Here is a 110,513-nt window from a genome sequence, read left to right as displayed (position 1 = left end):
GCGGTGACTTTCGATGGGCTGGCGGTATCCACCACCAGCTTCTTCCATTCGCCGTTGACCTTGGTTTCGGAACGGATAACGTTGAAGTTGGTGCCGGCGCTCCAGTCGCTGTCTTCAAAGAAATAATCCACCGCGCCTTCTACCCCGTAGATGCGGCGCTTATCCGCATTGACGTTGATGGTCATGTCGGTTTTGTTGATGGCGATGCTCTTGTCGGACAGCGAGTAGTAGGCGGCGATTTGCGTGCGCAGGTTATCGCCGGTATAGCGCCAGCCCAGCTCGTAAGCATTGACCTTGATGCCTTCCAGCCTGGAATCGCCGACGTTAACGCTTTTCAGCAGCTGGTAGTGGCCGCCGTTCAGCGCGTAGGTGCCGTTGCCGTAATACTTGCCCGGATCCGGGATCTCGAAGCCCTGAGAGAAGTTGAACCAGGTTTGCTGGCGCTCGGTCAGGTGAGCCAACAGGCCGGCGTTGAACAGCGCATTGTTGTAGTCGGTTTTCCCTCCCGGAATGGCGTCGGCGGAGGCGGCGGCACCGGTAGCGATCGCCTGCTGCTGGTTATAGCCGACGAAGTCGTCGATCTTGTTTTCGGTGTACTGGTAACGCACGCCGCCGCTCAGGGTGAAGATCGGGTTGATGTCGTAACTGGCCTGCAGGAACGACGCCAGATTGCTGGTGGTATAGCTCGGGTAGCGGCCGGTGCTGTAGGCGTTCTCCAGCGTCATGCCGCCGGACTGTTGCGCCTTCGCCAGGTTAAAGAACTGTTGGTTGGCGTTGAAGCTCTCATGCTCGGCGTCGATGCCGTAAGTCAGCGTCAGCGCGTCGACAGGTTTGCTGTTTAACGTCAGTTTGCCGCCGTAGAAGTCGGTTTTTTGCTGCGAGGCGCCAATGCTGCTGACGTAATAGTTCGGCGCTTTGCCCGCCAGCGTCGGGAACGGGTAGAAGGTCAGGGTTTCGTCGCGGTAGTAGACCTGCGCCACCAAATCCTGGCCGAGGAAATCGGTGTTGGAATATTGCAGGTTGATCAGATGGCGTTCGGTGCCGGGGATGCGGTCGGAATCTAAGCTACCGCTGTTGTAGGCCTTGGCGTTGCCGGTCACCGCCGCGAAGTTTTCTCCCAGGAACAGGCCGTGGTCGCCGTCGGACTGGCTTTTGTAGTATTGGGTGGTCAGCTGCAACTGTTGATGATCGTCGATGTTGAGGGTGCCGGTGCCCATCACGTCGAGGCGATCGGAATACTGCAGGCCGGTTTGGGTGTTGTCGATCAGCACCTCGTTGCCTTTGCCGTCATACCAGCCGCCGTAGCGCTGGTAAGAAACGGACAGGCGCCCCGAGGCGTTGTCGTTGCCGCCGCTGACCGCCGCCGCCACGTTCTCGTCGTGATCGTTATGGCCGCCAAAGCCGGTTTTACCGCCGATCTGCAACTCGACCTGCTGTTCCGGTTGCCCCTTTTTGGTGACGATGTTGATCAGGCCGCCGGTGCTGCCGCCGCCGTACAGCGAAGTCGCGCCGGAAATCACCTCAATATGATCGATATTGAACGGATCGATAGAATCCAATTGGCGGCTGTCGCTGCGCGATGAGTTCAGGCGTACGCCGTCGATCATCACCATCATCGAACGGCCGCGCATATTCATGCCATAGTTGGTGCGGCCCTGGCCGCTGACGTCCATGCCGGGGATCAGCTGCGCCAACATGTCCTTGATCTCTTTGCCGCCCTGGACCTGCTGTTCGATCTCCTGGCTTTCGATGACCCAAGTGGTCTGCGCCATTTCCGCCACGCTGCGGTGCGAACGGCTGGCGGAGACCACCAACTGCTCTTCGTTGCCGGTTTTCTGATCTTCTGCCCAAGCCGCCGGCGCAAGCATTGCCAGCAGACAAGGGTTCAATACCCAAAGGTGTTTGCGTTTCATCGTTATTTCCCAGGTGATTTTGTTATTACTCTATTTTTGAGAATGCTTCTTTTATCAATAACGTTTCTTGTTATCAATAAAATCATGATATGATTTTTTGTGATACATTAACGTAATTAATTAGTTTTATTAACATTTTACCCACTGCGCGATCGAGCACCCCACGCCGTCAACACGGCAGCCGATCGGTCATATGCGCAAGCGACAGCGTTGCCGGAGAATCGAGAACATGTCCGCCAGCTACAGAATTTTTGATATCACCCTGAAAAGCAAAACGCTGATTTCACCTTCGCTGGTGCGCTGCGTGTTTGAAGGTGCGGATATTCATCGGATGAAGCTTGAAGCGCCGGATCAGCGCATCAAACTGTTGTTCCCGGCGGCGGACGGCCAGAGCCCGCAGTTGGCCAACGGCCCGGATTGGTACGGCGATTACATGGCGATCCCCAAAGAACAACGGCCGGTGATGCGCACCTATACGCTGCGTGCGCTGCGCCGTGAGCAGAATCAGATGGACGTCGAATTCGTGCTGCATGGTGTGAACGGCCCGGCTTCCGCTTGGGCGACCCACGCCGAGCCGGGTGACGCCATTCAGACGGTCGCGCCCAACGGCGAGTTCGGCGGCGACAGCGGCGGCTACGAATGGGCGCCGCCGGCGCAGTTGCAGCAGGCGCTATTGATCGCCGATGAGACGGCGGTGCCGGCGGCGATGGGCATTCTGGAGCAGTTGGCGCAGCAGGCCAATCCGCCGCGGGTGCAGGCGTTCTTCGAAGTGCCGGTGGCGGGGGATTGCCTGGATTTGGCCCGTTTCCCGTTCGCCGAGGTTTACTGGCTGCCGCGCGACGTGGGCCGCCAGTTGGCGCACGGTACGCTGCTGGTGGAGGCGGTGCGCCAGCGGGTCGATATCCCCGCGTCGGCGTGTGCGCAGGCGCAGTCCCTGGCGGAAAGCAGCCTGAGCGATGAGGTGCTGTGGGAGCGGGCGGCCGGCGGTAACGCTTTTTATGCCTGGGTGGCGGCCGAGTCTTCCACGGTGAAAACGCTGCGGCGTTATCTGATCGGCGAACGCGATCTGGATCGCGCTACCGTCAACTTCATGGCCTATTGGTGCTGAACGCGCGGCCCTTTTTCGGCATTAACGCTGGAGCAGGGCATGCCGCTGCTATTCCCCCTCAACGAATAATCGCTTGCCAGCGGGTAGTTCGACCGTGTTATGTTCCGCTGAAACGAAGGTTACAGCGAGAACGATAATGCAACGGTTCGACGAACGCCTGCGCCGCGACTACCCACAGCTGACGCCGCAGGAGCAGCGGGTGGCCGACTTCATCTTCGATCACTATGACGATTTGATCGGTTACAACAGCGCCGAGCTGGCGCGTCTGAGCGGCGTTTCCAAAGCCACGGTCAGCCGCTTGTTCAAACGGCTGGGCTACCCCAACTACCGCGCCATGCGCGATGAGCTGCGCACCCTGCGCCAAAGCGGCATGCCGCTGGCCGACAGCCGCGATGCGGTGCAGGGCGATACGCTATTGGCGCGGCACTGTAAGCAGGAAATGGCCAACCTCACCCGCTGGGTAAAGCAGATCGATGCGGTACAGTTCAGCGCGGCGATCGCCGCACTGGCGCAGGCGCGAAGCGTGATGCTGCTGGGGCTGCGCAACAGCTATCCGGTGGCGATGCACCTGCGCCAGCAGCTGATGCAGGTGCGGGAGCAGGTGCTGCTGGCGCCGCAGCCGGGGCAAACGCTGGCGGAAGATCTGGCGGGGCTGACGCCGCAGGACATGGCGGTGGTGGTGGCGTTCCGTCGCCGGCCGCGCCAGATAAAGGCGCTGCTGGCGCTGTTGCAAAGCCGCGGGGTGCCGACGCTGCTGATCTGCGAACCGCAGGCGCAGGCGTTGTTCCCACTGGCCAACTGGCACTTGACCGTGCCGCTCGACAGCGTGTCGGCGTTCGACAGCTATGCCGCCGCCATGAGCCTGGCCAGCCTGCTCAGCAATGCGTTGCTGCATGAGCAGCTGGCGCAGGGGCGGCAGCGCATTCATCACGTCGCCGAACTGTTCCAGGCGCTGGACGAACTGGAGCTGCGTTAAGTGCGGCAGGTCATTTCCCTTCCTGCACCTTCCGCCGTTTAAGGCGGATCGGTCACCTCATTGTGTTACTTTGGTTTCATTAATTGATTATAAGAATCTTTTGTTTCAACTGAATCCCTATCGGGAGTAGGCTGTTGGGCAGCAAACAAACGTCATGTCGACGCTGACGGCATAACTCAATAACTTACTAAGCTGACAGGGAATGAACATGTTGGATATCTCGCAATTCGATCAGATTAACCCGCCGGCACGCCTGCTGATGGGGCCGGGGCCGATCAACGCCGATCCGCGCGTGCTGCGCGCCATGTCGAGCCAGCTGATCGGCCAGTACGATCCGGCGATGACCGGTTACATGAATCAGGTTATGGCGCTGTATCGTGCGCTGTTCCGCACCGAAAACCGCTGGACGATGCTGGTGGACGGCACCTCGCGCGCCGGTATCGAGGCGCTGCTGGTTTCCGCCATTCGGCCGGGCGATAAGGTGCTGGTGCCGGTCTTCGGCCGTTTCGGGCATCTGCTGTGCGAGATTGCCCGCCGCTGCCGCGCCGAGGTGCACACGATTGAGGCGCCGTGGGGCGAGGTGTTCAGCGCCGATCGCATCGAAGACGCGATTAAGCGAGTGCGCCCGCGCCTGCTGCTGACGGTGCAGGGCGACACCTCCACCACCATGCTGCAGCCGCTGGATGAGCTGGGCGATATCTGCCGCCGCCACGGCGTGTTGTTCTACACCGATGCGACGGCTTCCTTCGGCGGCAATCCGCTGGAGACCGATGCCTGGGGACTGGATGCGGTCTCCGCCGGGCTGCAGAAGTGCCTGGGCGGCCCCTCCGGCAGTTCGCCGGTCACCCTCAGCCCGCAGTTTGAAGAGGCGGTGCGCCGCCGTAAATGCGTGGAGGCGGGGATCCGCACCGCCGAGCATGCCGACGGCGACGACGAGATGATTTACTCCAACTATTTCGACATCGGCATGATCATGGATTATTGGGGACCGGAACGCCTGAATCACCATACCGAAGCCACCAGCATGCTGTTCGCAGCGCGCGAATGTGCGCGGGTGATCCTTGAAGAAGGGCTGGATCAGGCCATCGCCCGCCACCGGCTGCATGGCGCGGCGATGCTGGCGGGCATCCGGGGCATGGGGCTGGCGGTGTTCGGCGATCTCGAACACCGCATGAATAACGTGCTCGGCGTGATGATCCCGCCGCAGGTGCACGGCGAACAGGTGCGGCAGATGATGCTGAACGACTTTGGCATCGAAATCGGCACCTCGTTCGGCCCGCTGCAGGGCAAGATCTGGCGCATCGGCACCATGGGCTACAACGCGCGCAAGGATTGCGTGCTGCAAACCCTGGCGGCGCTGGAGGCGGTGTTGAACCGTCTCGACTTCGCCAGCAAGCAGGGCGAGGCGTTGCAGGCCGCCTGGAACGTTTATGACGCAGGCAAGCGTGGATGACGCCGCTGGAGGCGCAGCAGGCTGCCGCACGGGTGATGGCGCGCTGTGACGAGCTGGCGGCGATCAGCGCGGAGCCCGGTAAATTGACGCGTCTTTATCTGTCTGCGGAACATCGGCGCGCCAACGCTCTGGTGGGTGAATGGATGCGCGAGAGTGGCATGCAGGTTTGGCAGGACAGCGTCGGTAATATCTGCGGCCGTTATGAAGGGCTCACGCCCGCTGCCCCTGCGCTGCTGCTCGGTTCGCATCTGGACACGGTGCGCAATGCCGGGCGCTATGACGGCATGCTCGGCGTGCTCACGGCGCTGGAAACGGTGACGCACTATTACCGCCAGGGGCGCCGTTTGCCGCTGGCGCTGGAGGTGATCGGTTTTGCCGACGAAGAGGGCGCGCGCTTTGGCGTCACGCTGCTCGGCAGCCGCGGGCTGACCGGCCAATGGCCGCAGGAGTGGCTGGCGCAGACGGATGCCGACGGGGTGAGCATCGCGCAGGCCATGCGCGACTTTGGGCTGGATCCGGCGGCGATCGCACAGGCGCGTCGCGCGCCAAACGAAATTCGCGCCTATCTCGAATTGCATATCGAACAGGGGCCGTGCCTGGAGGCAGCCGACCTGGCGCTGGGCGTGGTGACGGCGATCAATGGCGCGCGCCGGCTTACCTGCACTTTCAGCGGTGAAGCGGGCCACGCCGGCACGGTGCCTATGGTGCAGCGCAAAGACGCGTTGGCGGCCGCGGCGGAATGGATAACGGCGGTCGAAACTCTGACCCGCGCCGCCGATCCGCATTTGGTGGCCACCGTGGGGTGTATTGAATGCCTGCCGGGCGCGGTCAACGTGATCCCCGGCGAAGTGCGATTGACGCTCGACGTGCGCGGCCCGCAGGATGCACAACTGGCGGCGCTGTTGACGGCGTTGCTGGCGCAGGCGCAGGCGATCTGCGCGCGCCGCGGCGTGCGCTTCGCCAGCGAGGAGTTTTACCGCATTGACGCCACCGCCTGCGATAGCGAGCTGCAGCAATGCTGGCAGGCGGCCGTCGAGCAGGTACAGGGGCGGAGCCTGGCGCTGCCGAGCGGCGCCGGGCACGACGCCATCGCCGTGGCGGCGCACTGGCCGGTCGGCATGCTGTTCGTGCGTTGCGCCGGCGGCGTCAGCCATCATCCGGCCGAAGCGGTGCGGCAGGCGGACGTGGCGCTGGCGATCCAGGCCTATTGCCTGACGATCGCCGGCTGGGAAAAGGGGGAGTCAGTCTAAACGCAGAAAGCTGTCGGCGTCGCGCCAGGCCGGGAAGGCGCTGCGGTAACTCTGCAGGGTTTCCAGCGACAGCTCGGCGTCCAGCCGCGTGGCCGCGCCTGGCTCCGCATCCGCCAGGATCTCGCCCTGAGGGCTGATGATCAGGCTGTCGCCGCTGTAGCTCAGGCCGTTGGGATCGTCGCCCACCCGGTTGCAGCCCGCCACATACACCTGGTTTTCAATCGCCCGCGCCGCCAGCAGCGTTTGCCAATGGTGACTGCGCGGCGCCGGCCAGTTGGCGACGTATAGCGCCAGATCGTAATCCTGCTGATAGCGCGCCCAAACCGGGAAACGCAGGTCGTAGCAGATCTGCGGCAGGATGCGCCAGCCGCGCCATTCGAAGATTTCACGCCGGTTGCCGGCCCGGTAGTGCAGGTGTTCGCCGGCCATGCGGAACAGGTGGCGTTTGTCATAGGCATGCACCTGGCCACCCGGCTCCACCAGCAGGAAACGGTTGACCGCGCCCTCGTCGGTTTTCAGCGCCACGCTGCCGCCGATTAACGCGTGGCTTTTCACCGCCCAACCGTGCAGCCAGTCGATCACCTGCTGTTCGGGCAGGGCGCTCTCGCCGGCATCCATGGCGAAGCCGGTGGTGAACATCTCCGGCAAGACGATGAGATCGCGGCCGACGATCGGCGCCAGCAACGCGTCGAAGGCGGCCAGATTGGCGAGGCCGTCGCGCCAGACCAAAGGTTGCTGCAACAGGGTAATTTTTAAAGTCGACATAACCGCTCCGCAGCTGCATCCAGCGTGGCGTCCTGTTTAGCGAAGCACAGCCGGATCAATTTATGGGGGAAAGGATCGGCACAGAAGACCGACAGCGGAATGGCCGCCACGCCCACGTGCTCGGTTAACCAATGGCAGAACGCCACATCGTCCAGATCGGAGATGGCGCCGTAGTCCGCCAGCAAGAAGTATGTACCCGCGCAGGGTAAAATTTCCAGTCGGCTGCTCGCCAGCGCCTGCACAAAGCGGTCGCGTTTGGCGCGATAGAACGCCGGCAGCTGTCGCCAGTGCTCCGGCTCGGCGCGCAGGCTATCCGCCAGCGCCAGCTGGGCCGGGGTATTGACCGAAAAGGTCAGGTATTGATGCACTTTGCGCACCTCGGCGCTCAGCGCGGCGGGTGCCACGCAATAGCCCACTTTCCAACCGGTCATGTGGAAGGTTTTACCGAAAGAGGACACCGCGATCGCGCGCTGGCGCAGCTGCGGGTGGGCCAGCACGCTGGCGTGCCCGCCTTTGGCGAAGCAGATGTGTTCGTAAACCTCGTCGCTGAGCACGTAGATTTCGCGTTCGGCGATAGCGTGCCACAGCTGCTGCATGTCTTCCGCCTGCCAGGCGGTGGCGGACGGGTTGTGCGGCGTGTTGACGATCACCAGGCGGGTGCGCGGCGACAGCGCGGCGGCGAACGCTGGCCAATCCACGGCAAACGCGGGCGGCTGCAGGGCAATGCGTTTGAGTATGCCGCCGGCCAACGTCACCGCCGGCGCATAGCTGTCGTAGCTGGGATCGAAACAGACCACCTCGTCGCCGGGGCGCACCAGCGCGCTGATGGCGGCGAACAGCGCTTCGGTGGCGCCGGCGGTGACGGTCACTTCGCTGCCGGCGTCCGGCTGCCAGCCATACAGCTCGGCGGTTTTGTCGGCGATGGCTTCGCGCAGCGGCGCCACGCCGGTCATCGGCGCATATTGGTTGGCGCCCTGGGCGACGTGCCAGGCCAAGCGTTCTTTCAGGTAGTCCGGGCCGTCGAAATCGGGGAAGCCCTGCGACAGGTTGATCGCCTGGTGCTGCTGCGCCAGCGCGCTCATCTGGGTAAAGATGGTGGTGCCCAGCGAGGGCAGTTTGCTTTCGGGAATCAATGCGGAAGTGCTCATAGCGGGTGAATACTCCTGGCGCTTATATTGCCGTCAATATAACACGATGCTAGTATTTGGCAATCAAGACGCTTAGATGGCTAAATGCGAAAAAGTGCTTAGCCCGCCACGCGGCAGGCCAAGCCTCATCTGCCGGCCGCCTTACCGAACGGGAAACGATAATAATGACGGAGAATCCGCAACTTACCGCATTGCTGGCGGCCTGCCACTGGATTGGCGACAAAGGCTGGTGCCCGGCGACCGGCGGCAACATGTCGCTGCGCCTGGACGAACGTCAGTGCCTGGTCACCGAGTCCGGCAAAGACAAGGGCAGCCTGAGCGCCGCCGATTTTCTGCGGGTGGATATTGCCGACAATCATGTGCCGAGCGGCCGCACGCCGTCGGCGGAGACTGGGCTGCATACGCTGCTCTATCGCCTGTCTGCGCATATCGGCGCGGTGCTGCATACCCATTCCGTCAACGCTACCGTCCTGTCGCGGGTGGAACGCGGCGATGCGCTGGTGCTGCAGGGGTACGAAATGCAGAAGTCGCTGGCCGGCCAGCGCAGCCACCTGGACAGCGTGGCGATCCCCATTTTCGACAACGATCAGGATATCCCTCGGCTGGCGGCGCGCGTGGCGGTCTATGCCGAGGCCACGCCGCTGCAATACGGCTTTCTGGTACGCGGCCACGGTCTGTATTGCTGGGGAAGCCAGGTGGCGGAAGCTCGCCGCCATCTTGAAGGGCTGGAATTCTTGTTCCAGTGTGAACTGCAACGCCGCTTACTGGAGGCGAAATGATCCGCGCCATCGTGACTGATATTGAAGGCACCACCAGCGATATTCGCTTCGTGCATCAGGTACTGTTTCCTTACGCCCGCGAACGGCTGGCGGATTTTGTGCGCCGCCATGCCGCTGAGAGCGAAGTCGCCGCTCCGCTGGCGGCGCTGCGCGCTGAAATTGGCCAACCGCAGGCCGATCTCGACGTGCTGATCGCCGCGCTGTACCGCTTTATGGATGAAGACCGCAAATCCACCGCACTCAAGGCGCTGCAGGGCATCATCTGGCGCAGCGGCTACCGCGAGGGTGATTTCCGCGGGCATCTGTATCCGGAAGTCGCCGGGCAGTTGGCCGCCTGGCAGCGGCAAGGGGTGAAGCTCTACGTCTATTCCTCCGGTTCGGTGGAGGCGCAGAAGCTGCTGTTCGGCCACAGCGACGCGGGCGATCTGCAGCCGCTGTTCAGTGGCTATTTCGATACGCACGTCGGCGCCAAGCGTGAAACCGCGTCGTACCGCAACATCGCGCAGGCTATCGGCATCGCGCCCGACGAGCTGCTGTTTTTGTCCGACATCCGCCAGGAGCTGGATGCGGCGCAGGCCGCCGGCTGGCATACCTGCCAGCTGATCCGCGATGAGGCGGACGTGCAGAGCCGACATCCGCAGGTTAACCGTTTTGATCGCATCGATTTAGGGGAGTTCGTCTCATGAGTGGATTGACCATTTTCAGCGATACAGCGCCGCAGCAACCGCTGTGGCAGAGCCGTGATGCGCAGGAGATCCAGCGGCAGTTGGCGCAGATCGGCGTGCGCTTTGAGCGCTGGCAGGCGGATCGCGAGCTGGGCGACAATCCGCAGCCGGAGGCGGTGATCGCGGCCTACCAGCATGAGATCGACCGGCTGGTGGCGGAAAAGGGTTACCAGAGCTGGGACGTGATCAGCATGCGGCCGGACCATGAACAGCGCCAGGCGCTGCGTGAAAAATTCCTGTCCGAACATACGCACGGCGAAGATGAAGTACGCTTTTTCGTCGAAGGCGCAGGGCTGTTTTGCCTGCATCTGGACGGCAAGATCTTCCAGATCCTGTGCGAAAAGAACGATCTGATCTCGGTGCCGGCCAACATCCGGCACTGGTTCGATATGGGATCGGCCCCGCATTTCACCGCGATCCGGGTGTTCGACAACCCGGAAGGCTGGGTGGCGCATTTCACCGGCGACAAGATCGCCGATGCTTATCCGCGTTTGGACTGAGTGCCGATGGGCGGGCGTTAACCCAACGCCCGCTGGAAAATCCCCGCTTCAACCTGCTGCGGCGTAATCACGCCGCTGTCGAATATCCATCCGCTGATGAGCTTCGCCGGCGTGACGTCGAACGCCGGATTGTAGACCGGCGCATCGTTCGGCGCCCACTGGCAGGCGCCGAAGCTACCTGAAACGCCGGTGACTTCGGCCGCCGCGCGCTGCTCGATCGGGATGGCTGCGCCGTCCGGGCAGTGCGGATCGTGGGTGGTGTGCGGGGCGGCCACGTAGAACGGGATGCCGTGATAGTGCGCCAGCACCGCCAAGCTGTAGGTGCCAATCTTGTTGGCGACGTCGCCGTTGGCGGCGATGCGATCCGCGCCGACCCATACCGCATCGACCTGGCCCTGCGCCATCAGGCTGGCGGCCATCGAATCGCAGATCAGGCGATAGGGAATGCCCAGCTCGCCCAATTCCCAGGCGGTCAGACGGCCGCCCTGCAGCAGCGGCCGGGTTTCATCGACCCATACCTGTTGCACTTTGCCCTGCCGGTGGGCGCGCAGCAGCACGCCGATGGCGGTGCCGACGCCGGCGGTGGCCAATCCGCCGGTATTGCAGTGGGTCAGCAGGCGGCTGCCGGGCTTGACCAGCCCAGCGCCGTGATCGGCGATGCGATCGCACAATCGGCGATCTTCTTCCACCAACCGCAGCGCTTCGTTCACCATCGCCGGCGCCCAGTCAGGCTCCGCCAGCGCCAGCTTCATGCGATCCAGATTATTCATCAGGTTGACCGCCGTCGGGCGGGCGGCGCGCAGCGTGTGCAGCGCCTGTTCCAGCTCGGCGCGCGGCAGACCGCGTTCCGCCAGCAGCGCCAGCAGCAGGCTGGCGGACAGCCCGATCAGCGGCGCGCCGCGCACCCGCAGGCTGTGAATGTGCCCGACCAGTTCCTCCACGCTGTCGCAGGCGCGCCACCGCTTTTCCTGCGGCAGGGCTTGCTGATCGAGGATCCAAAGGCGGTTGTCCTGCAGGGTCAAGCTGGTGGTGTTAAGCGCTTGCATCGGCGGTTAATTCCTTGTTGCGTGGTTATTGCATCTGAAACGCTATTCTGCCAACATGACTTCCAGATGTATAGACGTCCAAATGCTTTTACGTCTAAATAAACAGAATCGCTGGGGTCAGTGAGAGAGAACAGAGGGGTTGGGGAATGTCGCTTTATCGTACGTTTACGGCTGCCGATGCCGTTGAATATGCCCGCCAATACGGGCAGGTGGCCGATCCGCAGGCGCTGGTGAGCGCCGACGAGATCGGTGACGGCAACCTGAACCTGGTGTTCAAGATCCGCGATCGCGAAGGCGTGAGCCGGGTGATCGTCAAACAGGCGCTGCCCTACGTGCGCTGCGTGGGCGAATCCTGGCCGCTGACGCTGGATCGGGCGCGCATCGAAGCGGAAACGCTGCGGGTTCACGGCGGTTTCTGCCCGCGGCATACGGTAAAAGTCTTGCATCACGATCCCGAATTGGCGGTGATGGTGCAGGAAGATCTCTCCGATCATCGCATCTGGCGCAGTGAGCTGGTGCAGGGCAACTATCACCCGCTGGCGGCCGGGCAGTTGGCGGAATACCTGGCGCAGACGCTGTTCCACACCTCCGATTTTTATCAGTCGGCGCAGCAGAAGAAGGCGGAGGTCAGACGTTTCACTAACCCCGAACTGTGCCAGATCACCGAAGACCTGTTCTTTACCGATCCCTATACCGACCATGAGCGCAATCAGTTCGAGGTGGCGCTGTTGCCGCAGGTGCAGGCGCTGCGCGAGGATGCGCCGCTGAAGTTGGCGGTCGCCGGCCTGAAACATCGCTTCCTCAGCAAGGCGGAGGCGCTGTTGCACGGCGATATTCACAGCGGTTCGATCTTCGTGGCGGAAGGCCGGTTGAAAGCGATCGACGCCGAATTCGGCTTCTACGGCCCGATCGGTTTCGATATCGGTACTGCGTTAGGCAACCTGCTGCTCAACTATTGCGGGCTGCCGGGGCTGTTCGGGCCGCGCGACGCCGCCGCCGGGCGCGAGCAGCGCCTGCAGGATGTGCGCGAGCTGTGGCTGATCTTCGCCGATCGCTTTTTGGCGTTGTGCCATCAGCAAAGCCGGGATGCGGCGCTGGCGACGCCGGGTTACGCCGAGCTGTTCCTGCAACAGGTCTGGACCGATGCGGTCGGGTACTGCGGCACCGAACTGATTCGGCGCACCATCGGCCTGGCGCACGTCGCCGATCTGGACAGCATCGCCGACGCCGATATGCGCCTCGACTGTCAGCGCCATGCGCTGGGATTGGGGCGCACGCTGATCGTCAATGCGCCGCAGATCGAGCATATTGACGCGCTGTTGGCGCGCATTCGTCAGCAGGGCTGAAAAGGCGGGTGCTCGTGGATCTTGCCTGACACCATCAGCCAACGGGCGGGGCGAACCCCGCCGTTGGGTTGCCTTACCGTTCGGATTCGTAAGCCAAAGTGGCCGCAACCTCCGAGTCTCCCAGCCTGATGCGCAGTTCGCACAGCGAACCGCGGGTTAGCCAGATGAACGCGATCAGCGTCATACAGACGATCACCAGCTTAAGTACGACCCGTTTTTGCTGCATTTTTGACCTCCCTATCCTTGCCTTGCGGCGGGTAAGAGGCTAACCTGATGTTGTTGGGCATCAGAGTGGCCTCGGGTTGATAATATCGACTCGGGGCCTTTCTCTTTCTCTCCTTTGCCAAGGCTCCGGACAGAAAGATCCAGAGCACCCGCTGCGCAGTCTACTCGAACTTCCTTCCCGTGAAATCCGCCGCTGCGCCAACCTGCGGCGCGGTGCGCAGTTTGTCATGAAAGCAAAAGAAAAAGGGGCGATGATGATCGCCCCTTGGATGCGTGAAGTTCGAATTGGCGCTAAGCCGCTTCGGTCTGCTGTTGGCGCTTAGACTGCGCCGCCGGCTTTTCCGGCTTGGCGGCCGCCAGCGCATCCGGCGCAAAGTCGTCCACGTTGATGGAGCGCAGGCGGCTCTCTTCGGCTTTCACCAGAATTCTCGCTTCATCGGCGCTGATCTTGCCTTCTTCCAGCGCGCGCTCCGCCAAACGATCCAGGCGGGTGAACGGCAGATTTTTGCCGGCCGCCTTGCACAGACGCTCGTGAATCGGCTCGGCGGCCATCACGTCGGCCAGCGCCGCTTCCAGCAGGCCGATTGGGTTATGCTCGCTCGGCGTCAGGTACTGACCGCGCCCCAGACGGCTGCGGGTGGCGGAAGGCACCTGCAGGATCTTGGCCAACTGGTGATCCAGACGGTCGGACGGTGCGGTATGCACGCGGCCAAACGGGAAGACCACGAAGCGCAGCGCGCCGGCGATAAAGCGGTTCGGGAAGTTGCGCAGCAGGTCATCCAGCGCCTGTTCGGCTTTATGCAGGCTGTCTTGCACGCCCCAATGCACCAGCGGCAGATCTTCTTTCTGACGGCCTTCGTCGTCAAAGCGTTTCAGCACGGCGGAAGCCAAATACATCTGGCTGAGGATGTCCCCCAGGCGAGCGGAGATGCGCTCGCGGCGCTTCAGGCTGCCGCCCAGCACGCCCATGGAAACGTCCGACAGCAACGCCAGGTTGGCGCTCAGGCGGTTCAACTGCTGATAGTAACGACGGGTCGCGTCCTTGGTCGGCGTGGCGCTGGTGCGGCCGTTGGTCAGGCCCAGCCAGAAGCTGCGTACCTTGTTGCTGCCGACGTGGCCCAGATGGCCGAACAGCGATTTATCGAAGGCGTTCAGATCGTTGCTCTGCGCCGCCGCCATTTCATCCAGCACATAAGGATGGCAGCGGATCGCGCCCTGGCCGAAGATCATCATGGTGCGGGTCAGGATGTTCGCGCCTTCCACCGTGATGGCGATCGGTGCGCCCTGATAGGCGCGAGCCAGGAAGTTGGATTCGCCCAGCATGATGCCTTTACCGCCGGCGATGTCCATGGCGTCAACGATCGACTGCTGGCCGCGGTGCGTACAGTGGTATTTGACGATGGCCGACAGCACGGCCGGCTTCTCGCCCTGCACCAGCGCATAGGTGATCAGCGAAGCGGCGGCGTCCATCACATAGGTGTTGCCGGCGATGCGCGCCAACGGCTCTTCGATGCCTTCCATCTTGCCGATGGAGATCTTGAACTGACGGCGAATGTGCGCGTAGGCGCCGGTCGCCAGGGCGATGGATTTCAGGCTGCCGGTAGAGTTGGACGGCAGGGTGATACCGCGACCTACCGACAGACACTCAACCAGCATCCGCCAGCCCTGGCCGGCCATTTTCGGGCCGCCGATAATGTAATCGATCGGGACGAACACGTCGGTGCCGCGGGTCGGGCCGTTCTGGAACGGCACGTTCAGCGGGAAGTGGCGGTTGCCGATTTCCACGCCCGGCGTGCTGGTCGGGATCAGCGCGCAGGTGATGCCCGGGGATTCGTTGTCGCTCAGCAGGCGGTTCGGGTCATGCAGTTTGAACGCCAGGCCCAGTACGGTGGCGACCGGCGCCAGCGTGATGTAGCGCTTGTTCCAGGTCAGGCGCATGCCCAGCACCTGCTTGCCTTGCCATTCGCCCATGCACACGGTGCCCACGTCCGGAATGGCGCCGGCATCGGAACCCGCTTCCGGGCTGGTCAGCGCGAAGCAAGGGATCTCGTCGCCGCGCGCCAGGCCCGGCAGATAGTGGTTTTTCTGTTCTTCGGTACCGTAGTGCTGCAGCAGTTCGCCCGGGCCGAGGGAGTTCGGCACGCCGACGGTGATCGCCAGGATGCCGGAAACGCCGGCCAGTTTTTGCAGCACCATCGCCTGAGCATAAGGAGAGAATTCCAGACCGCCGTACTCTTTCTTGATGATCATCGCGAAGAAACGGTGTTCTTTCAGGTATGCCCAGAGTTCAGGCGGCAGATCGGCCAGTTCGTGGGTGATCTGGAAGTCGTTGGCCATGCGGCAGGCTTCTTCCACCGGGCCGTCGATAAACGCCTGCTCTTCTTCCGTCAGGCGCGGTTTCGGGTAGCTGTGCAGCTTGTTCCAGTCCGGCGCGCCGCGGAACAGATCGCCTTCCCACCAGGTGGTGCCGGCGTCGATCGCTTCCTTCTCGGTGGTGGACATCGGCGGCATCACCTTGCGGAAGGCGCGCAGCGCCGGCGCGGAGAGCAGGGAACGGCGCACAGAGGAAAGGTTCAGCGGCAGCAGCACGATAGCCAGCGGCAGCAACAGCCAGAAGCTCCACAGGCCGATCGCACCCATGGCGGCGGTGTACGCCACCAGGATCAGGCTGCTGAGGGTAAGGTTCACTCGGTGGTAGAACACCACGCCGAGGAGAGCCAAGAAAACGACGATACTAAGAACCATCATAAGAAGCTCCGAAGTAGTAAGAGGTCTGACCTGTTGTGTGTATGTAATAGGTTTTAGTACAAGGCAGAATTTTTATCAATGCGTTTACAGTTTAATTACAACTCAGGTCACAAACTGACAGCACCAATCATCAAAAACCTCTCCGCTTCCTTAACCGGCGCGCTGTTTGGCTGAGAATGCTTCTCGCTGTTTCCGCGATCCGGTACACTGCGGAGCGGAAGATTTGACGATAACAAGAGGTTCCTCATGTACCACGACCTTATTCGCAGTGAACTGAACGAAGCGGCTGATACCCTGGCGAAATTTATCAATGACGACGCCAACATCGACGCCATCCAACGCGCCGCGGTGCTGCTGGCGGATTCCTTCAAAGCCGGCGGTAAAGTGATTTCCTGCGGCAACGGCGGATCCCATTGCGACGCGATGCACTTCGCCGAAGAGCTGACCGGCCGCTACCGTGAAAACCGCCCGGGCTACCCGGCGATTGCCATCTCGGACGTGAGTCACCTGTCCTGCGTCAGCAACGACTTCGGCTATGAGTACGTGTTCTCTCGCTATGTGGAAGCGGTAGGCCGTGAAGGCGACGTGCTGCTGGGCATTTCCACCTCCGGCAACTCCGGCAACATCATCAAGGCCATCGACGCGGCGCGCGCCAAGGGGATGAAAGTGATCACCCTGACCGGCAAGGACGGTGGCAAGATGGCGGGCTCCGCCGATGTGGAAATTCGCGTGCCGCACTTCGGCTACGCCGACCGCATTCAGGAAATCCACATTAAAGCGATTCACATCTTGATTCAGCTGATCGAAAAAGAGATGGTTAAGGCTTGATAGCCTGCGGGGAGCTGCGGCTCCCCATGAATAAGACGGCGGGCGCCGCATGCTGCGCCCGCACAGCCTGTGTCAGTGTGGTTAAGGAGTGCTGGCGATGTGTGAACTGCTCGGGATGAGCGCAAACGTACCGACCGATATCTGCTTCAGCTTTACCGGCCTGGTACAGCGCGGCGGCCGCACCGGGCCGCATAAGGATGGCTGGGGCATTACCTTCTATGAAGGGAACGGCTGCCGCACATTCAAGGATCCGCAGCCGAGCTTCAACTCGCCGATCGCCCGCCTGGTGCAGGACTATCCGATCAAGTCCTGCGCGGTGGTGTCCCATATTCGCCAGGCCAATCGCGGCGAAGTGGCGCTGGAAAACACCCACCCGTTCACCCGCGAACTGTGGGGCCGCAACTGGACCTACGCGCACAACGGCCAATTGAAAGGCTATCGTCAGCTGGATACCGGCACGTTTCGCCCGGTCGGCCAGACCGACAGCGAATACGCGTTCTGCTGGCTGCTGCATCAGCTGGCGCTGAAATACCCGCGCACCCCGAGCCAATGGCCGGCGGTTTTCCGCTATATCGGCCTGTTGGCGAGCCAGCTGCGCAAGAAGGGGGTGTTCAACATGCTGTTGTCGGACGGGCGCTTCGTGATGGCCTATTGTTCCACCAACCTGTATTGGATCACGCGCCGCGCGCCGTTCGGCAAGGCGACGCTGCTCGATCAGGACGTGGAAATCGATTTTCAGCAGCAGACCACACCGAACGATGTGGTCACGGTGATCGCCACCCAACCGCTGACCGCCAACGAAACCTGGCACAAGATTGAGCCAGGCGAGTTCGCGTTATTTCACTTCGGTGAGCGGCTTGTTCTGAGCGAAGGGATTGGTGTTGGGCGTCGGGCTGGCTGACGCGTACTGCGTCATCATGCCGCCGCTGCTCATCAGCGGTTGACCCAAGACGTACTGGCCATTGACCACGCCCATTGTCGGCGGCTGGTGGTTCTTCGCGAAGTAATCGTAGCCCGGCTTCAGCTGGCGCCAGAAGGCGATATAGCTGGATGACGCATGGCGCTTGAGGTTTTGCTCGGTCATGCGGAACGGGTAAATGCTGATGTTGACGCGGCTTTGGCCATAGGCGAAGGCGGCTTCGACGTAGCGATAGATCTCGTCCATATAGGTGTTGGTCATCGCGTAACAGCCAATCGATTTACATTCGCCGTGGATCATCAGATAAGCGCCGGAATAGCCCTGCGATTTATCGTAATCATTAGGGAAACCGATATTGATCGCCCGATAATACTTGCTGTCGGGTTTCAGATGGCGCGCGTCAACGCTATAAAAGCCTTCCGGACTTTTAAAGTCGCCTTCACGGCGTTTAGGACCCAGCCCGCCGGAGAAATTACAGATCGGGAACGTGTTGACCAGGCGGAATTCATTGCCCATTTTGGCATACAATTCCAGCTTGCGTTCCTCTTTGAAGATCTGAATATAGACCGGCGAACCCAATAATTGCTGTTTAACTACCGGCGCTTCGGGTACCTGCTCGCTGGCGCTGCAGGCCGTGATCATCGGCATAGAAACAAGCATCGCAAACAACAGCGCGATTTTGCTCATTATTATTCCTGCTTATATTTATTTGCCGGCGCAATGACGTTGGTCGGCATGCCACTGATATTGTTTTTACTGCTGCAAAACACCGCCAGATTACCAGCGCGTTTATTTTTAGCAATACGTGATATGTATAAAAAAACGACAAAGCTCGATAAAAGTGAAATGACCGGCAGATTTTAACGATAAGTAGTGAAAAACAGGCGAAATTTAATTGCGTTTGCTTGACCCAAGTCACGACGGAACGCAGAACAATGTTGCGAACAATGTTAATATTCCCCCTTCAATTTAACGCGCTGTGGCGATTGAAGCGGCAGGAGTTATGGCATATAACCCGGCCATTTTGATGGTTATTTGGCTACAGGCCGTTAACATATCGACCGTCGCGCTAACAACGGAAAGGGGGAATCAAGGGAATGCGCGTTACCCCAGTTTTTCACTGCGAGAAAGTTCATGTTGGGCGTGCCGCCATGCGCACTGCCCGGCAATCCTGGCATCGTCAGCACCCGCCTCTGGGGCCGGGCAGACGTGTAAACCAAACTACATCGTATAAATCCTATGATTAAGATCAGAAAAGGGTTAGATCTGCCGATAGCCGGAGCCCCGGTTCAGGCGATCCAAGACGGCCCGAACATTCAGCATGTTGCCCTGCTTGGGGAAGAGTATGTCGGAATGCGTCCCTCCATGCTGGTGCAGGAAGGCGATACCGTTAAGAAAGGCCAGGCGTTGTTCGAAGATAAGAAAAACCCCGGGGTTTTCTTCACGGCTCCCGCCAGCGGCCGCATCGCCGCGATTAACCGCGGCGAGCGGCGCGTATTGCAATCGGTGGTGATTGCGCTGGAAAACGGCGGCGATGACCAGCTCGAGTTTGCGCATTACCCGCTGGGTGAACTGGCCCAGTTGCCACGCGAACAGGTCGAGAGCGAACTGATCGCCAGCGGCCTGTGGACCGCGCTGCGCACCCGCCCGTTCAGCAAAACGCCGAGCCCCGGCAGCGAACCGCGCGCCATTTTCGTCACCGCGATGGATACCCGGCCGTTGGCCGCCGATCCGCAGGTGATCATCGCCGAGCAGCAGGCGGCGTTCAACGCCGGGCTGGTGGTGTTGGCGCGCCTGACGGCGGGCAAGGTGCACGTATGCCACGCCGCCGGCGCCTCCGTTGGCCAGCAGAGCGGCCCGCAGATCGCCTACAGCGAATTCGCCGGCCCGCATCCCGCCGGGCTGGTGGGCACCCACATTCACTTCCTCGAACCGGTCAGCCTGAAGAAAACCGTTTGGCACATCGGCTATCAGGACGTCATCGCCATCGGCACGCTGTTCACCACCGGTCAGCTCGATACCCGCCGGGTCGTGGCGCTGGCCGGGCCGCAGGTGGCGCAGCCGGCGCTGCTGCGCACCCGCCTGGGGGCCAGCCTCGATGAGCTGACCGCCGGCCGCCTGAAAAACGGCGAGAATCGGGTGATCTCAGGTTCGGTGCTGAACGGCATGCACGCCACCGGGCCGAACGCCTGGCTCGGCCGCTTCCACTCGCAGGTGTCGGTGCTGGAAGAAGGGCGCGACAAAGAGCTGTTCGGTTGGATCGTGCCTTCGCCGAACAAGTTCTCCATTACCCGCACCACGCTGGGCCACTTCCTGAAGAACAAACTGTTCGCCTTCTCGACCACCACTAACGGCGGCGAACGCGCCATGGTGCCGATCGGCAACTACGAGCGGGTGATGCCGCTGGATATTTTGCCGACGCTGCTGCTGCGCGATCTGCTGGCGGGCGACAGCGACAGCGCGCAGGCGCTGGGCTGTCTGGAGCTGGACGAGGAAGATCTGGCGCTGTGCACCTTCGTTTGCCCCGGCAAGTATGAGTACGCGCCGGTGCTGCGCGAGGTGCTGACCAAGATTGAGCAGGAAGGATAACCGATGGGCCTGAAGAATTATTTTGAGAAGATAGAGCATCACTTCACGCCGGGCGGCAAACTGGAAAAGTGGTACCCGCTGTATGAAGCGACTACCACGGTGTTTTACACCCCCGGCACGGTGACGCGCGGCGCTTCGCACGTGCGCGACGCCATCGATTTGAAACGCATGATGATCCTGGTGTGGCTGGCGGTGTTCCCGGCGATGTTCTGGGGCATGTACAACGTCGGCCAACAGGCGATCCCGGCGCTGCACCATCTGTACAGCGGCGACGAGCTGCAACAGGTGCTGGCGGGCGACTGGCATTATCGCCTGGCGCAGTGGCTCGGCGCCTCTCTGGCGGCCGACGCCGGCTGGGTCAGCAAGATGGTGCTGGGCGCCTGTTACTTCCTGCCGATCTACGCCGTGGTGTTTGTCGTCGGCGGCTTCTGGGAAGTGCTGTTCGCCATTATCCGCAAGCATGAGGTCAACGAAGGCTTCTTCGTCACCTCTATCCTGTTCGCGCTGATCGTGCCGCCGACCCTGCCGCTGTGGCAGGCCGCGCTGGGCATCACCTTCGGCGTGGTGGTGGCCAAAGAGATCTTCGGCGGCACCGGGCGCAACTTCCTCAACCCGGCGTTGGCCGGCCGCGCCTTCCTGTTCTTCGCCTACCCGGCGCAGATCTCCGGCGATCTGGTGTGGACTTCCGCGGACGGTTTCTCCGGCGCGACGCCGCTGGCGCAGTGGAGCGCAGGCGGGGCGCACAGCCTGAGCAACGTGGCCACCGGCCAGTCCATCAGCTGGATGGACGCCTTCCTCGGCAACATTCCCGGCTCCGTCGGTGAAGTCTCCACGCTGATGATCCTGATCGGCGGGGCGATTATCCTGTTCGGCCGCGTGGCTTCCTGGCGCATCGTCGCCGGCGTGATGCTCGGCATGGTGGCTTCCGCCCTGTTGTTCAACGCCATCGGTTCCGATACCAACCCGATGTTCGCCATGCCGTGGTACTGGCATCTGGTGCTGGGCGGTTTTGCCTTCGGCATGATCTTTATGGCGACCGACCCGGTTTCCGCCTCCTTCACCAACAAGGGGAAATGGTGGTACGGCATTCTGATCGGCGTGATGTGCGTGCTGATCCGGGTGGTCAACCCCGCCTATCCGGAAGGCATGATGCTGGCGATCCTGTTCGCCAACCTGTTCGCACCGCTGTTCGATTATCTGGTGGTGCAGGCCAACATCAAGCGGAGAAAAGCCCGTGGCGAATGAAGCGAAAAACGACGGCATCGGTAAAACGCTGCTGGTAGTGCTGCTGCTGTGTCTGGTGTGTTCAGTGGTGGTGGCGGGCTCCGCCGTCGGCCTGAAGTCCAAACAGCAGGAGCAAAAGCTGCTCGACAAGCAGCGCAATATTCTCGACGTAGCCGGCCTGTTGCAGCCGAAAATGGAGAGCGAGCAGGTCAAGCGCCTGTACAGCGAGCGCATCGAACCGCGCCTGGTGGATCTGAACAGCGGCGAGTTTGTCGCCGGCAAGGCGGCGGCGTTCGATCTGGGCGCCGCGCTGCGCGACGACGCCAAAAGCGTGGCGCTGGCGGCGGGCGACGATCCGGCCGGCATCAAGCGCCGCAGCAACCAGGCGGAAATCTACCTGGTGCGCGACGAAAGCGGCCAGGTGAACAAGATTGTGCTGCCGGTATACGGCACCGGTCTGTGGTCGATGATGTACGCCTTCGTGGCGCTGGATAACGACGGCAACACGGTCAAGGGCATCACCTACTACGACCAGGGGGAAACCCCGGGGCTGGGCGGCGAGGTCGAGAACCCGTCCTGGCGGCAGCAGTGGGTCGGCAAACAGCTGTTCGACGACAACGGCCAGCCGGCGATCCGCGTGGTGAAAGGCGGCGCGCGTCAGGGGGATGTGCATGGGGTGGACGGCCTGTCCGGCGCCACGCTGACCTCCAACGGCGTGCAGCATACGTTTGATTTCTGGTTGGGCGAGCACGGCTTCGGCCCGTTCCTGAAAAAAGTTCGTGAAGGAGCGCTGAAAAATGGCTGATTCCAAAGAGATAAAGCGGGTCCTGCTGGGGCCGCTGTTCGACAATAACCCGATCGCCCTGCAGGTGTTGGGCGTCTGTTCTGCGTTGGCGGTGACCACCAAGCTGGAGACGGCGGTGGTGATGACCATTGCGGTGACGCTGGTCACGGCGTTCTCCAGCTTCTTCATCTCGCTGATCCGTCACCATATTCCCAACAGCGTGCGCATTATCGTGCAGATGGCGATCATCGCCTCGCTGGTGATCGTGGTCGATCAGCTGCTGCGCGCCTACGCGTTCGAGATCTCCAAGCAGCTGTCGGTGTTCGTAGGCCTCATCATCACCAACTGTATCGTGATGGGGCGCGCCGAGGCTTACGCCATGAAGTCGCCGCCGATCGAGAGCTTTATGGACGGCATCGGCAACGGGCTGGGCTACGGGGTGATCCTGGTGCTGGTCGGTTTCCTGCGCGAGCTGATTGGCTCCGGCAAGCTGTTCGGCGTCCCGGTGCTGGAAACGGTGCAGAACGGCGGCTGGTTCCAGCCGAACGGCCTGTTCCTGCTGGCGCCGAGCGCGTTCTTCATCATCGGCCTGCTGATCTGGGTGCTGCGCACCCTGAAGCCGGCGCAGATCGAAAAGGAGTAAAGGCCGATGGAACACTATATCAGCCTGTTTGTGCGCGCGGTGTTCGTCGAGAACATGGCGCTGGCGTTCTTCCTCGGGATGTGTACCTTCCTGGCGGTCTCGAAGAAGGTCTCGACCGCCTTTGGCCTGGGCATCGCGGTGACCATCGTGCTCGGCATTTCGGTGCCGGTGAACAACCTGGTCTACAACCTGATCCTGCGCGACGGCGCGCTGGTGGAAGGCGTCGATCTGAGCTTCCTCAACTTCATCACCTTTATCGGCGTGATCGCGGCGCTGGTGCAGATTTTGGAGATGATCCTCGATCGCTTCTTCCCATCGCTGTATAACGCGCTCGGCATCTTCCTGCCGCTCATCACCGTGAACTGCGCCATCTTCGGCGGCGTGTCCTTCATGGTGCAGCGCGACTACAACTTCGCCGAATCGGTGGTGTACGGCTTCGGCTCCGGCACCGGCTGGATGCTGGCGATCGTCGCCATGGCGGGGATCCGCGAGAAACTCAAGTATGCCAACGTGCCGGCGGGACTGCGCGGCCTGGGCATTACCTTTATCACCACCGGACTGATGGCGCTGGGCTTCATGTCCTTCTCCGGTGTTCAGTTGTAAAGGCGGGAAGAATTTATGGAAATTATTTTAGGCGTAGCAATGTTCACCACCATCGTGATGGTGCTGGTGTTGCTGATCCTGTTCGCCAAATCGAAGCTGGTGAACACCGGCGACATCGCGGTGGAGATCAACGGCGATTTGGATAAGAGCTTCCATGCGCCGGCGGGCGACAAGCTGCTCAACGTGCTCTCCAGCCAGGGGATCTTCGTCTCCTCGGCCTGCGGCGGCGGCGGTTCCTGCGGCCAGTGCCGGGTGGTGATCAAAGAGGGCGGCGGCGATATCCTGCCGACCGAGCTCTCGCACATCAACAAGCGCGAAGCGAAAGAGGGTTGCCGCCTGGCGTGCCAGGTGAACGTGAAGCAGAACCTGAAGATCGAGCTGCCGGAAGAGATCTTCGGCGTGAAGAAATGGGAGTGCGAGGTTATCTCCAACGATAACAAAGCTACCTTTATCAAAGAGCTGAAGCTGAAGATCCCGGATGGTGAAGACGTGCCGTTCCGCGCGGGCGGCTTCATCCAGATCGAAGCCCCGGCGCACGACATCAGCTACGCCGACTTCGACGTGCCGCAGGAGTATCGCGGCGACTGGGACAAGTTCAACCTGTTCCGCTACCGCTCGACGGTGAACGACACCACGGTGCGCGCCTACTCGATGGCCAACTACCCGGAAGAGAAGGGCATCATCATGCTCAACGTGCGTATCGCCACGCCGCCGCCGAACAACCCGGACGTGCCGCCGGGCATCATGTCTTCCTATATCTGGTCGCTGAAGCCGGGTGACAAGGTGACCATCTCCGGGCCGTTCGGCGAATTCTTCGCCAAGGAGACCGACGCCGAAATGATCTTCATCGGCGGCGGCGCGGGCATGGCGCCGATGCGTTCGCACATCTTCGATCAGCTCAAACGCCTGAACTCGAAGCGCAAGATCACCTTCTGGTACGGCGCGCGTTCGCTGCGCGAGATGTTCTATGAAGACGACTTCAACCAGCTGCAGGCGGAGAACGACAACTTCACCTGGCACGTGGCGCTGTCGGATCCGCAGCCGGAAGATAACTGGACCGGTTACACCGGCTTTATCCATAATGTTCTGCTGGAGAACTATCTGAGGAATCACCCGGCGCCGGAGGACTGCGAGTTTTACATGTGCGGGCCGCCGATGATGAACGCCGCGGTGATCAAGATGCTCAAAGATCTGGGCGTCGAAGACGAGAACATCATGCTGGATGACTTTGGTGGCTAAATGCGCGCATTGGCGATGAAGAACTGGCTGACGGGCGTGGCGCTGAGCGCCACCCTGCTGCTGACCGGCTGCGGGCCGGAGCAGGTGGATCTGACGGGTAAAACCATGGGCACCTCGTATTCGATCCGTTACGTGGCCGGCGACGATACGCCGTCGGCGCGCGAGATGCAGGCGGAGATCGACAAACGGCTGGAGCAGGTGAACGACCAGATGTCCACCTACCGGCCGGACTCCGAGCTGAGCCGCTTCAACGCCAGCCGCGACATTGACCGGCCGTTCCCGGTTTCGCCGGCGACCGCCGAGGTGGTGCGCGAAGCGCTGCGCATCAACCGCGTGACCGATGGCGCGCTGGACGTGACCGTAGGGCCGCTGGTCAATCTGTGGGGCTTCGGCCCGGAAGGGCGGCCGGATAAAGTGCCGAGCGAGGCGGAGCTGGCGCACCGCCGCGCCTGGACCGGTGCCGACAAACTGGCGGTGCAGGGCAGCGCGCTGGTGAAAAGCATCCCCGAGCTGTATGTCGACCTGTCGTCGATCGCCAAAGGATACGGCGTGGACGTGGTGGCGGAGTATCTGCAATCGCAACACGTGCAAAATTACATGGTGGATATCGGCGGTGAAGTCCGCACCCGCGGGCGCAACGGCGAGCAAAAGCCGTGGCGCATCGCCATCGAGCGCCCGACCGCCGGTGCGCAGCAGCAGGCGCAGTTGGTGATCCAGCCAGGGGAGATGTCGATCGCCACCTCGGGTGACTATCGCAACTACTTCGAGCAGGACGGGGTGCGCTATTCGCACACCATCGATCCGATCACCGGCCGGCCGATCAACCACCGCCTGGTGTCGATCACCGTACTGAGCCCGACCTGTATGACCGCCGACGGCCTGTCCACCGGCCTGAACGTGATGGGGCCGGAGCGCGGCCTGGCGCTGGCCAATCTGCTCGGTATCCCGGTGTTCATGATCGTGAAAACCGCCGACGGGTTTGAGGAGCGTTATTCGGACGCGTTCAAACCCTACCTGAAAAAGAGTTCGTGAGGTTGCTATGCTGACGGTATTCGCCGCCACCTTCGTGTTGTTCCTGCTGATCGTCTGTGGGATGTCGCTGGGCTACGTGTTCAAACGTAAAAGCCTGCAGGGCAGCTGCGGCGGCATCACCGCATTGGGGATGGAGAAAGTCTGCGACTGCCCGGAACCTTGCGATGCGCGTAAAAAGCGCGAAGCCAAAGCGGCGCAGCGGCGCGAGCAGTTGGACAAGCACCGCATTCTGTAGCTGTAGCGAAAACCCGGCCTTGGCCGGGTTTTTTTATTTGGGGGAGGTATTTGATTTTGAATAGGTCAAGTTGCCGAGTGAACCTCCCACGAAACAGCACAACACTAAGCCAATCGCCAGCAACTCGAAGTTAGCCGACATCTGATCCTCGCCCTCAACGTGGCCAATAATCCAGTCTGAGAGAAAGGGAAAAGCCAGGAGCATGAGGCCGATACCTATTATCGCACCGGCAATAATTGCTGCTATCCGTTTCATATCACCTGCCAGAACCAGACTTCTTTTGATTTAAAGAAATCGCTAAAACGCCCATCGTAATCTTTAATCTTGCTCAGGATTAAATCGTAAGGTTGATACATCTCTCATTGTAGAATCATTCGGATCTTCCTGATAATTCTCAGCAGGTTAGTCTATTGACTCGGTTGGTTAAAATATCGTCTTATTAGGTTTCTTTTGGATTCAGGGAGTTCCAGGATGGGACAACAACAAGAAAGGATAAAACGGGCGTTAACGGTGGGTGAAATTAATTTGGCCCGTTCGGTGTTTGGCCGTTCAGTTTTCTATGAGAAGGTGTATGTCCACTGCGATAGCTATCTGCCGTTTGGATTGCAAGCCAGCAGAACGGCCATGGCGCCCAACGGAGAAATCTGGTTTAGACAAGCTTTGTATAAGGCTGACTTTTCCACGGCCGCCGCAGGTTTCCAGCATGTATTTATCCACGAAATGAGCCATGTCTGGCAGCATCAAAAAGGCATGTGGGTGAGAATCCGAGGGCTATTGAGTTGGGCTGCTGAATACAAATATCGACTCGATGGTAAACAGCTGTTGCATAACTACTCTATGGAACAGCAGGCTTCAATCATCGCTGATTATTGGTTCCTGAAGAAGTATGGTTACACTATCTGGCTGGGGGCGATTAACAATGGCGTCAATTTTCAGGGTGTAACGGATAAAACGATCGCCAGAAAATACGAATATGCGCTTTCTCAGTTTTTTAAGCAGAGGTAACAGGATGAACCGCATTATTTTGGCTGGAATGCTGACTTTGCTGCTCGCCGGCTGTATGCACATGAACGATCCGAGGCCAAAGAACTACGCGGCCAGCGTCACTGTGGTTGATAACCACGTTTGCGTGCGGGTTCAACCGGAAGGGGACGAGCGGTTGGCCGGCGTCATTATCGAAGAAATCGGCAACGCCAACGCTATCTTCGGCAAGAACTTCGCGGATAACGAGATGCCTGCGGTCACCGCGGCTACGTGTATTCCCGACGATAACTATAAATTCGAAGACGGGAAGTCTTACGGGGTATCGGTGACGCTGTTGTCGCGGGATAAACGAAGTAAAGGTATTGAGCCTGCTGCCCGGCTATTTGGGGCAGGGTTTAGTGTACGCAATGAAAATGGCATCATCCAGGTGGTTCCTGCTCACTAACGGATGTTTAAAGCCGGGGGCATAAGGTGGGTTTGTCGAACCGCCTTATGCCCTTGGCCGATGATTTACTTCGCCTTGCGGAAGCTTTTTGCCTCGGCCGGTGAGTTGACCATCACGCCGTCGGCGCCCAGCGCCAGCGCCTGCTGATAATCCTGCGGCGAGTTGACGCCGAACAGGATGATGTGCGCCGGGCCCTGCGAGCGGAAACAGTCCATCGACTCTTTATCCCAGGTGAGAAATGCCTTCGAACGTCCTTCGCCGAGGGTATATCTCTCCACCACTTCCACCTCGCGCTTCAGCTCCAGCCCGTACCAGCGCGGCTGGCGGTTGTCCGGTTTGACGTCGCACTGGTGCGCCATGGTGACGTTGGCCAGCAGCGTGCGGGTCTCGTCGCGGCTTTCGAAGCGCGGGATGGCCGGCGGCAGCGCCTGCAGGTATTTGGCGTCGGTGGAGTAGACGCGGATGCGGTTCAGGCTGTCGGTGCTTTCCAGCGTCGCCAGCAGCGCCCGGCCAAACTGCGCCGGATCGGCGTCCGGGGATTTGATGTCCAGATAGAAAGTCACGCGCGGAAAGGCCTTCAACACCTCATCCAGCCGCGGAATGCCGAGGCCCTGGCCGCGGAACGGGTGCGCATCCCCCTTGGCGAAAGCCCAGCCGGCGTCGATCTCGGCCAGCTGCGCGGCGGTATAGGCAGAGACCGGGCCCTGTCGGTTGGTCAACGTTTTCAGATCCGAAGGGCGATACAGCACGATGACGCCGTCTTTGGATTCTTGCAGGGTGATCCAGATGGCGTCGGCGCCGTTTTTCAACGCGGTTTCGATGGCGATGCGGGTGTTTTCCGGCGCATCGGCGGTGCCGCCGCGGTGGGCGACGATCGCCGGCGCGTGACCGGCGGCGGCGCTGGCCGCCAGCGCGCTCAGCGACAGCGCGGAAGCCAGCAGCAAATGAGAAAATCTGATCATGTAGGGTACCTTTTCGTTGTCGTTGTGGTGAGCCGCACGGGATGGCGGAAATCATACTATTGAAAAATTAAGCTTTTTTAACAACGCGGAAATATCTGGTGGAAACGGCGCTTTCGTCGAACCCTGCGGCCTTGAGCTTTCGGTATCTGACTGTATACTTATACAGTGTTACTGGAGGGTGCGATGCGTAAAATCATTCATGTCGATATGGACTGTTTCTTCGCGGCGGTGGAAATGCGCGACGATCCCAGCCTGCGCGATATCCCGCTGGCGATTGGCGGCAGCGCCGATCGGCGCGGGGTGATCAGTACCGCCAACTACCCGGCGCGGCGCTACGGCGTGCACAGCGCCATGTCCACGGCGATGGCGCTCAAGCTGTGCCCGCACCTCACCCTGCTGCCGGGGCGCATAGCGGCTTACAAAGAGGCCTCGCTGCATATCCGTGAAATCTTCGCCCGCTATACCCCGCTGATCGAGCCGCTGTCGCTCGACGAGGCCTACCTCGACGTGACCGACAGCCCGCAATGCAACGGTTCGGCGACGCTGATCGCCCAGGAGATCCGCCAGGCGATCGCCGACGAGCTGAACCTCACCGCGTCGGCTGGCGTCGCGCCTATCAAGTTTCTCGCCAAAATCGCCTCCGAGATGAACAAGCCGAACGGGCAGTACGTGATCACGCCGGCGCAGGTGCCGGCGTTTTTGCAACAGCTGCCGCTCAGCAAGATCCCCGGCGTCGGCAAGGTGACCGCCAAGCGCCTGGAAGAGGTGGGGCTTATCACCTGCGCCGACGTGCAGCAATACGATTTGGCGCAGCTGCTCAAGCGCTTCGGCAAGTTCGGCCGGGTGCTGTGGGAGCGGTGTCAGGGCATCGATCGGCGCGAAATCTCTCCTGAGCGGCTGCGCAAATCGGTGGGGGTGGAGCGCACGCTGGCGGAAGACATTCACGACTGGGAAGATTGCGAAACGCTGATTATCGACAAACTCTATCCCGAGCTGGAGATGCGGCTGCGCAAGGTGAAGCCGGATCTGCACATCGCCCGGCAGGGCGTGAAGCTGAAGTTTCAGGATTTTCAGCAAACCACCCAGGAGCACGTGTTCCCGGTGCTGAACCAGCAGGATTTGCTGGAGGTGGCGCGGCAGGCGTGGCGCGAGCGGCGCGAAGGGCGCGGCGTGCGGCTGGTGGGGCTGCACGTGACGCTGCTCGATCCGCAGTTGGAGCGGCAGCTGGCGCTGCCTTGGGAATAAAAAAGCCGGCAAGTCGCCGGCTTTTTGCGTTAAGCGCGCGGCTTATGCGCGCTCAGGGATCGCTTTCAGCAGCGAGGTCAGCAGCTTCCAGTACAGACCGACGCTTTCGATATGCACCTGCTCATCCGGCGAGTGCGGGCCGGTGATGGTTGGCCCGATCGATACCATGTCCATGTTTGGATACGGTTTTTTGAACAGACCGCATTCCAGGCCGGCGTGGATCACCATGATGTTCGGCGTCTTGTCGAACAGCTCCTGATACAGCTCGCGCACCAGGTGCATCACCGGCGAATCGGCATCCGGCTGCCAGCCCGGGTAGCCGCCCTTCGGCGCCACCTTGGCGCCGGCCAGCTGGCCCAGCGCGGTCAGCATCTCGACCACGTAATCTTTGCCGCTGTCGATCAGGGAGCGGATCAGGCAGATGATTTCCGCTTCGTTTTCGCTGGTGGTGACCACGCCGACGTTCAGCGAGGTTTCCACCACGCCTTTTACCGCGTCGCTCATGCGGATCACGCCGTTCGGCGTGCCGTTCAGCAGCGCCAGGAAACGCTGCTGGCTGTCGGCGCTCAGCGCCTGCGAAGCGCTGGTGGTCGGCTCCAGCAGCACGGTGATGTTCTTCTCTTTGGCGGAGAGTTCGTTCTGCAGCACCGCCAGGAACTCCTGGCTCAGGGCTTTCAGCACGTCGGCCTTGTCCGCCGGCACTGCAACCACCGCAGAGGCTTCACGCGGGATGGCGTTGCGCAGGGTGCCGCCGTTCAGATCCAGCACGCGCAGGTTCAGCGCCGTCGCATGGGCGAACAGGAAGCGCGCCAGCAGTTTGTTGGCGTTGCCCAGCCCGACGTGGATCTCGGCGCCGGAGTGGCCGCCTTTCAGGCCCTTGAGGGTCAGCTTCAGGGTTTGATAACCGGCCGGCACCGCTTCGCGCTGCAGCGGCAGAGTAGTGATGAAGTCGATACCGCCGGCGCAACCCATGTAGATTTCGCCTTCCTCTTCGGAATCGGTATTGATCAGGATGTCCGCCTGCAGCCAGTTCGGCTGCAGCCCGAAGGCGCCGTCCATGCCGGCCTCTTCGGTCATGGTCAGCAGCACTTCCAGCGGGCCGTGCTCAACGCTGTCGTCGGCCAGCACCGCCAGGGCGGAGGCCATGCCGATGCCGTTGTCGGCGCCCAGCGTGGTGCCGCGCGCTTTCACCCACTCGCCGGCGATATAAGGCTGGATCGGATCCTTGGCAAAATCGTGCACGGTGTCGTTATTCTTTTGCGGCACCATGTCCAGGTGCGCCTGCAGCGCGACCGGCTTGCGATTTTCCATGCCTTTGGTGGCCGGCTTGCGCAGCAGGATATTGCCGACCCGATCGCGCTCGGCGTGCAGGTTCTTTTCTTTGGCCCAGGTGAGGATGTGCTGCGCCAGCGCTTCTTCATGATAAGAAGGGTGCGGGATAGAACAGATCTTGGCGAAAATATCCCACAGCGGCTGTGGCGAAAGCTGAGACAATTCAGACACTATAAGTCTCCTGTGACGGCAGGCTCCGACAGGACGGGCGTGCCGCGCGGTTAAGGTGAGCGGGTATCTGTGCGTCGTGGCACGATCACCAGAGAATATCACTTTATTTCCGGCGGTGCGCGCACCGTATTGTGCGGTTTAAGCGCTTGATCACACGGCTTCGCTGCGGGAACGTTCGCTTTTTCAGCATCAATCACCGAAAAGCCGCACGGCGGAAATCGCGAGGTTTTCCTCGGTACAACTGGAATTCAACGCGGCCAGTCTCTATAATCTCGCGCAACCTTTTTTCCCCTGAACTATAAAGTAAGCCGCTTCACCAGCCGGCTGGGACACGATTCTATGAGCGAAAAATACGTTGTTACCTGGGATATGCTGCAAATGCACGCACGCAAGCTGGCGCACCGCCTGCTGCCTGCCGCCAAATGGACGGGCATCATTGCCGTAAGCCGCGGCGGCCTGGTGCCGGCGGCTCTGCTGGCGCGCGAACTGGGCATCCGCCATGTGGATACCGTCTGCATTTCCAGCTACGACCATGACAACCAACGCGAAATGAAAGTGCTCAAGCGCGCCGAAGGCGACGGTGAAGGTTTCATCGTGGTGGATGATTTGGTGGATACCGGCGGCACCGCGAAAGCGATCCGCGATATGTACCCGAAAGCGCATTTCGTCACCATCTTCGCCAAACCGGCGGGCCGTCCGCTGGTGGACGACTACGTGGTCGACATCCCGCAGGACACCTGGATCGAACAGCCGTGGGATATGGGCGTCAGCTTCGTTCCACCGATCGGCGGCCGCTAAGCCCAGCCAGTTCCAAGCAAACGCCCGGTTATGCCGGGCGTTTGCGTTATTTTGGTTTCTCCCGCCAGAGTTAGGTACACTACCTCCAGTTAAGTAGGCCTTTTGCGGCCTATCGCCAGATTTACGGAGGCTGTTGTTACCATGGCACAGGCCAACCTTTCTGAAATTCTTTTCAAGCCCAAATTCAAACACCCTGAAACCTCGACGCTGGTGCTGCGCGCGCGCAACAATGTGAGCGCCGCCATGCATTCCGCATTGGAAGGTGACACCACCGGCAGCTGGTACCGCATGCTGAATCCGCTGCTGTGGGCCTGGCGTGGCGTCAGCCCGATCGAAATCCACGAAGTGCTGGCGCGCATCGCCGCCTCGGACGCCGAACGCAGCAATCCGCAGCGGCTGGATACCGTGGTGGGCTACCGCAACGGCAACTGGATCTACGAGTGGATCCATCAGGGCATGCAGTGGCAGCAGCGGGCGACGGAGCAGCAGGATCCGCTGCTCGGCGGCCAATACTGGCTGAAGGCCGCGAGCCTGTACAGCATCGCCGGTTACCCGCACCTGAAGGGCGACGAGCTGGCCGAACAGGCAGAGATGCTCGCCAACCGCGCGTACGAAGAGGCGGCGCTGCTGCTGCCGTACCAACTGAAAGAGCTGGAGTTCCGCATCGAAGGCGGCGCCAGCGTCACCGGCTTCCTGCACATGCCGGAGAAGGGTGAAGCGCCGTTCCCGACGGTGCTGATGTGCGGCAGCCTCGATACGCTGCAGACCGACTATCATCGCCTGTTCCGCGACTACCTGGCGCCGCACGGCATCGCCATGCTGACGCTCGACATGCCGTCGATCGGCTCCTCCTGCAAATGGAAGCTGACGCAGGATTCCAGCTACCTTCACCAGCAGGTGCTGATCCAGCTGGCCTCGGTGCCGTGGGTGGATCATCAGCGGGTGAGTGCCTTCGGCTTCCGCTTCGGCGCCAACGTGGCGGTGCGGCTGGCCTACCTGGAGCCGCAGCGGCTGCGCGGCGTAGCCTGCCTGGGGCCGGTGGTGCATCGCCTGCTGTGCGACAGCAGCACCCAGCTGAACGTACCGGACATGTATATGGACGTGCTGGCCAGCCGCATGGGCATGGCCAACGCCTCCGACAACGTGCTGAAGGTGGAGCTGAACAGCTACTCGCTGAAAATGCAGGGGCTGCTGGGGCGCCGCTGCCCGACGCCGATGATCTCCGGCTACTGGGAGCGCGATACGCTCAGCCCGAAAGAGGAGTCGCAGCTGATTGTCACCTCCTCGGTGAGCGGCAAGCTGGTCGCCATCCCGCGCACCCCGGTTTACGACAGTTTCCACCGGGCGTTGCTGCAAATGTCCGGCTGGCTGAAGGACAAAATGCGTTAATTAGTTGCTAAATTTTAACAGTTTGTTAAAAAGAGTGGTCTACATTGAGGAGGTTAGAGAATGACGTTACCGAGTGGTCACCCTAAAAGCCGACTAATGAAACGTTTTGCCAGCTTGGGGCCGTACCTGCGTGAAGGGCAATGTGAAAACGACCGTTTTTTCTTTGATTGTTTGGCTGTCTGCGTCAATGTAAAGCCCGCTCCGGAGAAGCGCGAGTTCTGGGGCTGGTGGATGGAGCTGCAGGCGGAAGAGGCGCGCTTCACCTATTCGTACCAATTCGGCCTGTTCGACAAAGAAGGCGACTGGACGGCGCAAAACATTAAGGATGATGAAGTGAACGCCAAGCTGGAAGACACCCTGCGCGACTTCCATCGCCGCCTGGGCGAGCTGCTGGCGACCATGGAACTGGGGCTGGAACCCGCCGACGATTTCAAAGAAAAACTGATCAAACTCTCCGCCTGACCCCGTTTGACCACGTATTGTGCTGATTTCGCGTTGTGCCTGTTGGCATAACGCGTCTCTCCTGTTACAAAGACCTTTGCACTCTTCTTCTCATCATTACACACGGCAGAAATACTATGAACGGCAGCCAGACATTGGTTGTGAAATTGGGCACCAGCGTGTTGACCGGCGGATCGCTGCGTCTGAACCGCGCCCACATCGTCGAATTGGTGCGCCAGTGCGCGCAGCAACACGCCGCGGGCCACCGCATCGTCATCGTCACCTCCGGCGCCATCGCCGCCGGGCGCGAACACCTGGGCTACCCCGAGCTGCCCGCTACTATCGCTTCCAAGCAGCTGCTGGCGGCGGTGGGGCAGAGCCGGCTGATCCAGCTGTGGGAACAGCTGTTCTCCATTTACGGCATCCACGTCGGGCAGATGCTGCTGACGCGCGCCGATCTGGAAGACCGCGAGCGCTTCCTCAACGCGCGCGATACCATGACGGCGCTGCTGGACAACCGCATCGTGCCGGTAATCAATGAGAACGACGCCGTCGCCACCGCCGAAATCAAGGTGGGCGACAACGATAACCTGTCGGCGCTGGCGGCCATTCTGGCCGGGGCCGACAAACTGCTGCTGCTGACCGATCAGCAGGGCCTCTACACCGCCGATCCGCGCAACAACCCGCAGGCCGAACTGATCCGTGAAGTGCACGGCATCGACGACGCGCTGCGCGCCATCGCCGGCGACAGCGTCTCCGGCCTGGGCACCGGCGGCATGGGCACCAAGCTGCAGGCGGCCGACGTGGCCTGCCGCGCCGGCATCGACGTGGTGATCGCCGCGGGCAGCAAACCGGGCGTGGTGGCGGACGTGATCGAAGGCAAACCGGTGGGCACCCGTTTCCACGCGCTGGAAACCCCGCTGGAAAACCGCAAGCGCTGGATCTTTGGCGCGCCGCCGGCCGGCGAGATCACCGTCGACGATGGCGCGGTGGAAGCGATGATGGCACGCGGCAGTTCGCTGCTGCCGAAGGGCATCCGCGACGTGAAGGGTGACTTCTCGCGCGGCGAAGTGATCCGCATCCGCAACCTGGCGGGGCGCGATCTGGCGCACGGCGTCAGCCGCTACAACAGCGACGCGATGCGCATGATCGCCGGGCACCACTCGCAGGAAATCAGCGAAATCCTCGGTTATGAATACGGTCCGGTGGCAGTGCACCGCGACGATATGATTGTCAGTTAAGGAGTGAGCATGCTGGAGCAGATGGGAAAGGCCGCCAAGCAGGCCTCCTGGCAGCTGGCGGTGCTGAGCACGGCGAAGAAGAATCAGGTGCTGTCGGTGATGGCCGACAGGCTGGAGGCCAACAGCGAAGCGATCCTGCTGGCGAACGAACAAGATATGGCGCAGGCGCGCGCCACCGGCATGAGCGAAGCGCTGCTCGATCGCCTGCTGCTGACCCCGGCGCGGCTGGCGGCGATCGCCAACGACGTGCGCCAGGTGTGCCGCCTGAACGACCCGGTCGGCCACGTGCTGGACGGCAACCTGCTGGACAGCGGGCTGAAGCTGGAGCGCCGCCGGGTGCCGCTCGGCGTGATCGGCGTGATTTACGAGGCGCGGCCCAACGTCACCATCGACGTCGCCAGCCTGTGCCTGAAAACCGGCAACGCGGTGATCCTGCGCGGCGGTAAAGAGACGCATAACACCAACCAGGCGACGGTGAAAGTGATCCAGCAGGCGCTGGAACAGTGCGGCCTGCCGGCGGCGGCGGTACAGGCGATCGACAGCCCGGATCGCGCGCTGGTGAACGAGCTGCTACGCCTGGATCGCTATGTCGACATGCTGATCCCGCGCGGCGGCGCCGGCCTGCACAAGCTGTGCCGCGAGCAATCGACCATCCCGGTGATCACCGGCGGCATCGGCGTGTGCCACACCTACGTGGATGCCGACGTCGATTTCGACAAGGCGCTGACGGTGATTGAAAACGCCAAGATCCAGCGCCCGAGCGCCTGTAACTCGCTAGAAACGCTGCTGGTGAACCGCAGCATCGCCGCCGAGTTCCTGCCGGCGCTGAGCGCTAAAATGGCGGCGGCGGGCGTGACGCTGCACGCGGCGGAAAACGCGCTGCCGCTGCTGCAGGGCAGCCCGGCGACGGTGGTGCCGGTGAACGCGGAGGATTACGACGACGAATGGCTGTCGCTGGATCTGAACGTGTTGCTGGTGGACGATATCGATCAGGCCATCGACCACATCCGCACCCACGGCACCAACCACTCCGACGCGATCCTCACCCGTTCGCTGAGCAGCGCCGAGCACTTCGTGCGCGCGGTGGACTCTTCGGCGGTGTACGTCAACGCCAGCACCCGCTTCACCGACGGCGGCCAGTTTGGCCTGGGCGCGGAAGTGGCGGTGAGCACCCAGAAACTGCACGCCCGCGGCCCGATGGGCCTGGACGCGCTGACCACCTACAAGTGGATCGGCTACGGCGACGATCTGGTGCGCAGCTAAGGCCGGATTGCGGTCATAAAGACGTCAGGGCGCAGCGTGCTGCGCCCTGAGTGTTTTTGGGGGCACGGCAGTATCACTGCTTGCAAAACAACCAAACGCCCCGGCGGCTATTGACTCATTTCGCGCGCAGGTCTACCTTGTTCAACGCACTTCCGGCTTGCCCCGCAGGCCCGGTTCGATGCCGATATAGCTCAGTTGGTAGAGCAGCGCATTCGTAATGCGAAGGTCGTAGGTTCGACTCCTATTATCGGCACCATACTCTCTTCCTACCACATCCTTAATTATCCCCAAACGCTTTGAATTACAATGAATCGATTGGTTTATTGTCCGGTAAAATCCGGCGCGCGCGTACTTCTATTCGGTCTTGAATTGTTATTCGCCATTTCGGCTAGCTTTCACTGCCATGGCTGAGAGCTCGTTTGAACAAACTGATTACGCTAGTACGTATTGCTATTTTGACGGGACGTAAGAAACGCCATCGCTACCGCACCAAGAAGTAATAAGCCACTCAAGCCAAAAGTACTTCGCCATCCCAGGCTGTCAAACATCATGCCACCTGCCGTTGAACCAAGGGCAATCGAGAGCTGAATCACCGCAACCATCAGGCCGCCTCCGGCTTCCGCATCCTCGGGCAGCGTGCGTGTAATCCATGTCCACCATCCCGTTGGCGCGGCGGTTGCCAGCATGCCCCAGAGGCCTAACAGCAACGAGACAGCCCAAACGTGATGCCCGGCAAGAATCAGGGCGATGGCAATGACAGCCATCAGCCCAGGAATGGCCATCAGCGTTAGATAGAATTTCCTATTGAGGAATGCCGGGACAACCAGCGTGCCAATAAAACCGGCCACACCGATAACCAGTAAAATTAGCGACAAGCCAGAGAAATCAACCCGCGTCACCAACTCCAGAAACGGACGCACATAGGTAAATAACGCAAACTGCCCCATAAAGAACAGGCCACAAGCCAGCATGCCAATGGAGACAACAGGGCGACTGAACAGGCGCAATACGGATCCGCGTGACGCAGGGTTATTATTGCCGTTCATACCCGGCAGACTCACGCACTGCCAGATAAAGGCCGCGGCCGCGACGGGGACCAGGCACAAGAAAGCGCCTCGCCATCCGATGGTCGCTCCAAGATAGCTACCCAGCGGCGCTGCCACTACCGTCGCCAGCGCATTGCCGGCGTTGAAAATAGCCAGCGCACGCGTAACCTGATGCTGTGGCACCAGACGAATTGCCGTTGCCGCAGACATCGACCAGAATCCACCGATCGCAATACCTATCATCGCGCGGCCTGCCATATACATCAGATAGTTGGAAGCCAGTGCGATAACGAGCCCCGACACGGCCATCAGAATCGTCATCCCCAGCAGTAAGTACTTGCGATTCACATTTCCAGCCAACGTCGAAAGCGTCAGGCTGGTCAGGACGGCCAGCGCGCCGGAGATGGCAATTCCCTGTCCCGCCAGCCCCTCCGTCACGTCTAAATCACGGGCAATCGGCGTAAGCAGGCTGACGGGCATAAATTCCGATGCAATCAGCACAAAGACGCACAGGGTCATGGCAAAAATGCCGCTCCAGTAAGCGGGCTGATTATTCGGTGATGGTGTTTGGCTAAGTGCAGACATAGTCAGATTTCACGGAAGTCAGAATAAAAGCCACCCGCGTAGACAGGCGGCTTTTAATGTTGTCAGTAGAGGGGCTATTTCAGATTGGCTTTGAAAAATTGTTCGAACTTAGCGAAAGGTATTTTACCGGCCGCATTGTCGTACAGGTCCACATGATTTGCACCGGGGACAATCACCAGCTCTTTTTCTTTACTGCCGACCGCCTTATAAGCATCTTCGGCAAAATAGCGTGAATGGGCTTTTTCACCGGTCACGATAAGCGTCGGGATAGTAATTTCGCTGGCGTAGCTCAGCAGCGGCATATTCATAAACGACAGCGGCATCGTTGCCGTCCACGCCCCGGTCGAGTTAACGGAGCGTTCGTGGAAACCGCGCGGCATGCGGTAGTAATCAAAGAACTCCTTCAGCACCGGATGCGGATCGGCCGGCAGGGTTTCTGGCAGAATGCGCTCACCCGCGCTGACCTTGCCATTGCTGTCGACGTTAATATCATGGCCACCTCGTGCGAACGTTCCGCTTTCCGCATCCTTCCAGCGTTGTTCATTCAGATACTGCAGAACGGCACGACGGTCGGCGGTCGAATAACGGTCTTTGCCATCACCTACGCCATGGCCCATCGCCCGGCTCATGTCGTACATCACGCTGGTGGCCACCGCTTTGACGCGGGTATCCATCGCGGCGTCGTTTAACGCCATGCCGCCCCAGCCGCAAATGCCGAGCAGCCCAATACGGTTGCGATCCACCTCTTTTTGCAGCCCCAAGAAATCTACCGCCGCGCTGAAATCTTCCGTGTTGATATCCGGCGAGGCGACGTTACGCGGATAGCCGCCGCTTTCCCCCGTATAAGAAGGGTCGAACGCCAGGGTAACAAATCCCTGTTCCGCCAGCGTTTGCGCATACAGGCCGCTGGATTGCTCCTTCACCGCGCCAAAAGGCCCGCTGACGGCAATCGCCGCCAGCTTGCGATCGCCACGATCTTTGGGGAGATAAAGGTCGCCCACTAAGGTGATCCCATATCGATTTTGAAACGAGACCTTACGATGATCGACTTTCTGGCTCTCGGCAAACGTCTTGTCCCATTTATCGATCATCGAAACAGGAGCATTCGGATTGACTGAATCAGCATAACTCATTGTCGTGACTCCACTTAATGATGCGAATAACAGCATGGCAGGCATTGCGGTTTTTAGCGTTCGGGTGAAAGCTTTCATAAAAATCCCCATGAAAAACAAGATAGAGAGACAGGTTTCCTACGGACAACGCTGCTGTGCTTTGTTTTGATGGGCTCATTATAGTGAGCAGAATTAATGCTGATTAGAGGGAGATAATTGCTAAGATTAATACCATATTGTTATAAATTAATGCTGAGACTGGCGTCATTCTTGGGGGGAGTAAATCAATGGCAAAAAGGGAGAACTACAACGAGCTTTACCTGTTTATGCAGGTGGTACGGGAAGGCAGTTTTACCGCTGCGGCTCACAGGCTTGGCCTGGCTCAATCGGGGATAAGCCGTTCTGTTCGCGAGCTTGAAGAAAGGTTAGGTGTCCAGCTACTGGTGCGTACCACGCGTAAGCTATCGCTGACGCAAGCGGGTGAGCAGCTCTATCAGAAAACGGAGTCCGGATTTGATACCTTAGATCTTGGGCTTGCGACACTGGCGCATTATCGTGAGACCCCTTCCGGCACGGTCCGCATCAATGCCAGCCAGCACGCGATTGATAAATGCTTGCTGCCAAAGCTTGCGGTATTTAAACAGCGCTATCCTGATATCAGGCTCGAACTCATGAATGAGAGCCGGTTCGTCGATATTATCGAGGAAAGATTCGATGCAGGCGTCCGTCTTGGGCCTGAAGTAGGCCAGGGCATGGTCGCGGTGCGTATTACACCCGATATGGAGATGGCGATTGTGGGGACTCCTGAACATTTTCGTCGTTACGGTTTCCCACAAAATCCTGCGGATTTAAAGACACATCCCTGTATCGCCTATCAGCTTGCCGACGGCAACCTATACCAGTGGGAACTCCATCAGGATGATAAAAAAATCACTCATCGGCCGGAAGGGCAATGGGCCTTATCTGACAGCTATATGGAGGCAGAAGCCGCGCGGCTGGGCCTGGGGCTGGCCTATGTTCCTGTCGAGTTGGTTGCCGATGATTTAGAGCGTGGAGCGCTTATCAGGGTATTACAGCGTTACAGCCTGCGAATGGAAGGGTTATTTCTTTATTATCCCCATCGCAATGTATCCCCCGCCCTAAGAATGGTCATTGAGACATTGAAAATTTGAGAGTTGCGATGGCCGCTCCTGCACTGTGCAGGATAGACGGCAAAGCCGCTTGTATAAAGCAGACTTAGTTGACATCAAAATGAATGATGGAAATGAGGTAAACCGATTGACGAAATACAACGCCGTATGAAGGACGATGCGTCGGGCGATAGGGGCGATAAATATGTAATGGCTGAGCGGCCTGGCCCATTAGATGCTCACTTGTCACACCGGCTTTGACGCCATTGGTTCAAATAGGCGAACCCTGGTGTACGGTAGGGTGATGGCTGTTAATCGGGTAATTAATTGAATTAAATACTAAATTCCGATTGCTAATAGAGAGTGCAATTTTCCTGTCACTCTTTTTTGCAGCGGATTAAATATGGCGTTGTTAATAACTTATGCCTCAGGGATAGCGCATAGTCAAATCAATGCGATCTCCCATTTGTCTACCGTTTCGCCGGTTAAACAACCGTTTAATTAATTACTGTTATAATTACCCCCGTTGAGCCTTGCAGGAGTGAATGTTTTTCTCCGTAAGCATTGCGATGCGGCGCTCTCTGGAGCGGCATCCTTTTTTGGACATGCCGGTGGTTCGGTGAGAAGTAAGGAGAAGTGCACTATGAGTAGAAAAGACAAGCTCGCGGCGGCCCTGCTGGCCATCTTCCTGGGTGGGCTGGGCATTCACAAGTTTTACTTAGGGATGAAGTGGTGGGGGCTGTTCTACCTGCTGTTCTGCTGGACGGGGATCCCGGCGATTGTCGGCTTTATCGAAGGCATTATTTATCTGTTCCAATCGGAAGAGAAATTCAATCAGAAATACAATCCTGGTCTGATTTAATGCTTTGCTGACGGCGCTTCCTGTTAAGGGAAGCGCCGTTTTTCGTTCCGTTACTGTTTCTTCATCATCTTGCCGCGCATTTCTTCGCTCATCATTTTATTCGAGCTGGAGATCACGCAGTTATATTGCTTGCCTTGGTTAATGACCATAAAGGTGCTGACCGGATTTTTAAAATCCTTGTCGATGGTGAAATAAATATACGCCTGCGGCAGCGCGGCCGGTTTAAAGGCGCCGAAGGCATACACATCCGCCAGGCCTAGCGCGGAGAGATCGACCGTCAGTTCCATCGGCTGTTTATCGTTTGGCGATGGGAACATCGATTTGGCCGACATCATCATGGTGCTGCTGTTGATGGTGTAATCGGTTTTGACCTTCATGCCCATATATTTCGATTCCGGCATGGAAAGTTCTTTTTTGCAGGCGGCGTCGTGCTGCGGCGCCGGGCTGCCGTTTTCCATCACGGCGTGCACGTGTTCCAGCGTCACTTCCGCGTTGCCGGTGGTAGGCTGCGCATCGGCCGCGTAAGCCGCGCCGCTGAAGGCGGCCACAGAGGTAAGGATAATGCCTGTAACGATTTTCATTGTCGCTCTCCGAAATGCTAATAATGATATTAATTGCGGTGTGTAGCCTATTGGCCTGATAAAACGCAAAGTTACTCGTTCCGTGGAGATCAAATATCCTCGGAATTTTTTATAGTAAATAGTGTTTCACCCACGCGGTGCGCGAGGTTGGTTTAATTATCTTGAGGGTCTTGCTTTTTTGTTTTTCAGTACGTTTACCTGCATATAAAGAGTATGTCTAAACATAGTCAATGTTTAGAATATGCACAAATTATTGCGGTTTTTTCCCGCTTTAATTCTTTGCATTTTAATACGGGTTTAAATATTGCATTGAGATACAGAGAGTTATCTTTTCTACGTTAAAATCACTCAGTGAAGCGTTATTTATGTGATCTTCATGGTCACAGAAATAACGCTGAAATTATTGCCTTTCTATTTAACGGCTAATTATTCATGGCATAGGCTTCAACCCCGCTAACCGCCTGCGCTAGAATCAGGCGGTTTGCTCTTGAAAAAGGATATCGCCATGGCCGCCTGGGCCTTTTTGATCGTCGGTTGGCTGTTGATTTGGCGGGATTACCCGATTTTCGGCGCGTTGTGCATCGCGCTGTTCGCCGTGCTGCAATGGGCGAAATACGCCGCAAAAGGCGAGCAAGACCCCGAAGAGGCCGCAGAGTGGCGCAAGACCGACTGGCGTTCGCAGCCGATTGAAATGGCGCACGCCGGCGACAGCGACCGGCAGATTGGCGGCGTGGGGGAGCTGGGCATGGGCGGCCCCAGTTTTTGGACGCTGCTGCTGCGCGACGGAGCGATTGTGCATGGCGCCTGTGCGGCGCCGCAGGACGTGGACGGCGGCAGGTTGCGCCTGATCCCGACCCGCAGCCGCGAGGGTGAGGGGCTGACGGTGTACGAGCCTGCCACCCGAGTGATGTACGCGCTGCCTGTGCTGGCCGATCGCGAGCAGGCGGCATTGGCCGCCGGTTCCGCCGAGGCGCTGGCGCGGCTGCGGGCGAGCTGTCGGCAGGCGGCGGTCACGCCGCTGCGTCAGGTGCGCGGTCTGTGGGTGCCGCAGTGGGCAGAGGATCCGGCGGATCGTCTGGAGATCGCCTTGCCCAGTGGCCGCGCGCTGGCGGCGCGCTCGACGTTACCGGCGGATTTGCGCCATGCGGACGATCCTGCCGCGCTGCTGCACGCGCCGCCTTATGAGCTGTTGCTGGATAACCGGCCGACCGATCGCTTGGTGTGCGATCTCGAACGCGTGGCGGAATCGCCGACGGGCGACGGCTTGAGCGTCGGCGGCTGCCAGTTCCGCGGCGAGCATATCGTCGACGGTCTGTACCATCTCTACTTCGCCGGCGAGTGGTTCAGCCTGCTCTCCTACGCGCACAAACCGGCGGGCGGGCGCGGTTCGGACACCACCTTTTTTGTCGAGCGGGTCGAGCCGCAAGACGGCGGCGTATTCGTGATTGAATGGGATGCCTACAGCGTGGGGCCTGACGGGCGTGCGCCGCGCGTAGCGGCGCCGCCGGTCTTGGTTATCGCAGTAAGCTGGCAGGAAACGCCGCTGCAGCTGCCCACGGCCAATAACCGCGTGACCGTGCGCTTGCCCAATGCCACGGCGTAAGGCTTAAGGCAGCACCCTGACTTCGCCGTTGTGCAAGGTCAGCACGGCGATCGGGCTGCCGGGGAAGCACTCCCTAAAGATCCAGTCGCTGGGCCGAAACGCCGCCGCAGGCAGCCCGGCCTGCCACTCTTCCCACTGCGGGGCCGGCTTATCCGGCGGTAAAGAGAAAGAGACCAGCCAACCCGCTTCGCAGCGCACCCTTTGGCCGCTCGGGCGGGTGAAGGTGTGTGTGCTCGCCAGCTCCATTACCGGCGGTAAAACCTCGAAGGCAATGATCGGCACGCCGGCCACGCTCTGCGGCCGAGGAAAACGCACGGCGGTCACGCCGTCCATCGTGATGGGGCTGTCTTCGGTGCCGGGCAGGCGCGGTTCCTGCCGGTTTACCCAGCTGCCTTTCGTCAGCGTGATTTCACCGAACGGTTTGGCTTCGTCGAGCGTCAGGTAGCTGCGCCGATTCCAGCGTTCTTCCGCCCGCTGGCTCTTGAGATCCTGGATGGCGATGTCGATCAGCATCAGCACGAACGCCACCGGGTAGATCGCCAGCGCCGAGGCCAGCAGATAGCCACCCCAGGAAAGCGGCGGGCGTGGGCGGCCGCAGCGGGCAGAAGCGTAGCGCCAGCCCCACCAGGCGAGCAGGATACCGGCGAGCAGCAGCGCCAACAACAGCGCCACCAGCCCTGCAACGCCGGCGCCATAACCTAACAGCATGGCAAGTTCCTCATGTTCACGGCGTGGTGGAACGGTAGCGAACGAAGTAGGGCAGCGCCGGGGGCTCCCCGTCATCGCCATAGTGGCTTTCCGGTTCGATCACGGTTTGGCGTGCGTCGTCGCGCCCGTTGTAGCGGTACTCCAACGGCTGGCGGTAGCGCACGTCGGATGAGCGCAGATCGAAAATCAGCGAAAGGCGCGCATCGCCGTTATCCGTTTGGGTGACCAGCTTGTCGTTGCCTGCCCACAGCTGATACAGCGATTTATCGCCGGTCTCCAGCAGCACCTTCAACTGCCCGTCGGATTGATAACGCAGGAGCTGATACAGCCCTCTTTCCAGCGTCTGTGCGATCAGGTAGATGCCGCCATCCGGGGCCTGCGCGCTTTCCGTCACGCGCACCGTGAGCCAATGCGGTTCGGCCACCTCGCCGGTTTTGCCGTTAACGGCGATGTGCAAGGCGCCGGAGCCGAGCACCGGATTCATCCAGAACAGCACGCGATCGCCGTCAACGGCGGTAAAGATCTCGGGTATGGATTTGCGCTTGCCGGAGGCGTAAGCCGTCGGTGAGTCCTCCTCGCCGCGCTCAAAACCCAGCAGCTGTCGCGCTTCCAACAGCGCCGGCAGATCCAGCGTTTGCCGCCAATGGACGCCAAAGTCCGGGCTGTAGAATACGCCTTCGGTGCTGATGAGATACAGCGCGCGTTTACCCGGCAGCGCCACCAGTTTGCCGCCGATAAAGGAAGGCCGGTTGTCGTCGCCCTCAGGCCAGGGGATCAGCGCCCCGATGGTGCCCTGTTTCACATCGACCAGCCGGCGCCCCTTGGACAGAAAAAGCACGCACTCCTGCCCGCCGCAAACCGCATCGTGGATAGACTCGTCGAGTTCTCCCAGCATCTGCAATCCCTGCGGGCCGCTGAACAATACCTGGCTGAGATAGTTGGCCGCCCAGCCGTAAAAGCTATTGTAGGCCCCGCGCTCACTCCTTTTGCTGATGAGCAGCAGGGCACCGTCCTGCGCCGGGTAGCTGTGGATGAGATCGTAATGGGCTATCGTCGGCAATGCTTCGTCGCTCTGGGTCCATTGCCACTGCGCATAGCGTTGTTCAGGGGCGAGGAAATAGACACCCAGCGCGCTGGCCAAAAACAGCGTCAGGATAATAAGGGGTCTTTTATAAAGCGCTAACGTCATCATTTCAGCTCCGTCACCTGATCCTGCCGCCATAACCTGCGGCGCAGATTGCGCAGGTATTTGAACGTTTTAAACGTGCGGTGCTGGTCAAAAGAGTAAAGGCGGCAGATCTGGGCGAAGCCCTCGATCAACAGCGCCAGGCCGCTGACCATCAGCATCATTAAGAGAAGAATCGGTGGCAATTCGCTGCCGAGACGCTGCAGGGTCCAGGCATCCAGGTAAAAGCCCGCCGGGGTATCGGCGTTATCCGCCACCGCCAGGCCGAGCACAAAGCACGTCACGATCGCGCCGAGAATGAAGACAACGCGCGCGCACAGGTTAAGGCCGGATTCGGTGAAGTAGCGGCGGCCACCGATGAGGTAGGTCTGGCGATCGCGGTGGTTGATGATCCCACGCACCGTAGGCAACTCGGGGACGGTGTCGTTCTCGCAATACAGCACCTGCAGCGGATCGCCTTTGGCGATGAAAAGCGGATGTTGCCGACGAAATACCGGATGCAGTTTGGTATTGGGGACGTTGAGCGCGCGGGTCGTCAACGCGAAGTGCGTCTCCTTCTGGCGCCACGCATAGGTGTCCAAATACTGCACCTGGCGCGGGATCTCATAGTGGAGGAGTTCGTAGCTCAGGGCGTTGACCGTCTCGATGCCGGAGGCCTCGACGCCGTCGGGGAGGGGGACGTCGGTTTGCTGCGCTGCGGGCACTGACGCGGCGTCTGCACTGACGGCCCGGTATTTGATGCCGGGGATTTTCAGGCTGAGCGATCCGGGCGGCGTGACGTCTTGCCCCTGCAGCACGCGATCCAGCGCCTTGAGCAGGCGCCTGCGGCCGCGATGCCCGATCAGCAGCAGCTCCGAACCGACGAACAGCACCATGCCGATGCCGACAAGGCCGGCGATTACGGCGATAAAGAACAGAACGATGGTCAGCCAGGAATCTTCCCCGTCCATGATGAAAAAGGCTGCCGGAAAACCGCCGGCAAGCGCCGCGCCCAGCACCAGCAGGGCGAAGTATTTCAGCTTGTATTTCAGCGTTCTGTCGGGCTCCAGCCGGCCTTTTGTCTCGTGCAGCAGCCAGTGGAGCCAGTAGCTGCCGTCCTGCAGGCGATGGGCGCCGATCTTCACCCGATCGCCGGCGGCGAGCGTGGCCAGCAGATTTTCGCTGTCGCTGAAGTCGTCACGGTAAAAAAAGAACGTTTGGCCGGCGGCGATGATCCTCACCAGGTTGTCTGGCGCCGTCTGTTGGCAGGCACATTGTTCGACGGTCACATTAAAAAATTGGGTTTGCATGTCATTCCCTGTCGGCGGGCGTGGCCCGAAAATTCATCCCTGGCGCCAAATTATTCAGCGCTTTTTCATCAACGGCAGCATGCGCACCAGCGCATTGTCCTTGACGATGTAGTGGTGAAACAGCGCGGCGGCGGCATGCAGGCCGATCAGCCAGTAGCCGAATGACGCCAGCGTTTTGTGCCAGCCGATAATCATCCGCGCCTGCGGCCGATCGGCCACGTCGGCGAACGGCATCGGCAGGCCGAACAGATACCACTCCTTGCCGCCCAGATAGCGCGAATACACCCCCAGCACCGGCAGCGTCAACAGCAGCAGGTAAATCAGGGTATGCGTCAGGTGCGCCAGGCCGGTTTGCCACTTAGGCGGTTTGGGCGCGATGGCGGGAGAAGGGTGGCGCCAGCGCAGGAACAGGCGGGCGATCATCAGCGCAAACACCGTTACGCCGCAGCTGAAGTGGGTGACAACCAGCACGTACCAGGGGGCGCTGCCCGGTTCGGCAAAGCCGCGTAGCTCGATAGTGACGCAGGTGATGACCAGCAGGATCGCCACCAGCCAGTGCAGGCGAATTTGCCACGGCATGTAGGTGTTCTGCACCGAGTTGCCTTTTGATGTTAAAGGGTCTGTGCGCCGATGGTAACGAAATGTTACAGGTGAGGAAAGCGCCCGTGTGCAGTTTAAGCAAAATGCCAGGGGTTAAACCGCTTGTTAAGCTATGAATTTAGTGGGCTAAGTGTTTGGAGGCAGTTGGCATCGTAAGTTGTGAAGCTAATGGACGATAGATTCAGAGGCTGGCAGCTTAATAAGTAGCGAAGCAAATAGCGCCGCAGCCCTCGCTGCGGCGCCCGGGATCAGTTCAATTTGGCCTTGGCGAAATCGCTGCCGTTCACGTCCACCACATAGCCGCTCAGGTTGCTGCGGGTGGCGTAGAACACTTTGCCGGTGGCCAGCGGCAGCCACGGCACCTGTTTGGCGAAGATCACCTGCGCCTGTTGATACAGCTTGGCGCGCGCCTGTGGCTGGTTCTCCAGAATCGCCTGCTGGATCAGCCGGTCATAATCCTTATCGCACCAGCGCGCCACGTTGGCGCCGCTCTGCACCCCGGCGCAGCCGAGCAGGGTGGCGAAGTTGTCCGGATCGCCGTTGTCCGACACCCAACCGTACAGCGCGCTCTGCTGCTCGCCTTTGCGCAACCCGGCCAGATACTGGCCCCACTCCCAGGTGACGATCTTGGCTTTCACGCCCACCTTCGCCCAGTCGCTCTGGATCATCTCGGCGATGCGCTTCGAGTTCGGGTTGTAGGGGCGCTGCACCGGCATCGACCAGATATCGGTCTCAAAGCCCTGCTCCAGCCCGGCCTGCTTCAGCAGCTCGCGCGCCTTCTGCGGATCGTAGGCGTATTCCGGCAGTTGATCGTTGTAGCCCAGCATGCCCGGCGGCAGCAGCGAGTTGGCCGGCGTGCCGCTGTCTTTGAACACCGCGGCGACGATCGCTTTCTTGTCCACCGCATAGCTCAGCGCCTGGCGCACCAGCAGGTTGTCGAACGGCTTTTTCTGGGTGTTGAACGCCAGATAGCCGACGTTCAGCCCGGTGATGTCGTGCAGCTGCAGGTTGCCGTCGGCCTTGATGGCGGCGAACTGTTCCGGCAGCGGCGCGGGGATAATCTGGCATTCGTTGGTTTTCAGTTTGGCCAGCCGGGTTTGCGGATCCGGCGTAATCGAGAAGATCAGGTGCTTGCTGGCCACTTCGCCCTGCCAGTAGTGCGGATTGGCGATGTAGCGGATCAGCGAATCCTGCTTGTACTGCTGCAGCGCGAACGGCCCGGTGCCGATCGGCCAGTTGTCGACGTATTCCGGCGTGCCTTTTTTCAGCATCGCGTCGGCGTATTCGGCGGACAGGATCGAGGCGAAATCCATCGCCCAGTCGGCGACGAAGGCGGCATTGGGCTGGCTCAGCGTGAAGCGCACGTGATGCTCGTCCACCGCTTCCACCTTGGCGATCAGCTTATCCAGGCCCATGTCGGTGAAGTATTCATAGTTGCCGCCGGAGACCTTGTGATACGGGTTAGCCGGATCCTTCTGCCGCATCACGGTGAACACCACGTCTTCGGCGTTGAAGTCGCGTGTTGGGGTGAAGTATTTATTGCTGTTGAATTTCACGCCCTGGCGCAGGGTAAAGGTGTAGGTCTTGCCGTCCGGGCTGACGCTCCACTCGGTGGCCAGCGAAGGGGCGGGGGTTTTATCGCTTTCGCGCAGCGTCACCAAGCGGTTGTACAGCACCTGCGAGGTGGCGATAAAGGTCGGCCCGGAGCTGGCGAGCTGCGGGTTGAACGATTCCGGCGAGGCGACGGTGCAGTACACCAGCGCATCGGAAGCGGCCAGCGCGCCGCCTGCCGACAACAGGCTGCAGCCAGCCAGCACCAATCCGGCGATAGGGTGTTTTGAAAACGTCAAGGCAAGATCCTCAGGTGGGGGGGCCGTTAGCGGCGAATTGATTTAACTATAGATAACGGATGGCGCGACGGGGAACAAGCGTCTCAGCTGCGCATTCTGTGCGCCCCGCGTTGCCAGGCAAACCGCTTTAATCGGCCGCGCGCTTGCGGTCTGCATCATAGCGCTTGCGGGCGGCGTCCAACTCGGGGAAATGGTATTCCGCCCATCGGTCGAGCGCCGTCAGCGTCTCGACCAGCGAGCAGGCGACGGCGCTGAGCCGGTATTCCACATGCGCCTGATTCCTTTCACTTAAATCCAAGCGTTCGAGCAGCCCGTTGCGTTCCAGCTGGCGCAGCGTTTGCGTCAGCACCTTCTGTGAAATGCCGTCGATGCGGCGCAGCAGTTCGCCGTTGCGCATCGGCCGCTGCGCCAGCGCGGGCAGGATCAGCATCACCCACTTGCCGGAAATCAGCGCCAACGCATCGCGCGCGGAGCATTTACTCGAATAGACGTCGCCGGGATAGGCCATGGGGGGGTTACCTTCAGGTGCGTAATTGCCAAGGGTGCGATAAAGCCACAGCATAGCAGCACCACCTTACAGCGGGAGACACAGGATGAACGTGCTGATTGTGCTGGCTCACCCCGAGCCGCATTCTTTCAATGCCCATTTGGCCGAACAGGCGCGGCAGGCCTGGCTGGCGCAGGGGCACCAGGTGAAGACGGTTGATCTGTATCAGGAGGGGTTTGATCCGCGTGAAGGCGCAGACCATTACCCCAGCAGAAAGCAGGCGGACAGATTTGATGCGATGCAGGAGCAGCGCCATCACTGGACGACTCAGGCGCTGCCGGCGGAGATCCGGCGGCATATCGAGCTGCTGCGCTGGGCGGACACGCTGGTGCTGCAGTTCCCTTTCTGGTGGTTCGGCGCGCCGGCCATCCTCAAGGGCTGGATGGATCGGGTGTTCGTTTACGGCGGGATCTACGACAGCCGCCACCGCCATGAAAACGGCGTGATGCGCGGCAAACGGGCGCTGCTGACCGTCACCGCCGGCGCCTCCGCTCAGGCCTGCGCGCCGAACGGGCGCGACGGCGATATGCGGCTGATGCTGTGGCCGATCATGCATGCGTTGCAGTATATCGGCTTTAGCGTGCTGGAGCCGTTCCTGGTTTATGGCGTGCGCGGCGGGCTGACGGGCGAGGCGCTGCAGGCGCAGAACGCCGCTTTGGCGCAGGTGACGCAGGCGTATCGGGCTGGCTTAGGCGATCTTGCCGCCTGGCCGGCGGTGCGGTTCAACCGCAATGACGATTTTGACGCCGATCTGGCGCTGAAGCCCGGTGCGCCGGTCTATAGCCCGTTCGTGCGCCACCGCGATCCGGTTTAGAAACCGGCCTTCAGCAGTTCCTCGCGCAAGTCGTCGATAATCGCCGGTTCGATGTCGGGGAACTGCTGCTGAATATCGGCGATGGCTTCGGCCACGCTCGGGCCGGCAAAGGTGCCGGAGAAGGGCAGCAGCGGCAGATTGGCGTCGCTGTCCGGCAGTTCGCCGCGGATAGTGCCGGTGATCATGCCCGCTTTTTTTTCCGCCGTGAGGTCGTACTCCCCCACGTTTTTGTCGATCGGTTTCATTGGCCGCCTCGCTGTCGGTGAGTGTTTACCCTGTTCGGTTAAAGCATAGTGTTTCAGGCAATGAATACCAATCAATGTATATAATATTAATATAAAACAATGTGATGCGTATTTTGTCGTTTGACGTTTACCGGGGGCCGGCGCTATGCTCTTGGCGCTAAAGGAACCTTCCTCACTGACAGGGACAGACGACATGAAAAGACTGAAAAGCGCGGCGCTGTTGTTGCCGCTGTTGGCGCTCAGCGCCTGCACCCACCACCTCAGCAGCGCGGAGCGGCATGCCAAGCACTACGTTTATCAAACGCGCGACGACTTCGACCCGCAATTCCGCACCGATGTGAACAGCAGCATTAAAAACGCCGTGCCGATGTTCGAACAGTTCTACCAGCAGGGGAAAAAGGATCGCGCGGCGGGCGTGGCGCGCAGCGAGGCGCAGAAAAAGGCCGATTATCTGGCCAGCCCGGAATTCCAGCAGAACATGGAACACAAAACCATTTTCATCAATCGCGCCTACAGCGGCTCCGACAATCCTAAACGCCGTCAGGTGCTGTCGCAGGAAGCGGTGGGCGCCTACTGGGACGGTTACGAAGGCCGCTGACTGAATCCCACATAAACAGAAGGTAATAAAAACTGGCCTTCTGCCGGTTATTTGATTATAAAAACCGCCGCTAAGGACGATGTTCATAATCGAAACCAGGAGTGTTTATGTTGGCAAACGTTAAGCGTTCGTTCGCCGCCGCCGTCGTATTGATGTTGGCGCTGCCCGCGGTTCAGGCCGCGGATTACCGTGCGGGCGAGCAATACACCCGGCTGGATAAGCCGGTAGCCGCCGCGCCTGCGGTGGTGGAGTTCTTCTCCTTCTACTGCGGCCCTTGCTATCAGTTCGCCGAGACCTACCGGGTAGGCAGCACCGTGGCGCAGGCGCTGCCCGCCGGCGAAAAAGTCACCAGGTATCACGTCAGCCTGATGGGCAAATTGGGCAATGAGCTGACCGAAGCCTGGGCGGTGGCGACGGTGCTGGGCGTGGAAGACAAGATTGAAGGGGCGATGTTCGACGCGGTGCAGAAACAGCGCGCCGTCAATAGCGCCGAAGATATTCAGCGGGTGTTCACGGCGGCCGGCATCGATGCCGCCACCTATGAAAACGCGCGCCACAGCCTGCTGGTCAAAGGGTTGATCGCCAAGCAGAACGAAGCGGTGAAGGCGTTCGAGGTGCGTGGCACCCCGTCGTTCTACGTAGCCGGCAAATACAAGATAGACAATGCCGGCATGGCCAGCACCAGCGTTGAAGGCTACGCCAAAGAGTACGCGGCGGTGGTGCGGCATCTGTTGGATACGCAGCCTTAAGGCGATGCCTCCCCGACGCCCGATGATCTGTGATCGCGGCGCCAAATCCCCGGCTCGCCATTGATTGTGTGTTAACGGATTGTTATGGTGGTTTTCTGTTCAACGGCGCAGCACCGCTGCTGTTTGAAGGGAGAGATCATGACGGCATTGGCAACGCTCCGGGACGTCGGCTTCGAAGAGTGGCTGGGCAAAATCAACACCGCCTGCGGCAGATTCTGCGCAAAAACGCTGGGGCCGGGCTTCAGCGGGGCGATGCAGGAGTTTCGCGCCCATGCGCTGCGCCTGAGCGTGGTCGACGTGTCTCAAGCCCGGCTGTACCGCACGCCGCGCGAGATCGCCCGCAGCGACGGCGCGCACTTTTTTACCGTCTTCCAGCTGCGCGGCAGCGCGTTGATGGAGCAGGGCGAGAGCCAGACGGTGCTCTCTCCCGGCGACATCACGCTGATCGACGCCTCACGGCCCAGCAGCTTCACCTTCCAGCGCGATTCACGCCAAATCTCCCTGCTGTTGCCGCGCGGCTGCCTGCCGGTGCCGCCGCCTTGCGCCCAGCGTCTCGGAGCAGAGCTCAGCGCGGTGCGCCTCAGCCGCCAACTGGTGCTGAGCAGCATGCAGGATCCTCAGCTCGCCGCGGCGGAAAGCGAGGCGGTGCTGAATGCGCTGGCGGCGCTGCTGCGCCCGGCGCTGGCGCTCGAACAGGCGCGCCCGGAGGGGCAACAGCCGGTTTTCGACAAGGCGCTGGCGTTGATCGACAGGCATATTCAGTCGCCGCAGCTGCGCCCGGAATGGGTGGCGGCCGAGTTGGGGGTGTCGCTGCGCAGTCTGTATCGGCTGTTCGCCCGTCAGGGGCTGGTGGTGGCGCAGTACATCAGGAACCGCCGGCTGGATCTGTGCGCGCAGGCGCTGCGCAGCGCCGCCGGGCAGGAGAAGCTGGCCGGAGTCGGCCTCGACTGGGGTTTTGCCGATCACAGCCATTTCTCGACCGCTTTCAAGCAGCGTTTCGGCATGTCGCCGAGCGAGTACCGTCGGCAGTATCAGTAAGCCAGGGCGCGGGCCAGGCCCGCGCCGCTTCACTCAATAGCGGACGCAGACCGATTTCGACTCGGTGTAAGCGTCCAGCCAATCCGGGCCGAAATCACGGCCGCTGCCCGACTGTTTGAACCCGCCGAACGGCATGTTAGGGTCGATCAGCGTATGGGTGTTGACCCACACGGTGCCGGCCTGAATGCGCGGCGTCAGCGCCATCGCCTGCTGCAGGCTGGTGGTCCACAGGCTGGCAGTCAGCCCGAAGTCGGTGTCGTTGGCCTTGCTCAGCGCCTCTTCGGCGCTCGCCACCCGAATCAGGTTGACCACCGGACCGAACACTTCCTCGCGCGTCAGGTTCAGCCTGTCGTCCGGGTTGATCACCAGCGTCGGCGGAATGTAGAAGCCATTGGCATCCGGCCCGGCCGCGCCGCCGATAAGCTCGGCGTTTTTCGCCCGGGCGTCGTCCAGGTAGGCCGCCACCTTGTCGCGGTGCGCGAGCGACACCAGCGGGTTGATTTGCGCGCCGGTATCCATCCCCGGCCCGACCGACAGCGATTTCACCGCCTGTTCGAAACCGGCCACCAGCTGGTCATAAATCGGTGCTTCGATATAAATCCGCGAGCTGGCGGCGCACACCTGCCCCTGATTGAGGAAGCTGCCGAGCATCAGGCCTTCGATCACCTGCTGTGGATCGGCATCTTTCAGCACGATGGCCGGGTTTTTGCCGCCCAGCTCCAGCGTCACGCGGGTCAGGCGATCCGCCGCCGCGCGCGCGATGCTTTTGCCCACCGGGGTGGAGCCGGTAAAGCTGACTTTGGCGATCAGCGGATGTTCGGTCAGCGCCTTGCCGCACACGGTGCCGCGGCCGGTGACCACGTTGAACACGCCCGGCGGCACGCCGGCTTCGCTCGCCAGTTCGGCCATGCGCAGCAGGGTGAGCGGGGTGGTTTCCGACGGCTTGATGACGATGGAGCAGCCCGCCGCCAGCGCCGGCATCACTTTCCACATGCCGATCATCAGCGGGAAGTTCCAGGGCACGATGCCGGCGACCACGCCGATCGGCTCTTTACGGGTATAAACCTGATATTTGGCGCCCGGCGGCATCGGAATGGAGACGTCCAGCGTCTGGCCGGTGATTTTGGTCGCCAGCCCGGCGGTGTAGCGCATCCAGTTCAGGGTGCTGCCGACTTCGAAGGCGCGGGCGATGTTGATGGACTTGCCCTGTTCCAGGGTTTCCAGCTGCGCCAGCTCCTCGGCGTGCTGTTCCACCAGATCGGCGAAGCGCAGCAGGATGCGTTCTCGTTCTACCGGCAGACGCTGCGCCCAGACGCCTTCGCTGAAGGCTTTGTGGGCGGACTGCACCGCCAGCGCGACGTCGTGTTCGTTGGCATCGGCGGTGGTGGCGATCTGCTGCCCATTGGCGGGGTTATACACCGCCAGGCGGCCTTCCGCGGCAGACGCGCGCCACTGGCCGTCGATATACAGCCCATGCTGACGATCGAGAAAACGCGACACACTATCCAGCACGGCTACGGTATTGTCAGACATACATCCTCCGATCAGGCTCATCAGGTTATCGTTAACCCTGCAAGTCTAGATCAGCGGAAAAGCGGCGGCTTTGGTCTGCCTGACATTCGGTTTGCCCTGCGTGTCATTTTGCCGTGACGGAAGGGTAAACCGCGGCCGGCGGGCGCTGGCCGGGAGGGATCACGAGCTCAGGGTCGCCAGACGGGTAGCGAAGCCGAGGAACAGCAGGCCGATGAGGCCGTTGCCGAGCTTCGCCAGGCCTTTCTTGTGATTGAAGAAATGCGCTAGCATCGCGCCGGAGAAGATCAGCGTACTCATGTAGATAAAGCTGACGGCTTCGAGGATCAGCGCCAGAATGGTGAACGACAGCCCGGTGTGCGCGTAGTTGAAGTCGATGAACTGCACGAAGAACGACACGTAAAACAAGATAGCTTTCGGGTTGGTCAGGCTCAGCGTCAGCGACTTGCGCAGAATGCTGTGGCCGCCTTCACTCTGCTGCTGTTGCGCCTGCGCCTTCTGCACGAAGGTGGCGTAGAGGATTTTTGCGCCGAGGAACAGCAGGTAAATCGCGCCGAGAAAACGCACCAGGGTAAACAGGAACGGCGTGGTGCGGATCAGCGAAGCCACGCCGATATAGGCGCAGAAGATCAGGATTGCATCGCCGATGAACACGCCGAGCGCCGCGGTGTAGCCGGCGCGCACGCCGCGCGATACGCCGGTTTTCAGTACGTACAGCGTATTCGGCCCCGGCAGAATGATAATGAAGACCACCCCGGCCAAATAGGTCCATAAATTCAGGACGCCAAAACTCTCTAACACAATAACCTCTCCATGCGCGCAACTAACAGGCAAAAACACTGGCCACGCCCGTGACCGGCCGCGATCCTAACGCTGTGCAACCGGGTTGGCAACGTAATAAACTTCATGTTGTTGGTTAAAAATTGTCGAAACATTGCTGAAAACGTCGGCGCCGAATTAAAAAGCAAGAGTCGGCGTGTTTCGCCAACGGCCCGTCACTATGCTGGTTAACATCGAAACCGCAGTGAGGAACGGATGATGAAAAACGTAATCGACAGCGCCGATCCGCGCTGGCTGGCGATCGTCAGCCGCGACAAGCAAGCCGACGGCCGCTTTATCTATGCGGTGAAAACCACCGGCGTGTATTGCTCGCCTTCTTGCCCGTCACGCCAGCCGAATCGGCAAAACGTGGAGCTGTTCGACGATGCCGAGCAGGCGGAGGCGGCGGGTTATCGGCCCTGCAAACGCTGCCGCCAGGGGCTGACGCCGTTGACCGAGCAGCATGCGCGGCAGATAGCCGAGGCCTGCCGCTATATCGAACGGGCGGAGAAAGCGCCGTCGCTGCAGGCCCTGGCGCGCCACGTCGGGTTGAGCCAATACCATTTCCACCGGCTGTTCAAAGCGATCACCGGCCTGACGCCGAAAGGCTATGCCGACGCGCAGCGCAGCCAGCGCTTGCGCACCGGTCTTACGCAGCAGGAGACGGTGACCGACGCGATCTTCGACGCCGGCTATGGCGCCAACGGCCGCTTCTACCGGCAAGCCAACGCCGCGCTGGGCATGACGCCGAAGGCCTACCGGGCGGGCGGTAAAGGCATGCGCATCCATTTCGCCGTCGGGCGCTGTTCGCTGGGCGAGATCCTGGCGGCGCAGAGCGAGGTGGGCATCTGCGCCATTCTGCTGGGGGACGATGCGCAGCGGTTGGTGCAGGATCTGCAGGACAAATTTCCCAATGCCGAGCTGATCGGCGGCGACGCGCAGTATGAAGCGCTGATGGCGCAGGTGGTGGGGTTGATTGAAGCGCCGGAGAACGGGTTGGCGCTGCCGCTGGATATTCGCGGCACCGCGTTTCAACAGCGGGTCTGGCAAGCGCTGCAGACGATACCGGTCGGCGAAACTGTCAGCTATGCCGACATCGCCCGGCGCATCGGCGCGCCCAAAGCGGTGCGCGCGGTGGCCGGCGCCTGCGCCGCCAACGTGCTGGCGGTGGCGATCCCCTGTCACCGGGTGGTGCGCAACGACGGCGCTTTGTCCGGCTATCGTTGGGGCGTCGAGCGCAAGAAAGCCTTGCTGGAAAAAGAGGCGCAGCGATGAGCCGCTCGCTGGCGGCGCGGCTGGCCGAATTGGACTGGGCGGCGATTGAACGTGAACTCGATGCGCAGGGCTGTGCGCGGTTGCCTGGCGTGCTCAGCCAAGAGCTGTGCCGCGAGCTTTCGGCGCTTTACCCGCACGATGCGCATTTTCGCAGCCGCATCGTGATGGCGCAGCACGGTTTTGGCCGCGGCGAGTACCGGTATTTCGCCTACCCGCTGCCGCTGCCGGTGGCCGAGGCGCGCAGCCTGATGTATGCGCGGCTGGCGCTGGTGGCCAACCGCTGGAATACCTTATTGGGCCTGGCGGCACGCTATCCCGCCGAACACGAGGCCTACCTGGCCGAATGCCACCGGGCCGGCCAACGGCGGCCGACGCCGCTGCTGTTGCGTTACGAAGCGGGGGATTACAACTGCCTGCATCAGGATCTGTACGGCGAGCGGGTGTTTCCGCTGCAGGTGGCGTTTTTGCTCTCCGCCCCCGAACGGGATTTCACCGGCGGCGAATTCGTGTTGACCGAACAGCGGCCGCGGATGCAGAGCCGGCCGGAGGTGGTGCCGCTACAGCAGGGCGACGCGGTGGTGTTCGCCGTGCATCATCGCCCGGTGGCGGGGGGGAAAGGCTATTATCGGGTCAATCTGCGCCACGGCGTCAGCCGGGTACGTTCCGGCCAACGCCACACGCTGGGGGTGATCTTTCACGACGCGCTATAGCTTGCGCGCCAGCAGGGTGGCGAAGCGCAGCGAGATACGGTTGCCGGCGGCGTCGGTCTTGTGCAACTGGCCGACGTCCTCGTTGTATTTGAGGATCTCCCAGTCGCGATAATAATGCTGCAGTTCACCCGGGCTAAAAGTGAACGGGAACGGCAGCGGGCAGGGATAATCCTCGCTATCCATCGCCGCCACGATCAGGTTATGGCCGCCGCGTACGGTGCTGCCCTGCATGTTTTGCACGATATGCGGAATTTGCTGGCGTTCGAGAAACATCATCACCACTGTGGACAGGATGAAGTCGTATTCGCCGCTGAAGCGGTGGGTATTGAGATCCTGCACCCCGGCGCTCAGGCGGGTCAGCTGCTCGGCGTCGATGATCTGATTGAGGCGGTCTATCGACGGCGCGTGCTTGTCCCAGGCGGTGACGTCGAAACCCTTCAGATTGAGATAGAGCGAATTGCGGCCGCCGCCGCAGCCCAGATCCAGCGCCTTGCCCGGCGCGATGCGCGCCGCCGCCTCGATCACTTCGGAGTGGGTGCGCGTCAGTTCGTATTTCTTGTGGTAGTAATCTTCCGCCGTGCAGTAAAACGCCAGCCGGCAGGTCATGTCGTCCGAGAAGGAAACGATGCGATGCCACTGCTGCGGTGCGATAAACGGCGGCTGGCTTTCGGGGCTGAACTGCCAGGTCTCGGTGGTGGCGCCGTCCTCGGTCATCATGGCGAACGTCAGGCTGCCGCTTAGCACGGTGAGCTTCGCCCAGGTGCCGCTCTGGGTGTTGTGGCGCTGGCGGAAGGCCTCCGGCAGCGTGTCGCTGTTCCATTCCGGCAGGGTTTTATAGCAAAGCAGCTGCTGCTCCATAAGGGGCTCCTCTGGCTGGGCAAGCAAAGTGATTTATATGATGTATATAAAATACATCTTTATCGAGCGTTTGAACATAGCGGCCTGACGGAAAGGCGTGGCATATCTTTATACTGGATTGTGCGCGGCGGCTGGGCTAATTTCAGTGCTGTTCATGTCATCACGTTCAGGGAAAAGATGCCGATACCTCGTTTATTCCACCCGATATCCTTCCGTTGGCTGAGCCTGGCCGCGCTGCTGGCGCTGGCGGGCTGTACCAGCAAAACCACCACCACGGCGCCGACGGCGCGCCCCGCCGATGTCAAAGCCCGGCTGCTGACGCTGATCCCGGCCAACGCCGGCGATCGTCAGGGCTGGGCCACCGATATTACCGCCGCCTTCGCCGCGCAGGGCATCGAGCCGAGCGATGAGAACCTGTGTTCGGTGCTGGCGGTGACCGAACAGGAGTCGACGTTCCGGGCTAACCCGCAGGTGCCGGGGCTGCCGAAGATCGCCTGGAAGGAGATCGACCGCCGCGCCGATCAGATGCACATCCCGAACTTTTTGGTACACACCGCGTTGAAGATTTCGTCGTCGAACGGGCAGAGCTACAGCGAGCGGCTGGATAAGGTGCGCACCGAGAAGGATCTGAGCGATATCTTCGATGACATGATCGACCGCGTGCCGATGGGGCAGAAGCTGTTCGGCCATTTAAACCCGGTACATACCGGCGGCCCGATGCAGGTGAGCATCGCCTTCGCCGAGGCGCACGCCAAAGGGTACCCTTATCCGATCGACGGCTCGATTCGCCGCGAAGTCTTCAGCCGGCGCGGCGGCATGTACTTCGGCATTATGCATTTGCTGGGATATCCGGCCGATTACAGCCGGCCGATTTATCGCTTTGCCGACTTCAACGCCGGCTGGTACGCCAGCCGCAACGCGGCGTTCCAAAACGCGGTCAGCCGGGCGAGCGCCATTCCGCTGGCGCTGGACGGCGATCTTATCGACTTCGGCAGCGACAAGCCCGGCTCGACCGAGCTGGCGGTGCGCACGCTCGGCAAGCGCCTGAACATGAGCGACAGCGCCATTCGCCGGGCGCTGGAGAAAGGCGAGACGGCCGACTTTGCCGACACCGATCTGTATAAGAAGGTCTTTGCGCTGGCGGGCGGCAAGTTGCCGCGCGAGATGCTACCGGGCATCCAGCTGGAAAGCCCGAAAATCACCCGCAAGCTGACCACCGCCTGGTTCGCCAAACGGGTGGATGAACGCCGCCAGCGCTGCATGGCGCGCGCCGGCGGGTAACCCAAAAGAAAACGCCGCCGGTGGCCTGAAACCATCGGCGGCGCGATCGCGCATCAGGCGCTGCGGCGCGGGTTGGTCAGGCCGAAGTTAAAGCTGTTGCAGCGGTTGCAGAACTCTTTCATCACCGGCGGCGTGTCCATCATCGGCACTTTCACCTCGATAAACGCCAGCCGATCCTGCCGCGAGGCGTGTTCCAGGGCCATTTCCAGCTGTTGCGTGGTTTCCACCGCCACGCTGAACGGCTGCGCCTGGGTATTCAATACCGCCGGCAGTTTGGCGTAGTCCCACGGGCCGATGTCGTTGTAGGACGAGTTTTCGCCGAGGATATACCGCTCGATGGTGTAACCGTCGTTGTTGATCAGGAAGATGATCGGCTTTTGCTCGCAGCGCAGCAGGGTAGACACTTCCTGCGCGGTGAGCTGGAAGGAGCCGTCGCCGATGAACAGCAGGTGACGGCGCTCAGGCGCCGCCATCAGGGTGCCGAGCAGCGCCGGCAGGGTATAGCCGATCGAACCCCAGATCGGTTGGTTGACCACCTTGACACCGCCGGGCATGCGCATGCCGCCGATGGCGGCGCCCGAGGTGCCGTTTTCCACCACCACCACGTCATCTGCCCGGATAAATCGCTGGATCCGTTGCCACAGATAGGCCTGGTCGATGGGGGCGTCGCTCGGCGTCGCCAGCTTTTCACGCGGATCGGGCAGCGGCGCCAGGCGCTGTACCGGCGCGTCTTCGCTCAGATCCAGCAGCGCCTGCAGCAGATCCGCCGTCGCCACCGCCGGATAGGAGGTGCTGTCCAGCTTCAGCGAGAACGGCTGGATATCCACCTGAGCGGCGGCGGGAATTTGCTGCGAGAAATAGCCGGTGGTGGAGTCCACCAGACGCACGCCGAAGCTCAGCACGCAGTCCGAGTGCGCCATGCGTTCATACAGTTCGGGGCGCGACAGGTTGCCGCTGTAGCCGCCCATCCAACCGGCGGTATCTTCCGGAATGATGCATTTGGCGGTCGGCATATTGGTCAGCGGAATGGCAAAGCGGTGAGCGACCTCGATCACCAACCGCTGCAGCTGATAACGATCCACCATTTGGTCGACCAACATGATCGGGCGCTGCGCGCGTTTTATTTTGGTTAACAGCGCCATCGCCGCTAATTGCACATTGTATTTATCGCTGGCCGGCAACTGCGGCGCCTCTGTGGCTGCGGTGATTTCAATTTCGACGTCGCAAATATCGGAAGGCAGCTGTAAATACACCGGTTTCTTCTCTATCCAGGCGCGGGAAATAACGCGCGGAATTTCCTGCGCGGCATTTTCCGGCGTAATCAAGGCTTGAGCAACGGTGAATTGTTTAAAACAGTTCATGACGTTGTCGAAATTGCCGTCGCCCAGAGTATGGTGCAATAGCTGATGATTCTTCATCGCGTGCAGCGGCGGCGTGCCGGCGATGCAGACCACCGGCGAGGATTCGGCATAGGCTCCGGCGATGCCGGACAGCGCGGCCAGATCGCCGACGCCGTAGGTGACGATCAGCGCGCCGGCGCCCTTCATTCGGGCATAGCCGTCGGCGGCGTAGGCGGCGTTCAATTCATTGCAGTTGCCGATAAACGCCAGCCGGTCGTCGCTTTCCAGCAGCTCCAGCAGGCTGAGGTTATAGTCGCCGGGCACGCCGTAAATACGATCGACGTTCAGGGCGTGAAGCTGTTGCAGAATGAATGACCCGATAGTTATTTTCATTGATTGCTCCGGATTATTTATCTTTATTTTGTCAGGCGAAAATCAGCAAAAATAAATTGCTGGCGATGTTGTGTCGTTAGCATTAACAGTTATTTAAAGCGCCGGCTTGTTCAAGAGACGGTGGGCACGCGGTAAATAGACGGTTTGTATTCGGCGCTTTACGCGATTGAGTAAGACATAAAAAGTAGGGATATTGCGTATTGGCGTGCGGCGGTATTTTTCCTTGATGGAATATCAGCAGAGAAACGGCGCCGCGTTGGCATTTATCATGATGCAGGGGGAGTTTACCGGTACTTTTGATGCCGCGTTAAATCCTGCCTGGCGGTGCCCGGCAGTTAGCCTGGAAAAGAAAAGCCGACGCTGACGTAAAGGGGAATTTTGGTGATCCGCCGCACGCTTATTTTAAGAAACCATCACGCAACCAATCAAAAACAAAAAATTAACAACAATCGTTTTTTATTCGTCGGTTTCCGTCAGCTTTGCTTTACGGGGGCGGCGGTGCGCGCCACGTCGGGCCGGCGTTAAAATACGCCGTTGCGGGCGCTAAGATAACGTGGTGGCCATCACATTCCGTGGGAAGTGATACGTAAACTTTTCTCCACGTGCGCGCAGATGGCGTATACCTACCAAAGAGGGCGGTGCCCCAGTGGCACTGACCGACGGGGGGAAAGAGCGATGAAAAGCTATCGACATATTCTGGTACTGATTCACGATGAGCGCGATGGGCTGCCGTTGCTGCGTCAAACGGTGGTGATGGTGCGCGGGCTGCCGATCGCCATCACCGTCGGCCACCTTAACGCCGACTATGCGGAGCTGGAGTACGGCAGCGATGCGCTGGTCAAAGATCGCCAGGCGCAGGAGGTGATCGCCGCCAAGGCGATGCTGAGCCGGTTGGTGAGCGCCGTCGATGCGCCGGTTGCGGTCAAGGAAATTGTCACCATCCGGCGCTTTAAGGACGTCAACGATTTCATTCATCAGGCCGGCATCGATCTGGTGGTGGTCGGGCACCAAAACCGCCTGTTCGGCCTCTATTCCTCATATTCTCTGGAATTTGTGAACCGTCTCGATGTCGATGTGTTGGTCAAGCATCTTGCCCGCGAGTAGCGTGCGACAAAGCGGACTTTTCCCACGGCTTTACCGTCTTAAAGGCGATAGCATGCGGATATCAGTACAGTTTGTTATGAATTATTGGGCATTTTCCGGCGCTAAACTTAACCAAAGCACAACGGGCGTTGGATAAATTAGATACAGCTTGATCTTGCCTGGGCTATCGGTAAAAATCTGCGGCCGTATTTTTACAGGAGCTTTACGATGTTTCTCAAACGGACTCTTTTGGCATGTTCTCTGGCGTTGATATTTCCTGCACTGCCTTCTTACGCTGAGGTTGGTACAGAAAGTGGCAATACCGCGCAGGCTGAAAAACCGGGTCTATGGCAGCGTTTTACCGATAACGTGGCGGAGACCTGGAACAACTCGCCTAACCACGATCTCTATATCCCGGCCATTACCTGGCACAACCGTTGGACTTATGATGATGAACATATCGATAAGTACAACGAACGCCCGTGGGGCGCCGGTTACGGCATCTCCCGCTACGACAGCGACGGTGACTGGCACGGCATCTACATCATGGCGTTCAAGGACTCCTTCAACAAGTGGGAGCCGATCGGCGGCTACGCCTACGAGAAGATCTGGCGCCCGCTGGATGACAAGGATTTCCGCCTGGGGCTGGGCTTTACCGCCAGCGTCACCGCGCGTGACAACTGGAAATACATTCCCATCCCGGCGCCGCTGCCGCTGGCTTCTATCGGCTATCAGCGGCTGACGTTCCAGGCGACCTACATTCCCGGCACCTATAACAACGGCAACGTGTTCTTCGCCTGGCTGCGCTGGCAGTTCTAAACTTCCTGAATTCCGAAAAACGGCGCAGCGGCGAGATTAAAGGAACTTGTCGCCGCCGGCGGCGTCGGAAAGGGTATCCCGGCGCGCTGCGCCGATTGCATGCCGTTATTACAGGAGTTTCACCACTATGATCACCAAACATCGTTTACTGCTGGCTTTGGCGCTGTCCGCTACCCTGGCCAGCGGCGCCAGCCAGGCCGCCGGGCTGATGGATTCCCTCAGCAGCGCGGCGGGCGAACTGAGTAAGTCGGGCGGCGACAGCAGCGGCGGCATGTCGCTCTCCTCGTTGACCGGCCTGCTGAACGGTGGCGACAAGGCGTTGAGCTCCAGCAGCATGACCAATGCCGCCGGCATCCTGCAGTACTGCGTGAAAAACAACGTGCTGTCGGCTAACGGCGCCGAAGGGGTGAAAGATCAGCTGCTCAGCAAGCTGGGCATCACCAGCACCGAAAACGCCAAGAGCCAGGATTATCAGCAGGGCCTGGGCGGCTTGCTGCAGACCGGCGAAGGCAAGAGCCTGGATCTGAACAGCCTGGGCACCTCGCAGATCACCGAGAAGGTGAAGCAAAAAGCCTGCGATCTGGTGCTGAAACAGGGCAAATCCTTTATTTCATGATAAGCGAACGGCGGAGCGCTCCGCCGTTCTTTTTTGCATAAGCTGGAAAAATGAAAAAAACGTTGATGCTTTCCCTGCTGGCAGGGATGACGATGTTGCAGGGGTGTTCCGTGAAATCCAACGATGCGCCACCGCCGCCGCAGGTGAAACCGATCGGCATGGCGAACCCGGCCGACGTGTACTGCACCCAAATCGGCGGCAAGCTGAACGCCAAAGAGAACGCGGCGGGCCAGTATTCCACCTGTACCTTGCCGAGTGGGCAGGAAATTGAAAGCTGGGAGCTGTTCCGCCGCGATCATCCGGTGAAAAAGTAACCCTCGCGGCGCCGGCTTTTCCGCCCGGCGCCCGATCAGAATTGGCGATCGCCTATCGACTGCAGTTGCAGGCTGCCGTCCTTTTGTAGCGTCAGCGGCATGCGCCAATCGCGCTGTTTATCCAGGTTGAACGGCCGGGAGCGGAACATGCAGCCGGTCTTGATGTTCTTGATTTTCATCACGTGTTCCGCGTCCGCATTGATTTTCACCTCGAAGCTGCCGGCGGGCGGAATAAAGACTTCCGCCAGCTGCTGCGGCGCCGTCGGCGTTTCCAGCTTGACCAGCACCGCAAAATCGTTGCCCTGATTATCCAGCGTCAGCCGATGCAGACCGGCCGTGGGCAGCCGCGTCGGCTGATGCAGATAACCCGCTGAGGCGGGCCACGGCTGCCCGGCATTGTCATGCAGCGGCCCGCCGCACTGTTCACGCGCCTCGCGCAGCGGCATTTCGCGCTTTATTGCGCGGTTGTAATCGGCGGGGGCGGCGAGGCTGAACTCGTCGTCATATTGGTGGGCGCGCAGATAGCGCTTGGCGCCGAGCACCCCAACGGCGACCAGCATGAAGAACAAAAATATCCTCAGGCGATTTTTGAAAATCAGCCCGAACAGCTTCCCGGGGAGTTGAAACAGCCACCTTGCGATCGTCAATAACATCGTTTTCCCTTAGCGTCCAAGCCGTTACGTCTGCGGTAACTTCGCTTGCCTCAGTATAGCCAACATCCCGCAGGCGAAAATCCTGCCCGGCGATTTTTCTTTCGCTCACGGTTGTACGTTTGTGTTTGTTTGTGTACATTTGTGATCGCTTTAGCGTCACCGGATTGACACGATGTCCAAACTGCTACCGAATGAGCGCCACCAGGCCATTCTCGACACGCTTCGCCAACAGGGGCGGGTGCTGGCGCTGGAGATGGCGCAGCGGCTGAATACCACCGAAGCCACCATCCGCCGCGATCTGCGCCAGCTGGCGGCGCAGAATCTGTGCAAACGCATCTATGGCGGCGCGCTGGCGCCGACGCCGGCCGAAGGCCCCGTTGCGGCGCGCATGGCGCTCAGCGGCGATGAGAAGCTGGCGCTGGCGCAGACCGCGCTGGGGTTGATCGGTGAAGAGCAGCTGATCTTCCTCGACGCCGGCAGCACCCATCTGTATCTGGCGGATCTGTTGCCGCGCGATCGGCGTTTGACGGTGGTGACCAATGCATTGAGCATCGCCGGTAAAATGCTGGAGCGGCCGGGGCTCCGCACCATCCTGATCGGCGGCGAGCTGGATGCGCAGGTCGGCGGCTGCGTGGACGCCAAGGCGGCGGAAGAGATAGACGGTTTCCATTTCGATCTGGTGTTCACCGGCATCTGCGCCTACGACCCGGACGGCGGCTTTTCCGCGCTGAGCTACCAGGATGCCACGTTCAAAAAGCGGCTGCTGACGCGTGCCGGCAGCGTAGCGGTGCTGTGTACCTGCGACAAACTCAATACCTACGCCCCTTACCCCTTCCTGCCCGCCGGGCGGGTGGATCATCTGGTGACGGCGCGCGGCGCGCACCCGCAGCTCGAGCTGCAGGTGGCGCAGGGCGGCGGCCAGGTTTGGCACAGCGATTTACCGACCGGAGAATGATGATGAAAATAGCCCATGTAGCCCTGTGGACCCGCGACATCGACGCGCAGCTGGCGTTCTGGCAGCGCTATTTCAACGCTGAGGCGGGCGAGGAGTACGTCAGCCGCAACCGGCCGGGGTTTGTTTCCCGCTTCGTCAGCCTGGCGGCCGGGCCGACGCTGGAGATCATGCGCGTGCCGACGCTGTTGCCGGCGCAGGCCCAGGAAGAGCGGGTGGGCTGGGCGCACATCGCGCTGTCGCTGGGGGATGAGCGGCAGGTCGATCGGTTGGCGCAGCGCGCGCAGCAGGAGGGCATCCTGCAGTCCGCGCCGCGCTGGACCGGCGACGGCTTCTACGAGGCCGTCATCCGCGATCCGGACGGCAACGCGATTGAAATCACCGCCTGATCACTCCTCTTCGATGCTGGTGAACTGCTCGCCCAGATAATCGAGCAGCAGCCTTACCGCCGGCAGCAGCCCGCGGCGCGACGGGTAAACCGCATGCACCACGCCGCCCTGCGGCTGCCAGCCGGGCAGCAGCTGGACCAGTTCGCCGCGCAGCATGTCGTCGCGCATCATCATCGCCGGCAGCTGAACGATGCCGGCGCCGGCGATGGCGGCGGTGCGCAGCATCAGCATGTCGTCGGTGACCAGCCGCGGCGTGTGTTCCCACTCCACCCGTTCACCCTGCGGGCCGGTCAGCCGCCATTGGTGCTGAGCGCGCGCGGGGCCGAGATCGAGCGTCGGGTATTTACGCAGGTCTTCCGGCGCGTGCGCCGGCCCGAGGGTGCGCACCAGCGCCGGGCTGGCGGCGACGCACCAGGTGCGCTGCGCCAGGATCTTCAGCACCAGATCGCTGTCTTCCAGCGGCGGCGGCCGCACGCGGATCGCCAGATCCAACCCTTCCCCCACCACGTCCACCCGGCGGTTGGTCGCTTCCAGATGCACCGTCACCTTCGGATAGTCGGCCATAAAGGCCGCCACCATGCTGCCGACGCGGGTGTGCAGGATCGCCACCGGGCAGGACATGCGCACCGTGCCGCAGGGCTCGGCGCGCGTCTGTTCGATCGCCTGCTGCGCCGCTTCCGCTTCCACCAGCATCGCCTTGCAGTGCGCGTAATAGTTTTGGCCGACCTCGGTCACCGAGAAACGCCGCGTCGAGCGCTGGATCAGGCGCACGCCCAGGCGCTCTTCCAGCAGCGCCACGCGGCGGCTGAGCTTGGATTTGGGAATGCCCAACGCCCGGCCGGCGGGGGCGAATCCCTGGTGATCAACCACGCTGGCGAAGAAAAACAGATCGTTCAGATCGGTCAGCATCCTATCCCTTATCGTTCTACCAGTGGAACGCTGAGTGTACATCTTGCCTACTACTGCAGCAAACCCCGACGGATTAAACTTCTGCCATCAACTTAAGGCCGTGAGGCCTGAAACGGGAGTTCAAGATGAAAAAAATCCTCGGTATTCACAACAGCCCGGAAGCACATTGGGTCGGTAACGGTTTCCTGGTGAATTCGCTGTTCTCTTATAACGATTTGGGGGCGGAAATGAGCCCGTTCCTGCTGCTGGATCACGCGGCGCCAACCAAATTCCGCTCTGCCTCCGGCACCCGCGGCGTGGGTCAGCATCCGCATCGCGGGTTTGAAACGGTGACCATCGTCTATCAGGGCGAAGTGGAACACCGCGACTCGACCGGCAGCGGCGGGGTGATTGGCCCCGGCGACGTCCAGTGGATGACCGCCGCCTCCGGCATTCTGCACGAAGAGTTCCATTCGCGGGAGTTCTCGCGCAAGGGCGGCACCATGGAAATGGTGCAGCTGTGGGTCAACCTGCCGGCCAAGGACAAAATGGCCGAGCCGGGTTATCAGACGCTGCTGAACGCCGATATTCCGGTGGTTCCGCTGGCGGACGGCGCAGGGCAGGTGCGGGTGATCGCCGGGGACTTCGGCGGCCACGCCAGCCCGGCACGCACCTTTAGCCCGCTCAACGTGTGGGATATGAAGCTGAATGCCGGCCACACCACCACGCTGACGGTGAAAGAAGGCCATACGCTGGCGTTGGTGATGCTGCACGGCGCGATCCTGGTCAACGGCGAAGAGGTGGTGCGCGAAACCCAAATGGTGCGTTTCGACCGGGCGGGGGATGCGATCACTATCGAAGCCAACAACGACGTCGCGCTGCTGGTGCTGAGCGGCGAACCGATCGATGAGCCTATCGTCGGCTACGGCCCGTTCGTCATGAACAGCGACGCGGAAATCCAGCAGGCGTTCCGCGACTTCAACAGCGGCAAGTTCGGCAGCATGAACGCCGAAGCGAGCGCCGGCTGACCGCAGGCGCCCGAGCCGGGAAGCGTTCCCCGGCTCAGGCGCTACACTTAGACCTCAGCGCCCCGTCCCTGCGGCGGGGCGCTTCATCCGCAACATCAACCCCCACAGGAGTAAAACCATGACTGCAAACTACAAACGCCTCGACAAGGACCAGGCCGCCGTATTGCTGGTGGATCATCAGGCAGGGCTGCTTTCGCTGGTGCGCGATATCGATCCCGATCGGTTTAAAAACAACGTGCTGGCGCTGGGTGATTTAGCGAAGTACTTCAATCTGCCGACCATTCTGACCACCAGTTTCGAAAACGGCCCCAACGGCCCGCTGGTGCCGGAACTGAAGGCCCAATTCCCCGATGCCCCTTTCATTCCCCGCCCCGGTCAAATCAACGCTTGGGACAACGACGACTTCGTCAAGGCGGTAAAAGCCACCGGCCGTAAGCAGCTGATCATCGCCGGCGTAGTGACCGAAGTGTGCGTGGCATTCCCGGCGCTGTCGGCGCTCAATGAAGGCTTTGAGGTCTTTGTGGTGACCGACGCCTCCGGCACCTTCAATGAGCTGACGCGTCAGTCGGCCTGGAGCCGCATGGAAGCCGCCGGCGCGCAGCTGATGACCTGGTTCGGCGTCGCCTGCGAACTGCACCGCGACTGGCGCAACGACATCGAAGGCCTGGGCACGCTGTTCTCCAACCATATCCCGGACTACCGCAATCTGATGACCAGCTATAACACGCTGACGAACGGTAAGTAACGCGCGCGATAGATGGGCAGTATTCCCTGCCCATCATTTGTCGCTGGATTCTGTATAAGTACCAATAATGGTTCACTCGCTATAAATTCCCATCTGTTAATACTTATCTCTTTTTTATTGTGATCGGCTGTAGGTCTTCGTGTTCCTATTTTGATTAAGGCTATTTGTTCTGCTATATAACTAATAATTAATGCTAATTCTATTAAATATTGACGGGGTTCTATTTAAGAACACCGCTTTGTTGCAAGAAAAGCACTTTTGAACGTGTGATTTAAGACTACAGCGATTTAACACAGCAGAGGGATGGTTGATGAATGCATTCAGAGATAAGCTTAAGGCCCATGTTCTTCATGTGGCCTCTGTTGGCCAGCATTGCAATACTGAGGAAACGACTAAGCAGGCATTAATTTTGCCGTTATTAGAAACCTTAGGCTTTCATCCGTATGACCCCACTAAGGTGAAGGCAGAGTATGGTGCTGATTTTCCAGGTGTTAAAGTGGGTGAGCGCGTTGATTACGCCCTTTTTTGCCATGCGGTTCCCGTCATGTTCATCGAGGCGAAGTCTTTCAATCAAAATCTGTCAAACCATAGTCCCCAGCTATCTCGCTATTTTAATGCGACACCAGAGGTCACGGTTTCTGCAATAACTAATGGAAAAGAATGGCGATTTTTCACCGATCTGAAAGATAAGAACATCATGGATGATTCGCCATTCCTGAAAATAGATTTTAATAATCTAAACGATTCTGATATTGATCAGCTTTATAGATTTAGACACGACCAATTTCAGCCTGAAGCGCTGCGAACGTTAGCTGAAGAAAGTATCTATCTGACTTCATTTACAAAAACTATCAGCGCCAGCCTTCGAGACGTTGATTCAGATTTTGTTCGTTATGTGGCAAGTCGCTCTAACGTTCAGCGTCAGCTAAACCAACGTTTTTTGGACACAATAACGCCATTGGTTCGTTTGGCTGTTGAAAAAGCAGTGAGTGCGATGGTCGTTTCTGGTCTGTCAGTGACGTCGGAAAGTGTTGTAACGTCTGAGTCACCAGATGAAGGTGAAACGCAAAACAGACCCGACCCGCTCGCCCCGATCGTTGACCCCGAGAATAGTAAAATAGTGACGACCTTTGCAGAAAGGTGCCTGTTTGACAATGTGGCGATGATCTTGGGCACTGAGGCAGAGCTGGTTGCGAAAGATACCGAAAGCTATTACAGCATCCTCTTTCAAGGGAAGACGACGCGTTGGATTCTGCGTTATTTCGACAATAAGCAACGCCCAACCATTTTGCTTCCGCTTGAGATAGACGATGCCAGGCAGGCTGAGATAACTCGCGCCGGCCTGGAGTTGGCAGCAGGGGGGCATATCATTATCGACCGCCCGGAAAATATTTTGCGGCTAACGGGGTTGATCGTTGATTCTTACCAATATTGTATTAATGACGAAAACTTTAGGCAGAAGAGAAAAGATAAGCAGGAAAGCTAGCCTGTATCCCCATTAAGTGGTTGATTGGAAAATTAAAGCCTTCCACACAGGGTTGTATGCGCCGTGTGGAAGGATGGAAAAATCGGAGTGCTTCCAAATCTTCTATTTTCATTAAGTTAGACGCGGGATGTAAGCAAAACGTAGCGGGGCGAAAAGGTAGCGAAAAGCGGCTTTCTCATTAGCCGGGAGCGGGGTAGCGTAATCCCGAACCCGGCAAATGAGGCTAATTCAATGAAACAAGCAATCAAGATCCTGGCGCTGCCCTGCATGGGCATGGCGCTGTTGTTCAGCGCGAGCGCGATATCTGCCCCCGAGGCGCCTGCGGCCAAAGCGGTGCCGCCCGCGGCGGATGAGCCGATGCGCATGCCGCCTTTCCCGGGCGGGCACCCGCCCAAGCCGGGGTTCTGCCACGGCGGCGAACTGTTCTGCGCCACCTCGGTCAGCGACAATCCGGTGGAAACCATCAATAAACTGACGGCGGTGATCCCGGCGGGCAGCGCCAAACATTACGAGGTGCGCGTCGCGGTGGTCGCCGTGCCGGACGCCCCGCCTGCGCGTTAACGGGCCGTCATCCCGCTCTGGTTCGCACGCTCAAGGCGCGTTAGGCTAAGGCGTGCGTTTAACGGGAGGCGGAATGATCCCTTTATCACCATTGCCCTATCTCCAGCCCGGCGATCGCGCGCTGTTGTTCGACGGCGAATGCAATCTGTGTCACGGGCTGGTGAGGTATCTTATTCGCGCCGATCGGCAGCGGTGCATTCTGTTGGCGACGGTGCAATCCGTCGAAGGGCAGGCGATCCTGCAGGCGTTGGGGCTGCCGACCGATCGTTTCGATTCCGTGGCCTATGTTGAGCAGGGGTGCTATTGGCTGCGTTCGGCTGCGCTGTTCCAGGCGCTGCGCCAATTGGGGGGGCCGTACCGCGTGCTGGCGCTGGCGCGTTACCTGCCGCCGCGGCTGGCGGACAAGGTCTACGACGCGGTCGCCGGCAATCGCTACCGGCTGTTTGGCCGCAACGACGGCACCGGCCTGCCGGGCGCCGATCAGCCCGGGCGCTATCTGCCCCGGCGGCGGGAACCGCCGGCCTGAGCTTTACGCTTCTTTACCATCCAACTGCTTGAAATATCAACATTCCAGCCCCATATAATGGAACGTTCAGCCAACAAGGAGCGCGTATGGGAATCAGTGAAGAAGAACACATTCGCCGTTTGACCCAAGAGAAGAACGACATGGGCAATACGGCGAAGTGGGTGGCGATCGTTTCCGCCGTGTACTTTGCCTTGATGGTGTTTTACGGCCACCCGATCGGCGTGTTGGCGATGTCGGGCGCGGTGTTCATCGTCTCTACCACCACCTGGCTGAAAAAGCGTCAGAAGGTCAAATCTTACCGCATGGCGTTGGCCAAAATCAGCGACGATCAGCCCTGATAGTCGCCGCGCTTTAGCGTATACACCAGGCTCGGCGCCGCGCCGGGCACGTCATCCAGCGTATCCACACGCTGCATGCCGATCTTTTCCAGCACCCGCCACGAAGCCTGATTCTCCGCGCGCACAATGGCGGAAATCTCACCCATCCCCAGCCCGACAAACCCGTATTGCAGTGAAGCCCGCGCCATCTCGGTGGCCAGCCCCATGCCCCAGACTCGGGTGTCGAAGCGATAGCCGAGGTTAACGGTGCGCTGCGCGCCGAGCGGTTTCCAGGACAAGCCGCCAAACCCGATAACCCAATCCGGCCGTTCGCGCAGGGCGAGCGCCCAGGAGCCGTAGCCGTGTTGCCGCCAGCCGGCGAGCCGCTCCTGCAGCGCCGAAGCGGCCTGCGCTTCGCTGGTGAGCGGGCCGGCGGGGTTGAAGAGCTGGGTCTGCGGATCGCCAAAGATGGCGTAGAAACGTTCGAGGTCCGCCATCACCGGCGGCCGCATCTGCAGGCGTTCGCTGAAGTACGGGGCTGAAGGATTAAAGCTCGGCATCGTTTCTCCCGGCCGGATAAATAAACAGCGTTCACTGTAGTCCAGATCGGCGAAACGGGAAATCCCCCTCTGCGGGTGAGAGGGGGAGAGAGGCATTACAGGAAAGAATCGTCGTCGTCGCTGTAATCGTCGTCGGCGTAGTCCTGGTCGTCTTGATAGTTGGCGTTCTGGAAGCCGTTGTCCTGATTCAGGAAGCTGCCGCCGTCGCCGTTGTTGAAGGTATCAAGGTTGTTGGAGGCGTCGAAATTGCGCATCGCACTGTCGTCCAGTGGCGCCGGGGTTTCTTCGATAATGTTCACGATTTCCTGCGGCTGCGAATGGCGGAACATGCCGGTTAGCATGTCGGCCAATACCACGCCGCCGGCGACGCCCGCCGCCGTTTGCAAGGCGCCTCCCAGGAAGCCGCCGGCGCGTGAAGGCGCCGCCTGCTGCGGTTGGGCGTAGGCTGGCTGCTGCGGCTGCGCGTAGCCCCCCTGCTGCGCGTTGTTCCAGGCCGCCGTATTTTGCTGCTGCGCCTGATACTGTTCACGCGGGCTTGGCGTATTGCGGCTGCCGCCGCCGAACAGGCCGGCCAGGAAACCGCCGCTGCTCTGTTGGCCGTTGGCGGTTTGCTGCAGCTGCGCCACTTGGGCTTCCAGCTCTTTGACCCGCTGGTCCATCTGCTTGAGCGCCGCTTCCTGAATGATCATCGCCTGCGCCATGTAATAAGGGGCGGAAGGCTGCTCGCGAATATGCTGATTGATTTGCTGTTCTGCCTGGAGATCCCGTGGGCCCGTCTTGGTCTCGGCTTCTTTCAGGCGGCCAAACAGACCATCGATAAGGCGTTGTTCTTCGGATTGCATAGGCGTACCTCGGGAGATAAATAACGGTGCTGGATGATCGTTGTCATCGGTAACAATCACCCTAGCGCGTTTACATGAACCAATAAATAAATGACGGGTAAACCTGTCTATGAATTTGTTACCAATTACGGCAGCGGGATCAGCATCACCAGCTTCAGGCCGCCGTGCTCCGCCGGGTGGAAGGTGAGCTGGCGATAGCGCAGCGCGCCTTGCTGAGGGTGTTCGAACGCGCGCTCGCCACCTTCGCGCGCCATCACATCATGCTGTTTCCACCAGTGATTAAAGTCCGCGCTGTTGTGCGTCATGCTGCGCACGAAGGCGCGCATCTCTTCGGTGTTTTGATGATGGCTGGTTTCGGCGCGGAATTCGGCCACCACGCGGCGAGCGCGCTCTTCCCAATCGCTGACCAGCGTTTTCGCCAGCGGGTGGAAGAACATGAAGTGCAGCAGGTTGGGGCTGTTGGCCACATCCAGCCAGCCGCTGAACAGCGCCGCCGCCTGCGGGTTCCAGGCGACGACGTTCCAGGTCACGTCCAGCAGGTAACAGGGCACCGTCATCTGGTGCACGCTTTGCAGCACCGCGTCGTTGGCGGTTTCGCGGTGAGTTTCCTGCTCGGGGTCGGCGACGCGCGCCAGGGTAAACAGGTAGTGGCGTTCGGCGGGGCCGAGCCGCAGCGCCTTGGCGATGCGCGCCAGCGTGAAGGGGGAAATGGACACCTCGCGCCCCTGTTCGATCCAGGTATACCAGGTGGCGCTGATGCCGCTGATTTGCGCCAGCTCTTCGCGCCGTAGGCCGCTGGTGCGGCGGCGCGAAGAGCTGGGCAGGCCGAGCATTTCCGGCGTGATGCGTTCGCGGTGCGCGCGCAGAAACGCGCCGAGGGCCTTTGGCCCGGATAAGGCTTCTGATGACATAGCGTGGTACCTATTTATACCAGGATAACTGCTCATATTGTACCCGTATAGTAGCCTGATTATAGTAGCCGAAAGTCTTCAGGCACAGGCGCAAGCCGGATAATAACGGGAGCAAACATGAGTATCAGCAACAGCCATAAAAACGCGGTAGACCGGCAGTTCGGCGAGCAGGCCAACGCCTACTTAACCAGCGCGGTACACGCGCAGGGCAAGGATTTGCAGCGCCTTGCACAGTTACTGGAACCGCATGCCGGCGCGCGCCTGCTCGATCTGGGCTGCGGCGCCGGGCATGCCAGCTTCACGGCGGCGGCCAGGGTAGCACAGGTGATGGCCTACGATCTGTCGGCGCAGATGCTGGCGGTGGTGGAGCAGGCGGCGGCGGAAAAAGGCCTGAACAACATTCAGCTGCAGCAGGGCGTGGCGGAGTCTTTGCCGTTTGAGGACGCCGGCTTCGATCTGGTCATCAGTCGCTATTCGGCGCACCACTGGCACGACGTCGGCCAGGCGCTGCGTGAGGTCAGGCGGGTACTCAAGCCGGGCGGCAGAGCGATCTTTATGGACGTGGTCTCGCCGGGGCATCCGCTGTTGGATATCTATCTGCAAACCGTGGAAGTGCTGCGCGACACCTCACACGTGCGCAACTATGCGCCGGGCGAGTGGCTGACGTTGCTGACCGAAGCCGGGCTGGTGGTCCGCGAGGTGACGTCGGATCGGTTGATGCTGGAGTTTGGCAGTTGGGTGGCGCGTATGCGCACGCCGGCGCATTTCGTTACCGCGATCCGCGCGCTGCAGCAAAGCGTGTCGCAGGAGGTGGCGGCGCATTTTGCCATTCAGCCGGACGGCACCTTTACCAGCGATATCATGATGTTTGAAGTGACGAAGGGCTGAAAGCAACGGGGCAGCCGATGAAGGCTGCCCCGCGAAACGCTATCGGCTGCGATGCGCTTATTTTTTGTCTTCCAGCAGGCAGCGGTAGATCAGGCCGCCGATAATGCCGCCGACCAGCGGCACCAGCCAGAATACCCACAGCTGCTGCAGCGCCCAGGTGCCCTGGAAGATCGCTACGCCGGTGCTGCGCGCCGGGTTGACGGAGGTGTTGGTCACCGGGATGCTGATCAGGTGGATCAGGGTCAGCGTCAGGCCGATCGCCAACGGGGCGAAGCCTGCCGGCGCGCGCTTGTCGGTCACGCCATGAATAACGATCAGGAAGAAGGCGGTCAGCACCAGCTCAATCACGATTGCTGATTGCAGAGAATAACCGCCCGGAGAGTGTTCGCCGTAACCGTTGGAGGCGAAACCGCCTGCGGTGGCGTCGAAACCGGTTTTGCCGCTGGCGATCAAATATAGCACCGCCGCTGCGGCGATACCGCCGATCACCTGAGCGATCACGTAAGGGATCACGTCTTTCGCCGCGAAACGGCCGCCGGCGAATAAGCCGACGGTGATCGCCGGGTTAAAGTGCCCGCCGGAAATATGGCCGACGGCATAGGCCATCGTCACCACGGTCAGACCGAAAGCGAGTGCGACGCCGAGGAAACCAATACCCAGCTGTGGGAATGCCGCTGCTAATACTGCGCTACCACAACCACCAAACACCAACCAAAATGTGCCAAAAAATTCGGCAAAAAGTCGCTTTGACATAGATTCCATCCTGCGGAATTGACTAACGGGCGTTAGCACTAAAAACTATAGAACAGCTTTTTCAGTTCATGCAGATATTCTATAGAATTTTCTTAATGCACCTTGAATAACGGCGGTATTAAATCCCCGGTATTTTATTTTGTCTATGAGAAAAACGCCGTTTTTCCCCGTGCCGGCGCGCGTTTGCCGATTTTTTTATCTTTGCCATAAGAATTTACCCTAAGCGAAATGGCACGCTATTTTCTGGCGATTTTTTCCAGCGGTTTTCCCCATTCAATACGCTCAGGTTAATTGCTAATTTCTATTTGCCAGCCAACTTTATTACCGATTGTGCATTTGACGAATGGCCTGTTGTCATCTAAGTGTCATGCTAAATTAATATCTTCTTCTGCCTGATAACGCTTCATTCAACCTCGGGTAAAAACCATGAAAATAAAATCGCTCTCCCTGCTGTTGGCTTCACTGTTTCCTGTATTCACCTACGCTGCCGACATTGAGGTGGCGCGTTATGTGGTCGGCTTTCCCGGCGGGGAACGCGTCGCGTATCAGGGGGCGTTCGCCAAGAATTTCCCGCAGGGGCTGCCGGTGGGGATCGGCTCAGGGCTGACGTTCAACAGCAAGCAGGGCGACGATCTGGTGCTGACGACGCTGACCGATCGCGGCCCGAATGCCGATGCCCCTGCGGTGGGCAAGCAAGAAGCCAAGATTTTCGCCAATCCGCAATTCGTGCCCCTGTTGATGGACATTCGTATTGGCGGCGGCAAGGCCGTGGCCGAGAATGCGCGGCCCTTGCATGACGAAAAAGGGCCGATCAGCGGGCTGCCGCTGCCGGGCGAGCTGATTGGTTCCACGAACGAAGTGGCGTTGAATGACGCGCTGCAACCGCTGTCCGGCGATCGCCGCGGGTTGGATACAGAAGGCATCATCGGTGACGGCAACGGCGGCTATTGGCTGTGTGACGAGTACGGCCCGTTTCTGATCCATGTCGACGGCAAAGGCAAAATTCTCGCCAAATACGGCCCAACGCCGCAGGCCGGCGAGCAGGCGGTGGCGAGCGGTTTACCGAACATCCTGAAGTGGCGCCAGCCCAACCGCGGTTTTGAGGGGCTGACCCGAATGCCGGATGGGCGCATTCTGGCGGCGGTGCAGAGCACGCTGGATGTCGAGGGCAAAAGCAAAAACAAGGCGCAGTTTATCCGGCTGGTGAGCTTCGATCCGCGCAGTGGCAAAACCGCCATGTACGGCTATCCCATCGATATCGACAGCTATAAAAAAGCCAAAGACGCCAAGATTGGCGATGTGGTGGCGTTGGACAACCAGCGCGTCCTGTTGATTGAACAGGGAAGCGATAAAGATAAGACGATGATCAACAAGATCTATCTGGTGGATCTCGCGCAGGCCAGCGATCTGAGCGCGTTTGACGACCAGGGGAAAGCGCTGGAGTTCGACGATGCGAAAGAGCTCGCCAAACGCGGCGTGAAGCTGGCGCAGAAACGGGAAGTGGCGGATCTGCGTCAGTTGGGCTGGCGCCAGGAGAAAGCCGAAGGGTTGGCGCTGATCGACGATCGCACGCTGGCGGTGATCAACGACAACGATTTCGGCTTGCAGGCCAAGCTGGTAGATGCGTCGCCAAAGAGCAAGAAAATCGGCGACTACCAGCTGGAGAAAGAAGGGCGGCTGAGCCTCGACGGCGACAAGACCGACGCCCGCATCGAATTGCGCCCGCTGGAGCAGCCGGAGTCGCTGAGCGAGCTCTGGGTGCTCACCTTGCCGCACCCCTTGAAGTGACCGATATCGGGGGCGATAGCGCCCCCTTTTGCTTCAGGCTTCCGCGTGCCGCTGCGGCGTTCTGCCGCGCGAGATGCTCTCCCACATCGCCAAAATCAGCGTAGCTCAGCGCCCCTCGGCGGGGAAAAAATCTTAAATAGCGGCGGCGCGCGTTCTTTCTTTCGTCCTGTCTTTAATTGTTCATCAAATAGGGGTAAGGTGAAACCTATAAAGTTATTCCTGCCTGAAAATACATACTCGTTCTCACTTCCTCCTTATTCTCCTCACAATGATTGATGTTCTTTACGTTGCGTGACGTCCGTTTTCATTGGCTAGCGGATAATTAACATCACTGACAACGAGCTAATAAACAAGAACACCTGGAGTCAATCATGAAACTTATCCCAAGCATCGCAGCCGTATTGATCGCCGCCGCTTCCTTCTCCACTTTCGCCGCGCCGCTGTCGTCGGTGAAACAGGTCAACAGCGAGCAGGCCGCCAATCTGCAAAGCGTCGGCGTAGTGTCGGTTTCCGGCATTAGCGGCTCACCGCATGACGCCATCACCGCCCTGAAAGAAAAAGCCGCGGCGGACGGCGCCAGCCATTACCGCATTATCGGTCTGGATACCCCCGGGGATTCCAGCAACTGGCGCGGCAATGCGGAAATTTATCGCTAAGCGTTGGTTTTTTTCACCCTCTGGCCGCCGCAGTGCGGTCAATAAAATAAACGGTCGTAATAATTATCTGAACAGCCGGGGCATAAGCGGCTTATTTTCAGGTCATTATTACGACCGTTTTTCTTTTTCCACCGCGGCTGAGGTTGCATTTTTTTACAACTGTGTCCGCCGCTTTCGGAATCATGTTAATGATTACTTAAGAAATTCGGCTCACATTGAGGGCTTAACCCAAGGAGGCCTCAATGTTAAATGCGACCCGGCTGCAACTGATGAATCACTTCGCTTACCTGCAGCAATTTATGGCTTCGCCGCGCACCGTCGGCACGCTGGCGCCTTCTTCTCCGTGGCTGTGCCAGGCGATGTTGAACCAGATTGAATGGACCCGGGCGTTGTCGATCGCGGAGCTGGGCGCGGCGGACGGCGTACTGACCAAACGCATTCTGGGGCGGATGCGCGCCGATGCGGCGCTGGAGGCTTTCGAGATCCAACCCCATTTCGTGCGTCGGCTGCGCGGAATAGACGATCGGCGGCTGCAGGTGATGGCCCATTCGGCAACCCGGATGGCCACGGATTACGACGTGGTGTTTTCCTGCCTGCCGCTGCTGTCGATCCCGGTCAGGATCAGCGTGCGCATTCTTCAGCAGGCCCGGCAGCGGCTGCTGGCGCGCAACGGCACGCTGGTGCTGTTCCAGTACAGCCACCTGTCGGAAAAATTGCTGTCGCGCTATTTTCACTGGCAGCGCCTGCGGGTGGTGCGCAACTTCCCGCCGGCACTGGTGTATGTCTGTACGCCGCGTTAGCTACAGCGTTTTCTCCATCACCACCACCTCTTCGTCATACTGCCGCCGGCGTTCCAGAGGCTGCCAACCCCAGCCGGCGTACAGCGCTTCCGATTTATCGGTGATGAGATGCAAGACCGAGTGATGGCGCTGCCGCGCCGCCTCGACGATGGCCATTTCCAGACGGTGGGCGATGCCCTTGCGGCGGTGATCGGGATGCACGAAAACGCCGGCCAGCCACGGGGTGAGATCCTGGCGCTGATGATCGTCGCTGGGCCACAGGCTGGCCATGCCCACCGGGCGATCGCCGTCGATCATCATCAACGTCAGGTGATCGTCGCTCGGCCGGCTGCATTGGGCGAAGCGCAGCTGGGTGCGCTCCAGCGATCCGCCGCGCTGTGAGCCCCACTGGCCGAAGGCCCAGGCGGCGCACACATCGGCAAACTGCGGGCACTCCGACAGCGGAATGATGCGTTGAGTCATGGTGATCTCCCGGTTTTTTGCTGTTTCCCCGTCCTATTTAACCGACTTTTCCGCCATTTTTTTAACTTTTTAAAGCCGCTCTTTCAGCGGTTTCGCGGTGTTTCGGCGCGCGCCCGGCGCCGTTTCCCGGATTTCTTTTGGCAATTGCGGCGCAGGATTGCAAGTGCTAATGAGAGTGATTATCATGCGCACACTATTCCCCGTGTCGGTTCAATCATGCGCAATTCCCTCATTTTACTGCTGCTTTCCCTGTGCTTTGGCGTATTTTCCGCTCAGGCGAAGACGGTGACCGATATCACAGGCCGCCAGGTCGTGGTGCCGGACAACCCGCAGCGCATCGTGGTGGGGGAGAGCCGCATGCTGTATACGCTGGCGCTGCTGGAGCCGGGCAACCCGGCGCAGCGCATCGTCGGCTGGCCGGCGGATCTGGCGCGGTTCGACGCGCAAAGCTGGCAGCTCTATACGCAGAAGTTCCCGCAGATCGCCGCGATCCCCATTATCAGCGGCAATAATTTCCGCCAGGTTAACATCGAAAGCCTGCTGCAGCTGAAGCCGGATCTGGTGATCCTGGCGCGCTACGCGCGTGAAGACGGCGACAACGATCTGCTGGTTTCCGCGCTGAACAAGGCCGGCGTGGCGGTGATCTACGTCGATCTGCGCATCGATCTGCTGAACAACACCGTGCCGAGCGTGCGGCTGCTGGGTGAAGTGCTCAATCGCCGGCAGCGCGCCGAGCAGTTCATCGCGTTTTATCAGCAGCATATGGCGGTGATCCGGCAACGGTTGGCGGGCTATCAGGGGCCGAAGCCCAAAGTGATGCTGCACCTGCATCTGGGGCGGCGCGACACCTGCTGCACCACCGCCGCGCACGGCAATCTCGGCGATCTGCTGACCTTCGCCGGCGGCGACAACATCGCCAATGCCAGCGTCAAAGGGGTGTACGGCGAACTGAACCCGGAAACCATTCTGAGCGCCAATCCCGACGTTTACCTCGCCACCGGCATGGCCGGCCCGCAGGGCAAACGGCTGTCCGATCTGCGCCTCGGGCCGCAGGTCAGCCAACAGGACGCCGCCGACAGCTTCCGCCGGCTGATCGCCAAACAGCCAATGCTGGCCAGCCTGCAGGCGGTGAAAAACCATCGCGCCTGGAGCGTCTGGCACAATTTTTACCTCAGCCCGTACCACGTGGTGCTGGTCGAGATGTTCGCCAAAGCGTTTTACCCGGATCTGTTCGCCGACATTAACCCGCAGCAGACCTTCCAACAGCTGTATCAGCAGTTTTTGCCGTTACCTTTTTCAGGGACCTATTGGAGTCAGTTAGATAATGAATAACAACAAGCGCGGCTGGTGGTGCGCGTTGCCTTTGGCGGCCTGCGCAACGTCGCCGACGTGGGCGGCGGAAAAAGCCGCATCGAAAGAAGAAAGCCTGGTGGTGATTGGCCGCAAAGACGCCGACGGCGTGCAAAGCTACCAGCCGTTGACCAGCGTCACCGGCACCCGCAGCGAAACCAGCCTGCTGAACGTGCCGCAGGCGATCGACGTGGTGCCGCAGCAGGTGATTACCGATCAGGCGGTCAGCAGCTTGGACGAAGCGCTGTACAACGTCAGCGGCATTACCCAGGCCAACACGCTGGGCGGCACCCAGGACGCGGTCATGAAACGCGGCTTCGGCGATAACCGCGACGGTTCGATTCTGCGCGATGGCGTGCGCTCGGTGCAGGCGCGCAACTTCACGCCGACCACCGAGCGGGTGGAGGTGCTCAAGGGGCCGGCCTCGATGCTGTACGGCATGGGCGAGCCGGGCGGGATGATCAACATGATCACCAAAAAGCCCCAGCTGCAGCAGCATACCCACGTGGAAGGCTGGGGCAGCAGCTTCAACGGCGGCGGCGGCCAGCTTGACGTTACCGGGCCGCTCGGCACGTCGGGGTTCGCCTATCGCATGATCGTCGATCACGATGAAACCGATTACTGGCGCAACTTTGGCCGCAATCGCCAGACGGTGATCGCGCCGTCGTTGATGTGGTACGGCGAGAACACCACCGTGCGCTTGGCCTATGAACATATGGAATATCTGGTGCCGTTCGATCGCGGCACCATTATCGATTCGCGCACCGGCAAGCCGGTGAATACGCCGCGCGATCGCCGTTTCGACGAAGCCTATAACGCCACCCGCGGCGATCAGGACAGCGTTACCCTGCAGATCGATCAAACGCTCAACGAGCGCTGGAAAAGCTCACTGACCTACGCCTACAGCCGCAACAGCTACAGCGACAACCAGGCGCGCGCCACGGCGTTGAACCCGGAGAGCGGCGTATTGAGCCGCCAGGCCGACGCGACCGCCAACGCCGTCAGCCACGCCAACGCGGTGCAGCTGACGCTCAATGGCGACGTGGACTGGGGCAGCATCAACCACCAGATGCTATTCGGCTTCGATTTTGAAGATAACCGCACCTACCGCGGCGACATGATCCGCGGTAAAAAGAACAGCGATTTCAATATCTATCATCCGGTATACGGCTTGATGCCGCCGTCGACCGCGGTCAGCGCCAAAGACAGCGATCAGCGGGAAAACCTCACCAGCTACGGCTGGTTTATGCAGGATTCCATCCAACTGACCGATAAATGGCTGGTGATGGGCGGGCTGCGTTACGACGCTTTCGACGTCTATGCCGGCAAGGGGCGGCCGTTCCAGGCCAATACCGACAGCTCGGACAGCAAGCTGGTGCCGCGCGCCGGGGTGGTCTACAAGCTGACGCCTTATGTGTCGCTGTACAGCAGCTATACCGAGTCGTTCAAGCCGAACTCCTCCATCGCCACTCAAATTGGTTCGCTGCCGCCGGAGCAGGGCAAGTCGTGGGAAGTCGGCGGCAAGCTGGCGCTGCCGAACGGCGTTACCGGCACGCTGGCGCTGTTTGACATCACCAAGCGCAACGTGATGGTCAGTGAGCTGGTGGAGGGCGAAACCGTGACGCGCACCGCCGGGCGCGTGCGTTCGCAGGGCGTGGAGCTGGACGTGGCCGGCAATCTCACCGACTCGCTGAGCCTGATCGGTTCCTATGCGTATACCGACGCGCGGGTGGTGGACGATCCGGACAACAAGGGGAAAGAGATGACCAACGTGGCGCGCCACACCGCCTCGCTGTTCCTGACCCAGAATCTGGGCAGCCCGGGCCTGTACAGCGGCGATGAGGTGCGCATCGGCGCCGGCGCGCGTTACGTGGGCCGCCGTCCGGGTGACGCCGCCAACAGCTTCTACCTGGATAATTACACCGTTGCCGATGCGTTCGCCGCTTATACCATGCCGATCAACGGCTATCGGGTGAAATGGCAGCTGAACGTGAAGAACCTGTTCGATAAAACCTACTACCCGTCCAGCGGCGGCAACCTGCGCGTGGCGGTGGGGGAACCGCGTGAGGTGGTGCTGCGCGGCAGTGTCGATTTCTAAGCCACGGGCGGTGAAATTTGCTTAAATAACCGCCCCAACGTTAAGGAGAACCCATGAGCCTGCAGATTCGTTTGGCGCAGCAGCGGGATATCGTGCACTTGATGGCGGTTGAACGTTCGGCGGCGCAGCTGTTTCGCCAGCAGCCGGAATGGCGCTTTATCGCCGAAGGCGAGGTGATGGCCCCGCAGCAGCATGCCGCATTTATCGCCGAGCGCCGTGAATGGCTGGCGGAAAGCGACAACGGCGAGTGCGCCGGTTTTATCGCCGTGCAGGCTCAGGGGGAAGATTGGCACATCGCCGAATTGTCGGTCGCCGGCACCTGGCAGCGGCAGGGCGTCGGGCGTCGCCTGATCGGCGCGGTGGCGCAAGAGGCCAAACGGCACGGTGCGGGCCGCCTGACGCTCACCACCTTCATTGAGGTGCCGTGGAATGCGCCTTACTACCGGCGGCTGGGATTCCGGCCGCTCGACGACGCGCGGCTCACGGCCGCTCTGCGGCGGCACCTGGATGAGGATCTGGCGCACGGCTTTGCCGTGGGCAGTCGCTGTGCCATGGAATTTACACTATCGTAAATATTGAAATACAGAGCGGGCAGGGTATGATGCTGCCACCACGCCATCGCACCCGCTCGGTATTTTGGTATGCAATGCACTCAAGTCACCGCATAAGGGACAACCCGTAATGACACAAACCCTGTTCATGATAGGCGCTCGCGGAGCCGGCAAGACCACGGTAGGCAGCGCATTGGCGTTGGCGTTGGGCTATCAGTTCGTCGATACCGATCTGTTTATGCAGCAGGCGGCGCAGATGAGCGTGGCGGAAATGGTCGAGCGCGAGGGCTGGCTGGGGTTCCGCCGCCGCGAGACCATCGCGTTGCAAACCGTGACCAAACCGTCAACTATAGTTGCCACCGGCGGCGGGGCGGTCCTGGCGGAGGAGAACCGTCAGTTTATGCGCCAGCATGGCACCGTTATCTACCTGCGCGCGCCGGCCAGCGTGTTGGCGCAGCGGTTGGAAGAGTACCCGGAAGATGCGCAGCGCCCGACGCTCACCGGCAGACCGATCGCCGAGGAGATGCTCGAGGTGCTGGCGGCGCGCGAAGCGCTGTATCAGGACGCCGCGCATTACGTGATAGACGGCGCCGCCGATCCGCAGCGGGTGGTGGAACAAATCCTCGCGGTGCTGCCGCGTGAAACGGTGAAGTAACCCTTTCTTCTCTTCGGGCGCCGGGCGCCCGTTTTCCTATTCCGTTTGCCGAGCCGGCGCAAAGTACGCCCCGGGCGTGACGCCGAAGCGGCGACGAAAGGCGGCGATATAGGCGCTGACGTTGTCATAGCCACAGGCGTCGGCCACCTCGCCGACCGCTTTGCCGCGTGATAATCCCTCCAGTGAACGCAATACCCGCGCCTGCTGGCGCCACAGCGCGAAGCTGATGCCGGTTTCCTGCAGAAAACGGCGGCTCAGGGTGCGCGGGCTGAGCCCGGCCCAAATGGCCCAGTCGCGCTGGCTGCGCGGGCTGGCGGGATCGTTCAGCAGCGCCCGGGCGATGTTCAGCAACCGGGCGTCCTGCGGCAGCGGCAATTGTAACGGCGCGCGGCTTGCCGCGTGCATTTCGTCCAGCAGCACCTGCAGCAGCCGCCGTTGCGGCGCACTCAGCGGGCCGGCGGGGAACTGCGCGATGCGCTCCACCAGGGCCTGCAACAGCGCAGAGGCCGTGAACAGCTGCGGCTGCGGCGGCATCTCCGGCACGCTTTCCACCGGCAGATACAGACTCCAGCCCGCCACGTCGCCACAGGCCAGCGCCTGATGGGCGCATCCCGGCGGCAGCCAGCCCAGCGTACCGCCGGTGATCGCCCATTGCCGGCCCGGGAGTTCCATTGCCAGCATGCCGCGCGTCAAGAGATAGATCTGGCCGCCTTCGTGCCGGTGCCAGGGCGTCAGGTGCTTTTTTTCATGCTGAAGGCGTTGGCTGCGGATCTGCGTCATATTGGCCGTTTAACGTTATTAAAAGTCTTGATGTGGTTATTGTGCCATCGCCTGGCCGGGATAGGATCGCCGTTCACCCTATTTCGGAGAAACCTGATGACTCAACTTACCCCACTGGATCTGGTACTCGATACGCTGCAGCAGGTCGTCGCCAGCCCTGAACATCGGCCGACGCAGCTCGCCGCCCGTTTCAGTGCAGGCTACCGCCAGCAGGTGGATGGCAAGGTGCTAAACTTCGAGCAGTTTGAGCAACACATGGCGCTGCTGAAGCGGCAAACTCGCCGCATGACGCTGAGCGTGATCGCGGCGGCGGAGCAGGGCGAGGCGGTGCTGACCCATCATCTGGTCGAGGTGGAAAAGCGCGACGGCGCCTGCAGCCGCGTGCGGGTGCTGGCGCACTTCACCGTGCGTGAAGGCCGCATTTGCGCCTGCGACGAACTGACCGAGCTGCTGGCGGGCGCGCCCGCCGATCGCGATCTTGGCTCGCGCGTGTCGGAATGAGGGCGGCTGCTATACTTGCTACTGTGTGAAACACACGGGAGAACGGCATGCGCGAAAATGATCAACCTGCTTATCCACGGAGCGCCCGCGTCGTAGAGGTGTTTCGGGGCGACCCGAACCTGCATCTGCGCCGTTTTGAAGTGCGCACCGACGACATTGAGCCGAATACGCTGCTCAGTGAACATGAAACCGAGCAGGAAGCGCTTGACGCCAAGCATCGCTATGAGGACGAGGCGTTAGAGCTCTGACCTGCAGCCCAGCGGAAACCGGCGCCAGGCCGGTTTCCCGTTTATCCCCCGCCTTAGCACATATTTCCCAGAACAATATTGATAATGATAATCATTTATGTGATTTTTATCGCCCCTATTGGGTGTTTCACTTCTGGGAAAAGAGATGTCCAATTCCGAGTTGCAGGCGCTGTTTCTGCGCCATATGCGGCCGCTGCAAGCCTATTTGAACGCCAAACTGCGCGACCCTCAGCTGGCTGCGGACTTGGCGCAGGAAAGTTTTACCCGCCTGACCGAGCAGTATCCGCAGGGTAATATTCTCGATATCGAGGCCTACCTGTACAAAACCGCCAAAAACCTGATGCTCGACCATCTGCGCCAGCAGCAGCGGCGGCAGACCGAAGCGGTCGAAGACGACATTCTGGCGCAGTATCCCTCCGGTGAACCGGCGCTTGAACAACTGGCGATCGATAGTCAATTGCTGCAACTGTTGCAACAGGCGCTGGCGGACATGCCGCCGCGCACGCAGCAGATTTTCCGCCTTAACCGGCTCGATGGCCTGACCCAGGCGCAGGTGGCGGCGCAGCTGGGCGTGTCGCTCAGCACGGTGGAAAAACACCTGGCCAGCGCGCTCGAGCGGCTGATGGCGCGGATGGAAGAACAATAATGGCAATTTTTTTACGGGTTTATCCGCGCTCAGACGTCTTAACCTATAACCAGAAAAAACAGAGGTCTATGCCATTATGAAACCGCTAACCGCACAGGCGCGACAGCAGGCGGCCGCCTGGGCCGTGAGCCTGGCCGAAGGGGCGCTGCCGGCCGATCGGCGGCGAGCGTTGGACGCCTGGCTGGCCGCCGATCCGCAGCATCGGGCGGCGCTGCGTCAGGCACGCCTGCTGTGGACGACGCTGGGGCAGCTGCCGCCAGAGCAGCGGCAGGCGTTACAACCGCAGGTGGCGGCGCTGAAAACGCCATCTCGCCATCGATGGCCCCGCTGGGCGGTGGCGGCGGCGGTGGCGATCGCCGTTTCCTTCGGCGTTTATCGCGGGCCAGCTCTGTGGATCGGCATGCAGGCGGATTATCAAACCGTTCGCGGCGAGGTGCGCGAAGTGGCATTGCCGGACGGCAGCCGGGTGGCGCTGGACAGCGGCAGCGCGATCGCGCTGGCGTATTCCGCAGGCGAACGCAAGGTGCGGCTGCTGAGCGGCGCCGCCTATTTTATCGTCGCGCCGTTAGGTGGGGCGGAAAGCCGCCCATTCAGGGTGGAGGCGGAAAACGGTGTCACCCAGGCGCTGGGCACGGAGTTCAGCGTGGCGCGCACCGAACGGGGCGTGGACGTCAGCGTGCATCAGCACAGCGTGCGGGTGACGCTTGAGCGCGGCGAGCGCTCGCTGGTGGTCGCGCAACGCCAGGCGGCGCATTACCGCAACGGGCAGCTGCAGCTGACGCGGCAAACGGCCGGCGATGACGCCTGGCGGCGCGGCTGGCTGGTGATCGACCGCCAACCGCTGCCGCAGGCGCTCGCGCAGCTCAACCGCTATCGCGCGACCCGCATCGTGGCGGTCAATCCCGCGCTAAGAGCGCGCACGGTGAGCGGCGTGTTTGCGCTCAATAAGCTCGACGACGGCGTCGGCGCCATTCGTCAGGAACTCTCCGCCCGCCAACTGAATCTCCCCGGCATCACGCTGCTTTACTGAGCGGCGCAGGCGGGCCGGGATGCCCGTTTCGCCGCTATTTTCACTTTCTGTAAAAAATCTTTACGGGTTTTTGCCTCCCGGAACGTCCTTATGTTTAAACGAGATTGATTTCCATTATCACTTGGTTTGGCATTCTTTCGGGTGGAACACACACGCATGTTTATTCACAAGGGAACCACGCCGGCCGGCCGATTGGCCACGGCGGTACGCGCCGCGCTGGCGGCGATGATGTTGACTCAGCCGGCTGTGGCGCTCGCCGCCCAGGCTGAGGCGAACGGCGCGCAGGCTGCACAGCAAAAGCATTTCAACGTTGCGGCGCAGCCGCTGCAGAGCGCCATGTTGCGCTTCGCCGAGCAGGCCGGCATGCAGGTATTTTTCGACGAGGTGAAGCTCGACGGCATGCAGGCGGCGGCGCTGAACGGCAGCATGAGCGTTGAACAGGGCCTGCGGCGCTTGATCGACGGCAATCCGGTGGCTTTCCGCCTGCAGCCGCAGGGGCAGATCGTATTGAGCCGGCTGCCGACGGCGAACGGCAACGGCGGCGCGCTGGCGCTGGACAGCCTGACGGTGCTGGGCGCCGGCGGCATCAACGCCAACGATTGGGTTTACGACGAACCGCGCTCGGTCAGCGTCATCAGCCGCGAACAGATGGACAACCGCCCGGCGCGACACGCGGCCGATATTCTGGAGCAGACGACGGGGGCCTATTCCAGCGTCAGCCAGCAAGATCCGGCGCTGTCGGTCAACATCCGCGGCATACAAGACTACGGCCGGGTGAACATGAACATCGACGGCATGCGGCAGAATTTTCAAAAGAGCGGCCATGGCCAGCGTAACGGCACCATGTACATCGATTCCGAACTGCTGTCCGGCGTAACCATCGACAAGGGCACCACCGGCGGTATGGGCAGCGCCGGCACGCTCGGCGGCATCGCCACCTTCAATACCGTCAGCGCGAGCGATTTCCTGGCGCCGGGCAAAGAGCTGGGCGGCAAGCTGCACGCCAGCACCGGCGATAACGGCACCCACTTCATCGGCAGCGGCATACTGGCATTGGGTAACGAAACCGGCGATATCCTGCTGGCCGCCAGCGAACGCCACCTCGGCGACTATTGGCCCGGCAACAAGGGCGACATCGGCAACATTCGCATCAATAACGACACCGGCAATTACGATCGCTACGCCGAGAGCATCAAGAACAACAAAATCCCCGACACTAATTACCGCATGCACTCGCGGCTGGCCAAGGTCGGCTGGAACCTGCCCGCCAACCAGCGCCTGCAGCTGAGCTATCTGCAGACCCAGACCGCGTCGCCGATCGCCGGCACCTTGACCAACCTGGGCACCCGGCCGCCTTATGAACTGGGCTGGAAGCGCACCGGTTACAGCGACGTGATGGCGCGCAACGCGGCATTCGACTACAGCCTGGCACCGGAAGGCGTCGACTGGCTCGATTTTCAGGCCAAGCTGTATTACGTCGATACTCAGGACGACAGCGACACCTACAGCACCAGCTCGCTGCTGGACAACGGCTACGCGACGCGCACCCGCCTGCGCACCTATGGCGCGCAGGCGCAAAACACCTCGCGTTTCAGCCTGGCGCCGGGGCATGACTTCCGCGCCAACTACGGGCTGGAGTTCTATTACGACAAAGCGACCAGCGACTCTTCCCGTGAGGGTATGGAAGGGGTGACGCCGGCCGGCAACCGTTCGGTCGGCAGCCTGTTCGCCAACCTGACCTACGACTACGACGGCTGGCTGACGCTGGAGGGCGGGCTGCGTTACGACCGCTATCGCCTGCGCGGCCAGACCGGCCTGAGCTATCCGGATTTGGCCAAGGATGGGCAACGCTACACGATTGACAATCCTTGCAAAGCGTTGCGTCTGACCGGCTGTTCAACCACGACCCGCGAAGATTGGGACGTGGATCGCGATCAGGGCAAGCTGTCGCCGACGCTGGCGGTGGCGGTGCGCCCCGGCGTGGAGTGGCTTGAGCTGTATACCACCTACGGCAAATCCTGGCGGCCGCCGGCGATCACCGAAACGCTGACTAACGGCAGCGCGCACAGTTCTTCCACGCAATACCCCAACCCGTTCCTGCAGCCCGAGCGCTCGCGCGCCTGGGAAGTCGGGTTCAACGTGCAGCAGCCGGATCTGTGGTTTGAGGGCGATCGGTTGGTGGCCAAGGTGGCCTACTTCGACACCAAAGTGGATAACTACATCAACCTGGCGATAGACCGCAATAAACCGGGGCTGGTGCAGCCGAGCATCGGCAATGCCGCTTACGTCAACAACCTGTCTAAAACCCGCTTCCGCGGGCTGGAGTACCAGCTCAACTATGACGCCGGGGTGTTCTACGCCGACCTGACCTACACCCACATGATCGGTAAAAACGAGTTCTGCTCGAACAAGGCCTGGTTGGGAGGGCGTCTGCGCTACGGCGACGGATCGCGTCGCGGCAACTTCTATGTTGAGCCGGATGCCGCTTCCAATGACTTCGTCACGTGTGACGGGGGGACGCAGTTCGGCTCCGCCGCCTACCTGCCGGGCGATCGCGGCTCGGTGACGCTGGGCGGCCGCGCCTTCGATCGCAAGCTGGACGCCGGGGTGACCGTGCGCTTCGCGCCGGGCTATCAGGACAGCTCGGTGCCATCCAACTACCCGTACCTGGCCGACTGGCCGAAGTACACCCTGTTCGATCTGTACGCCAGCTACAAGCTGACCGACAGCCTGACGCTGCGCGGCTCGGTGGAGAACCTGACCAACCGCGCCTACGTCGTCAGCTATGGGGAGACGCTGGCCAATACCCTCGGGCGCGGCCGCACCGTGCAGGGCGGGGTGGAATACCGTTTTTAAGCAGTAAAAGGGCGTTGCTCATCCTTGAGCACAAGGGCTGCCTCGCAAGGGGCGCCGTTCATCAATGGAGATAGAGAAATGGCATTTTCAGTCAACTATGACAGCAGCTTTGGCGGTTACAGCATTCATGACTATCTGGGCCAATGGGCTTCGACATTCGGTGATATCAACCATACCAACGGTAATGTCGTCGAAGGCTCAAACAGTGGTGGCTTCTACGGCGGCCGGTTGTCCGGTAGCCAATACGCCGTGACCAGTACGGATAACCATGTCACGTCGGTCGTGGCGGGTGGCAACCTGACCTACACGCTGTTCAATGAACCTGCGCATACCCTGTACGGCCAGCTGGATTCCCTGTCATTCGGCGACGGTTTGAGCGGTGGCGATACATCACCGTACAGCATTCAGGTGCCTGACGTCAGCTTCGGCGGCCTGAACCTCAGCAGCCTGCAGGCGCAGGGCCACGATGGCGTGGTGCACCAGGTGGTGTACGGCCTGATGTCCGGCGATACCGGCGCGCTGGAGACCGCGCTGAACGGCATCCTCGACGACTACGGCCTGAGCGTCAACTCCACCTTCGATCAGGTGGCGGCGGCGACGGCGGTGGGCGTGCAGCATGCCGACAGCCCGGAACTGCTGGCGGCCTGATCGTGGCCGTTTGCCCGCCGGCGCCGCGCGCCCCGGCGGGCATTTTCTCGTTTTTAGCCGATGGAAAACGCCATGAAAAACGCCGTCAGGCGCGGAGAAGTGATGAGCGTGCTGGCCGCATACCGGCGCGTATTTTGGGGCATCGCACTGTTTACCGCGGTGATCAACCTGTTGATGTTGGCACCGGCGCTGTACATGCTGCAGGTCTACGATCGCGTGTTGCCGTCGGGCAACCGCATGACGCTGGCGATGCTGACCCTGATGGTGGTCGGCCTTTACCTGTTTATGGGGCTGCTGGAGTGGGTGCGCAGCCAGGTGGTGATCCGCCTCGGCGCCAAGATGGATATGCGCCTGAATCAGCGAGTCTACGACGCCGCCTTCGAAACCAATCTGAAAACCGGCAACCCGCTGGCGGGGCAGGCGCTGAACGATCTGACCAACCTGCGCCAGTTCGCCACCGGCAATGCGCTGTTCGCCTTTTTCGATGCCCCCTGGTTCCCGGTTTATCTGCTGGTGGTTTTTCTGCTCCACCCCTGGCTTGGCGCGTTGGCCAGCGCCGGGGTGATCGTGCTGGTGCTGCTGGCCTGGCTCAACCAGCGGGTGTCGCAGGCGCCGCTCGCGGAGGCCGGCCGGGTCGCGCTGAGCGCCACGCAGCAGGCCAACGGCAACCTGCGCAATGCTGAAGCCATCGCCGCCATGGGGATGCTGACCGATTTGCGCCTGCGCTGGCTGCGGCAGCATCAGCAGTTCCTGCTGCTGCAGAACCGCGCCAGCGAGAAAATCGCCGCCGTCACCGCCTGGTCGAAAACCGTGCGGCTGGCGCTGCAGTCGCTGATGTTGGGCTGTGGCGCGCTGCTGGCGGTCAACGGCGACATTACGCCGGGCATGATGATCGCCGGATCGATCCTGATCGGCAGGGTGCTGGGGCCGATCGATCAGTTGATAGGCGCCTGGAAGCAGTGGTCGTCGGCGCGCCAGTCCCTGCAGCGGCTGGAGGTGATGCTGGCCGCCAACCCGCCGCAGGCGGCGAGCCTGCCGCTGCCGGCGCCCAGCGGCGCATTGGCCGTGAATCAGCTGAGCGCCAGCGCGCCGGGCGGGAGCGCGCCGGTGTTGCACGGCGTCAGTTTTCGTCTGGAGGCCGGCGAGGTGCTGGGCGTCATTGGCGCGTCCGGCTCCGGCAAAACGCTGCTGATGCGCCAACTGGTCGGCGCGCTGACGCCGCTCAGCGGCGACGTGCGGCTGGACGGTGCGGATCTTCGGCAGTGGGACAAACAGCAACTGGGGCCGCATATCGGCTACTTGCCGCAGGATATCCAGCTGTTCGCCGGCACCCTGACGGAAAATATCGCCCGCTTTGGCCAGGTTGACGCCGAGAAGGTGGTGGCCGCCGCCGCGCTGGCCGGCGTGCACCAACTGATCCTGCATTTGCCCAAAGGGTATGAAACCGAGCTGGGCGAGGGTGGCAGCGGCCTGTCCGGCGGCCAGCGTCAGCGGGTGGCGCTGGCGCGCGCGCTGTATGGCTCTCCGGCGTTGGTGGTATTGGACGAACCGAACGCCAACCTCGATCGCGAAGGGGAAGAGGCGCTGCAGCGGGCGATCGAAGCGCTGAAAAAGCGCGGCACCACCATCGTGTTGGTGACCCACAAACCGGCTATTCTGGCGACGACCGACAGATTGCTGGTGCTGGCCGCCGGCCAGGTGCAGCACTTCGGCCCCAGCGACGCCATCCTGAAAAAACTGCCTGGTTTTACGCCCGCGGCCGTACCGGCCAACGCCGGCCGCAGCAGCGGCGGCGGTTTCAACGTCAACTACGCCAATTTTGCCAAAACGGCCAGCGGTGAACGAAAAGTATGAGCAATCAGAGTGTGATCCCCGGCGATATCGACGCGCTTTCCCGGCAGTTCGACGAAGGGCGCCACCTGCGGCTCGGTGGTTGGCTGGTGCTGTTGGGATTTGGCGGTTTCCTGCTGTGGGGGCTGTTGGCGCCGCTGGATAAGGGTGTGCCGGTCTCCGGCAGCGTGGTGGTGGCCGGCAACCGCAAGGCGGTGCAGCACCCGAGCGGCGGCGTGGTGTCGCAAATTCAGGTGCATGAGGGCGACCGGGTCAGCGCCGGGCAGGTGCTGCTGCTGATGGATACCGTCGACAGCCGCACCCAGCGCGATGCGCTGCGCAGCCAGCAGTTGAGCAACGCCGCGCAGCGGGCGCGGCTGCAGGCCGAGCGCGATGGCCTGCAGGCGATCGTTTTCCCCGCGTTGTTGCAAGCGCGGCGGGAGGAGCCGGAGGTGATGTCGTTGATGCTGTTGCAACAGCAGCTGTTCACCAGCCGCCGTGCGGCGTTGCAGAGCGAGCTGGCGGCGATCGCGGAGAGCATCGCCGGATCGCAGGCGATGCTGGAGGGGATCCGGCAGTCTTACGCCAGCAAGCAGCGGCAAAAGGCCATGTTGCAGGAGCAGCTGAGCGGCATGCGGAAGCTGGCGGCGCAAGGGTATGTGGCGCGCAACCGGCTGCTGGATCTGGAAGGGCAGTATGCGCAGATCGACGGCCAGGCGTCCGAAGACACCGGCAATATCGGCCGCCTGGGGCGCCAGATCCTAGAGCTGAAGCTGCGGGCGATCCAGCGGCGGGAAGAATATCAGAAAGAGGTCAGCAGCCAACTGGCCGAGGTGCGGATGAAGCTGGACGAGCTGGATAACCGCCTGGCCAAAGCGGAGGCCGATCTGGGCCATACGCAGGTGAAAGCGCCGGTGGCGGGCACCGTGGTGGGGCTGAGCGTGTTCACCGAAGGCGGTGTGATCGGCGCCGGTCAGCAACTGATGGAGATCGTGCCCAGCGATCGGGGGCTGCAGGTGGAGGCGCGTATTCCGGTCGAACTGATTGACAAGGTGCAGGTGGGCTTGCCGGTCGAGCTGTTGTTCTCGGCGTTTAACCAAAGCACCACGCCGCGCGTCGAGGGCGAAGTGACGCTGGTCGGGGCCGATCGCCTGACCGACGAGAAAAGCGGTGCGCCCTATTACAGCGTGCGCGCCAAGGTCAGCGAAGCGGGCCTGCAGCGGTTGAACGGGTTGGAGATCCGCCCAGGGATGCCGGTCGAAGGGTTCATCCGCACCGGCGAGCGTTCGATGATGAACTACCTGTTCAAACCGCTGACCGATCGCCTTCATCTGGCGCTGACGGAAGAGTGAGCATGTCGGTTTCGCCGCTGCCTTTTGCCGCGCCCGGCGCCGCCATGCCCTGGCGCCGTTGCCTGGTGCTGGTGCTGGCGCTGCACCTGCTGGCCGCGGCGCTGCTCTGGCCCTGGCGAGACAAGGCCGCGCCGGCGTGGGTGCCGCCACCGGCGGTCATGGTGGTGATGGCCGCCGCACCGCTGGCCCCGGCCGAGGTAAAACAACCGCCAGGACAAAGGACGCCGCCGCCTCAGGTTGAACCGCCGGCGCCGGAACCCTTGCCGACGGTGAAGGTGCCTGAAGCCGCACGGCCGAACATCGCCGTACCGCCGAAGCAGAAAAAACCGCCCAAGCCGGTGAAGAAAACCCTCCCGCCGCGCACACCGCCGCAGGAGAAAACGATCGCGCCGCCGAAGGTTCAGGAGCAAAGCGTCGGTGCGCCACCGCCGGGCCGGGCGGATAAAACGGCCGCGCCGCAAACCCGCCTGACGCCCTATGCTCAAGCGGGGGTGGACAACTGGCGCAGCCGCATCAGCGGCCGCCTGAATCGCTTTAAACGTTACCCCAAAGACGCATTGCGGCTGAAGCGCCAGGGCGTCGGGCAGGTGCGTTTCACGTTGGACAGGCAGGGCCATGTGCTGGCGGTGACGCTGGTCAGCAGCGCCGGGCTGCCGTCGCTGGATCGCGAAATCCAGGCGCTGGTCAAGCGCGCTTCGCCGTTGCCTACGCCGCCGGCGGACGCCTACGTCAACGGCACGGTGGAATTGACGCTGCCGATCGATTTCAGTTTGCGCGGCGCGGGTTTTTGAGCCACGACAATATCTCCTCCTGATAAACTCATTTTTCAGCAGCTTGTCCTGCTATTCATTATTTTCAAAGCGTATCGTTATTTTATTTGGCGCGGCGGAGTCGGCGTTCTGCGCAATATTTTCATTTAAAAAGCACGAATGCCTTTTATTTCTCGGCTGACAAAAAATAAACAGCTTGACGCTGCGGAGTTCGGGTTTTAGTTTTTAATTATAAAACAGGAACTGAGTTCCATATAGTGGAACAAGGCGGATCATGACAACGCTGGAAAATGCCGCTGCGGTATTAAAACTCTTTTCTCAACAACGCGTGATGCATGGCCAACCGGGCATTGCATTCAGCGACGTGGTGGACCAACTGGCGCTGCCGAAAAGTACGGTATCGCGCCTGCTGCAGACCATGGAAAATCAGGGCATGCTGGAGCGCGATCCCGATAGCCGGCGTTACCGCATCGGCGCGCTGTTGCTGGCGGCATCCAGCCACTATCTGTCGATGCCGCTGGTGGACAGCCTGGCGGCCAGCATGGCGCAGCTGTGCCGCCAGACGGCCTGTACCGGCTACCTTTCGATATTGGAAGGGCAGGAAATCATGGTGATGCGCATGTTCCCCGGCCGCCACTTTTTGCAGGTGGTTACCCCGGCGGGTTACCGTTCACCGGCGGCGGAAACCTCGGTCGGCCGGGCGATACTGGCGCGTGAAAGCGACGAGCAGGTTCGGGCGCGTTACGCCGGCGGTTACCGGGCGGCTTCGCCCAATGCGCCGCAAACGTTGGATGCGCTGTTGCAGAAGTTGCAGCAGGTGAGGCGCCAGGGATGGTCGCTGGCGCGCAATGAAACCCTGAACAGCATCAGTTCGCTGGCGACCGCGCTGGTGAACAAGCACGGCAGCGAGACGGTGGGGTTGTGCCTGTCCTTCCCCTCGCAGGGCGAGGAGCAGCCGTTTGTGCCGGAAGTCCTGGCCGAATTAACCGCAGTCAGCCGCCAACTGGCGGAAAAATATGGCGATGATTATTGGCAGCAGATCAAATAACGCGCCTGAGCAATTGTGTTGCATCATAATTAACGAGCGCCGATACCAGGGAACTCATTAATTATATTTCACCGTATTTTATTGATAAGAAATAGACAGGCTGAATAAGAAGATAATCACGTTATGGCGCCGGCAGTTCCAAATAATGGAACTGCCGCGGCGAGCTATCGCCTGGCGTTATTTCCGTCATGCGGCAGGGAATATTCAGGGAAACCAAGCATGAAATCAAATAATCCGCTAAAAGAGGCCGGCACGCTGTTGGTCATGGCGCTGCTTTCGGTGGTGGGGGCGATCATCGGCGTTCAGCTGATCACCACGCTGGGCGTGACGCCCAACACCTCGATCATCGGCGCGCTGATCGCCATGTTGCTGGCGCGTATTCCGCTGCAGATGTTCCAACGCTACCGCTCGGTACACACCCAGAACCTAGCGCAGACGGTGATCTCCTCCGCCACCTTCGGCGCGGCCAACTGTCTGCTGATGCCGATTGCGGTACCTTACGTGATGGGGCAGCCGCAGCTTATTCTGCCGATGTTCTGCGGCGTGGCGGCGGCGATGCTGCTCGACGCCTATCTGCTTTATCGCCTGTTCGATACCAAGGTATTCCCCGCCGCCAACGCCTGGCCGCCGGGCGTCGCCGCCGCGGAGGCGATTAAAGCCGGCGATCGCGGCGGCAAACAGGCCTGGCTCCTGGTGGTGGGCGTTGGGGTGGGCATCGCCGGATCAATGCTCAAGATCCCCATGGCGGCCTTCGGCACCGCCTTTATCGGCAATATCTGGGCGCTGAGCATGTTCGGCGTCGGGCTATTGCTGCGAGCCTACGCCGAGCCGGTAGCCGGTTTTGATATCAACGCCCATTTTATTCCGCACGGCGTGATGGTCGGCGCCGGCCTGGTGGCGCTGATCCAGGTTGCGCAGGTGATCCGTAGCCGCCGCGCCGATAGCGCCGGTTATACCCAGCCGGACAGCGCGGTAAGCAAAGCGCTCGGCCTGGGCGCAGTCGGCTACATCGCCATCGCCGCGTTTTTGGCTCTGGTCGGCGGGCTGTTTAGCGAGATGTCGCTGCCGATGTTGGCGCTGTTCGTGATTTACGCGGCGTTCGCCGCTTTCGTTCATGAGCTGATCGTCGGTATCGCCGCCATGCATTCCGGCTGGTTTCCGGCGTTCGCGGTGGCGTTGATCACCCTGATCGTCGGTATCCTGATCGGTTTCCCACCGCTGGCGCTGTGCATCCTGACCGGCTTTACCGCCGCCACCGGGCCGGCCTTCGCCGACATGGGCTTTGACTTGAAAGCCGGCTTCATCCTGCGCGGCTACGGCGAGGATCTGCGGCAGGAACTGCTGGGGCGCCGCATTCAACTGTTTGCGGCGCTGATCGCCTTCCTCATCGCCATTCCGGTGGTTTACCTCTCTTACCACAGCTATTTCCTGCAGGACCTGATCCCGCCGGTCGCGCGCGTTTACGCCAAGACCATCGAGGCCGGTGCGCAGCCGGGCATCGCCTGGAGCCTTTTGATCTGGGCGATCCCCGGCGCCGTGGTGCAGCTGATCGGCGGCCCCAAGCGCCAGCTCGGCGTGCTGCTGGCAACCGGCCTGCTGATCAACAACGCCTTGGCCGGGTGGGCGGTGCTGGTGGGCATCGCGCTGCGCGTGGCGATCCTGCGCCGTTGGGGCGATCGCGGCCGCACGCCGATGGAGATCATGGCGGCCGGATTTATCGCCGGCGACGCGCTCTACAACTTCTTCAGCTCGATTTTTTCTAGCAAGGGCAAATAGCCCCTGCCGATGACATTGGTGAGGTAAAACGACCATGAGTTTGCAACAAACGCTGCAGGTTTTTGAATTGATTGATAGCGCATTCGTCAGCGGCCAGGACGTCGTCGACCTGTTTGCGCCTTACCCGGCGATCCGCGCCAGCACCCTGCGCGCCGAGGGGCCGAAGGGCGGCACCGATTTCGTGCGCATCGAGATCCCCGGCAGCGCAGGCAAATTCGCTGGCGGTGCGGCGCCGACGCTGGGCATTATCGGCCGCCTGGGCGGCATCGGCGCGCGGCCGACGCGTATCGGGCTGGTGTCCGACGGCGACGGCGCGATCGCCGCCATTGCCGCCGCGCTGAAGCTGGCGGAGATGCAGCGCAAGGGCGACACGCTGCCGGGGGATGTGATCGTCACCACCCATATTTGCCCGAACGCACCGACCCGGCCGCACGATCCGGTCGATTTTATGGATTCGCCGATCGATGACGTGACGATGAACGATAATGAAGTGGTGCCGGAGGCTGACGCCATCCTGTCGATCGACACCACCAAAGGCAACCGCATCATCAACCACAAAGGCTATGCGCTATCGCCGACGGTGAAAGAGGGCTACATCCTGCGGGTGGCGGAAGATCTGCTGCGCATCATGGAGATGACCAGCGGCCGCCCGGCGGTGACCTTCCCGATCACCACGCAGGACATCACCCCTTACGGCAACGGCGTGCATCACCTCAACAGCATCCTGCAGCCCTCGACCGCTACTGCGGCGCCGGTGGTCGGCGTGGCGATCTGCAGCGAATCGGTGGTGCCGGGCTGCGGCACCGGCGCCAGCCACGAAACGGATATCGCGCTGGCGGTCAAATTCGCGGTGGAAGTCGCCAAAGAATTCGGCCGCGGCACCTGCCGGTTCTACGATGCCGCCGAATATGGCCAGCTGCTGGCGCTGTACGGCAGTCTGAGTCACCTGCAAAAAAGGAGATAGCCCCATGACGGCTTCATTCGCCACGCTGACCATCGGCCAGGCGCCGCGCAGCGATATCATGCCGCTGCTGTCTGCTTATCTGCCGGCGGAGCGGGTGAGGCACGTCGGTTTGCTGGACGGCCTGGATGCCGGGCAGATCGCCGAGCGTTATGCGCCGCAACGGGGCGATAAGCTGCTGGTGTCGCGCCTGTTGGACGGCACGCAGGTGACGCTCTGTGCCGCTCGCGTCGAAAGCGGGTTGCAGCAGAAGATCCGCGAGCTGGAGGCGGCGGGATGCCAGGTGATTCTGCTACTGTGCACCGGCGAATTCGGCCGCTTGCAGGCGGAGCAGGCGCTGTTGCTGGAGCCGGATCGCATCATCCCGCCGTTGATCTCCGCGATCGTCGGCGAACACCGCGTCGGCATCGTGGTGCCGGTGGCGGAACAGGTTGGGCAGCAGGCGCGTAAATGGCGGCAGCTGGCGACGCCGCCGAGCTATGCCGTCGCCAGTCCTTATCTGGCGGATGACGCCGCGCTGGAGCAGGCGGCTTGCGCACTGCTGCGGCAGGGGGCGGAGGTGGTGGTGCTCGACTGCATCGGTTATCACCAGCGCCACCGCGCTTTTTTGCAGGCGCGTCTGTCGGTGCCGGTGCTGCTGTCGAACGTTCTGGTCGCCAAGCTGGCCGCAGAGTTAATCGGCTGATTTCAAATAGCCATAAATCACCGCTCGGCGCGGCCTCGGGCGCTTTGCGCTCGCGGGTATCCCCGGGTTTCAGCAGCCCTGACTGCCGGAGAGAGGCCCGGCGGCGTTTTCCTCTGCGCCGCGATCGCATTTCGCGCGAAAAACCAGTGACAGATCAACCGCAATCCCCCAATATGGATTTTCCATCAAGATGATTACGCGGGTGCCAGTCTATGCTGAAAGTGAATGAGTATTTTGCCGGAAAAGTGAAGTCTATCGGTTTTGACAGTAGCAGCATCGGTCTTACCAGCGTGGGCGTGATGGAAGAGGGTGAATACACCTTCTCCACCGCGCAGCCGGAAGAAATGACGGTGATCACCGGGGCGCTGAAAGTGCTGCTGCCGGGGGCGCCGGACTGGCAGGTGTTTACGCCGGGTGAGAAGTTCTTCGTGCCGGGGCACAGCGAGTTCAACCTGCAGGTGGCCGACGCGACCGCCTATCTGTGCCGCTACCTGAGCAAATAAATTTTGTTCGTTAGGGAAACGCAGGGCTCAGCGGATGCTGGGCCCTGGTCGTTTCTGCGGCGGGATTAACGCTGGGCTTCGCCGCCGAGCGCTTCGATGGTGTTTTTGATCAACGCCGCCAGCTCGCTGGTCATCAGGATAAAGTCGGCGTCAAAGCGCTGGGCGAAGTCATCACGATCGATATCGTCGTTCTGCTCGCGCAGCGTGTCGGCGAATTTCAGGCGCTTGAGTGAGCCGTCGTCCGACAGCATCAGCTGAATGCGCTCTTGCCAATCCACCGCCAGCTTGGTCACCAGCTTGCCGGCTTCGATATGCACCGCGATTTCGTCGCTGATCAGATTCTGTTTCTTGCAGCGGATCACGCCGCCTTCTTCCAGAATCGCTTTCAGTTCCGCTTCATCCTGAATGGCGAAACCAGCCGGCATCTCGCCGGAACGCACCCATTCGGTCAGCGTCAGTTCGATCGGGCTTTCCATGGTCAGCGGCACCACCGGCAGCGAGCCGAGGCTTTTGCGCAGCAGCGCCAGCGTATCTTCGGCGCGTTTGGCGCTGGCGGCATCGACCATGATCAGATCGTTGACGGTGTCGATCCACATGAAGGTCTGGTTGAAGCGGCTGAAGGCGCGCGGCAGCAGGCTGTGCAGCACTTCGTCCTTCAGCGCGTCTTTCTCGGTTTTCTTCAGTTTGCGATGTTGTTCCGCCTCCAGGCGCTCAATTTTGGCCTGCAGCTCTTGCTTGATGACCGGCGACGGCAGGATTTTCTCTTCCTTGCGCGCGCAGATGACGATTTGGCCGTTGACCGCGTGCGTCAGCGCATCGCTGTGCGAGCCCATCGGGGAGACCCAGCCGGTCTTGGCCATGTCCTGGCTGCCGCACGGCGTGAAGGCGAACGCGCTGAGTTGTTTTTCCATTTCATCCGCGTTTAACGCCACTTCGCGGCTCAAACGGTAAACCATCAAATTCTTAAACCACAGCATAATGTTATCCCTGGCTGGGCGTGCGCTCGGCACGCTGATTCGTCAAAAGCAGGGCGGCATGATAACGAATTGACGCTGAAAAATCGCCCCATTCTCTCCGAATTGCGTCGCCGACCGCAGCGGAAAAGGCCGGGCGGGGGAGAGGGAAACAGGTGATTCATCCGCGTACTTACATTAGGCTGTGGCAACGCTGCGCGGCATCGAGGAGAAAAATACATGCGCATTGGCATCGATTTGGGCGGGACAAAAATTGAAGTGATTGCGTTGGCGGACGACGGCCGGGAGCTGTTTCGCCATCGCATCGCCACGCCGCGCCATGACTATGGGCAAACCCTGGCGGCGATCGCCGGGCTGGTGAAACTGGCGGAAGATCATACCGGCGAGCGGGGATCGGTCGGGATCGGCATTCCCGGCACGCTGTCGCCGTTTACCGGGCGGGTGAAAAACGCCAACTCGGTATGGCTCAACGGCCAACCGCTGGACAAGGATCTCTCTGCGCTGTTGGCGCGCGAGGTGCGTATCGCCAACGACGCCAACTGCCTGGCGGTGTCGGAAGCCACCGACGGCGCAGGCGCCGGCGCGCAAACCGTGTTTGCGGTCATTGTCGGCACCGGCTGCGGCGCCGGCGTGGCGCTGAATGGGCAGGCGCATTCCGGCGGCAACGGCATCGCCGGCGAGTGGGGCCACAATCCGCTGCCGTGGCAGGATGACGATGAGCTGCGCTACGCCCGCGAAGTGCCGTGCTACTGCGGCAAACCGGGCTGCATCGAAACCTTTATTTCCGGCACCGGTTTCGCCACCGACTATGCGCGCCTGAGCGGCAACGCGCTGCAAGGGCACGAGATCGTGGCGCTGAGCGAGCGGGGCGATGCGCTGGCGGAGCAGGCGATCGTGCGCTACGAAATGCGGCTGGCGAAAGCGTTGGCGCACGTGATCAACATTCTGGATCCGGACGTGGTGGTGCTCGGCGGCGGCATGAGCAACGTGGATCGCCTGTACCGCACGGTGCCGCAGCGGGTGAAAGATTGGGTGTTCGGCGGCGAGTGTGAAACGCCGATCCGCAAGGCGGTGCACGGCGACTCCAGCGGCGTACGCGGCGCGGCCTGGTTATGGCCGCAACAGCAGCGCTAAGCGTTGCAGCAAAGCGCGAGGCTGCTCGCGCTTTAAACCCTTCCCTGTACAAAAACTGGACGGCGCTTTATGCTTTAGCTAACTTAGCTAAGGAGGACGCGTATGCCGATTCAGGCCAATATGCACGAAGCCAAATCCAATCTGAGCCAGCTGGCGGACAGAGCCGCGGAGGGAGAAACCGTGATTATTGCAAAAGCAGGGAAGCCGTACGTACAGCTGGTCGCCATCCAGGGCGAAGCGCGCCGGCCCGGCGCCGCCAAGGGCAAGTTTACCGTGCCGGCGGATTTCAACGCGGGGGATGCGGCCATTGCGGCGCTGTTTGAGGGCGATGCATGAAGCGCCTGCTGCTGGATACCCACGCGTTGCTGTGGTGGCTGATTGATGACGCCTGCCTGGGCGCGAACGCCAAAAGGCAGATCGCCGATCCGGGCAATGCGGTGTACGTCAGCGCGGCCAGCATTTGGGAGATCTCGATCAAGCAGGCGCTGGGCAAGCTGGCGCTGCCGGAAGACATCTTTGCGATCATCGAGGCCGAAGATTTTCTGGCGCTGCCGATGGACGCCTTTCACTGCCAACAGGCCGGGCAGCTGCCGCCCTATCATCAGGATCCTTTCGATCGCATGCTGATCGCACAGGCGCAGGCCGAGGGGCTGACGCTGATCTCCGCCGACGCGGTGTTTCCGCAGTACGGCGTGCGGGTGGCGGACGCCCGCCGTTAAGCCGGTTTTTCCTCGCTTTCGCTGCGCACCCGTTCGATATGAATGGTCAGGAACATCATCTCTTCCGTGGTGAGCTGGTGCTGATAGTGCTTTTCGATGTGGCGGTTGATCTTGCCGGCGCAGGCGAATGACTCACGGTATTTCTCTTTCACCACCTGATACAGCGAGTCGTCGTCGCTGTCGACGTAGTTTTTCCCCAGCAGGCGCTGGGCGAAGAATTTCAAATGGGTGACGAAACGGTGGTAGCTCAGGGCTTCCTCGTTGTAATCAAAGCGGAAGTGGTATTTGACCAGGTTGAGGATCTCTTGCATCACGCGGGTGATGTGCAGCGTGTTGTGCATCTCGTCGTTAAGCTGGGCGTTGACCAGATGCAGGGCGATAAATCCGGCCTCGTCTTCCGGCAGCACGGTATTCAGCCGCTCGGCGATCAAAGCCAGCGCCTCCAGCCCGACGGCGAACTCGGCCTGATAGAGCTTTTTAATCTCCCACAGCAACGCATTTTTGATATCCAGCCCTTGCGCGTGGCGCTGCAGGGCGAAATGGATGTGGTCGGTCAGCGTGATGTAGACGATGTTATGCAACTTGCCCGGCAGTCGTTCGCGGGCGAGGGTAATAATCCGGTCGGCGGTGGTGACGCAGGCCAGCGGGATCTCGGAGAGCAGCTCTTTATAGCGCTCGGCGATTTCACCGCCGTTATGGGTGAACACCTTTTCGATCAGGCTTTCGTCCAGCGTGTCGCCGGGCTTCTTTTTAAAGCCGATTCCTTTTCCCATTACCACCGTCTCTTCCTGACGGTCGTCCAGCGTAATCACCACGTTATTATTGAGTATTTTAGCGATTTTCATGGTCTTTCCCGGTGTTTCAGCATCCTGAAAACGAAAAAACCTGACGCCCGGAAGCGATCCCGGGCGTCAGGTTTTGCCTGTATTTTATGTTTCTGTCCTGCGGCCTGAGCGGCGGAGGGGATACAGTAACAATCCTGTTATGTCTGCATAATAACCCGTGCTCGCCGCGGCTCAACGCTTTTCACCGCGGAGTGCCGCCGCGGTCACACTTCTGCGCCGCGGGATCATTCCAGCCTGAAGTGCGCCTCCAGCCGGCTGACGCCGAGCCCGTTGACCTTTTTCACCTTGATCTGCACCGGAATACGCTCTTTCATCGCCTCGACGTGGCTGATCACGCCAATGGTTTTGCCAGAGGCGTTCAGGCTGTCCAGCGCGTCGAGCGCGGTATCGAGGGTTTCGGCGTCCAGCGTGCCGAAGCCTTCGTCGAGGAACAGCGAATCGATGCTGGTTTTGTGGCTGACCAGATCGGACAACGCCAGTGCCAGCGCCAGGCTGACCAGGAAGCTCTCGCCGCCGGACAGGGTGCGGGTATCGCGCAGCGCGTCGGCCTGCCAGGTGTCCACCACCTGCAGCTCCAGCGCGTCGCTGGTTTTGCGCTGCAGCAGGTAGCGCCCGTGCAGCCGGCCGAGTTGCTGGTTGGCCAGATAGACCAGATGATCGAGCGTCAGCCCCTGAGCGAAGCGGCGGAACTTGTCGCCTTCTTTCGAGCCGATCAGCTGATTGAGGTAGCTCCAGTCGTCGTAGTCTTGCTGGCTGCGGGCGATTTGCTCGAACAGCGCCTGTTGATTGAGGCGGCGGGCGGCGTCGCTTTCCAGCTGGTTGCGCAGTTCACCCTGACGCAGCTGCAACGTTTTCAACTGCTGTGCCAGCTCGGCCAGCGATTGCGTGAGTGCGTCGAGATCCGCGTTGGCCTCATCCACCCCTTCCGGGCGGCTTTGCCGATGCTGCTCCAGCGTTTGCGTCGCCTGAGCCAGCAGAGCCGCAGCCTCTACCTGCCGCTGTTGCAGCTGCTCTTTGCGCTGCTGCAATTCGCGGCGCAGGGCGTCGTCCAGCAGCGCAGCGGCGAAGGCGGTTTCATCGGCAAACTCGCTGTCGGCCAGCGCCTGCTGCCACTGCTGCTGCGCCTGCTGCAGCCGTTCCTGCATTTGGGTGTGCTGTTGTTGCAATCCGGCCTGCTGGCCGGCCAGGCGCTCGCGCAGTTCCTGCGCTTTTTGCCACTGCTCGGCGGCCTGCAAGCTGGCCTGTTCACAGGCGGTTTGTTTGGCGCGCAGCTGTTCGCGCACCTCGGCGACCTGCTGTTCGCCGAACAGCGCCAGCCGCTGTGCGCGCCGTTCGGCGAGGGTCTTCTCGCCTTCTTGCCAGCGTTGTTGCAGGTCTTGCTGCTGTTGCAGGCTGTCGGCATGGGTTTTCTTCAGCAGCGTAAAGCGCTCTTCGAGCAGCGCCTGCCGTTGCTGCGCCTGCTGCTGCTGCGTTTGCAGAGCGGCGAGCGCGTCTTTCGCCTGCTGTACCGCCTGCGCCGCCTGTTCATGCTGCTGCAGCGCGTGTTGCCCGCGCCGCTCTTCATCGTCGCAGCCGCTTAGCCAGGCGCTGAGCCGCTCGCCCTCGGCCAACGTAAAGTCGAATGCCAGCGGCGCGCTGAGCTGCTGCCACTGCTGCTGTTGGGCAGCCAGCTGCTGCTCATCCTGCGCGATAGCCTGCTGTTGGCGTTGCAATTGCTGTTGCAGGTTGTCGTAACGGGCTCGCAGCTCGACGCCTTGTTTTTGCAATGCTTCGGTCTGGACTTTCATTTGCTCCAGACGTTGCGCAGTTTCTGACAGTTTTACCTCTTGGTATTGTTCTACCGCCGGGTGATCGCATGAGCCGCACAGCGGGCAGGGGGCGCCGGGTTGCAAACGGGCGCGCTCGGCTTCCAGACCCACGATCCGTTGTTCCAGCGCATAGGTTTTTTCAACATCGGCCTGGTGGGCTTTCTGCTGCTTAAATTGCTGACGGATGAGCTCTAACTGTGGCTCCAACTGGGTCAGTTCATTTTGACCGATGTTTAGCTCTTGCCGCTGCTGTTCCAGCCGTTTAACAACTTGTTGTGATAAAGAGGCGAGCGTAAATAACTGCTGGCGCGTCGGGCGCAGATCCGCCAGGGCGCTCAGGCGCTGGCGCAGCGGGGCCAGCGGCGTTTGCGCCGCCAGCGCCTGCTGCTGTTGCTGCTGAACGGCCAGCGCTTCGGTCAGCGCGTTCAACCGCTGCTGATGCTGTGCGGCCTGCGTCGTCAGCTGGCTGCGCTCGGCGGTGAGCTGCTCCAGCGTGGTTTGCTGTTTGGCACACTGCTGCGCGGCGGCATCGCCGGCCTGTCGCCGCTCGGCCTGCGTCGACTGCAGTTGGGCTATTTGGTGGTCGAGCGGGGCGACCTGGTCATCGATCAGCTGTTGCTGCTGCCGCATATGCTCGGCATGGGCTTGCTGCGCCAGACGGGCCTTTTCCACCGCCTGCTGCAGTGGCGCCAGCTGCGCCGAGTGCTGTTCCTGTTGCTGCGTCAGCTGGGCTGCCTGCTGTTGTATCGTCTGCAGCTCGGCGCGGCAGCGATCGCGTTCACCGCGCAGCGGCCGCAATTTCTCGGCCGGTTCGCTGAGCGCCAGCCGCTGCAGCTGCGGGGCGGCCTCCGTCTGCTCGCGCTGGGCGGTTTCCAGCCGCCGTTGACCCTCGTTTTGCTGTTGCTGGAGGCGTTGCCATTGCTGCAGCCAGCTCAGCGCCTGTTGCTGTTGCTGAGTTTGCTTACCGAGGGCGCTTTCCTGCGCGCTCAGCGCCGCCAGCCGTTCAGTCAGGGAGTGGCGCTGTTCATCGTTCAGCAGCTCGATGCCGCTGGCGCGCTGGTGCAACCCATCCAGGTCGGTTTTGGCCTGCTTGTGCGATTCGAACACCTGTTCGGACAACCGCCCGTAGATTTCGGTGCCGGTCAGCTCTTCCAACAGCTCGGCGCGATCGTTGGCGTCGGCGTTGAGAAATGCGGCGAACTGCCCCTGAGACAGCATCATCGATTTGGTGAAGCGGCCGAAGTCCAGCCCGGTGATGGCGGCGGTGATCTCCAGCTTGTCGCGCACCTTGTCCGCCAGGATCTTGCCGTCCTCGCGGCGCGCCAGTTCCACCTTCGGTGCCTGCAGATTGCCGTCCGGCGCGTTTTTGGCGCGGCGCTGGCTCCAGAAGGCGCGATAGCCGACGCCCTTGACCTCGAATTCGACCTCCGCCAGCGATTCGGCGGTGTGGCGGGTCATCAGTTCATTCTGGCTCGGCGTGACGTTGAGACGCGGCGTCTGGTGGTACAGCGCCAGGCAGATGGCGTCCAGCAGGGTGGTTTTGCCCGCGCCGGTCGGGCCGGTAATGGCGAACAGGCCGTTGCTGGCGAACGGCTCGGCGGTGAAGTCAATTTTCCACTCGCCCTGCAGCGAGTTGAGGTTTTTTAACCGCAGGCTGAGGATCTTCATGGATTGGTCTCCTCAGGATTGTGCTGCACCGCCTCGACCACCTGGCGGAACAGTTGGTGCATCCGCCGTTGGCGCGCTTCGGGCATGTCGGCCTCCTGCGCCAACCTGCGTTCGAACACCTCGTTGACGCTCAGTTCGTTGAGCGTTTCCTTATCCTGCTGCGCGATCGCCTGGCGGCGTTGCTCTTTGCTGCGCCGCAGCAGCACCACTTCTACCGGCAGCGCATCCGCCATCAGCTGGATGCGGCGCTGGATATCGCTGAGGTAGTCCTGCGTCGCCACTTCGATATCCAGCCACACCGGCAGCTCGCCGGCATAGTCGGCAAATTGCTGCAGCTGCCGTTCGATCTCGGCCAGATCGCCTTTGATCAGCTGCATGGGCTGGAACTGCGGGATCGTTAACGCTTCTACCTGCTGCAGGGCGCCGCCGGCGAAATCGACCAGGAAGACGCTTTTGGCTTTGCCCAGTTCATCGAAGCTGAGCGGAATCGGTGAGCCGCTATAGCGAATATGTTCCGACTTGGCGACGTTCTGCGCGCGGTGAATGTGGCCCAGCGCGATGTAATCGGCAGGGGGGAAGGCCTGCGCCGGGAAGGCGTCGAGGGTGCCGATATAGATGTCGCGCACCGAGTCGGAGGTGGTGACGCCGACGGTGGTCAGGTGGCCGGTGGCGACGATCGGCAGCGGCAGGCCCAGCCGCTCGCGGCGGTCGCAGGCCGCCTGATACAGCGTTTGGTAATGTTCGGCGATGGCTTCCTGCAGCGCCTGCTGTTTTTGCGCGCCGGATTCGCCGGCGCGGCTGGTGAGCAGATCGCGCGGCCGCAGAAAAGGAATGGCGCACAGCACCGCGCCCGGCTGGCCGTCGCGCCGGTTCAGCACCACAATCTGCTGTTCGGGGGCGCTTTGCGCGCTCGCGATCACCGTGGTGTTCAGGCAGGAGAGCAGCTCACGCGATTCGTTCAGCGTCGCCACCGAGTCGTGGTTGCCGCCCAGCACCACCAGCTGACAGCCGGTGCGCTGCAGCTCCACCACGAAGCGGTTGTACAGCTCGCGGGCGTAGCTGGGCGGCGAGCCGGTATCGAACAGATCCCCGGCGACGATCAGCGCATCCACCTGCTGCTGCTCGATCTGCTCGATCAGCCAGTTCAGAAAAGCCTGGTGCTCGGCGGCGCGGCTTTTGGTGAAAAAGTACTGGCCAAGGTGCCAGTCAGAGGTGTGGATCAGGCGCATGACACTCCCGGATGCAAAGGTAATGGCGATGATTATAAAGGCCGCGGCGGCGGCTGTCCCGGCGCAATGATGATGACAACCGGATGATTTTTCTTTGCGGCGGGAAATAATCGCTATGCTTACTGCCTATAACAGCCGCTTTTTTTCATAAAAGTGTCACAAAACTGACGCATAATGGCGCCCGCAAAGTCGCTAACACATTGGCAGGATTGACGATGGCAAGACGCATACTGGTGGTGGAAGACGAAGCGCCGATCCGTGAGATGGTGTGCTTTGTGTTGGAACAGAATGGTTACCAACCGTTGGAAGCCGAGGATTATGACAGCGCCGTGACGCGCCTGTCTGAGCCGTTCCCTGATTTGGTGTTGCTCGACTGGATGTTGCCCGGCGGTTCCGGCATTCAGTTTATCAAACATATGAAGCGCGAAGCGCTGACGCGCGATATTCCGGTGATGATGCTGACCGCGCGCGGCGAAGAAGAAGACCGGGTGCGCGGCCTGGAAGTGGGGGCGGATGATTACATCACCAAGCCGTTCTCGCCCAAGGAGCTGGTGGCACGCATCAAAGCGGTCATGCGCCGCATTTCACCGATGGCGGTGGAAGAGGTGATTGAAATGCAAGGGCTGAGCCTGGATCCGTCCTCCCACCGCGTGATGGCGAACGATCAGGCGCTGGACATGGGGCCGACCGAGTTCAAGCTGCTGCACTTCTTTATGACCCACCCGGAGCGGGTTTATAGCCGTGAGCAGTTGCTTAATCACGTCTGGGGCACTAACGTTTATGTGGAAGACCGTACCGTTGACGTGCATATCCGTCGGCTCCGCAAGGCGTTAGAAACCAGTGGGCATGATAAAATGGTTCAAACCGTTCGGGGCACCGGCTACCGGTTCTCAACGCGCTACTGATCGCGCTGCGCTGGAGAATATGCCGTGTTAGAACGTCTGTCGTGGAAGAGGCTGGCTCTGGAGCTGGCTCTTTTCTGTTTGCCCGCCTTACTGCTGGGGCTGATTTTCGGTTATCTGCCCTGGTTCCTGCTGGCCTCCGCGCTGGCCGCGCTGGTGTGGAATTTCTACAACCAGCTCAAACTCTCCCATTGGCTGTGGATCGACCGCAGCATGACGCCGCCGCCCGGCCGCTGGAGTTGGGAGCCGCTGTTCTATGGCCTGTATCAGATGCAACAGCGCAATCGCCGTCGCCGGCGTGAGCTGGCGCTGTTGATCAAGCGCTTTCGCAGCGGGGCCGAATCGCTGCCTGACGCGGTGGTGATGACCACCGTTGAAGGCAACATCTTCTGGTGCAACGGGCTGGCGCAGCATCTGCTCGGCTTCCGCTGGCCGGAGGACAACGGGCAGCACATCCTCAACCTGCTGCGCTATCCGGAATTCAGCCATTACCTGCAACAGCAGGAGTTCTCGCGCCCGCTGACGCTGCAGCTGAACAACGAACACTACGTCGAATTCCGCGTAATGCCCTATTCCGAAGGGCAGTTGCTGATGGTGGCGCGCGACGTCACCCAGATGCGCCAGCTGGAGGGGGCGCGGCGCAACTTCTTCGCCAACGTCAGCCATGAGCTGCGCACGCCGCTGACGGTGCTGCAGGGCTATCTGGAGATGATGGGCGACGAAGAGCAGGACGGTTCGCTGCGCAGCAAGGCGCTCGGCACCATGCAGGAACAGACCCGCCGGATGGACGGGCTGGTCAAGCAGCTGCTGACGCTGTCGCGCATCGAGGCGGCGCCCAATGTCGACATGAACGAGCGGGTGGATATCCCGCTGATGCTGCGGGTGTTGCAGCGCGAGGCGCAGTCGCTGAGCGGCGGCAATCACGAGATCACTTTCCGGGTGAACGAACAGCTCAACGTGTTCGGCAATGAAGACCAGTTGCGCAGCGCGGTGTCTAACCTGGTGTACAACGCGGTCAACCACACGCCGAAGGGCACCCATATCGAAGTGAGCTGGCAGCAGACGGCGCACGGCGCGCAGTTCCAGGTCAGCGACAACGGGCCGGGCATCGCCGCCGAACACCTGCCGCGCCTGACCGAGCGTTTTTACCGCGTCGACAAGGCCCGTTCGCGCCAGACCGGCGGCAGCGGGCTGGGGCTGGCGATCGTTAAACATGCGCTCAGCCATCACGACGCGCGGCTGGAGATCCTCAGCGAGCCGGGGATCGGCACCCGCTTTATCTTTACCTTACCCAACCGGTTGATTGTTCCCGCCGCTTTATCAGAGAATGCGGTGAAAAATTAACGCGAGACACCGGTATGACCCGAATAACCCGAGGGCTGTTGCTTTGCCTGGCGCTGCTGGCCGGACGCGGCGCGCTGGCGCAGCCCGACGGCATGCTGGCGGGCAACCTGTCCAGCGTCGGTTCCGATACTTTGGCGAATCTGATGGCGCTGTGGGCGCAGGATTTCAGCCGGCATTATCCCAACGTTAACCTGCAGATCCAGGCCGCCGGCTCGTCGACCGCGCCGACCGCGTTGGCGGCGGGCGCTGCGCAGCTGGGCCCGATGAGCCGGCCGATGAAGGCGGCCGAGGTTTCGGCGTTCGAACACCGTTACGGCTATGCGCCGGTGGCGGTGCCGGTGGCGGTGGATGCGCTGGTGGTGTTGGTGCATCAGGACAACCCGCTGCGCGGCCTCAATCTGCAGCAGCTCGATCGCATTTTCTCCGCCACCCGGCGCTGCGGTGAAAGCAAGCCGCTGACGCGTTGG

Annotated in this window: 112 protein-coding genes and 1 tRNA gene (2 of these 113 running past the window's edge); 77 read left to right on the top strand and 36 right to left on the bottom strand. The window is 60.9% G+C overall.

Annotated elements, in window-relative coordinates:
* Positions 1 to 1,913 carry the 5' portion of a TonB-dependent siderophore receptor gene (locus ACSBQQ_RS14375; protein WP_060429231.1) on the bottom strand. It extends 328 nt beyond the left edge of the window, so only the first 1,913 of its 2,241 coding nucleotides appear in the window; its start codon is at positions 1,911 to 1,913; its stop codon lies beyond the left edge, outside the window.
* A gap of 229 nt (positions 1,914 to 2,142) precedes the next feature.
* On the opposite strand from ACSBQQ_RS14375, the gene ACSBQQ_RS14370 reads away from it, so the two are divergent.
* The 4 genes from ACSBQQ_RS14370 (at position 2,143) to hpxK (ending at position 6,700) form a co-directional block, all read left to right on the top strand.
* Positions 2,143 to 3,021 (top strand): siderophore-interacting protein, encoded by an 879-nt coding sequence (locus ACSBQQ_RS14370; RefSeq protein ID WP_041033385.1) that lies wholly within the window; start codon positions 2,143 to 2,145, stop codon positions 3,019 to 3,021.
* 136 nt (positions 3,022 to 3,157) lie between these two features.
* Positions 3,158 to 3,997, top strand: coding sequence for a MurR/RpiR family transcriptional regulator (locus ACSBQQ_RS14365; protein ID WP_039567065.1), 840 nt, complete (start codon positions 3,158 to 3,160; stop codon positions 3,995 to 3,997).
* Between the two features lie 208 nt (positions 3,998 to 4,205).
* Complete coding sequence (locus tag ACSBQQ_RS14360) at positions 4,206 to 5,450, top strand: pyridoxal-phosphate-dependent aminotransferase family protein (RefSeq protein WP_060429241.1); 1,245 nt, start codon at positions 4,206 to 4,208, stop codon at positions 5,448 to 5,450.
* Entirely contained in the window at positions 5,447 to 6,700 is a 1,254-nt protein-coding gene (hpxK, locus tag ACSBQQ_RS14355; RefSeq protein WP_039567064.1) for an allantoate amidohydrolase, read from the top strand. The genes ACSBQQ_RS14360 and hpxK overlap by 4 nt, the downstream gene beginning before the upstream one ends.
* On the opposite strand, the gene ACSBQQ_RS14350 is transcribed toward hpxK, so the two are convergent.
* Positions 6,692 to 7,465, bottom strand: a complete 774-nt coding sequence (locus ACSBQQ_RS14350; protein WP_039567063.1) for an amidohydrolase — start codon at positions 7,463 to 7,465, stop codon at positions 6,692 to 6,694. The genes hpxK and ACSBQQ_RS14350 overlap by 9 nt on opposite strands.
* Positions 7,453 to 8,613 carry a pyridoxal phosphate-dependent aminotransferase gene (locus tag ACSBQQ_RS14345; RefSeq protein WP_039567062.1) on the bottom strand — a complete coding sequence of 387 codons (1,161 nt, stop codon included), beginning with the start codon at positions 8,611 to 8,613 and terminating at the stop codon, positions 7,453 to 7,455. Before ACSBQQ_RS14345 ends, ACSBQQ_RS14350 begins: the two co-directional genes overlap by 13 nt.
* Positions 8,614 to 8,777: 164 nt before the next feature.
* On the opposite strand from ACSBQQ_RS14345, the gene ACSBQQ_RS14340 reads away from it, so the two are divergent.
* The 3 genes from ACSBQQ_RS14340 to ACSBQQ_RS14330 are packed head-to-tail and all read left to right on the top strand — an operon-like array spanning position 8,778 to position 10,617.
* Entirely contained in the window at positions 8,778 to 9,392 is a 615-nt protein-coding gene (locus tag ACSBQQ_RS14340) for a methylthioribulose 1-phosphate dehydratase (protein WP_060426275.1), read from the top strand.
* A complete protein-coding gene (gene mtnC, locus ACSBQQ_RS14335; protein ID WP_033653343.1) occupies positions 9,389 to 10,078 on the top strand; it encodes an acireductone synthase in 690 nt (229 codons plus the stop codon). The genes ACSBQQ_RS14340 and mtnC overlap by 4 nt, the downstream gene beginning before the upstream one ends.
* The gene (locus ACSBQQ_RS14330) at positions 10,075 to 10,617 is read left to right on the top strand and encodes a 1,2-dihydroxy-3-keto-5-methylthiopentene dioxygenase (RefSeq protein ID WP_033649920.1); all 543 of its coding nucleotides are present in this window, start codon (positions 10,075 to 10,077) and stop codon (positions 10,615 to 10,617) included. Before mtnC ends, ACSBQQ_RS14330 begins: the two co-directional genes overlap by 4 nt.
* A gap of 17 nt (positions 10,618 to 10,634) precedes the next feature.
* On the opposite strand, the gene mtnA is transcribed toward ACSBQQ_RS14330, so the two are convergent.
* On the bottom strand, positions 10,635 to 11,663 hold the full coding sequence (mtnA, locus tag ACSBQQ_RS14325; RefSeq protein ID WP_033649921.1) for an S-methyl-5-thioribose-1-phosphate isomerase: 1,029 nt from the start codon (positions 11,661 to 11,663) through the stop codon (positions 10,635 to 10,637).
* Between the two features lie 146 nt (positions 11,664 to 11,809).
* On the opposite strand from mtnA, the gene mtnK reads away from it, so the two are divergent.
* On the top strand, positions 11,810 to 13,009 hold the full coding sequence (mtnK, locus tag ACSBQQ_RS14320; protein WP_033649922.1) for an S-methyl-5-thioribose kinase: 1,200 nt from the start codon (positions 11,810 to 11,812) through the stop codon (positions 13,007 to 13,009).
* 73 nt (positions 13,010 to 13,082) lie between these two features.
* On the opposite strand, the gene ACSBQQ_RS14315 is transcribed toward mtnK, so the two are convergent.
* Positions 13,083 to 13,235, bottom strand: a complete 153-nt coding sequence (locus tag ACSBQQ_RS14315) for a Hok/Gef family protein (protein ID WP_004930217.1) — start codon at positions 13,233 to 13,235, stop codon at positions 13,083 to 13,085.
* A 290-nt stretch (positions 13,236 to 13,525) separates the two neighbouring features.
* The gene (gene fadE, locus ACSBQQ_RS14310; protein ID WP_033649924.1) at positions 13,526 to 15,982 is read right to left on the bottom strand and encodes an acyl-CoA dehydrogenase FadE; all 2,457 of its coding nucleotides are present in this window, start codon (positions 15,980 to 15,982) and stop codon (positions 13,526 to 13,528) included.
* A 246-nt stretch (positions 15,983 to 16,228) separates the two neighbouring features.
* On the opposite strand from fadE, the gene lpcA reads away from it, so the two are divergent.
* On the top strand, positions 16,229 to 16,810 hold the full coding sequence (gene lpcA / locus ACSBQQ_RS14305) for a D-sedoheptulose 7-phosphate isomerase (RefSeq protein ID WP_004930220.1): 582 nt from the start codon (positions 16,229 to 16,231) through the stop codon (positions 16,808 to 16,810).
* A gap of 97 nt (positions 16,811 to 16,907) precedes the next feature.
* Complete coding sequence (locus ACSBQQ_RS14300) at positions 16,908 to 17,711, top strand: class II glutamine amidotransferase (RefSeq protein ID WP_019454310.1); 804 nt, start codon at positions 16,908 to 16,910, stop codon at positions 17,709 to 17,711.
* Here the strand turns inward: ACSBQQ_RS14300 and dpaA are convergent.
* Positions 17,646 to 18,416: a peptidoglycan meso-diaminopimelic acid protein amidase gene (gene dpaA / locus ACSBQQ_RS14295; RefSeq protein WP_033637205.1), complete on the bottom strand. Its 771-nt coding sequence runs from the start codon at positions 18,414 to 18,416 to the stop codon at positions 17,646 to 17,648. The genes ACSBQQ_RS14300 and dpaA overlap by 66 nt on opposite strands.
* 552 nt (positions 18,417 to 18,968) lie before the next feature.
* Here dpaA and ACSBQQ_RS14290 point away from each other — a divergent pair.
* Genes ACSBQQ_RS14290 through nqrM form a run of 8 tightly spaced genes read left to right on the top strand, consistent with a single transcriptional unit; the run spans position 18,969 to position 26,078 of the window.
* Positions 18,969 to 20,318, top strand: a complete 1,350-nt coding sequence (locus ACSBQQ_RS14290) for a Na(+)-translocating NADH-quinone reductase subunit A (protein WP_039567060.1) — start codon at positions 18,969 to 18,971, stop codon at positions 20,316 to 20,318.
* Positions 20,319 to 20,321: 3 nt separating this feature from the next.
* Positions 20,322 to 21,563: an NADH:ubiquinone reductase (Na(+)-transporting) subunit B gene (locus ACSBQQ_RS14285; protein WP_033637208.1), complete on the top strand. Its 1,242-nt coding sequence runs from the start codon at positions 20,322 to 20,324 to the stop codon at positions 21,561 to 21,563.
* Positions 21,553 to 22,347 carry a Na(+)-translocating NADH-quinone reductase subunit C gene (locus ACSBQQ_RS14280; protein ID WP_015376731.1) on the top strand — a complete coding sequence of 265 codons (795 nt, stop codon included), beginning with the start codon at positions 21,553 to 21,555 and terminating at the stop codon, positions 22,345 to 22,347. Before ACSBQQ_RS14285 ends, ACSBQQ_RS14280 begins: the two co-directional genes overlap by 11 nt.
* Entirely contained in the window at positions 22,340 to 22,969 is a 630-nt protein-coding gene (locus ACSBQQ_RS14275; RefSeq protein ID WP_033653338.1) for an NADH:ubiquinone reductase (Na(+)-transporting) subunit D, read from the top strand. Before ACSBQQ_RS14280 ends, ACSBQQ_RS14275 begins: the two co-directional genes overlap by 8 nt.
* 6 nt (positions 22,970 to 22,975) lie before the next feature.
* Positions 22,976 to 23,572, top strand: coding sequence for an NADH:ubiquinone reductase (Na(+)-transporting) subunit E (nqrE, locus tag ACSBQQ_RS14270; RefSeq protein ID WP_004930235.1), 597 nt, complete (start codon positions 22,976 to 22,978; stop codon positions 23,570 to 23,572).
* A 15-nt stretch (positions 23,573 to 23,587) separates the two neighbouring features.
* A complete protein-coding gene (nqrF, locus tag ACSBQQ_RS14265) occupies positions 23,588 to 24,811 on the top strand; it encodes an NADH:ubiquinone reductase (Na(+)-transporting) subunit F (RefSeq protein WP_039567058.1) in 1,224 nt (407 codons plus the stop codon).
* On the top strand, positions 24,812 to 25,843 hold the full coding sequence (locus tag ACSBQQ_RS14260) for an FAD:protein FMN transferase (protein ID WP_060426278.1): 1,032 nt from the start codon (positions 24,812 to 24,814) through the stop codon (positions 25,841 to 25,843).
* Between the two features lie 7 nt (positions 25,844 to 25,850).
* Positions 25,851 to 26,078, top strand: a complete 228-nt coding sequence (nqrM, locus tag ACSBQQ_RS14255; protein ID WP_060429227.1) for a (Na+)-NQR maturation NqrM — start codon at positions 25,851 to 25,853, stop codon at positions 26,076 to 26,078.
* Positions 26,079 to 26,111: 33 nt separating this feature from the next.
* On the opposite strand, the gene ACSBQQ_RS14250 is transcribed toward nqrM, so the two are convergent.
* Positions 26,112 to 26,333 (bottom strand): hypothetical protein, encoded by a 222-nt coding sequence (locus tag ACSBQQ_RS14250; protein WP_033649930.1) that lies wholly within the window; start codon positions 26,331 to 26,333, stop codon positions 26,112 to 26,114.
* Between the two features lie 216 nt (positions 26,334 to 26,549).
* Here ACSBQQ_RS14250 and ACSBQQ_RS14245 point away from each other — a divergent pair, with 216 nt between their 5' ends.
* The gene (locus ACSBQQ_RS14245; RefSeq protein WP_033649931.1) at positions 26,550 to 27,083 is read left to right on the top strand and encodes a hypothetical protein; all 534 of its coding nucleotides are present in this window, start codon (positions 26,550 to 26,552) and stop codon (positions 27,081 to 27,083) included.
* Positions 27,084 to 27,087: 4 nt separating this feature from the next.
* Entirely contained in the window at positions 27,088 to 27,507 is a 420-nt protein-coding gene (locus tag ACSBQQ_RS14240) for a putative T6SS immunity periplasmic lipoprotein (RefSeq protein ID WP_033649932.1), read from the top strand.
* Positions 27,508 to 27,572: 65 nt separating this feature from the next.
* Here the strand turns inward: ACSBQQ_RS14240 and ACSBQQ_RS14235 are convergent, their stop codons facing one another.
* Positions 27,573 to 28,469, bottom strand: coding sequence for a glycerophosphodiester phosphodiesterase family protein (locus tag ACSBQQ_RS14235; protein ID WP_060429225.1), 897 nt, complete (start codon positions 28,467 to 28,469; stop codon positions 27,573 to 27,575).
* A gap of 183 nt (positions 28,470 to 28,652) precedes the next feature.
* Here ACSBQQ_RS14235 and dinB point away from each other — a divergent pair, with 183 nt between their 5' ends.
* Positions 28,653 to 29,714: a DNA polymerase IV gene (gene dinB / locus ACSBQQ_RS14230; RefSeq protein WP_060429223.1), complete on the top strand. Its 1,062-nt coding sequence runs from the start codon at positions 28,653 to 28,655 to the stop codon at positions 29,712 to 29,714.
* A gap of 42 nt (positions 29,715 to 29,756) precedes the next feature.
* Here the strand turns inward: dinB and pepD are convergent, their stop codons facing one another.
* Entirely contained in the window at positions 29,757 to 31,217 is a 1,461-nt protein-coding gene (pepD, locus tag ACSBQQ_RS14225; RefSeq protein ID WP_060429221.1) for a beta-Ala-His dipeptidase, read from the bottom strand.
* A gap of 339 nt (positions 31,218 to 31,556) precedes the next feature.
* On the opposite strand from pepD, the gene gpt reads away from it, so the two are divergent.
* The 6 genes from gpt (at position 31,557) to ACSBQQ_RS14195 (ending at position 36,605) form a co-directional block, all read left to right on the top strand.
* Entirely contained in the window at positions 31,557 to 32,015 is a 459-nt protein-coding gene (gpt, locus tag ACSBQQ_RS14220; protein WP_060429219.1) for a xanthine phosphoribosyltransferase, read from the top strand.
* Positions 32,016 to 32,156: 141 nt separating this feature from the next.
* Positions 32,157 to 33,404 (top strand): esterase FrsA, encoded by a 1,248-nt coding sequence (frsA, locus tag ACSBQQ_RS14215; protein ID WP_033649936.1) that lies wholly within the window; start codon positions 32,157 to 32,159, stop codon positions 33,402 to 33,404.
* A gap of 60 nt (positions 33,405 to 33,464) precedes the next feature.
* Complete coding sequence (gene crl, locus ACSBQQ_RS14210) at positions 33,465 to 33,866, top strand: sigma factor-binding protein Crl (RefSeq protein WP_004930258.1); 402 nt, start codon at positions 33,465 to 33,467, stop codon at positions 33,864 to 33,866.
* Positions 33,867 to 33,982: 116 nt separating this feature from the next.
* Positions 33,983 to 35,086, top strand: coding sequence for a glutamate 5-kinase (gene proB / locus ACSBQQ_RS14205; RefSeq protein ID WP_033637217.1), 1,104 nt, complete (start codon positions 33,983 to 33,985; stop codon positions 35,084 to 35,086).
* A gap of 9 nt (positions 35,087 to 35,095) precedes the next feature.
* A complete protein-coding gene (gene proA / locus ACSBQQ_RS14200; protein ID WP_033649937.1) occupies positions 35,096 to 36,349 on the top strand; it encodes a glutamate-5-semialdehyde dehydrogenase in 1,254 nt (417 codons plus the stop codon).
* Positions 36,350 to 36,529: 180 nt separating this feature from the next.
* A tRNA-Thr gene (locus ACSBQQ_RS14195) sits at positions 36,530 to 36,605 on the top strand.
* A gap of 181 nt (positions 36,606 to 36,786) precedes the next feature.
* Here ACSBQQ_RS14195 and ACSBQQ_RS14190 read toward each other — a convergent pair.
* Both ACSBQQ_RS14190 and ACSBQQ_RS14185 read right to left on the bottom strand, forming a co-directional pair.
* Positions 36,787 to 37,914, bottom strand: coding sequence for an MFS transporter (locus ACSBQQ_RS14190; protein ID WP_033647408.1), 1,128 nt, complete (start codon positions 37,912 to 37,914; stop codon positions 36,787 to 36,789).
* A 140-nt stretch (positions 37,915 to 38,054) separates the two neighbouring features.
* A complete protein-coding gene (locus tag ACSBQQ_RS14185) occupies positions 38,055 to 39,191 on the bottom strand; it encodes an alpha/beta hydrolase (protein ID WP_033647518.1) in 1,137 nt (378 codons plus the stop codon).
* A gap of 188 nt (positions 39,192 to 39,379) precedes the next feature.
* Between ACSBQQ_RS14185 and ACSBQQ_RS14180 the strand changes: the two genes are divergently transcribed.
* Together ACSBQQ_RS14180 and ACSBQQ_RS14175 are read left to right on the top strand one after the other, a co-directional pair.
* Entirely contained in the window at positions 39,380 to 40,264 is an 885-nt protein-coding gene (locus tag ACSBQQ_RS14180) for a LysR family transcriptional regulator (protein WP_039567039.1), read from the top strand.
* Between the two features lie 601 nt (positions 40,265 to 40,865).
* Positions 40,866 to 41,084 carry a TM2 domain-containing protein gene (locus tag ACSBQQ_RS14175; RefSeq protein WP_015376761.1) on the top strand — a complete coding sequence of 73 codons (219 nt, stop codon included), beginning with the start codon at positions 40,866 to 40,868 and terminating at the stop codon, positions 41,082 to 41,084.
* Between the two features lie 50 nt (positions 41,085 to 41,134).
* Here the strand turns inward: ACSBQQ_RS14175 and ACSBQQ_RS14170 are convergent, their stop codons facing one another.
* Complete coding sequence (locus tag ACSBQQ_RS14170) at positions 41,135 to 41,665, bottom strand: hypothetical protein (RefSeq protein WP_039567038.1); 531 nt, start codon at positions 41,663 to 41,665, stop codon at positions 41,135 to 41,137.
* 487 nt (positions 41,666 to 42,152) lie between these two features.
* On the opposite strand from ACSBQQ_RS14170, the gene ACSBQQ_RS14165 reads away from it, so the two are divergent.
* Entirely contained in the window at positions 42,153 to 43,268 is a 1,116-nt protein-coding gene (locus ACSBQQ_RS14165; RefSeq protein WP_230200349.1) for a hypothetical protein, read from the top strand.
* A gap of 3 nt (positions 43,269 to 43,271) precedes the next feature.
* Here the strand turns inward: ACSBQQ_RS14165 and ACSBQQ_RS14160 are convergent, their stop codons facing one another.
* The 6 genes from ACSBQQ_RS14160 to ACSBQQ_RS14135 form a co-directional block, all read right to left on the bottom strand.
* Complete coding sequence (locus tag ACSBQQ_RS14160) at positions 43,272 to 43,976, bottom strand: hypothetical protein (protein WP_060429217.1); 705 nt, start codon at positions 43,974 to 43,976, stop codon at positions 43,272 to 43,274.
* Between the two features lie 16 nt (positions 43,977 to 43,992).
* Complete coding sequence (locus ACSBQQ_RS14155; protein WP_060429215.1) at positions 43,993 to 45,168, bottom strand: hypothetical protein; 1,176 nt, start codon at positions 45,166 to 45,168, stop codon at positions 43,993 to 43,995.
* The gene (locus ACSBQQ_RS14150; RefSeq protein WP_033653325.1) at positions 45,165 to 46,451 is read right to left on the bottom strand and encodes a hypothetical protein; all 1,287 of its coding nucleotides are present in this window, start codon (positions 46,449 to 46,451) and stop codon (positions 45,165 to 45,167) included. The genes ACSBQQ_RS14155 and ACSBQQ_RS14150 overlap by 4 nt, the downstream gene beginning before the upstream one ends.
* Before the next feature lie 54 nt (positions 46,452 to 46,505).
* The gene (cybB, locus tag ACSBQQ_RS14145) at positions 46,506 to 47,030 is read right to left on the bottom strand and encodes a cytochrome b561 (protein ID WP_079656961.1); all 525 of its coding nucleotides are present in this window, start codon (positions 47,028 to 47,030) and stop codon (positions 46,506 to 46,508) included.
* A gap of 269 nt (positions 47,031 to 47,299) precedes the next feature.
* Positions 47,300 to 48,901: an ABC transporter substrate-binding protein gene (locus ACSBQQ_RS14140; protein WP_060429213.1), complete on the bottom strand. Its 1,602-nt coding sequence runs from the start codon at positions 48,899 to 48,901 to the stop codon at positions 47,300 to 47,302.
* 127 nt (positions 48,902 to 49,028) lie between these two features.
* Positions 49,029 to 49,409: a winged helix-turn-helix transcriptional regulator gene (locus ACSBQQ_RS14135; protein WP_060429211.1), complete on the bottom strand. Its 381-nt coding sequence runs from the start codon at positions 49,407 to 49,409 to the stop codon at positions 49,029 to 49,031.
* A gap of 85 nt (positions 49,410 to 49,494) precedes the next feature.
* Between ACSBQQ_RS14135 and ACSBQQ_RS14130 the strand changes: the two genes are divergently transcribed.
* Positions 49,495 to 50,262 (top strand): NAD(P)H-dependent oxidoreductase, encoded by a 768-nt coding sequence (locus ACSBQQ_RS14130; RefSeq protein WP_060429209.1) that lies wholly within the window; start codon positions 49,495 to 49,497, stop codon positions 50,260 to 50,262.
* On the opposite strand, the gene ACSBQQ_RS14125 is transcribed toward ACSBQQ_RS14130, so the two are convergent.
* On the bottom strand, positions 50,259 to 50,507 hold the full coding sequence (locus ACSBQQ_RS14125; protein ID WP_019454278.1) for a hypothetical protein: 249 nt from the start codon (positions 50,505 to 50,507) through the stop codon (positions 50,259 to 50,261). The genes ACSBQQ_RS14130 and ACSBQQ_RS14125 overlap by 4 nt on opposite strands.
* Before the next feature lie 193 nt (positions 50,508 to 50,700).
* Here ACSBQQ_RS14125 and ACSBQQ_RS14120 point away from each other — a divergent pair, with 193 nt between their 5' ends.
* From ACSBQQ_RS14120 to feaR, 3 genes are all read left to right on the top strand, one after another.
* Entirely contained in the window at positions 50,701 to 51,105 is a 405-nt protein-coding gene (locus tag ACSBQQ_RS14120) for an Exc2 family lipoprotein (RefSeq protein ID WP_060429207.1), read from the top strand.
* 107 nt (positions 51,106 to 51,212) lie between these two features.
* A complete protein-coding gene (locus ACSBQQ_RS14115; protein WP_049196452.1) occupies positions 51,213 to 51,854 on the top strand; it encodes a DsbA family protein in 642 nt (213 codons plus the stop codon).
* A gap of 138 nt (positions 51,855 to 51,992) precedes the next feature.
* Complete coding sequence (gene feaR, locus ACSBQQ_RS14110) at positions 51,993 to 52,892, top strand: transcriptional regulator FeaR (protein WP_041033541.1); 900 nt, start codon at positions 51,993 to 51,995, stop codon at positions 52,890 to 52,892.
* 33 nt (positions 52,893 to 52,925) lie between these two features.
* Here feaR and ACSBQQ_RS14105 read toward each other — a convergent pair whose 3' ends face one another.
* A complete protein-coding gene (locus tag ACSBQQ_RS14105) occupies positions 52,926 to 54,425 on the bottom strand; it encodes an aldehyde dehydrogenase family protein (RefSeq protein WP_060429205.1) in 1,500 nt (499 codons plus the stop codon).
* Between the two features lie 159 nt (positions 54,426 to 54,584).
* Positions 54,585 to 55,223, bottom strand: a complete 639-nt coding sequence (leuE, locus tag ACSBQQ_RS14100; protein ID WP_049213765.1) for a leucine efflux protein LeuE — start codon at positions 55,221 to 55,223, stop codon at positions 54,585 to 54,587.
* A 237-nt stretch (positions 55,224 to 55,460) separates the two neighbouring features.
* Here leuE and ada point away from each other — a divergent pair, with 237 nt between their 5' ends.
* Positions 55,461 to 56,516, top strand: coding sequence for a bifunctional DNA-binding transcriptional regulator/O6-methylguanine-DNA methyltransferase Ada (gene ada / locus ACSBQQ_RS14095; protein WP_049213767.1), 1,056 nt, complete (start codon positions 55,461 to 55,463; stop codon positions 56,514 to 56,516).
* Positions 56,513 to 57,226, top strand: a complete 714-nt coding sequence (locus ACSBQQ_RS14090) for a 2OG-Fe(II) oxygenase (RefSeq protein WP_060429203.1) — start codon at positions 56,513 to 56,515, stop codon at positions 57,224 to 57,226. The genes ada and ACSBQQ_RS14090 overlap by 4 nt, the downstream gene beginning before the upstream one ends.
* On the opposite strand, the gene tehB is transcribed toward ACSBQQ_RS14090, so the two are convergent.
* A complete protein-coding gene (gene tehB, locus ACSBQQ_RS14085; protein ID WP_060429201.1) occupies positions 57,221 to 58,084 on the bottom strand; it encodes an SAM-dependent methyltransferase TehB in 864 nt (287 codons plus the stop codon). The two genes, ACSBQQ_RS14090 and tehB, sit on opposite strands and share 6 nt — an antisense overlap.
* A 177-nt stretch (positions 58,085 to 58,261) precedes the next feature.
* Between tehB and ACSBQQ_RS14080 the strand changes: the two genes are divergently transcribed.
* The gene (locus ACSBQQ_RS14080; RefSeq protein WP_049213770.1) at positions 58,262 to 59,365 is read left to right on the top strand and encodes a DUF1615 domain-containing protein; all 1,104 of its coding nucleotides are present in this window, start codon (positions 58,262 to 58,264) and stop codon (positions 59,363 to 59,365) included.
* Positions 59,366 to 59,418: 53 nt separating this feature from the next.
* Here the strand turns inward: ACSBQQ_RS14080 and ACSBQQ_RS14075 are convergent, their stop codons facing one another.
* Positions 59,419 to 61,098, bottom strand: coding sequence for an alpha-keto acid decarboxylase family protein (locus tag ACSBQQ_RS14075; protein WP_060387330.1), 1,680 nt, complete (start codon positions 61,096 to 61,098; stop codon positions 59,419 to 59,421).
* Between the two features lie 675 nt (positions 61,099 to 61,773).
* Here ACSBQQ_RS14075 and ACSBQQ_RS14070 point away from each other — a divergent pair.
* The 4 genes from ACSBQQ_RS14070 to ACSBQQ_RS14055 all read left to right on the top strand — a co-directional run bounded on the left by ACSBQQ_RS14070 (position 61,774) and on the right by ACSBQQ_RS14055 (position 63,930).
* Positions 61,774 to 62,202, top strand: a complete 429-nt coding sequence (locus tag ACSBQQ_RS14070; protein ID WP_049213771.1) for a universal stress protein — start codon at positions 61,774 to 61,776, stop codon at positions 62,200 to 62,202.
* A 207-nt stretch (positions 62,203 to 62,409) separates the two neighbouring features.
* Entirely contained in the window at positions 62,410 to 63,000 is a 591-nt protein-coding gene (gene pagP / locus ACSBQQ_RS14065) for a lipid IV(A) palmitoyltransferase PagP (protein WP_025301698.1), read from the top strand.
* A gap of 127 nt (positions 63,001 to 63,127) precedes the next feature.
* A complete protein-coding gene (locus ACSBQQ_RS14060; RefSeq protein ID WP_033637239.1) occupies positions 63,128 to 63,616 on the top strand; it encodes a DUF2501 domain-containing protein in 489 nt (162 codons plus the stop codon).
* A 50-nt stretch (positions 63,617 to 63,666) separates the two neighbouring features.
* Complete coding sequence (locus tag ACSBQQ_RS14055; protein WP_004940597.1) at positions 63,667 to 63,930, top strand: putative hemolysin; 264 nt, start codon at positions 63,667 to 63,669, stop codon at positions 63,928 to 63,930.
* Between the two features lie 35 nt (positions 63,931 to 63,965).
* Here the strand turns inward: ACSBQQ_RS14055 and ACSBQQ_RS14050 are convergent, their stop codons facing one another.
* Positions 63,966 to 64,583, bottom strand: a complete 618-nt coding sequence (locus ACSBQQ_RS14050; RefSeq protein WP_033637240.1) for a hypothetical protein — start codon at positions 64,581 to 64,583, stop codon at positions 63,966 to 63,968.
* 172 nt (positions 64,584 to 64,755) lie between these two features.
* Between ACSBQQ_RS14050 and ACSBQQ_RS14045 the strand changes: the two genes are divergently transcribed.
* The gene (locus ACSBQQ_RS14045) at positions 64,756 to 65,538 is read left to right on the top strand and encodes a DeoR/GlpR family DNA-binding transcription regulator (RefSeq protein ID WP_060429199.1); all 783 of its coding nucleotides are present in this window, start codon (positions 64,756 to 64,758) and stop codon (positions 65,536 to 65,538) included.
* A gap of 2 nt (positions 65,539 to 65,540) precedes the next feature.
* A complete protein-coding gene (locus ACSBQQ_RS14040; protein ID WP_033647378.1) occupies positions 65,541 to 65,924 on the top strand; it encodes a VOC family protein in 384 nt (127 codons plus the stop codon).
* Here ACSBQQ_RS14040 and ACSBQQ_RS14035 read toward each other — a convergent pair whose 3' ends face one another.
* On the bottom strand, positions 65,925 to 66,833 hold the full coding sequence (locus tag ACSBQQ_RS14035; RefSeq protein WP_033637243.1) for a LysR family transcriptional regulator: 909 nt from the start codon (positions 66,831 to 66,833) through the stop codon (positions 65,925 to 65,927).
* A gap of 125 nt (positions 66,834 to 66,958) precedes the next feature.
* Between ACSBQQ_RS14035 and ACSBQQ_RS14030 the strand changes: the two genes are divergently transcribed.
* From ACSBQQ_RS14030 to ACSBQQ_RS14005, 6 genes are all read left to right on the top strand, one after another.
* Positions 66,959 to 67,840: a pirin family protein gene (locus tag ACSBQQ_RS14030; RefSeq protein WP_060429198.1), complete on the top strand. Its 882-nt coding sequence runs from the start codon at positions 66,959 to 66,961 to the stop codon at positions 67,838 to 67,840.
* A gap of 118 nt (positions 67,841 to 67,958) precedes the next feature.
* Positions 67,959 to 68,585 carry an isochorismate family cysteine hydrolase YcaC gene (ycaC, locus tag ACSBQQ_RS14025; RefSeq protein WP_004928476.1) on the top strand — a complete coding sequence of 209 codons (627 nt, stop codon included), beginning with the start codon at positions 67,959 to 67,961 and terminating at the stop codon, positions 68,583 to 68,585.
* Between the two features lie 310 nt (positions 68,586 to 68,895).
* Positions 68,896 to 70,071: a type I restriction endonuclease gene (locus ACSBQQ_RS14020; RefSeq protein ID WP_033647376.1), complete on the top strand. Its 1,176-nt coding sequence runs from the start codon at positions 68,896 to 68,898 to the stop codon at positions 70,069 to 70,071.
* A gap of 231 nt (positions 70,072 to 70,302) precedes the next feature.
* Positions 70,303 to 70,632: a hypothetical protein gene (locus ACSBQQ_RS14015; protein WP_033647375.1), complete on the top strand. Its 330-nt coding sequence runs from the start codon at positions 70,303 to 70,305 to the stop codon at positions 70,630 to 70,632.
* 73 nt (positions 70,633 to 70,705) lie between these two features.
* A complete protein-coding gene (locus ACSBQQ_RS14010) occupies positions 70,706 to 71,158 on the top strand; it encodes a thiol-disulfide oxidoreductase DCC family protein (protein WP_060429196.1) in 453 nt (150 codons plus the stop codon).
* An 86-nt stretch (positions 71,159 to 71,244) separates the two neighbouring features.
* Positions 71,245 to 71,496 carry a hypothetical protein gene (locus ACSBQQ_RS14005; protein ID WP_033637247.1) on the top strand — a complete coding sequence of 84 codons (252 nt, stop codon included), beginning with the start codon at positions 71,245 to 71,247 and terminating at the stop codon, positions 71,494 to 71,496.
* Here the strand turns inward: ACSBQQ_RS14005 and ACSBQQ_RS14000 are convergent.
* From ACSBQQ_RS14000 to ACSBQQ_RS13990, 3 genes are all read right to left on the bottom strand, one after another.
* On the bottom strand, positions 71,487 to 72,035 hold the full coding sequence (locus ACSBQQ_RS14000; protein ID WP_060429194.1) for a GNAT family N-acetyltransferase: 549 nt from the start codon (positions 72,033 to 72,035) through the stop codon (positions 71,487 to 71,489). The genes ACSBQQ_RS14005 and ACSBQQ_RS14000 overlap by 10 nt on opposite strands.
* 95 nt (positions 72,036 to 72,130) lie before the next feature.
* The gene (locus tag ACSBQQ_RS13995; protein ID WP_060429192.1) at positions 72,131 to 72,877 is read right to left on the bottom strand and encodes a DUF2076 domain-containing protein; all 747 of its coding nucleotides are present in this window, start codon (positions 72,875 to 72,877) and stop codon (positions 72,131 to 72,133) included.
* A gap of 125 nt (positions 72,878 to 73,002) precedes the next feature.
* Positions 73,003 to 73,788: a helix-turn-helix transcriptional regulator gene (locus tag ACSBQQ_RS13990; protein WP_033647368.1), complete on the bottom strand. Its 786-nt coding sequence runs from the start codon at positions 73,786 to 73,788 to the stop codon at positions 73,003 to 73,005.
* Between the two features lie 117 nt (positions 73,789 to 73,905).
* Here ACSBQQ_RS13990 and ACSBQQ_RS13985 point away from each other — a divergent pair, with 117 nt between their 5' ends.
* Positions 73,906 to 74,676: a class I SAM-dependent methyltransferase gene (locus ACSBQQ_RS13985; protein WP_060429191.1), complete on the top strand. Its 771-nt coding sequence runs from the start codon at positions 73,906 to 73,908 to the stop codon at positions 74,674 to 74,676.
* 57 nt (positions 74,677 to 74,733) lie between these two features.
* Here ACSBQQ_RS13985 and aqpZ read toward each other — a convergent pair whose 3' ends face one another.
* The gene (aqpZ, locus tag ACSBQQ_RS13980) at positions 74,734 to 75,429 is read right to left on the bottom strand and encodes an aquaporin Z (protein ID WP_060429189.1); all 696 of its coding nucleotides are present in this window, start codon (positions 75,427 to 75,429) and stop codon (positions 74,734 to 74,736) included.
* Between the two features lie 426 nt (positions 75,430 to 75,855).
* Here aqpZ and ACSBQQ_RS13975 point away from each other — a divergent pair, with 426 nt between their 5' ends.
* From ACSBQQ_RS13975 to ACSBQQ_RS13965, 3 genes are all read left to right on the top strand, one after another.
* The gene (locus ACSBQQ_RS13975) at positions 75,856 to 77,217 is read left to right on the top strand and encodes an esterase-like activity of phytase family protein (RefSeq protein ID WP_043146679.1); all 1,362 of its coding nucleotides are present in this window, start codon (positions 75,856 to 75,858) and stop codon (positions 77,215 to 77,217) included.
* Between the two features lie 371 nt (positions 77,218 to 77,588).
* Positions 77,589 to 77,873, top strand: a complete 285-nt coding sequence (locus tag ACSBQQ_RS13970; protein ID WP_033647361.1) for a YdgH/BhsA/McbA-like domain containing protein — start codon at positions 77,589 to 77,591, stop codon at positions 77,871 to 77,873.
* Between the two features lie 242 nt (positions 77,874 to 78,115).
* A complete protein-coding gene (locus ACSBQQ_RS13965; RefSeq protein ID WP_060429187.1) occupies positions 78,116 to 78,673 on the top strand; it encodes a class I SAM-dependent methyltransferase in 558 nt (185 codons plus the stop codon).
* On the opposite strand, the gene ACSBQQ_RS13960 is transcribed toward ACSBQQ_RS13965, so the two are convergent.
* Positions 78,674 to 79,135, bottom strand: a complete 462-nt coding sequence (locus ACSBQQ_RS13960; RefSeq protein WP_041033582.1) for a GNAT family N-acetyltransferase — start codon at positions 79,133 to 79,135, stop codon at positions 78,674 to 78,676.
* 216 nt (positions 79,136 to 79,351) lie between these two features.
* On the opposite strand from ACSBQQ_RS13960, the gene ACSBQQ_RS13955 reads away from it, so the two are divergent.
* The 4 genes from ACSBQQ_RS13955 (at position 79,352) to aroL (ending at position 83,789) form a co-directional block, all read left to right on the top strand.
* A complete protein-coding gene (locus ACSBQQ_RS13955) occupies positions 79,352 to 80,467 on the top strand; it encodes an ABC transporter substrate-binding protein (protein ID WP_033637257.1) in 1,116 nt (371 codons plus the stop codon).
* Positions 80,460 to 82,583 (top strand): TonB-dependent siderophore receptor, encoded by a 2,124-nt coding sequence (locus ACSBQQ_RS13950; RefSeq protein WP_060429185.1) that lies wholly within the window; start codon positions 80,460 to 80,462, stop codon positions 82,581 to 82,583. Before ACSBQQ_RS13955 ends, ACSBQQ_RS13950 begins: the two co-directional genes overlap by 8 nt.
* A 53-nt stretch (positions 82,584 to 82,636) precedes the next feature.
* On the top strand, positions 82,637 to 83,155 hold the full coding sequence (locus ACSBQQ_RS13945) for a GNAT family N-acetyltransferase (RefSeq protein ID WP_060429183.1): 519 nt from the start codon (positions 82,637 to 82,639) through the stop codon (positions 83,153 to 83,155).
* Positions 83,156 to 83,264: 109 nt separating this feature from the next.
* Positions 83,265 to 83,789 (top strand): shikimate kinase AroL, encoded by a 525-nt coding sequence (gene aroL / locus ACSBQQ_RS13940; protein ID WP_060429181.1) that lies wholly within the window; start codon positions 83,265 to 83,267, stop codon positions 83,787 to 83,789.
* Positions 83,790 to 83,825: 36 nt separating this feature from the next.
* Here aroL and ACSBQQ_RS13935 read toward each other — a convergent pair whose 3' ends face one another.
* The gene (locus tag ACSBQQ_RS13935) at positions 83,826 to 84,569 is read right to left on the bottom strand and encodes a helix-turn-helix domain-containing protein (RefSeq protein WP_060429179.1); all 744 of its coding nucleotides are present in this window, start codon (positions 84,567 to 84,569) and stop codon (positions 83,826 to 83,828) included.
* Between the two features lie 96 nt (positions 84,570 to 84,665).
* On the opposite strand from ACSBQQ_RS13935, the gene ACSBQQ_RS13930 reads away from it, so the two are divergent.
* The 14 genes from ACSBQQ_RS13930 (at position 84,666) to ppnP (ending at position 99,423) form a co-directional block, all read left to right on the top strand.
* Positions 84,666 to 85,070 carry a nuclear transport factor 2 family protein gene (locus ACSBQQ_RS13930; protein ID WP_060429178.1) on the top strand — a complete coding sequence of 135 codons (405 nt, stop codon included), beginning with the start codon at positions 84,666 to 84,668 and terminating at the stop codon, positions 85,068 to 85,070.
* A gap of 47 nt (positions 85,071 to 85,117) precedes the next feature.
* The gene (locus ACSBQQ_RS13925) at positions 85,118 to 85,318 is read left to right on the top strand and encodes a YaiA family protein (RefSeq protein ID WP_004940491.1); all 201 of its coding nucleotides are present in this window, start codon (positions 85,118 to 85,120) and stop codon (positions 85,316 to 85,318) included.
* 145 nt (positions 85,319 to 85,463) lie between these two features.
* Entirely contained in the window at positions 85,464 to 85,964 is a 501-nt protein-coding gene (locus ACSBQQ_RS13920; RefSeq protein ID WP_021504701.1) for an RNA polymerase sigma factor, read from the top strand.
* 76 nt (positions 85,965 to 86,040) lie between these two features.
* Positions 86,041 to 86,994, top strand: coding sequence for a FecR family protein (locus tag ACSBQQ_RS13915; protein WP_060387338.1), 954 nt, complete (start codon positions 86,041 to 86,043; stop codon positions 86,992 to 86,994).
* Between the two features lie 156 nt (positions 86,995 to 87,150).
* On the top strand, positions 87,151 to 89,850 hold the full coding sequence (locus ACSBQQ_RS13910; RefSeq protein ID WP_060387339.1) for a TonB-dependent receptor: 2,700 nt from the start codon (positions 87,151 to 87,153) through the stop codon (positions 89,848 to 89,850).
* A 78-nt stretch (positions 89,851 to 89,928) separates the two neighbouring features.
* Positions 89,929 to 90,498, top strand: coding sequence for a heme acquisition protein HasA (locus tag ACSBQQ_RS13905; RefSeq protein ID WP_033647344.1), 570 nt, complete (start codon positions 89,929 to 89,931; stop codon positions 90,496 to 90,498).
* Between the two features lie 72 nt (positions 90,499 to 90,570).
* Complete coding sequence (locus tag ACSBQQ_RS13900; protein ID WP_060429237.1) at positions 90,571 to 92,352, top strand: type I secretion system permease/ATPase; 1,782 nt, start codon at positions 90,571 to 90,573, stop codon at positions 92,350 to 92,352.
* Positions 92,349 to 93,680 carry an HlyD family type I secretion periplasmic adaptor subunit gene (locus ACSBQQ_RS13895; RefSeq protein ID WP_060387340.1) on the top strand — a complete coding sequence of 444 codons (1,332 nt, stop codon included), beginning with the start codon at positions 92,349 to 92,351 and terminating at the stop codon, positions 93,678 to 93,680. The genes ACSBQQ_RS13900 and ACSBQQ_RS13895 overlap by 4 nt, the downstream gene beginning before the upstream one ends.
* Positions 93,681 to 93,682: 2 nt before the next feature.
* Positions 93,683 to 94,471: an energy transducer TonB gene (locus ACSBQQ_RS13890; protein ID WP_033647340.1), complete on the top strand. Its 789-nt coding sequence runs from the start codon at positions 93,683 to 93,685 to the stop codon at positions 94,469 to 94,471.
* A 253-nt stretch (positions 94,472 to 94,724) separates the two neighbouring features.
* Positions 94,725 to 95,498, top strand: a complete 774-nt coding sequence (locus ACSBQQ_RS13885; RefSeq protein WP_060429176.1) for an IclR family transcriptional regulator — start codon at positions 94,725 to 94,727, stop codon at positions 95,496 to 95,498.
* Between the two features lie 219 nt (positions 95,499 to 95,717).
* Positions 95,718 to 97,274 (top strand): OPT/YSL family transporter, encoded by a 1,557-nt coding sequence (locus tag ACSBQQ_RS13880; RefSeq protein WP_060420419.1) that lies wholly within the window; start codon positions 95,718 to 95,720, stop codon positions 97,272 to 97,274.
* Positions 97,275 to 97,308: 34 nt separating this feature from the next.
* On the top strand, positions 97,309 to 98,238 hold the full coding sequence (locus ACSBQQ_RS13875) for a DUF1177 domain-containing protein (RefSeq protein ID WP_033647333.1): 930 nt from the start codon (positions 97,309 to 97,311) through the stop codon (positions 98,236 to 98,238).
* Positions 98,239 to 98,242: 4 nt separating this feature from the next.
* Positions 98,243 to 98,920, top strand: coding sequence for an AroM family protein (locus ACSBQQ_RS13870; protein ID WP_039567007.1), 678 nt, complete (start codon positions 98,243 to 98,245; stop codon positions 98,918 to 98,920).
* 212 nt (positions 98,921 to 99,132) lie between these two features.
* Complete coding sequence (gene ppnP / locus ACSBQQ_RS13865; RefSeq protein WP_004940463.1) at positions 99,133 to 99,423, top strand: pyrimidine/purine nucleoside phosphorylase; 291 nt, start codon at positions 99,133 to 99,135, stop codon at positions 99,421 to 99,423.
* A 65-nt stretch (positions 99,424 to 99,488) separates the two neighbouring features.
* On the opposite strand, the gene rdgC is transcribed toward ppnP, so the two are convergent.
* A complete protein-coding gene (gene rdgC / locus ACSBQQ_RS13860; protein WP_004940461.1) occupies positions 99,489 to 100,400 on the bottom strand; it encodes a recombination-associated protein RdgC in 912 nt (303 codons plus the stop codon).
* Between the two features lie 216 nt (positions 100,401 to 100,616).
* Between rdgC and mak the strand changes: the two genes are divergently transcribed.
* The 3 genes from mak (at position 100,617) to ACSBQQ_RS13845 (ending at position 102,250) form a co-directional block, all read left to right on the top strand.
* The gene (gene mak, locus ACSBQQ_RS13855) at positions 100,617 to 101,531 is read left to right on the top strand and encodes a fructokinase (protein WP_060429174.1); all 915 of its coding nucleotides are present in this window, start codon (positions 100,617 to 100,619) and stop codon (positions 101,529 to 101,531) included.
* Between the two features lie 102 nt (positions 101,532 to 101,633).
* A complete protein-coding gene (locus tag ACSBQQ_RS13850) occupies positions 101,634 to 101,867 on the top strand; it encodes a type II toxin-antitoxin system Phd/YefM family antitoxin (RefSeq protein WP_033637280.1) in 234 nt (77 codons plus the stop codon).
* Complete coding sequence (locus ACSBQQ_RS13845; protein ID WP_033637281.1) at positions 101,864 to 102,250, top strand: type II toxin-antitoxin system VapC family toxin; 387 nt, start codon at positions 101,864 to 101,866, stop codon at positions 102,248 to 102,250. Before ACSBQQ_RS13850 ends, ACSBQQ_RS13845 begins: the two co-directional genes overlap by 4 nt.
* Here ACSBQQ_RS13845 and licT read toward each other — a convergent pair.
* The 3 genes from licT to sbcD form a co-directional block, all read right to left on the bottom strand.
* The gene (gene licT / locus ACSBQQ_RS13840) at positions 102,247 to 103,095 is read right to left on the bottom strand and encodes a BglG family transcription antiterminator LicT (RefSeq protein WP_060429172.1); all 849 of its coding nucleotides are present in this window, start codon (positions 103,093 to 103,095) and stop codon (positions 102,247 to 102,249) included. The two genes, ACSBQQ_RS13845 and licT, sit on opposite strands and share 4 nt — an antisense overlap.
* Positions 103,096 to 103,319: 224 nt before the next feature.
* On the bottom strand, positions 103,320 to 106,571 hold the full coding sequence (sbcC, locus tag ACSBQQ_RS13835) for an exonuclease subunit SbcC (protein ID WP_060429170.1): 3,252 nt from the start codon (positions 106,569 to 106,571) through the stop codon (positions 103,320 to 103,322).
* Positions 106,568 to 107,800: an exonuclease subunit SbcD gene (sbcD, locus tag ACSBQQ_RS13830; protein ID WP_060429168.1), complete on the bottom strand. Its 1,233-nt coding sequence runs from the start codon at positions 107,798 to 107,800 to the stop codon at positions 106,568 to 106,570. Before sbcD ends, sbcC begins: the two co-directional genes overlap by 4 nt.
* 215 nt (positions 107,801 to 108,015) lie before the next feature.
* On the opposite strand from sbcD, the gene phoB reads away from it, so the two are divergent.
* The 3 genes in view from phoB to ACSBQQ_RS13815 are tightly spaced (at most 24 nt apart) and all read left to right on the top strand, a layout consistent with a single transcriptional unit that may run on beyond the window.
* Positions 108,016 to 108,705: a phosphate response regulator transcription factor PhoB gene (phoB, locus tag ACSBQQ_RS13825; RefSeq protein WP_004940438.1), complete on the top strand. Its 690-nt coding sequence runs from the start codon at positions 108,016 to 108,018 to the stop codon at positions 108,703 to 108,705.
* Between the two features lie 24 nt (positions 108,706 to 108,729).
* A complete protein-coding gene (phoR, locus tag ACSBQQ_RS13820) occupies positions 108,730 to 110,046 on the top strand; it encodes a phosphate regulon sensor histidine kinase PhoR (RefSeq protein ID WP_025301740.1) in 1,317 nt (438 codons plus the stop codon).
* A gap of 14 nt (positions 110,047 to 110,060) precedes the next feature.
* Positions 110,061 to 110,513, top strand: partial view of a PstS family phosphate ABC transporter substrate-binding protein gene (locus ACSBQQ_RS13815; protein WP_060429166.1) — the start only. Its footprint extends 510 nt past the window's final position; the window shows 453 of its 963 coding nt (coding positions 1-453); its start codon is at positions 110,061 to 110,063; the stop codon falls past the right edge of the window.

Source organism: Serratia sp. G204Y (assembly GCF_051172435.1).
Taxonomy (GTDB): domain Bacteria; phylum Pseudomonadota; class Gammaproteobacteria; order Enterobacterales; family Enterobacteriaceae; genus Serratia; species Serratia sarumanii.
This window is presented reverse-complemented; position numbering and strand designations above follow the sequence as displayed.

Coding starts and splice junctions, on each gene's coding strand:
- ACSBQQ_RS14345 (WP_039567062.1), bottom strand. CDS start 8,613: ATGAGCACTTCCGCATTGATTCCCGAAAGCAAACTGCCCTCGCTGGGC.
- ACSBQQ_RS14015 (WP_033647375.1), top strand. CDS start 70,303: ATGAAACAAGCAATCAAGATCCTGGCGCTGCCCTGCATGGGCATGGCG.
- ACSBQQ_RS14300 (WP_019454310.1), top strand. CDS start 16,908: ATGTGTGAACTGCTCGGGATGAGCGCAAACGTACCGACCGATATCTGC.
- ACSBQQ_RS13965 (WP_060429187.1), top strand. CDS start 78,116: ATGTTAAATGCGACCCGGCTGCAACTGATGAATCACTTCGCTTACCTG.
- mtnC (WP_033653343.1), top strand. CDS start 9,389: ATGATCCGCGCCATCGTGACTGATATTGAAGGCACCACCAGCGATATT.
- ACSBQQ_RS14105 (WP_060429205.1), bottom strand. CDS start 54,425: ATGTCTGACAATACCGTAGCCGTGCTGGATAGTGTGTCGCGTTTTCTC.
- ACSBQQ_RS14235 (WP_060429225.1), bottom strand. CDS start 28,469: ATGATCAGATTTTCTCATTTGCTGCTGGCTTCCGCGCTGTCGCTGAGC.
- ACSBQQ_RS14370 (WP_041033385.1), top strand. CDS start 2,143: ATGTCCGCCAGCTACAGAATTTTTGATATCACCCTGAAAAGCAAAACG.
- ACSBQQ_RS13995 (WP_060429192.1), bottom strand. CDS start 72,877: ATGCAATCCGAAGAACAACGCCTTATCGATGGTCTGTTTGGCCGCCTG.
- ACSBQQ_RS14010 (WP_060429196.1), top strand. CDS start 70,706: ATGATCCCTTTATCACCATTGCCCTATCTCCAGCCCGGCGATCGCGCG.
- ACSBQQ_RS13880 (WP_060420419.1), top strand. CDS start 95,718: ATGAAATCAAATAATCCGCTAAAAGAGGCCGGCACGCTGTTGGTCATG.
- ACSBQQ_RS13875 (WP_033647333.1), top strand. CDS start 97,309: ATGAGTTTGCAACAAACGCTGCAGGTTTTTGAATTGATTGATAGCGCA.
- ACSBQQ_RS14135 (WP_060429211.1), bottom strand. CDS start 49,409: ATGGCCTATCCCGGCGACGTCTATTCGAGTAAATGCTCCGCGCGCGAT.
- ACSBQQ_RS13945 (WP_060429183.1), top strand. CDS start 82,637: ATGAGCCTGCAGATTCGTTTGGCGCAGCAGCGGGATATCGTGCACTTG.
- ACSBQQ_RS13870 (WP_039567007.1), top strand. CDS start 98,243: ATGACGGCTTCATTCGCCACGCTGACCATCGGCCAGGCGCCGCGCAGC.
- ACSBQQ_RS14315 (WP_004930217.1), bottom strand. CDS start 13,235: ATGCAGCAAAAACGGGTCGTACTTAAGCTGGTGATCGTCTGTATGACG.
- ACSBQQ_RS13970 (WP_033647361.1), top strand. CDS start 77,589: ATGAAACTTATCCCAAGCATCGCAGCCGTATTGATCGCCGCCGCTTCC.
- ACSBQQ_RS14155 (WP_060429215.1), bottom strand. CDS start 45,168: ATGATGACGTTAGCGCTTTATAAAAGACCCCTTATTATCCTGACGCTG.
- hpxK (WP_039567064.1), top strand. CDS start 5,447: ATGACGCCGCTGGAGGCGCAGCAGGCTGCCGCACGGGTGATGGCGCGC.
- ACSBQQ_RS14000 (WP_060429194.1), bottom strand. CDS start 72,035: ATGCCGAGCTTTAATCCTTCAGCCCCGTACTTCAGCGAACGCCTGCAG.
- ACSBQQ_RS14180 (WP_039567039.1), top strand. CDS start 39,380: ATGGCAAAAAGGGAGAACTACAACGAGCTTTACCTGTTTATGCAGGTG.
- nqrM (WP_060429227.1), top strand. CDS start 25,851: ATGCTGACGGTATTCGCCGCCACCTTCGTGTTGTTCCTGCTGATCGTC.
- ACSBQQ_RS14115 (WP_049196452.1), top strand. CDS start 51,213: ATGTTGGCAAACGTTAAGCGTTCGTTCGCCGCCGCCGTCGTATTGATG.
- ACSBQQ_RS14170 (WP_039567038.1), bottom strand. CDS start 41,665: ATGAAAATCGTTACAGGCATTATCCTTACCTCTGTGGCCGCCTTCAGC.
- ACSBQQ_RS13900 (WP_060429237.1), top strand. CDS start 90,571: ATGAAAAACGCCGTCAGGCGCGGAGAAGTGATGAGCGTGCTGGCCGCA.
- ACSBQQ_RS14130 (WP_060429209.1), top strand. CDS start 49,495: ATGAACGTGCTGATTGTGCTGGCTCACCCCGAGCCGCATTCTTTCAAT.
- ACSBQQ_RS14290 (WP_039567060.1), top strand. CDS start 18,969: ATGATTAAGATCAGAAAAGGGTTAGATCTGCCGATAGCCGGAGCCCCG.
- ACSBQQ_RS14150 (WP_033653325.1), bottom strand. CDS start 46,451: ATGCAAACCCAATTTTTTAATGTGACCGTCGAACAATGTGCCTGCCAA.
- mtnA (WP_033649921.1), bottom strand. CDS start 11,663: ATGCAAGCGCTTAACACCACCAGCTTGACCCTGCAGGACAACCGCCTT.
- ACSBQQ_RS14080 (WP_049213770.1), top strand. CDS start 58,262: ATGCCGATACCTCGTTTATTCCACCCGATATCCTTCCGTTGGCTGAGC.
- tehB (WP_060429201.1), bottom strand. CDS start 58,084: ATGGAGCAGCAGCTGCTTTGCTATAAAACCCTGCCGGAATGGAACAGC.
- proB (WP_033637217.1), top strand. CDS start 33,983: ATGAACGGCAGCCAGACATTGGTTGTGAAATTGGGCACCAGCGTGTTG.
- ACSBQQ_RS14175 (WP_015376761.1), top strand. CDS start 40,866: ATGAGTAGAAAAGACAAGCTCGCGGCGGCCCTGCTGGCCATCTTCCTG.
- ACSBQQ_RS14330 (WP_033649920.1), top strand. CDS start 10,075: ATGAGTGGATTGACCATTTTCAGCGATACAGCGCCGCAGCAACCGCTG.
- ACSBQQ_RS14045 (WP_060429199.1), top strand. CDS start 64,756: ATGTCCAAACTGCTACCGAATGAGCGCCACCAGGCCATTCTCGACACG.
- ACSBQQ_RS14185 (WP_033647518.1), bottom strand. CDS start 39,191: ATGAAAGCTTTCACCCGAACGCTAAAAACCGCAATGCCTGCCATGCTG.
- ACSBQQ_RS14120 (WP_060429207.1), top strand. CDS start 50,701: ATGAAAAGACTGAAAAGCGCGGCGCTGTTGTTGCCGCTGTTGGCGCTC.
- ACSBQQ_RS14160 (WP_060429217.1), bottom strand. CDS start 43,976: ATGCTGTTAGGTTATGGCGCCGGCGTTGCAGGGCTGGTGGCGCTGTTG.
- ACSBQQ_RS14075 (WP_060387330.1), bottom strand. CDS start 61,098: ATGAAAATAACTATCGGGTCATTCATTCTGCAACAGCTTCACGCCCTG.
- nqrF (WP_039567058.1), top strand. CDS start 23,588: ATGGAAATTATTTTAGGCGTAGCAATGTTCACCACCATCGTGATGGTG.
- mtnK (WP_033649922.1), top strand. CDS start 11,810: ATGTCGCTTTATCGTACGTTTACGGCTGCCGATGCCGTTGAATATGCC.
- dpaA (WP_033637205.1), bottom strand. CDS start 18,416: ATGAGCAAAATCGCGCTGTTGTTTGCGATGCTTGTTTCTATGCCGATG.
- ACSBQQ_RS14275 (WP_033653338.1), top strand. CDS start 22,340: ATGGCTGATTCCAAAGAGATAAAGCGGGTCCTGCTGGGGCCGCTGTTC.
- ACSBQQ_RS13925 (WP_004940491.1), top strand. CDS start 85,118: ATGCGCGAAAATGATCAACCTGCTTATCCACGGAGCGCCCGCGTCGTA.
- frsA (WP_033649936.1), top strand. CDS start 32,157: ATGGCACAGGCCAACCTTTCTGAAATTCTTTTCAAGCCCAAATTCAAA.
- crl (WP_004930258.1), top strand. CDS start 33,465: ATGACGTTACCGAGTGGTCACCCTAAAAGCCGACTAATGAAACGTTTT.
- ACSBQQ_RS13920 (WP_021504701.1), top strand. CDS start 85,464: ATGTCCAATTCCGAGTTGCAGGCGCTGTTTCTGCGCCATATGCGGCCG.
- ACSBQQ_RS14365 (WP_039567065.1), top strand. CDS start 3,158: ATGCAACGGTTCGACGAACGCCTGCGCCGCGACTACCCACAGCTGACG.
- sbcD (WP_060429168.1), bottom strand. CDS start 107,800: ATGCGCCTGATCCACACCTCTGACTGGCACCTTGGCCAGTACTTTTTC.
- cybB (WP_079656961.1), bottom strand. CDS start 47,030: ATGCCGTGGCAAATTCGCCTGCACTGGCTGGTGGCGATCCTGCTGGTC.
- ACSBQQ_RS14340 (WP_060426275.1), top strand. CDS start 8,778: ATGACGGAGAATCCGCAACTTACCGCATTGCTGGCGGCCTGCCACTGG.
- dinB (WP_060429223.1), top strand. CDS start 28,653: ATGCGTAAAATCATTCATGTCGATATGGACTGTTTCTTCGCGGCGGTG.
- pagP (WP_025301698.1), top strand. CDS start 62,410: ATGTTTCTCAAACGGACTCTTTTGGCATGTTCTCTGGCGTTGATATTT.
- ACSBQQ_RS13990 (WP_033647368.1), bottom strand. CDS start 73,788: ATGTCATCAGAAGCCTTATCCGGGCCAAAGGCCCTCGGCGCGTTTCTG.
- phoB (WP_004940438.1), top strand. CDS start 108,016: ATGGCAAGACGCATACTGGTGGTGGAAGACGAAGCGCCGATCCGTGAG.
- mak (WP_060429174.1), top strand. CDS start 100,617: ATGCGCATTGGCATCGATTTGGGCGGGACAAAAATTGAAGTGATTGCG.
- ACSBQQ_RS13890 (WP_033647340.1), top strand. CDS start 93,683: ATGTCGGTTTCGCCGCTGCCTTTTGCCGCGCCCGGCGCCGCCATGCCC.
- ACSBQQ_RS14070 (WP_049213771.1), top strand. CDS start 61,774: ATGAAAAGCTATCGACATATTCTGGTACTGATTCACGATGAGCGCGAT.
- ACSBQQ_RS13975 (WP_043146679.1), top strand. CDS start 75,856: ATGAAAATAAAATCGCTCTCCCTGCTGTTGGCTTCACTGTTTCCTGTA.
- ACSBQQ_RS13915 (WP_060387338.1), top strand. CDS start 86,041: ATGAAACCGCTAACCGCACAGGCGCGACAGCAGGCGGCCGCCTGGGCC.
- ACSBQQ_RS13845 (WP_033637281.1), top strand. CDS start 101,864: ATGAAGCGCCTGCTGCTGGATACCCACGCGTTGCTGTGGTGGCTGATT.
- ACSBQQ_RS14005 (WP_033637247.1), top strand. CDS start 71,245: ATGGGAATCAGTGAAGAAGAACACATTCGCCGTTTGACCCAAGAGAAG.
- ACSBQQ_RS14190 (WP_033647408.1), bottom strand. CDS start 37,914: ATGACCCTGTGCGTCTTTGTGCTGATTGCATCGGAATTTATGCCCGTC.
- licT (WP_060429172.1), bottom strand. CDS start 103,095: ATGAAAATCGCTAAAATACTCAATAATAACGTGGTGATTACGCTGGAC.
- rdgC (WP_004940461.1), bottom strand. CDS start 100,400: ATGCTGTGGTTTAAGAATTTGATGGTTTACCGTTTGAGCCGCGAAGTG.
- ACSBQQ_RS14055 (WP_004940597.1), top strand. CDS start 63,667: ATGAAAAAAACGTTGATGCTTTCCCTGCTGGCAGGGATGACGATGTTG.
- ACSBQQ_RS14030 (WP_060429198.1), top strand. CDS start 66,959: ATGAAAAAAATCCTCGGTATTCACAACAGCCCGGAAGCACATTGGGTC.
- proA (WP_033649937.1), top strand. CDS start 35,096: ATGCTGGAGCAGATGGGAAAGGCCGCCAAGCAGGCCTCCTGGCAGCTG.
- fadE (WP_033649924.1), bottom strand. CDS start 15,982: ATGATGGTTCTTAGTATCGTCGTTTTCTTGGCTCTCCTCGGCGTGGTG.
- ACSBQQ_RS14250 (WP_033649930.1), bottom strand. CDS start 26,333: ATGAAACGGATAGCAGCAATTATTGCCGGTGCGATAATAGGTATCGGC.
- ACSBQQ_RS14040 (WP_033647378.1), top strand. CDS start 65,541: ATGAAAATAGCCCATGTAGCCCTGTGGACCCGCGACATCGACGCGCAG.
- sbcC (WP_060429170.1), bottom strand. CDS start 106,571: ATGAAGATCCTCAGCCTGCGGTTAAAAAACCTCAACTCGCTGCAGGGC.
- ACSBQQ_RS13885 (WP_060429176.1), top strand. CDS start 94,725: ATGACAACGCTGGAAAATGCCGCTGCGGTATTAAAACTCTTTTCTCAA.
- ACSBQQ_RS13935 (WP_060429179.1), bottom strand. CDS start 84,569: ATGACGCAGATCCGCAGCCAACGCCTTCAGCATGAAAAAAAGCACCTG.
- ACSBQQ_RS13905 (WP_033647344.1), top strand. CDS start 89,929: ATGGCATTTTCAGTCAACTATGACAGCAGCTTTGGCGGTTACAGCATT.
- ACSBQQ_RS14350 (WP_039567063.1), bottom strand. CDS start 7,465: ATGTCGACTTTAAAAATTACCCTGTTGCAGCAACCTTTGGTCTGGCGC.
- ACSBQQ_RS13960 (WP_041033582.1), bottom strand. CDS start 79,135: ATGACTCAACGCATCATTCCGCTGTCGGAGTGCCCGCAGTTTGCCGAT.
- ACSBQQ_RS13910 (WP_060387339.1), top strand. CDS start 87,151: ATGTTTATTCACAAGGGAACCACGCCGGCCGGCCGATTGGCCACGGCG.
- ppnP (WP_004940463.1), top strand. CDS start 99,133: ATGCTGAAAGTGAATGAGTATTTTGCCGGAAAAGTGAAGTCTATCGGT.
- gpt (WP_060429219.1), top strand. CDS start 31,557: ATGAGCGAAAAATACGTTGTTACCTGGGATATGCTGCAAATGCACGCA.
- ycaC (WP_004928476.1), top strand. CDS start 67,959: ATGACTGCAAACTACAAACGCCTCGACAAGGACCAGGCCGCCGTATTG.
- feaR (WP_041033541.1), top strand. CDS start 51,993: ATGACGGCATTGGCAACGCTCCGGGACGTCGGCTTCGAAGAGTGGCTG.
- ACSBQQ_RS14035 (WP_033637243.1), bottom strand. CDS start 66,833: ATGCTGACCGATCTGAACGATCTGTTTTTCTTCGCCAGCGTGGTTGAT.
- lpcA (WP_004930220.1), top strand. CDS start 16,229: ATGTACCACGACCTTATTCGCAGTGAACTGAACGAAGCGGCTGATACC.
- aqpZ (WP_060429189.1), bottom strand. CDS start 75,429: ATGTCAAAGCGACTTTTTGCCGAATTTTTTGGCACATTTTGGTTGGTG.
- ACSBQQ_RS14260 (WP_060426278.1), top strand. CDS start 24,812: ATGCGCGCATTGGCGATGAAGAACTGGCTGACGGGCGTGGCGCTGAGC.
- ACSBQQ_RS14090 (WP_060429203.1), top strand. CDS start 56,513: ATGAGCCGCTCGCTGGCGGCGCGGCTGGCCGAATTGGACTGGGCGGCG.
- ACSBQQ_RS14240 (WP_033649932.1), top strand. CDS start 27,088: ATGAACCGCATTATTTTGGCTGGAATGCTGACTTTGCTGCTCGCCGGC.
- ACSBQQ_RS14050 (WP_033637240.1), bottom strand. CDS start 64,583: ATGTTATTGACGATCGCAAGGTGGCTGTTTCAACTCCCCGGGAAGCTG.
- aroL (WP_060429181.1), top strand. CDS start 83,265: ATGACACAAACCCTGTTCATGATAGGCGCTCGCGGAGCCGGCAAGACC.
- ACSBQQ_RS14245 (WP_033649931.1), top strand. CDS start 26,550: ATGGGACAACAACAAGAAAGGATAAAACGGGCGTTAACGGTGGGTGAA.
- ACSBQQ_RS13895 (WP_060387340.1), top strand. CDS start 92,349: ATGAGCAATCAGAGTGTGATCCCCGGCGATATCGACGCGCTTTCCCGG.
- ACSBQQ_RS14060 (WP_033637239.1), top strand. CDS start 63,128: ATGATCACCAAACATCGTTTACTGCTGGCTTTGGCGCTGTCCGCTACC.
- ACSBQQ_RS13955 (WP_033637257.1), top strand. CDS start 79,352: ATGCGCAATTCCCTCATTTTACTGCTGCTTTCCCTGTGCTTTGGCGTA.
- ACSBQQ_RS14360 (WP_060429241.1), top strand. CDS start 4,206: ATGTTGGATATCTCGCAATTCGATCAGATTAACCCGCCGGCACGCCTG.
- nqrE (WP_004930235.1), top strand. CDS start 22,976: ATGGAACACTATATCAGCCTGTTTGTGCGCGCGGTGTTCGTCGAGAAC.
- ada (WP_049213767.1), top strand. CDS start 55,461: ATGAAAAACGTAATCGACAGCGCCGATCCGCGCTGGCTGGCGATCGTC.
- ACSBQQ_RS13850 (WP_033637280.1), top strand. CDS start 101,634: ATGCCGATTCAGGCCAATATGCACGAAGCCAAATCCAATCTGAGCCAG.
- ACSBQQ_RS13950 (WP_060429185.1), top strand. CDS start 80,460: ATGAATAACAACAAGCGCGGCTGGTGGTGCGCGTTGCCTTTGGCGGCC.
- ACSBQQ_RS14285 (WP_033637208.1), top strand. CDS start 20,322: ATGGGCCTGAAGAATTATTTTGAGAAGATAGAGCATCACTTCACGCCG.
- ACSBQQ_RS13930 (WP_060429178.1), top strand. CDS start 84,666: ATGACTCAACTTACCCCACTGGATCTGGTACTCGATACGCTGCAGCAG.
- ACSBQQ_RS14020 (WP_033647376.1), top strand. CDS start 68,896: ATGAATGCATTCAGAGATAAGCTTAAGGCCCATGTTCTTCATGTGGCC.
- ACSBQQ_RS13985 (WP_060429191.1), top strand. CDS start 73,906: ATGAGTATCAGCAACAGCCATAAAAACGCGGTAGACCGGCAGTTCGGC.
- ACSBQQ_RS14125 (WP_019454278.1), bottom strand. CDS start 50,507: ATGAAACCGATCGACAAAAACGTGGGGGAGTACGACCTCACGGCGGAA.